The 109,838-nt window shown below is 66.2% G+C and carries 114 protein-coding genes and 3 tRNA genes (2 of these 117 cut by a window edge); 54 read left to right on the forward strand and 63 right to left on the reverse strand.

Annotated elements, in window-relative coordinates; all coding sequences use genetic code 11:
* The 5 genes from LGR44_RS13230 to LGR44_RS13250 form a co-directional block, all read left to right on the forward strand.
* On the forward strand, positions 1–465 hold the 3' portion of the coding sequence (locus LGR44_RS13230; RefSeq protein ID WP_226741168.1) for an SDR family oxidoreductase. Its footprint begins 285 nt before the window's first position; 465 of the gene's 750 nt are visible here — the last part of the coding sequence; the start codon falls outside the window, past its left edge; the stop codon is at positions 463–465.
* A 397-nt stretch (positions 466–862) separates the two neighbouring features.
* Positions 863–2,344, forward strand: coding sequence for an ABC transporter substrate-binding protein (locus LGR44_RS13235; protein WP_226741169.1), 1,482 nt, complete (start codon positions 863–865; stop codon positions 2,342–2,344).
* Between the two features lie 390 nt (positions 2,345–2,734).
* A complete protein-coding gene (locus tag LGR44_RS13240) occupies positions 2,735–3,685 on the forward strand; it encodes an ABC transporter permease (protein ID WP_226741170.1) in 951 nt (316 codons plus the stop codon).
* Positions 3,682–4,524, forward strand: coding sequence for an ABC transporter permease (locus LGR44_RS13245; RefSeq protein ID WP_226741171.1), 843 nt, complete (start codon positions 3,682–3,684; stop codon positions 4,522–4,524). Before LGR44_RS13240 ends, LGR44_RS13245 begins: the two co-directional genes overlap by 4 nt.
* 40 nt (positions 4,525–4,564) lie before the next feature.
* Entirely contained in the window at positions 4,565–4,939 is a 375-nt protein-coding gene (locus LGR44_RS13250; protein WP_226741172.1) for a cupin domain-containing protein, read from the forward strand.
* 82 nt (positions 4,940–5,021) lie between these two features.
* On the opposite strand, the gene groL is transcribed toward LGR44_RS13250, so the two are convergent.
* Both groL and groES read right to left on the reverse strand, forming a co-directional pair.
* Positions 5,022–6,656, reverse strand: coding sequence for a chaperonin GroEL (gene groL, locus LGR44_RS13255; protein WP_226741173.1), 1,635 nt, complete (start codon positions 6,654–6,656; stop codon positions 5,022–5,024).
* A 54-nt stretch (positions 6,657–6,710) separates the two neighbouring features.
* Entirely contained in the window at positions 6,711–7,025 is a 315-nt protein-coding gene (groES, locus tag LGR44_RS13260; RefSeq protein WP_226741174.1) for a co-chaperone GroES, read from the reverse strand.
* A gap of 276 nt (positions 7,026–7,301) precedes the next feature.
* On the opposite strand from groES, the gene LGR44_RS13265 reads away from it, so the two are divergent.
* A complete protein-coding gene (locus LGR44_RS13265) occupies positions 7,302–7,574 on the forward strand; it encodes an usg protein (protein ID WP_226741175.1) in 273 nt (90 codons plus the stop codon).
* A 6-nt stretch (positions 7,575–7,580) separates the two neighbouring features.
* Here LGR44_RS13265 and LGR44_RS13270 read toward each other — a convergent pair whose 3' ends face one another.
* From LGR44_RS13270 to trhO, 3 genes are read right to left on the reverse strand one after another with little or no spacing between them, the layout of a single operon-like run.
* Positions 7,581–8,675: a DUF1176 domain-containing protein gene (locus LGR44_RS13270; RefSeq protein WP_226741176.1), complete on the reverse strand. Its 1,095-nt coding sequence runs from the start codon at positions 8,673–8,675 to the stop codon at positions 7,581–7,583.
* Between the two features lie 41 nt (positions 8,676–8,716).
* On the reverse strand, positions 8,717–8,938 hold the full coding sequence (locus tag LGR44_RS13275) for a SlyX family protein (RefSeq protein ID WP_226741177.1): 222 nt from the start codon (positions 8,936–8,938) through the stop codon (positions 8,717–8,719).
* Positions 8,931–9,701 (reverse strand): oxygen-dependent tRNA uridine(34) hydroxylase TrhO, encoded by a 771-nt coding sequence (gene trhO / locus LGR44_RS13280; RefSeq protein WP_226741178.1) that lies wholly within the window; start codon positions 9,699–9,701, stop codon positions 8,931–8,933. Before trhO ends, LGR44_RS13275 begins: the two co-directional genes overlap by 8 nt.
* Before the next feature lie 256 nt (positions 9,702–9,957).
* On the opposite strand from trhO, the gene LGR44_RS13285 reads away from it, so the two are divergent.
* On the forward strand, positions 9,958–10,740 hold the full coding sequence (locus tag LGR44_RS13285; RefSeq protein WP_226741179.1) for a hypothetical protein: 783 nt from the start codon (positions 9,958–9,960) through the stop codon (positions 10,738–10,740).
* On the opposite strand, the gene LGR44_RS13290 is transcribed toward LGR44_RS13285, so the two are convergent.
* Both LGR44_RS13290 and LGR44_RS13295 read right to left on the reverse strand, forming a co-directional pair.
* Positions 10,737–12,086 (reverse strand): amidase, encoded by a 1,350-nt coding sequence (locus tag LGR44_RS13290; RefSeq protein WP_404809928.1) that lies wholly within the window; start codon positions 12,084–12,086, stop codon positions 10,737–10,739. The genes LGR44_RS13285 and LGR44_RS13290 overlap by 4 nt on opposite strands.
* 524 nt (positions 12,087–12,610) lie before the next feature.
* Complete coding sequence (locus LGR44_RS13295; RefSeq protein WP_226741181.1) at positions 12,611–13,720, reverse strand: bifunctional transcriptional activator/DNA repair enzyme AdaA; 1,110 nt, start codon at positions 13,718–13,720, stop codon at positions 12,611–12,613.
* Between the two features lie 224 nt (positions 13,721–13,944).
* Here LGR44_RS13295 and LGR44_RS13300 point away from each other — a divergent pair, with 224 nt between their 5' ends.
* Positions 13,945–14,784 (forward strand): DUF2189 domain-containing protein, encoded by an 840-nt coding sequence (locus LGR44_RS13300; RefSeq protein ID WP_226741182.1) that lies wholly within the window; start codon positions 13,945–13,947, stop codon positions 14,782–14,784.
* A 28-nt stretch (positions 14,785–14,812) separates the two neighbouring features.
* On the opposite strand, the gene LGR44_RS13305 is transcribed toward LGR44_RS13300, so the two are convergent.
* The 5 genes from LGR44_RS13305 to LGR44_RS13325 are packed head-to-tail and all read right to left on the reverse strand — an operon-like array spanning position 14,813 to position 19,238.
* Positions 14,813–15,172, reverse strand: coding sequence for a cytochrome C oxidase subunit IV family protein (locus tag LGR44_RS13305; RefSeq protein WP_226741183.1), 360 nt, complete (start codon positions 15,170–15,172; stop codon positions 14,813–14,815).
* Positions 15,173–15,179: 7 nt separating this feature from the next.
* Positions 15,180–15,902 (reverse strand): heme-copper oxidase subunit III family protein, encoded by a 723-nt coding sequence (locus LGR44_RS13310; protein ID WP_226741184.1) that lies wholly within the window; start codon positions 15,900–15,902, stop codon positions 15,180–15,182.
* A gap of 11 nt (positions 15,903–15,913) precedes the next feature.
* Positions 15,914–16,618 (reverse strand): cytochrome c oxidase subunit 3, encoded by a 705-nt coding sequence (locus LGR44_RS13315; protein WP_226741185.1) that lies wholly within the window; start codon positions 16,616–16,618, stop codon positions 15,914–15,916.
* Positions 16,615–18,393, reverse strand: coding sequence for a cytochrome c oxidase subunit I (gene ctaD, locus LGR44_RS13320; RefSeq protein WP_226741186.1), 1,779 nt, complete (start codon positions 18,391–18,393; stop codon positions 16,615–16,617). The genes LGR44_RS13315 and ctaD overlap by 4 nt, the downstream gene beginning before the upstream one ends.
* A gap of 41 nt (positions 18,394–18,434) precedes the next feature.
* A complete protein-coding gene (locus LGR44_RS13325) occupies positions 18,435–19,238 on the reverse strand; it encodes a cytochrome c oxidase subunit II (RefSeq protein WP_226741187.1) in 804 nt (267 codons plus the stop codon).
* A 449-nt stretch (positions 19,239–19,687) separates the two neighbouring features.
* Here LGR44_RS13325 and LGR44_RS13330 point away from each other — a divergent pair, with 449 nt between their 5' ends.
* Both LGR44_RS13330 and LGR44_RS13335 read left to right on the forward strand, forming a co-directional pair.
* A complete protein-coding gene (locus LGR44_RS13330; RefSeq protein ID WP_226741188.1) occupies positions 19,688–19,867 on the forward strand; it encodes a hypothetical protein in 180 nt (59 codons plus the stop codon).
* 119 nt (positions 19,868–19,986) lie between these two features.
* Positions 19,987–20,460 (forward strand): opioid growth factor receptor-related protein, encoded by a 474-nt coding sequence (locus LGR44_RS13335; RefSeq protein ID WP_226741189.1) that lies wholly within the window; start codon positions 19,987–19,989, stop codon positions 20,458–20,460.
* Between the two features lie 128 nt (positions 20,461–20,588).
* On the opposite strand, the gene LGR44_RS13340 is transcribed toward LGR44_RS13335, so the two are convergent.
* From LGR44_RS13340 to LGR44_RS13355, 4 genes are all read right to left on the reverse strand, one after another.
* Positions 20,589–25,727, reverse strand: a complete 5,139-nt coding sequence (locus LGR44_RS13340) for a cadherin domain-containing protein (protein ID WP_226741190.1) — start codon at positions 25,725–25,727, stop codon at positions 20,589–20,591.
* Positions 25,728–26,073: 346 nt separating this feature from the next.
* On the reverse strand, positions 26,074–26,514 hold the full coding sequence (locus LGR44_RS13345; protein ID WP_226741191.1) for an OsmC family protein: 441 nt from the start codon (positions 26,512–26,514) through the stop codon (positions 26,074–26,076).
* A gap of 227 nt (positions 26,515–26,741) precedes the next feature.
* Entirely contained in the window at positions 26,742–27,629 is an 888-nt protein-coding gene (locus LGR44_RS13350) for an NAD(P)-dependent oxidoreductase (protein ID WP_226741192.1), read from the reverse strand.
* A gap of 128 nt (positions 27,630–27,757) precedes the next feature.
* Entirely contained in the window at positions 27,758–28,966 is a 1,209-nt protein-coding gene (locus LGR44_RS13355; protein WP_226741193.1) for a GNAT family N-acetyltransferase, read from the reverse strand.
* A gap of 361 nt (positions 28,967–29,327) precedes the next feature.
* On the opposite strand from LGR44_RS13355, the gene LGR44_RS13360 reads away from it, so the two are divergent.
* Positions 29,328–29,573 (forward strand): hypothetical protein, encoded by a 246-nt coding sequence (locus tag LGR44_RS13360; protein WP_226741194.1) that lies wholly within the window; start codon positions 29,328–29,330, stop codon positions 29,571–29,573.
* Between the two features lie 351 nt (positions 29,574–29,924).
* On the opposite strand, the gene LGR44_RS13365 is transcribed toward LGR44_RS13360, so the two are convergent.
* A tRNA-Ser gene (locus tag LGR44_RS13365) sits at positions 29,925–30,015 on the reverse strand.
* A 185-nt stretch (positions 30,016–30,200) separates the two neighbouring features.
* On the opposite strand from LGR44_RS13365, the gene LGR44_RS13370 reads away from it, so the two are divergent.
* Both LGR44_RS13370 and LGR44_RS13375 read left to right on the forward strand, forming a co-directional pair.
* On the forward strand, positions 30,201–30,554 hold the full coding sequence (locus LGR44_RS13370; RefSeq protein WP_226741195.1) for a RidA family protein: 354 nt from the start codon (positions 30,201–30,203) through the stop codon (positions 30,552–30,554).
* A gap of 82 nt (positions 30,555–30,636) precedes the next feature.
* Positions 30,637–30,879 carry a hypothetical protein gene (locus tag LGR44_RS13375; protein WP_226741196.1) on the forward strand — a complete coding sequence of 81 codons (243 nt, stop codon included), beginning with the start codon at positions 30,637–30,639 and terminating at the stop codon, positions 30,877–30,879.
* On the opposite strand, the gene LGR44_RS13380 is transcribed toward LGR44_RS13375, so the two are convergent.
* From LGR44_RS13380 to LGR44_RS13390, 3 genes are all read right to left on the reverse strand, one after another.
* Positions 30,876–31,670 carry a glycosyltransferase family 2 protein gene (locus LGR44_RS13380; protein WP_226741197.1) on the reverse strand — a complete coding sequence of 265 codons (795 nt, stop codon included), beginning with the start codon at positions 31,668–31,670 and terminating at the stop codon, positions 30,876–30,878. The genes LGR44_RS13375 and LGR44_RS13380 overlap by 4 nt on opposite strands.
* A gap of 99 nt (positions 31,671–31,769) precedes the next feature.
* A complete protein-coding gene (gstA, locus tag LGR44_RS13385) occupies positions 31,770–32,390 on the reverse strand; it encodes a glutathione transferase GstA (protein ID WP_226741198.1) in 621 nt (206 codons plus the stop codon).
* A gap of 131 nt (positions 32,391–32,521) precedes the next feature.
* Complete coding sequence (locus LGR44_RS13390) at positions 32,522–33,337, reverse strand: endonuclease/exonuclease/phosphatase family protein (RefSeq protein WP_226741199.1); 816 nt, start codon at positions 33,335–33,337, stop codon at positions 32,522–32,524.
* Positions 33,338–33,681: 344 nt separating this feature from the next.
* Here LGR44_RS13390 and LGR44_RS21830 point away from each other — a divergent pair, with 344 nt between their 5' ends.
* From LGR44_RS21830 to cueR, 3 genes are all read left to right on the forward strand, one after another.
* Complete coding sequence (locus LGR44_RS21830; RefSeq protein ID WP_264196504.1) at positions 33,682–33,807, forward strand: hypothetical protein; 126 nt, start codon at positions 33,682–33,684, stop codon at positions 33,805–33,807.
* 209 nt (positions 33,808–34,016) lie between these two features.
* On the forward strand, positions 34,017–36,545 hold the full coding sequence (locus tag LGR44_RS13395) for a heavy metal translocating P-type ATPase (RefSeq protein ID WP_226741200.1): 2,529 nt from the start codon (positions 34,017–34,019) through the stop codon (positions 36,543–36,545).
* Positions 36,542–36,997, forward strand: coding sequence for a Cu(I)-responsive transcriptional regulator (cueR, locus tag LGR44_RS13400; RefSeq protein WP_226741201.1), 456 nt, complete (start codon positions 36,542–36,544; stop codon positions 36,995–36,997). Before LGR44_RS13395 ends, cueR begins: the two co-directional genes overlap by 4 nt.
* Positions 36,998–37,013: 16 nt before the next feature.
* On the opposite strand, the gene LGR44_RS13405 is transcribed toward cueR, so the two are convergent.
* Positions 37,014–37,592 carry a tyrosine phosphatase family protein gene (locus tag LGR44_RS13405; protein WP_226741202.1) on the reverse strand — a complete coding sequence of 193 codons (579 nt, stop codon included), beginning with the start codon at positions 37,590–37,592 and terminating at the stop codon, positions 37,014–37,016.
* 294 nt (positions 37,593–37,886) lie between these two features.
* On the opposite strand from LGR44_RS13405, the gene LGR44_RS13410 reads away from it, so the two are divergent.
* From LGR44_RS13410 to LGR44_RS13430, 5 genes are all read left to right on the forward strand, one after another.
* Positions 37,887–38,588, forward strand: a complete 702-nt coding sequence (locus LGR44_RS13410) for a L,D-transpeptidase (protein WP_377035227.1) — start codon at positions 37,887–37,889, stop codon at positions 38,586–38,588.
* A 182-nt stretch (positions 38,589–38,770) separates the two neighbouring features.
* Positions 38,771–39,151 carry a DUF1622 domain-containing protein gene (locus LGR44_RS13415; protein WP_226741203.1) on the forward strand — a complete coding sequence of 127 codons (381 nt, stop codon included), beginning with the start codon at positions 38,771–38,773 and terminating at the stop codon, positions 39,149–39,151.
* Between the two features lie 94 nt (positions 39,152–39,245).
* Positions 39,246–40,016 carry an EAL domain-containing protein gene (locus LGR44_RS13420; protein WP_226741204.1) on the forward strand — a complete coding sequence of 257 codons (771 nt, stop codon included), beginning with the start codon at positions 39,246–39,248 and terminating at the stop codon, positions 40,014–40,016.
* Positions 40,017–40,278: 262 nt separating this feature from the next.
* Entirely contained in the window at positions 40,279–41,094 is an 816-nt protein-coding gene (locus LGR44_RS13425) for an alpha/beta fold hydrolase (protein ID WP_226741205.1), read from the forward strand.
* A gap of 93 nt (positions 41,095–41,187) precedes the next feature.
* Positions 41,188–41,463, forward strand: coding sequence for a hypothetical protein (locus tag LGR44_RS13430; protein WP_226741206.1), 276 nt, complete (start codon positions 41,188–41,190; stop codon positions 41,461–41,463).
* 36 nt (positions 41,464–41,499) lie between these two features.
* On the opposite strand, the gene LGR44_RS13435 is transcribed toward LGR44_RS13430, so the two are convergent.
* Both LGR44_RS13435 and LGR44_RS13440 read right to left on the reverse strand, forming a co-directional pair.
* On the reverse strand, positions 41,500–42,480 hold the full coding sequence (locus tag LGR44_RS13435) for a L,D-transpeptidase family protein (protein ID WP_226741207.1): 981 nt from the start codon (positions 42,478–42,480) through the stop codon (positions 41,500–41,502).
* A 65-nt stretch (positions 42,481–42,545) separates the two neighbouring features.
* Positions 42,546–43,298: an extensin-like domain-containing protein gene (locus tag LGR44_RS13440; protein ID WP_226741208.1), complete on the reverse strand. Its 753-nt coding sequence runs from the start codon at positions 43,296–43,298 to the stop codon at positions 42,546–42,548.
* 247 nt (positions 43,299–43,545) lie between these two features.
* Between LGR44_RS13440 and LGR44_RS13445 the strand changes: the two genes are divergently transcribed.
* Complete coding sequence (locus tag LGR44_RS13445; RefSeq protein ID WP_226741209.1) at positions 43,546–43,704, forward strand: hypothetical protein; 159 nt, start codon at positions 43,546–43,548, stop codon at positions 43,702–43,704.
* A 92-nt stretch (positions 43,705–43,796) separates the two neighbouring features.
* Here the strand turns inward: LGR44_RS13445 and LGR44_RS13450 are convergent, their stop codons facing one another.
* Positions 43,797–44,054 carry a hypothetical protein gene (locus LGR44_RS13450; protein WP_226741210.1) on the reverse strand — a complete coding sequence of 86 codons (258 nt, stop codon included), beginning with the start codon at positions 44,052–44,054 and terminating at the stop codon, positions 43,797–43,799.
* A 150-nt stretch (positions 44,055–44,204) separates the two neighbouring features.
* Here LGR44_RS13450 and LGR44_RS13455 point away from each other — a divergent pair, with 150 nt between their 5' ends.
* From LGR44_RS13455 to LGR44_RS13470, 4 genes are all read left to right on the forward strand, one after another.
* Positions 44,205–45,356, forward strand: coding sequence for a PspA/IM30 family protein (locus LGR44_RS13455; RefSeq protein WP_226741211.1), 1,152 nt, complete (start codon positions 44,205–44,207; stop codon positions 45,354–45,356).
* Positions 45,357–45,368: 12 nt separating this feature from the next.
* A complete protein-coding gene (locus LGR44_RS13460) occupies positions 45,369–46,025 on the forward strand; it encodes an OB-fold-containig protein (RefSeq protein ID WP_226741212.1) in 657 nt (218 codons plus the stop codon).
* A gap of 24 nt (positions 46,026–46,049) precedes the next feature.
* Positions 46,050–47,765, forward strand: a complete 1,716-nt coding sequence (locus LGR44_RS13465; protein WP_226741213.1) for a flotillin family protein — start codon at positions 46,050–46,052, stop codon at positions 47,763–47,765.
* A 149-nt stretch (positions 47,766–47,914) separates the two neighbouring features.
* On the forward strand, positions 47,915–48,505 hold the full coding sequence (locus tag LGR44_RS13470; RefSeq protein WP_226741214.1) for a hypothetical protein: 591 nt from the start codon (positions 47,915–47,917) through the stop codon (positions 48,503–48,505).
* A 75-nt stretch (positions 48,506–48,580) separates the two neighbouring features.
* On the opposite strand, the gene LGR44_RS13475 is transcribed toward LGR44_RS13470, so the two are convergent.
* The 7 genes from LGR44_RS13475 to LGR44_RS13505 form a co-directional block, all read right to left on the reverse strand.
* Positions 48,581–48,656: transfer RNA gene (locus LGR44_RS13475), tRNA-Phe, on the reverse strand.
* A gap of 101 nt (positions 48,657–48,757) precedes the next feature.
* Positions 48,758–48,958: a DNA gyrase inhibitor YacG gene (yacG, locus tag LGR44_RS13480; protein WP_226741215.1), complete on the reverse strand. Its 201-nt coding sequence runs from the start codon at positions 48,956–48,958 to the stop codon at positions 48,758–48,760.
* A 22-nt stretch (positions 48,959–48,980) separates the two neighbouring features.
* Positions 48,981–49,631 carry a Maf-like protein gene (locus LGR44_RS13485; RefSeq protein ID WP_226741216.1) on the reverse strand — a complete coding sequence of 217 codons (651 nt, stop codon included), beginning with the start codon at positions 49,629–49,631 and terminating at the stop codon, positions 48,981–48,983.
* Positions 49,632–49,742: 111 nt separating this feature from the next.
* Positions 49,743–50,579 carry a CDP-diacylglycerol--serine O-phosphatidyltransferase gene (gene pssA / locus LGR44_RS13490; protein WP_226741217.1) on the reverse strand — a complete coding sequence of 279 codons (837 nt, stop codon included), beginning with the start codon at positions 50,577–50,579 and terminating at the stop codon, positions 49,743–49,745.
* A gap of 36 nt (positions 50,580–50,615) precedes the next feature.
* The gene (locus tag LGR44_RS13495) at positions 50,616–51,317 is read right to left on the reverse strand and encodes a phosphatidylserine decarboxylase (RefSeq protein WP_226741218.1); all 702 of its coding nucleotides are present in this window, start codon (positions 51,315–51,317) and stop codon (positions 50,616–50,618) included.
* Positions 51,318–51,374: 57 nt separating this feature from the next.
* Positions 51,375–53,282 carry an ABCB family ABC transporter ATP-binding protein/permease gene (locus tag LGR44_RS13500; protein ID WP_226741219.1) on the reverse strand — a complete coding sequence of 636 codons (1,908 nt, stop codon included), beginning with the start codon at positions 53,280–53,282 and terminating at the stop codon, positions 51,375–51,377.
* Positions 53,283–53,357: 75 nt separating this feature from the next.
* Complete coding sequence (locus LGR44_RS13505) at positions 53,358–54,800, reverse strand: LysM peptidoglycan-binding domain-containing protein (protein ID WP_226741220.1); 1,443 nt, start codon at positions 54,798–54,800, stop codon at positions 53,358–53,360.
* 131 nt (positions 54,801–54,931) lie between these two features.
* Between LGR44_RS13505 and LGR44_RS13510 the strand changes: the two genes are divergently transcribed.
* Together LGR44_RS13510 and LGR44_RS13515 are read left to right on the forward strand one after the other, a co-directional pair.
* A complete protein-coding gene (locus LGR44_RS13510) occupies positions 54,932–55,531 on the forward strand; it encodes an LOG family protein (RefSeq protein ID WP_226741221.1) in 600 nt (199 codons plus the stop codon).
* Between the two features lie 177 nt (positions 55,532–55,708).
* Positions 55,709–56,134 (forward strand): hypothetical protein, encoded by a 426-nt coding sequence (locus LGR44_RS13515; protein WP_226741222.1) that lies wholly within the window; start codon positions 55,709–55,711, stop codon positions 56,132–56,134.
* Between the two features lie 129 nt (positions 56,135–56,263).
* Here LGR44_RS13515 and cimA read toward each other — a convergent pair whose 3' ends face one another.
* From cimA to cysS, 3 genes are read right to left on the reverse strand one after another with little or no spacing between them, the layout of a single operon-like run.
* Positions 56,264–57,859, reverse strand: a complete 1,596-nt coding sequence (gene cimA / locus LGR44_RS13520; RefSeq protein WP_226741223.1) for a citramalate synthase — start codon at positions 57,857–57,859, stop codon at positions 56,264–56,266.
* Positions 57,856–58,365 carry a GNAT family N-acetyltransferase gene (locus LGR44_RS13525; protein WP_226741224.1) on the reverse strand — a complete coding sequence of 170 codons (510 nt, stop codon included), beginning with the start codon at positions 58,363–58,365 and terminating at the stop codon, positions 57,856–57,858. Before LGR44_RS13525 ends, cimA begins: the two co-directional genes overlap by 4 nt.
* Complete coding sequence (gene cysS, locus LGR44_RS13530) at positions 58,365–59,834, reverse strand: cysteine--tRNA ligase (RefSeq protein WP_226741225.1); 1,470 nt, start codon at positions 59,832–59,834, stop codon at positions 58,365–58,367. The genes LGR44_RS13525 and cysS overlap by 1 nt, the downstream gene beginning before the upstream one ends.
* 292 nt (positions 59,835–60,126) lie before the next feature.
* Between cysS and LGR44_RS13535 the strand changes: the two genes are divergently transcribed.
* Complete coding sequence (locus LGR44_RS13535) at positions 60,127–60,453, forward strand: hypothetical protein (protein WP_226741226.1); 327 nt, start codon at positions 60,127–60,129, stop codon at positions 60,451–60,453.
* A gap of 197 nt (positions 60,454–60,650) precedes the next feature.
* Here the strand turns inward: LGR44_RS13535 and LGR44_RS13540 are convergent, their stop codons facing one another.
* Together LGR44_RS13540 and LGR44_RS13545 are read right to left on the reverse strand one after the other, a co-directional pair.
* Positions 60,651–61,157, reverse strand: a complete 507-nt coding sequence (locus tag LGR44_RS13540) for a CreA family protein (protein WP_226741227.1) — start codon at positions 61,155–61,157, stop codon at positions 60,651–60,653.
* 57 nt (positions 61,158–61,214) lie between these two features.
* Positions 61,215–61,598 (reverse strand): VOC family protein, encoded by a 384-nt coding sequence (locus tag LGR44_RS13545; protein WP_226741228.1) that lies wholly within the window; start codon positions 61,596–61,598, stop codon positions 61,215–61,217.
* 164 nt (positions 61,599–61,762) lie between these two features.
* Here LGR44_RS13545 and LGR44_RS13550 point away from each other — a divergent pair, with 164 nt between their 5' ends.
* The 3 genes from LGR44_RS13550 to LGR44_RS13560 all read left to right on the forward strand — a co-directional run bounded on the left by LGR44_RS13550 (position 61,763) and on the right by LGR44_RS13560 (position 64,720).
* Complete coding sequence (locus LGR44_RS13550) at positions 61,763–62,887, forward strand: DUF2865 domain-containing protein (RefSeq protein ID WP_226741229.1); 1,125 nt, start codon at positions 61,763–61,765, stop codon at positions 62,885–62,887.
* A gap of 103 nt (positions 62,888–62,990) precedes the next feature.
* Positions 62,991–63,962 carry an ABC transporter ATP-binding protein gene (locus tag LGR44_RS13555; protein WP_226741230.1) on the forward strand — a complete coding sequence of 324 codons (972 nt, stop codon included), beginning with the start codon at positions 62,991–62,993 and terminating at the stop codon, positions 63,960–63,962.
* Positions 63,959–64,720, forward strand: a complete 762-nt coding sequence (locus LGR44_RS13560) for an ABC transporter permease (protein WP_226741231.1) — start codon at positions 63,959–63,961, stop codon at positions 64,718–64,720. The genes LGR44_RS13555 and LGR44_RS13560 overlap by 4 nt, the downstream gene beginning before the upstream one ends.
* A 215-nt stretch (positions 64,721–64,935) precedes the next feature.
* On the opposite strand, the gene gltX is transcribed toward LGR44_RS13560, so the two are convergent.
* Both gltX and LGR44_RS13570 read right to left on the reverse strand, forming a co-directional pair.
* Complete coding sequence (gene gltX / locus LGR44_RS13565; RefSeq protein ID WP_226741232.1) at positions 64,936–66,276, reverse strand: glutamate--tRNA ligase; 1,341 nt, start codon at positions 66,274–66,276, stop codon at positions 64,936–64,938.
* Between the two features lie 560 nt (positions 66,277–66,836).
* Positions 66,837–68,570, reverse strand: a complete 1,734-nt coding sequence (locus LGR44_RS13570) for an NAD+ synthase (RefSeq protein WP_226741233.1) — start codon at positions 68,568–68,570, stop codon at positions 66,837–66,839.
* Positions 68,571–69,016: 446 nt separating this feature from the next.
* Here LGR44_RS13570 and LGR44_RS13575 point away from each other — a divergent pair, with 446 nt between their 5' ends.
* Positions 69,017–69,562 (forward strand): DUF1440 domain-containing protein, encoded by a 546-nt coding sequence (locus tag LGR44_RS13575; protein WP_226741234.1) that lies wholly within the window; start codon positions 69,017–69,019, stop codon positions 69,560–69,562.
* A 63-nt stretch (positions 69,563–69,625) separates the two neighbouring features.
* Here the strand turns inward: LGR44_RS13575 and LGR44_RS13580 are convergent, their stop codons facing one another.
* The 5 genes from LGR44_RS13580 to LGR44_RS13600 all read right to left on the reverse strand — a co-directional run bounded on the left by LGR44_RS13580 (position 69,626) and on the right by LGR44_RS13600 (position 76,866).
* Positions 69,626–71,011, reverse strand: coding sequence for a class II 3-deoxy-7-phosphoheptulonate synthase (locus LGR44_RS13580; protein WP_226741235.1), 1,386 nt, complete (start codon positions 71,009–71,011; stop codon positions 69,626–69,628).
* Positions 71,012–71,398: 387 nt separating this feature from the next.
* On the reverse strand, positions 71,399–72,448 hold the full coding sequence (locus LGR44_RS13585; RefSeq protein WP_226741236.1) for a Hint domain-containing protein: 1,050 nt from the start codon (positions 72,446–72,448) through the stop codon (positions 71,399–71,401).
* A 397-nt stretch (positions 72,449–72,845) separates the two neighbouring features.
* Positions 72,846–73,205 carry a hypothetical protein gene (locus LGR44_RS13590; protein WP_226741237.1) on the reverse strand — a complete coding sequence of 120 codons (360 nt, stop codon included), beginning with the start codon at positions 73,203–73,205 and terminating at the stop codon, positions 72,846–72,848.
* A 1,019-nt stretch (positions 73,206–74,224) separates the two neighbouring features.
* Positions 74,225–75,610, reverse strand: a complete 1,386-nt coding sequence (gene gor, locus LGR44_RS13595) for a glutathione-disulfide reductase (protein ID WP_226741238.1) — start codon at positions 75,608–75,610, stop codon at positions 74,225–74,227.
* Positions 75,607–76,866, reverse strand: coding sequence for an O-antigen ligase family protein (locus LGR44_RS13600; RefSeq protein ID WP_226741239.1), 1,260 nt, complete (start codon positions 76,864–76,866; stop codon positions 75,607–75,609). The genes gor and LGR44_RS13600 overlap by 4 nt, the downstream gene beginning before the upstream one ends.
* Positions 76,867–77,004: 138 nt before the next feature.
* On the opposite strand from LGR44_RS13600, the gene LGR44_RS13605 reads away from it, so the two are divergent.
* The 4 genes from LGR44_RS13605 (at position 77,005) to LGR44_RS13620 (ending at position 80,598) form a co-directional block, all read left to right on the forward strand.
* A complete protein-coding gene (locus LGR44_RS13605) occupies positions 77,005–77,976 on the forward strand; it encodes a Bug family tripartite tricarboxylate transporter substrate binding protein (RefSeq protein WP_226741240.1) in 972 nt (323 codons plus the stop codon).
* Between the two features lie 67 nt (positions 77,977–78,043).
* The gene (locus LGR44_RS13610) at positions 78,044–78,511 is read left to right on the forward strand and encodes a tripartite tricarboxylate transporter TctB family protein (protein WP_226741241.1); all 468 of its coding nucleotides are present in this window, start codon (positions 78,044–78,046) and stop codon (positions 78,509–78,511) included.
* 10 nt (positions 78,512–78,521) lie between these two features.
* Positions 78,522–80,021 (forward strand): tripartite tricarboxylate transporter permease, encoded by a 1,500-nt coding sequence (locus LGR44_RS13615; RefSeq protein WP_226741242.1) that lies wholly within the window; start codon positions 78,522–78,524, stop codon positions 80,019–80,021.
* Between the two features lie 7 nt (positions 80,022–80,028).
* Positions 80,029–80,598, forward strand: a complete 570-nt coding sequence (locus LGR44_RS13620; protein WP_226741243.1) for a GNAT family N-acetyltransferase — start codon at positions 80,029–80,031, stop codon at positions 80,596–80,598.
* 43 nt (positions 80,599–80,641) lie between these two features.
* Here the strand turns inward: LGR44_RS13620 and LGR44_RS13625 are convergent, their stop codons facing one another.
* The 4 genes from LGR44_RS13625 to LGR44_RS13640 form a co-directional block, all read right to left on the reverse strand.
* A complete protein-coding gene (locus LGR44_RS13625; protein WP_226741244.1) occupies positions 80,642–82,123 on the reverse strand; it encodes a methyl-accepting chemotaxis protein in 1,482 nt (493 codons plus the stop codon).
* A 331-nt stretch (positions 82,124–82,454) separates the two neighbouring features.
* On the reverse strand, positions 82,455–82,952 hold the full coding sequence (locus LGR44_RS13630) for a DUF2059 domain-containing protein (protein ID WP_226741245.1): 498 nt from the start codon (positions 82,950–82,952) through the stop codon (positions 82,455–82,457).
* A gap of 31 nt (positions 82,953–82,983) precedes the next feature.
* Positions 82,984–83,619 carry a ribose-5-phosphate isomerase RpiA gene (rpiA, locus tag LGR44_RS13635; RefSeq protein WP_377035228.1) on the reverse strand — a complete coding sequence of 212 codons (636 nt, stop codon included), beginning with the start codon at positions 83,617–83,619 and terminating at the stop codon, positions 82,984–82,986.
* Positions 83,620–83,793: 174 nt separating this feature from the next.
* Positions 83,794–84,246: a hypothetical protein gene (locus LGR44_RS13640; RefSeq protein ID WP_226741247.1), complete on the reverse strand. Its 453-nt coding sequence runs from the start codon at positions 84,244–84,246 to the stop codon at positions 83,794–83,796.
* 91 nt (positions 84,247–84,337) lie between these two features.
* On the opposite strand from LGR44_RS13640, the gene LGR44_RS13645 reads away from it, so the two are divergent.
* A complete protein-coding gene (locus LGR44_RS13645) occupies positions 84,338–85,027 on the forward strand; it encodes an HAD family hydrolase (protein WP_226741248.1) in 690 nt (229 codons plus the stop codon).
* A gap of 73 nt (positions 85,028–85,100) precedes the next feature.
* On the opposite strand, the gene LGR44_RS13650 is transcribed toward LGR44_RS13645, so the two are convergent.
* Positions 85,101–85,175 (reverse strand) — tRNA-Val (locus tag LGR44_RS13650).
* A 249-nt stretch (positions 85,176–85,424) separates the two neighbouring features.
* Between LGR44_RS13650 and LGR44_RS13655 the strand changes: the two genes are divergently transcribed.
* Entirely contained in the window at positions 85,425–86,009 is a 585-nt protein-coding gene (locus LGR44_RS13655) for a L,D-transpeptidase (protein WP_226741249.1), read from the forward strand.
* A 164-nt stretch (positions 86,010–86,173) separates the two neighbouring features.
* On the opposite strand, the gene LGR44_RS13660 is transcribed toward LGR44_RS13655, so the two are convergent.
* Positions 86,174–86,536: a gamma-butyrobetaine hydroxylase-like domain-containing protein gene (locus tag LGR44_RS13660; RefSeq protein WP_226741250.1), complete on the reverse strand. Its 363-nt coding sequence runs from the start codon at positions 86,534–86,536 to the stop codon at positions 86,174–86,176.
* 100 nt (positions 86,537–86,636) lie between these two features.
* Here LGR44_RS13660 and moaA point away from each other — a divergent pair, with 100 nt between their 5' ends.
* From moaA to LGR44_RS13695, 7 genes are all read left to right on the forward strand, one after another.
* The gene (gene moaA / locus LGR44_RS13665) at positions 86,637–87,671 is read left to right on the forward strand and encodes a GTP 3',8-cyclase MoaA (RefSeq protein ID WP_226741251.1); all 1,035 of its coding nucleotides are present in this window, start codon (positions 86,637–86,639) and stop codon (positions 87,669–87,671) included.
* 65 nt (positions 87,672–87,736) lie between these two features.
* On the forward strand, positions 87,737–88,498 hold the full coding sequence (locus tag LGR44_RS13670) for a DUF2243 domain-containing protein (protein ID WP_226741252.1): 762 nt from the start codon (positions 87,737–87,739) through the stop codon (positions 88,496–88,498).
* Between the two features lie 104 nt (positions 88,499–88,602).
* Positions 88,603–89,385 carry a transporter substrate-binding domain-containing protein gene (locus tag LGR44_RS13675; protein WP_226741253.1) on the forward strand — a complete coding sequence of 261 codons (783 nt, stop codon included), beginning with the start codon at positions 88,603–88,605 and terminating at the stop codon, positions 89,383–89,385.
* 60 nt (positions 89,386–89,445) lie between these two features.
* On the forward strand, positions 89,446–90,312 hold the full coding sequence (locus LGR44_RS13680) for an NAD(P)-dependent oxidoreductase (RefSeq protein WP_226741254.1): 867 nt from the start codon (positions 89,446–89,448) through the stop codon (positions 90,310–90,312).
* A gap of 191 nt (positions 90,313–90,503) precedes the next feature.
* Positions 90,504–91,367, forward strand: a complete 864-nt coding sequence (locus tag LGR44_RS13685) for a lectin-like protein (protein ID WP_226741255.1) — start codon at positions 90,504–90,506, stop codon at positions 91,365–91,367.
* Positions 91,368–91,692: 325 nt separating this feature from the next.
* Positions 91,693–93,009, forward strand: a complete 1,317-nt coding sequence (locus LGR44_RS13690; protein ID WP_226741256.1) for a hypothetical protein — start codon at positions 91,693–91,695, stop codon at positions 93,007–93,009.
* A gap of 195 nt (positions 93,010–93,204) precedes the next feature.
* Positions 93,205–94,605 (forward strand): cytochrome P450, encoded by a 1,401-nt coding sequence (locus LGR44_RS13695; RefSeq protein ID WP_404809923.1) that lies wholly within the window; start codon positions 93,205–93,207, stop codon positions 94,603–94,605.
* Here LGR44_RS13695 and LGR44_RS13700 read toward each other — a convergent pair.
* The 9 genes from LGR44_RS13700 to gcvA all read right to left on the reverse strand — a co-directional run bounded on the left by LGR44_RS13700 (position 94,586) and on the right by gcvA (position 100,210).
* Positions 94,586–94,792, reverse strand: coding sequence for a cupin domain-containing protein (locus LGR44_RS13700; RefSeq protein ID WP_226741257.1), 207 nt, complete (start codon positions 94,790–94,792; stop codon positions 94,586–94,588). The two genes, LGR44_RS13695 and LGR44_RS13700, sit on opposite strands and share 20 nt — an antisense overlap.
* Before the next feature lie 12 nt (positions 94,793–94,804).
* Entirely contained in the window at positions 94,805–95,596 is a 792-nt protein-coding gene (locus LGR44_RS13705) for an enoyl-CoA hydratase-related protein (protein WP_226741258.1), read from the reverse strand.
* A gap of 75 nt (positions 95,597–95,671) precedes the next feature.
* On the reverse strand, positions 95,672–95,905 hold the full coding sequence (locus LGR44_RS13710; protein WP_226741259.1) for a hypothetical protein: 234 nt from the start codon (positions 95,903–95,905) through the stop codon (positions 95,672–95,674).
* A gap of 150 nt (positions 95,906–96,055) precedes the next feature.
* On the reverse strand, positions 96,056–96,394 hold the full coding sequence (locus tag LGR44_RS13715; protein ID WP_226741260.1) for a hypothetical protein: 339 nt from the start codon (positions 96,392–96,394) through the stop codon (positions 96,056–96,058).
* Between the two features lie 89 nt (positions 96,395–96,483).
* Positions 96,484–96,693 (reverse strand): CsbD family protein, encoded by a 210-nt coding sequence (locus LGR44_RS13720; protein ID WP_226741261.1) that lies wholly within the window; start codon positions 96,691–96,693, stop codon positions 96,484–96,486.
* Between the two features lie 179 nt (positions 96,694–96,872).
* A complete protein-coding gene (locus LGR44_RS13725) occupies positions 96,873–97,523 on the reverse strand; it encodes a uracil-DNA glycosylase family protein (RefSeq protein ID WP_226741262.1) in 651 nt (216 codons plus the stop codon).
* Between the two features lie 48 nt (positions 97,524–97,571).
* Positions 97,572–98,096 (reverse strand): thermonuclease family protein, encoded by a 525-nt coding sequence (locus LGR44_RS13730; protein WP_226741263.1) that lies wholly within the window; start codon positions 98,094–98,096, stop codon positions 97,572–97,574.
* Between the two features lie 2 nt (positions 98,097–98,098).
* A complete protein-coding gene (cobT, locus tag LGR44_RS13735) occupies positions 98,099–99,124 on the reverse strand; it encodes a nicotinate-nucleotide--dimethylbenzimidazole phosphoribosyltransferase (RefSeq protein WP_226741264.1) in 1,026 nt (341 codons plus the stop codon).
* A gap of 153 nt (positions 99,125–99,277) precedes the next feature.
* Complete coding sequence (gcvA, locus tag LGR44_RS13740) at positions 99,278–100,210, reverse strand: transcriptional regulator GcvA (RefSeq protein ID WP_226741265.1); 933 nt, start codon at positions 100,208–100,210, stop codon at positions 99,278–99,280.
* 112 nt (positions 100,211–100,322) lie between these two features.
* On the opposite strand from gcvA, the gene LGR44_RS13745 reads away from it, so the two are divergent.
* From LGR44_RS13745 to map, 6 genes are all read left to right on the forward strand, one after another.
* A complete protein-coding gene (locus tag LGR44_RS13745; RefSeq protein ID WP_226741266.1) occupies positions 100,323–100,601 on the forward strand; it encodes a DUF1127 domain-containing protein in 279 nt (92 codons plus the stop codon).
* Between the two features lie 412 nt (positions 100,602–101,013).
* Positions 101,014–101,850, forward strand: a complete 837-nt coding sequence (gene cobS, locus LGR44_RS13750) for an adenosylcobinamide-GDP ribazoletransferase (protein ID WP_226741267.1) — start codon at positions 101,014–101,016, stop codon at positions 101,848–101,850.
* Positions 101,851–101,868: 18 nt separating this feature from the next.
* The gene (locus LGR44_RS13755; protein WP_226741268.1) at positions 101,869–102,072 is read left to right on the forward strand and encodes a DUF1289 domain-containing protein; all 204 of its coding nucleotides are present in this window, start codon (positions 101,869–101,871) and stop codon (positions 102,070–102,072) included.
* Positions 102,072–102,788 carry a retropepsin-like aspartic protease family protein gene (locus LGR44_RS13760; RefSeq protein ID WP_226741269.1) on the forward strand — a complete coding sequence of 239 codons (717 nt, stop codon included), beginning with the start codon at positions 102,072–102,074 and terminating at the stop codon, positions 102,786–102,788. The genes LGR44_RS13755 and LGR44_RS13760 overlap by 1 nt, the downstream gene beginning before the upstream one ends.
* A 103-nt stretch (positions 102,789–102,891) precedes the next feature.
* Positions 102,892–103,530: a VOC family protein gene (locus LGR44_RS13765; RefSeq protein ID WP_226741270.1), complete on the forward strand. Its 639-nt coding sequence runs from the start codon at positions 102,892–102,894 to the stop codon at positions 103,528–103,530.
* A 194-nt stretch (positions 103,531–103,724) separates the two neighbouring features.
* Positions 103,725–104,474: a type I methionyl aminopeptidase gene (gene map / locus LGR44_RS13770; protein WP_226741271.1), complete on the forward strand. Its 750-nt coding sequence runs from the start codon at positions 103,725–103,727 to the stop codon at positions 104,472–104,474.
* Between the two features lie 69 nt (positions 104,475–104,543).
* On the opposite strand, the gene dusA is transcribed toward map, so the two are convergent.
* Positions 104,544–105,542, reverse strand: coding sequence for a tRNA dihydrouridine(20/20a) synthase DusA (dusA, locus tag LGR44_RS13775; RefSeq protein ID WP_226741272.1), 999 nt, complete (start codon positions 105,540–105,542; stop codon positions 104,544–104,546).
* A gap of 292 nt (positions 105,543–105,834) precedes the next feature.
* On the opposite strand from dusA, the gene LGR44_RS13780 reads away from it, so the two are divergent.
* The gene (locus tag LGR44_RS13780) at positions 105,835–106,233 is read left to right on the forward strand and encodes a PilZ domain-containing protein (protein ID WP_226741273.1); all 399 of its coding nucleotides are present in this window, start codon (positions 105,835–105,837) and stop codon (positions 106,231–106,233) included.
* 265 nt (positions 106,234–106,498) lie between these two features.
* A complete protein-coding gene (locus tag LGR44_RS13785) occupies positions 106,499–107,299 on the forward strand; it encodes a hypothetical protein (RefSeq protein ID WP_226741274.1) in 801 nt (266 codons plus the stop codon).
* Here the strand turns inward: LGR44_RS13785 and ybaK are convergent.
* From ybaK to xdhC, 4 genes are all read right to left on the reverse strand, one after another.
* The gene (gene ybaK / locus LGR44_RS13790; RefSeq protein WP_226741275.1) at positions 107,296–107,766 is read right to left on the reverse strand and encodes a Cys-tRNA(Pro) deacylase; all 471 of its coding nucleotides are present in this window, start codon (positions 107,764–107,766) and stop codon (positions 107,296–107,298) included. The two genes, LGR44_RS13785 and ybaK, sit on opposite strands and share 4 nt — an antisense overlap.
* Before the next feature lie 28 nt (positions 107,767–107,794).
* Entirely contained in the window at positions 107,795–108,445 is a 651-nt protein-coding gene (locus tag LGR44_RS13795; RefSeq protein ID WP_226741276.1) for an urease accessory protein UreE, read from the reverse strand.
* Between the two features lie 80 nt (positions 108,446–108,525).
* On the reverse strand, positions 108,526–109,011 hold the full coding sequence (locus LGR44_RS13800; RefSeq protein ID WP_226741277.1) for a nucleoside deaminase: 486 nt from the start codon (positions 109,009–109,011) through the stop codon (positions 108,526–108,528).
* Positions 109,008–109,838 carry the 3' portion of a xanthine dehydrogenase accessory protein XdhC gene (gene xdhC, locus LGR44_RS13805; protein WP_226741278.1) on the reverse strand. It continues 141 nt past the right edge of the window, so the window shows 831 of its 972 coding nt (coding positions 142–972); its start codon lies beyond the right edge, outside the window — the gene reads right to left on this strand; it ends in the stop codon at positions 109,008–109,010. Before xdhC ends, LGR44_RS13800 begins: the two co-directional genes overlap by 4 nt.

Below are 109,838 nucleotides of genomic sequence, written 5' to 3' on the forward strand. Positions count from 1 at the left end.
TCGATGCTGGAGGTCGAGGAGGAGGAGTTCGACCGCATCTTCGCCGTGAACGTGAAGTCGATCTACCATTTCGCCAGGGCCGCCGTGCCGCAGATGCGCCAGCAGGGCGGCGGCGTGTTCATCAATGTGGGCTCGACCGCGGGCCTGCGCCCTCGCCCCGGCCTCACCTGGTACAACAGCACCAAGGGCGCCGTTCACACCATGACCAAGTCCATGGCGGTGGAACTGGCCCCCGAGCGCATCCGCGTCTGCGCGCTCGCGCCGGTCGCGGGCGAGACGCCGCTGCTCTCGACCTTCATGGGCGAGGACACGCCCGAGAGGCGCCAGCAATTCGTCAACTCGATTCCCCTGGGCCGTTTCTCCACCCCGCAGGACATCGCCAACGCGGCGCTCTATCTCGCCTCGGACGAGGCCAGCATGATCACCGGCGTGGTGCTGGAGGTCGACGGCGGGCGCTGCATCTGATCGCAAACGGCCTCGGTGGTTTGACGCCGATGGCGCCGCCCTGCCCTCCTCCCCACGGACCTCGCCCGGCTCGAAGACTCACGCCGGAAGCGCCGCGTTGCTCTCCTCCCCCTTGTGGGGAGGAGGTGGAGGTGGGGGTGTGGGCGCCACACCGTCATAGGCTATCGCTCACACCCCCACCCCGGCCCTCCCCACAAGGGGGAGGGAAAAACGTCGCGCTATTCCGATTTCAGCTCCGAACCTCTCATCCCGGCTGACGGCGATCTCCCACGGGAGGCACGAGCGAGCCGAGGACTTTAATCGCGGGAATCGTTAACTTGCGGCTTCCATCCGCCGCCTGGGTGCGTAAGCTGGACTCAGTCGAGCCCTTCCAGCACCTACCGGATGGAACCCGTTCATGTCGAAGCGCTTCCTGGCCGCCGCCCTTCTCCTCTCCTTCAGCTTTGCCCCGGCCTTTGCCGCCAAGACCTCCCTCGTCGTGGGCATGGCCCTCGAACCGCCGGGCCTCGACCCGACCATCGCCGCGCCGGTCGCCATCCGCGAGGTGACCTGGGCCAATCTCTACGAGGGCCTCGTCCGCATCGACCGGAACGGCCGCGTGCAGCCCCTGCTCGCCAAGAGCTGGGAGGTCTCTCCCGACGGCCGCACCTACACCTTCCGCCTGCAGGACGGCGTGAAGTTCCACGACGGCACGACCTTCGATTCCGCCGACGTGAAGTTCGCCTTCGACCGCGCCCGGGCGCCGAACTCCACCAATGCGCAGAAGCAGATCTTCGCGCCCATCGAGTCCATCGAGACGCCCGATCCGCAGACGGTCGTGATCAAGCTGAAGGAGCCCTCGGGCAACTTCCTCAACTATCTCGGCTGGGGCGACGCGGTGATCGTCGCGCCCGAGACGGCGGAGAACAACAAGTCCAACCCGGTCGGGACGGGCCCGTTCAAGTTCAAGTCCTGGACCCGCGGCGACCGGGTCGAGCTGACCCGCAACGAAGATTACTGGCAGAAGGACAAGACCAAGCTCGACAGCGTCACCTTCCGTTTCATCAACGATCCCCAGGCCCAGGTCGCGGCCCTGAAGGCCGGCGATGTCGACGCCTTCCCCAATCTCGGCGCCCCCGAGCTCTTCGGCGAATTCCAGAACGACAACCGCTTCACGGCGGTGGCCGGAAACACCGAGGGCGAGATCGTGGCCGGCATGAACAATGCCAAGAAGCCCTTCGACGATCCGCGCGTGCGCCGCGCGCTCCTGCACGCCATCGACCGCAAGGCGCTCGTGGAAGGCGCCTATTCCGGCTTCGGCCAGCCCATCGGCAGCTTCTTCTCGCCCAACCATCCGGCCTTCGTCGACATGACGGGTGCGATCCCCTACGACCCGGCCAAGGCAAAGGCGCTCCTGGAGGAGGCGGGCTACGGCAACGGCCTGTCGATCACCATCAAGAGCCCGCAGATGGCCTATGCGAGCCGCTCGGCGGAGCTCATCTCCGCCATGCTGTCCGAGGTCGGCGTCGACCTGAAGATCGTCCCCACCGAGTTTCCCGCCAAGTGGATCGAGGAGGTCTTCCGGGGCAAGGACTACGACATGACGATCGTGGCCCACGCGGAGCCGCTCGACATGGAGATCTTCGCCCGCGACAACTACTACTTCAATTACAAGAACGACAGGTTCAAGGCGCTGATGGCGGACATCGCCAAGACCACGGACGAGAAGGCGCGCTACGCCAAATACGCCGAGGCCCAGAAGATCCTGGCCGAGGACGTGCCCGCCCTCTTCCTGTTCCAGCTGCCCAAGCTCGGCGTCTGGGACGCCAAGTTGAAAGGCATGTGGGAGAACACCCCGATCCCGTCGAACGACGTGACGGAGGTCTATTGGACGGAGTGAGGCTCGCGCCCTTCACCTCTCTCCGAGGGAGAGGTCGAGCGAAGCGACGTCGAGGGGATGGACACTTGAAGGATCGCGCAGGCAGCGCCGCCCCAGCCCTCCTCCCCACGGACCTCGGGCTTGCCCGAGATCCGCATCCTCTTGCGCAAGTCGGGAACACCCGACTTGCGGTGGGGAGGAGGTGGAGGTGGGGGTGTGGGCGCCACACCTTCACAGGCTATCGCTCACATCCCCACCCCGCCCCTCCCCACAAGGGGGACGGAAAGGGCGCCATATCCGGAAAGTCCCGCAATCCCTCACCTGGACGATCTCGCTCACCCCGCCACGTCCCCCTCACCCCTTTCCCTCCCTGCAAGGGGGACGGAAAGGGCGGCTCGTAAGTTCGGCTTCATGTTGCGTCTTGTCATCTCGCGTCTCGTCTCGCTGGCAGTGACCCTGCTCTTCGTATCGCTGGCGATCTTCCTGATCCTGGAGGTCCTGCCCGGCGATCCGGCCGCCATCATGCTCGGCACCGCCGCGCGGGAGGATACGCTCGCCGCCCTGCGGCAGGAGCTCGGCCTCGACCGGCCGGCGCTCGTCCGCTACGTGGAATGGGTCGGCGGTATCGTCCTGCGGGGCGACCTCGGCACGTCCATCACCTACAAGATGCCGGTCTCGACGCTGGTGGCCGAACGCATGGGCGTGACGCTGCCCCTGAGCCTGCTCGCCATCGTCATCTCGACCCTGCTGGCGCTGCCGCTGGGCGTCGCCGCGGCGGCGCGGCGGGACGGGGCCGTGGATCGCGCGGTGCTCGTGTTCAGCCAGCTCGGGGTGGCGGTGCCGAATTTCTGGATCGGCCTGATCTTCATCCTGTTCTTCTCGACCTGGCTCGGATGGTTTCCGGCCGGCGGCTTTCCAGGGTGGGATGCCGGCATCGCGCCGGCGCTCCAGGCCCTCCTGCTTCCCGCCGTGGCGCTTGCCCTGCCCCAGGCGGCGGTGCTGACCCGCGTGACGCGCTCGGCCACGTTGGAGGTGATCGGCGCCGATTTCGTGCGCACCGCGCGGGCCAAGGGCGTGAACCAGCGCTCCACCATGCGGCGGCACGTGGTGCCGAACGCGCTCATTCCCGTCACCACCATTCTCGGCCTGCAGCTCTCGTTCTTCTTCGGCGGCGCCATCCTGGTGGAGAACGTGTTCAACCTGCCCGGCCTCGGGCGCCTCGCCTATCAGGCGCTGAACCAGCGCGACCTCGTGGTGATCAAGGACATTGTGCTGATCTTTTCCGGACTGGTGATCGTGGTGAACTTCCTCGTCGATATCGGCTACGCCATCCTCGATCCGCGCCTGAGGAGCCGGGCATGAGGGGCCTGCTTCGCCTGCGCTGGAACACCGCGCTCGTCGTCGGCGGCATTCTCACGGCCGCTCTCGTCGCGACCGCCCTGCTCTCGCTGTTCTGGACCCCCGAAGTGCCCACGCGGGTGCGCATCGCCCTGCGCCTGAAGGGGCCGCTGGAGGCGGGCCTCCTCGGCACGGACCATTTCGGCCGGGACGTCGCCTCGCTCCTCATGGTCGGCGCGTGGAACTCGCTCGCCATCGCCTGGCCCGCCGTGCTGCTGGGCGCCGCCATCGGCACGGCCATCGGCACCGCCGCCGCGGCCTGGAAGGGCATCGCCGACGAGATCGCCATGCGCGTCTCGGACGTGGTCTTCGCCTTTCCGGCGGTGCTGTCGGCCATCATGATCGGCGCGCTTCTCGGATCGGGCCCGCTCGCGGCGATTCTCGCCATCGCGGTCTTCAACATCCCGGTCTTCGCCCGCGTCACCCGCGGCGTGGCGCTCCAGGTCTGGACCCTCGACTACATCGCGGCGGCCCGCGCCCTCGGCAAGCATCCGCTTCGGATCACCTGGGAGGACGTGATGCCCAACATCGCGGGCGCCCTCATCGTGCAGGTGACGATCCAGCTCGCCCTCGCCATCCTCACCGAGGCGGGCCTGAGCTATCTCGGGCTCGGCGTGCGCCCGCCCAATCCGAGCTGGGGCCGGATGCTGAGCGACGCGCAGACCTATCTCTCGCAGGCCCCTCACCTGGCCTTCGCGCCGGGCATTGCCATCGCGCTCTCGGTGCTGGGCCTCAACCTGCTGGGCGACGGCCTGCGCGACGCCCTCGACCCGACCCTGCGCGGGCGGGAAGCGGCCGTGTAGGATCGCGGCGATGGACGATAACGGTTCGATGGAGGCTTCGATGACATCTGCGGCAACGAAGGGCATGCAGGCCAGCGACATTCAGGTCACGCTGGCGGCCGCCGCGGCGCGGCTTTCGGCGCAAAACCCGTTCAACGTGGTCTTCGACCGGGGCGACGACATCTCCGTCGAGCTCTACGCCCCCGTGGGCCGGGACAACCAGACGCCGCACGAGCGCGACGAGCTCTACATCGTCGCCTCGGGCCACGGCACCTTCAGCCGCGGCGACGAACTCGTGTCCTTCGGGCCCGGCGACCTTCTCTACGTCCCGGCTTACGTGCCGCACCGGTTCGAGACGTTCTCGGACGACTTCAAGACCTGGGTGATCTTCTACGGCCCAAAGAGAACGGCGCCGCGCGAACGCGACGCCGTGTAGTTTTCCGGCTCTTGCATGATTCCCGGATCGCCGCCGCGCCACTGGCGTGACGCGGCTGGTCCGGGACGACCCTTCGGGCCGCTTAGAAGTCCATGCCGCCCATGCCGGCGCCGGGCATCGCCGGAGCCGCATCCTTCTTGGGCTTCTCGGCGATCAGGGCCTCGGTGGTGACGAGGAGGCCGGCGACCGAGGCGGCGTCCTGCAGGGCCGCGCGCACGACCTTCGCCGGGTCGATGATGCCGAGCTTGTAGAGGTCGCCGAACTCGCCGGTCTGGGCGTTCCAGCCCTTGGCGTAGTCGCTCTGCTCCAGCACCTTGCCGACCACGATGGAGCCGTCGGCGCCCGCGTTGATGGCGATCTGCCGGGCCGGGGCCTGCATGGCGCGGCGCACGATCTCGACGCCGGTCTTCTGGTCGTCGTTCTCGGGCTTCACCGCATCGAGAGCCTTCAGGGCGCGCAGGAGCGCGACGCCGCCGCCGGGCAGGATGCCTTCCTCGACCGCAGCCTTGGTAGCGTGCATGGCGTCGTCGACGCGGTCCTTCTTCTCCTTGACCTCGACCTCGGTGGCGCCGCCGACGCGGATGACGGCCACGCCGCCCGCCAGCTTGGCGAGACGCTCCTGGAGCTTCTCACGGTCGTAGTCCGAGGTGGTCTCCTCGATCTGCGCCTTGATCTGGCCCACGCGAGCCTCGATGTCGTTGCGGGAACCGGCACCGTCCACGATGGTGGTGTTCTCCTTCTCGATCACGACCTTGCGGGCGCGACCCAGCATGTTGAGGGTCACGTTCTCGAGCTTGATGCCGAGATCCTCCGACACGGCGGTGCCGCCGGTGAGGATGGCGATGTCCTCGAGCATGGCCTTGCGGCGGTCGCCGAAGCCCGGAGCCTTGACGGCGGCGATCTTCAGGCCGCCACGCAGCTTGTTCACCACGAGGGTGGCGAGAGCCTCGCCTTCCACGTCCTCGGCCACGATCAGCAGCGGCTTGCCGGACTGCACCACGGCCTCGAGAATGGGAAGCATGGACTGCAGGTTCGAGAGCTTCTTCTCATGGATGAGGATGTAGGGATCCTCCAGCTCCACGCGCATCTTCTCGGCGTTGGTGATGAAGTACGGCGAGAGATAGCCGCGGTCGAACTGCATGCCCTCGACCACGTCGAGCTCGGTCTCCAGCGACTTGGCCTCCTCGACGGTGATCACACCCTCGTTGCCGACCTTCTGCATCGCCTCGGCGATCATGCGGCCGATCTCGGTGTCGCCGTTGGCGGAAATGGTGCCGACCTGGGCGATCTCGTCGTTGGAGGTCACCTTCTTGGCATTCTTGCGGAGATCCTGCACGACCGCCTCGACGGCCATGTCGATGCCGCGCTTGAGGTCCATCGGGTTCATGCCGGCGGCAACCGCCTTGGCGCCTTCCTTCACGATGGCCTGGGCCAGAACGGTCGCGGTGGTGGTGCCGTCGCCGGCGAGGTCGTTCTGCTTGCTCGCCACCTCGCGCACCATCTGGGCGCCCATGTTCTCGAACTTGTCGGAAAGCTCGATCTCCTTGGCGACGGTGACGCCGTCCTTGGTGATGCGCGGGGCGCCGAAGGACTTCTCGATCACCACGTTGCGGCCCTTGGGCCCGAGGGTGACCTTCACCGCGTCTGCGAGGATGTCGACGCCGCGCAGCATCTTCTCGCGGGCATCGGCGGAAAATTTGACTTCTTTAGCAGCCATGTTTCGTCACTCCTTGAGACGTAACGATGTGTGACTCTTGAGGATGGAGTTGCCTTAAGCGGCCTTCTTCTGCGCGGCGCTCTGCTCGACCACGCCCATGATGTCGGATTCCTTCATGATCAGGAGATCCTCGCCGCCGATCTTCACCTCGGTGCCGGACCACTTGCCGAACAGCACGATGTCGCCGACCTGCACGTCGAGGGCGACGATCTGACCGGCTTCGTTCCGGGCGCCGGGGCCGACCGCGACGACCTCGCCCTGCTGGGGCTTTTCCTTCGCGGTATCGGGAATGATGATCCCGCCCGCCGTCTTCTCTTCCGCGTCGATCCTCTTGACCACGACGCGATCATGCAAAGGACGGAACTTCATGAAGCTTCCTCCAGATATTTCAGTAGGTTAACCCAACCGCGCGGGTCCTCTTCGGCCCCCGCGCGGCGATGATTTGGGTGGACAAGCTTCACCGTTCAAGAGGGTCGCGAAAAAATTTTGGCACTCCCTTGGGGCGAGTGCCACCTTGGCTGTTAGCAGCAGGTTTCACTTGCTGCCAACATACTGAAATCACTAAAGTTTTACGCAGACAACCTTGTCGGCCCCGCCTTCTTCTGCTCCAATCCGACCGTTAGCGAAACAGGCAAGGAGCGCCTCATGCAGGTGTCACCGGAATTTGTCCGCCAGCTCCAGGGCTACGGCCTCACGACCGCGCAGATCCTCTACCGGATCCCGGACCATCGCTCCCTCGTCCAGGAATATGTCTGGCAGGATTACGACATCTTCCCGAGATTCCCGGCCCTCACGAAATTCCTCACCTTCTGGGAGGAGAAGCTGGACGGACCGCTGCACTCGGTCACGGTTGCCCATGCCCGGCTCATCCGGCCCGCCGAAATGAGGACCATCGACGGGGAATACAGGCTGCAATAGCCTGCCTTATCCGCGCTTGGCCTGGAACAGCACGGGCCAATCGTCCGCGGAGACGCCGCGGCACGCCCCCATCATGCTCACGTTCATCGGCCTGAACGCCGTGCCGTCCCAGGCCCATTCCGTGATCACGCCGCAATCGCCCAGTCCCCTGCCCTTCGCGAAGGATCCGATCGTCATGCCGTCATCGGCGAGGCCCGGGGAGGTCAGAACGCTCGCGCCCCGCTCCTGCGCGAATCCGGGAGCCGTGAAGGCTGCGGGCTTCGGGCGGCCCTGCCCGGCGACGTAGAACTCGTAATCGAAGTTGTAGGCCGCCGCCTGCGAGCAGACGCCCCAGAGCGTCTGGCTGGGCGAAAGCTTGATGACGATGTCCGGATAGCCGTCGGTGCAGAAGCCGTCCTTCGGACGGACGATGCCCGCCGGCAGGGGCGGCTTCGCCTTGCCGTCGATCTCGGTCATGCGTTTGGCGGCGACCACCGGCAGATCGGGCTGCGCCGGAATGGACGAGGCTGGCGCATCGCCCTTGCGCGCGAGGGCGGTGACGGTGCCGATCCGCTTCTGCTGGTCGTCCATGTAGAGCAGCGCCGCCGCCGAACCTGCGAGAGACACGGTTCCGTTCGCCGCCTCCTTCGTTCCGTCGAGGAGCTGGAGATTCAGGTTCGTGCCGTTGCGCAGGGCCGCAATGAAGGCCCCGACCTGCTCCGCAGGCAGGGTAGCCCGGACGAGGTCGCCGTCGGCGCTGGCTTTCAGGGGCTGCGCGGAAAGCCCCGGGATGTCCTTGCCGTCGAGGGTGAGCTTCAGGCCGGGATCGGCGACCTTCACGTCGTCGTCGGGAATGGCGACGAAGGTCACCTCCGGTGTGGCGGCCGCAGTCCCGGCGCGGTCGATCTTCACATAGGGCCCCATCATGCTCTCGTCCGGAGAGAGGCCCAGAGCCGTGCAGTTCCGGACATTGTCGCAGCCGATGGTCCAGTCCTTGAACTGCTTCAGGGGCTGCACCTGGGACGCGGCACCCGATGGCTTCTGCTGCGCCAGAACCGGCGTCGCGACTGCGGCAAGGGCCAGGGGCGCGAGAGTGAGGGCAAGAGGGAGGCGGCGCTGCATCGGTGTCTTCCTGTCGGGTTACGGGCGCTCCGCCCGCTTCTTCAGTAGTGGGGTGGCGGGGGCTCTGGAGCGGAGGGGCCGCCGGCCTTGTGCTCAGCCTCCTGGATGCGGTCCGTGAGGGCCGCGATCCGGCGGGTGAGAAGGTCGATCTGCTTCCACTGCGCAAGGACGGTCTTGTTGAGATCCTCGATGATCTCGTCCTGATAGGCGATGCGGATTTCGAGACGGTCGATACGCTCGTTCAGGGTTTCGTCGTCACTCATGGGATGAGGCATCCCCGTCCTGCTTCGCGGCGCCCGGGCGCTCCACGAGGCCATGGCCGAGAGCGACGCGCTCGTCGAACACGAAGCACTCGCCCCGCCAGCGGCTCTCGGCCTCCGGCACGTCCTCGAGATATTTCAGGATGCCGCCCTTGAGGTGGTAGACCTCCTCGAAGCCCTTGGCCAGCATGTAGGAGCTCGCCTTTTCGCAGCGGATGCCGCCGGTGCAGAACATGGCGATCCGCTTGTGCTTCTGCGGATCGAGCTCCTTGCCGACGAAGTCGCGGAACTCGCTGAAGCGCTTGATCCTGGGATCGACCGCGCCCTCGAAGGTGCCCATGGCGACCTCGAAGTCGTTGCGCGTGTCGAGGAGCACGATGTCCCCATCTTCGAGAAGCTCGTTCCAGTCCTCCGGCGACACATAGGTGCCGACCCGACCCGTCGGATCGACGTCGGGGCTGCCCAGCGTAACGATCTCCCTCTTCAGCCGCACCTTCATCCGGCGGAACGGCATGTCGGCGGCGGTCGAGAACTTCAGTTCGAGATTGTCGAGGCGTCCGCCGAACAGGGCTCCCCGGCGCAACTCCTCCACGAGAGCGTCGATGGCCCCGGCGCGTCCGGCGACCGTGCCGTTGATCCCCTCATGGGCGAGGAGCAGCGTGCCCTTGATCTCCAGGTCGACGCAGAGCCGCCGGAGCGGCTCCTTGAGGTCCTGGAAATCCGGCAGCGGAACGAACTGATAGAGGGCGGCAACCTTGTATGTCATGGGGCTGCTTTACCAGCACGACAACGGGCGGAAAACCCGCCACCGGCCGCGACATAGCGCTTCGAAACCGGGGATCTGCCCCACATGCTCCATCATGCCCCCTCAGACAGTATTCCTGCAGAACCGACCCGGCGTTCTTCGCCAGCGTTGATCCATTATTACTATACCCGGAAGTTTTCGTCATCCTTACGCAACGTCATAGACCCGCCATAATCTTTAAATGAGTCTTAACAAGTCAGGAGACTTGAACACGACGATGCACAAGACACTCAGGATGATGGCGGCCTCGACGGTTGCGCTCGGAGTCATGATCGGCGGGGCAGAGGCCAAGAAGGTCTATTACGACATCAACGGCCAGCGCTTCTCCTACGAGAGCAGCGATCCGGAACAGGTCGCCTCGGCGCGCAAGCGGATCGACGCCGCCAATGCCGCCGACGCCGCGAAGGCCAGGGCCGATGCGGAGCGCCTCAACAACCCGCTCGTGGGGGTCTTCGGATCGACCACGCAGCAGGCGGCGCTTCAGGCTCAGGAGAACCTCAAGCGCGTTCTAGCCGAGCAGGCCGCGGCCGACGCCACCCGCCAGCGCCAGCGGGCCGCGCAGGCGGCCAGGGAAGAGCAGCTCCGGAAGGAGGCCGAGCAGCAACAGCAGCAGGCCGCCGAAGCCCCCGAGGCTCAGCCGGACGTCCAGGAGGAGCCTCGGACCGCCGCCGTGGAACCGGCGGCTCCGGCGCCTGCCGCCCCTCCCGCCCCGACCGCGGAGACGGCCGCCGCACCGGAGGCGGCGCCCGATCCGTCGACGACGCAGACGATCAAGTCGGTCTCGTTCGATGTGAGCTCAGGCATCAAGACCGTGGTCATGACCGACGGCACGATCCACGAGGAGCCCTTCGACAGCAGCACGCTGGCCAGACTCGACAGCGATCCTGCCGATGACGATAGCCTGAGCGCCTTCGTCAATCGGCTGCGCAAGGCGGTCTCGGTGGAGACGACCGGCTCCACCGCCGTGCAGGTCGCGCAGCCGAAATACGGCCCCCGTTAAAGCTTGGGCCACGGCCGCTGGGAGGGACACATGCCCTCCCAGGCCTGGCTCAGGCGCATCACGCCCACATCGTCGAAACGGCGGCCGGTGATCTGCAGGCCGATGGGCAGGCCCGATGCGGTGAAGCCCGCATTGACCGAGGCCGAAGGCTGATCCGACATGTTGAACGCGACCGTGTAGCCGATATGCTCGAACGGCTCCTCCGGATCGTGGATCGGCGACGCCAGCTCCGCATGATAGGCCGGAACCGGCGCGACGGGCGACAGCACGAAATCGAAGTCCCGCGTCGCCGCGACCGCCGCATTTCGCATCACCAGCATCTGGTTCATGCCGTTGTAGACCCGGGCGCCCGTGAGGGACTTGCCGCCCTCCGCCCAGGACAGGATGTAGGGCAGAACGCGCGAGCGCTGCTCCTCGGAGAGCGCCCCGATATCCATCCAGGCGCGCTGGCGCCAGAAATCGTCGAGCCCGTCGAGCATCTCGCGGGTCACGAAAGGCGGCACCTCCGCGATCTCGGCTCCGGCCTCCGCGAAGATCCGCACCGCTTCCTCGATGCAGGCGCGAACCTCAGGATCGAGCGGCATACCGATGCCGGCCTCCATCATGACGCCGATCCTCAATCCCCTGACGTCGATGTCGAGATCGAGCCAGGGCAGATCCTGATAGGGCAGGCTCATGGCATCGCGCGCATCGGGTCGCGTCAGGCTGCGCATCATGAGCGCGGCATCCCGCACCGTGCGGGTCATGGGGCCTGCCACCCGGCCGTAATAGGCCGGATCGATCGGAATGCGGCCGAAGCTCGGTTTCAGGCCGAAGACGCCGCACCAGCCGGCCGGAAGGCGGATCGACCCGCCGATATCGGTGCCGACATGAAACGGCCCGTAGCCCGCCGCCGCCGCGGCGCCCGCGCCCGCCGAGCTGCCGCCCGGGTTCTTGGTGAGGTCCCACGGGTTGCGCGCCAGGGGATGGAAGCTCGAAAGCCCTGACGAGAGCATGCCGTAATCGGGCATCGTGGTCTTGGCCAGGATGACGACGCCGTCCTCGCGCAGGCGGGCGGCGGGCGGCGCATCCTCGGCGGCGGGCGTAAGGTCCCTCGCGGCGGTGCCGAGGGGAATGGGCGTGCCCTTCGTCGCGATGTTTTCCTTGATCGTTCCCGGAACCCCGTCGAGGGGCAGCGCCTCGCCCCGTGTCCAGCGGGCCTCGGATTCCCTCGCCGCCGTCAGGGCCCCTTCGGGATCGAACGCATAGAGCGCCTGCAGCTGCGGCTCGTAAGCCTCGATGCGCGCGATCACCGCCTTCGCGACCTCGACCGGCGAGACCTGCCTGCGGGAATAGCCTTCCAGCATCTCCGATGCCGTCCAGTCGGCAAGATCGGCCGCAGGCTCCGGATTGCCCCGGTACGAAGAGGTTTGGGCGGTCAACGCAAGGTCTCCTTCAGGCTCGAACGGATTCGACGAAGCCCCATGCTGCGTCATCCCCACCGCAGCGTAAACGGCTTTCACGGCATGGCCGGCATGAGATGCTCCGCGGATCGGCTCATCACCGTCCCGGGAGTCTGGCTCATGAAGCGCAACGGTCTTCCCTCCCCCTTGTGGGGAGGGCCAGGGTGGGGGTGCCGGCGCCACACCTTCATAGGCTATCGCTCACACCCCCACCTCTACCTCCTCCCCACAAGGGGGAGGAGAGCAGGTCGGCATTTCCGGCGAGGCCCGAGGTCCGTGGGGAGGAGAGGAGAGCAGCGCGGCGCTTCCGGCGTGAGTTTTCGAGCCGGGGCGGGGTCCATAGGGGGAGAGCAACGCGGTACATGCTGAGCCAGCCTCTCAGGATGGGTGCCTGGGAGCACATTCCCGATCGCCAGATAACCCACCTCTCAGAACAGGCTGGCCTGCACTTCGATGGAACGGGCTGCAACCGCATCGCCCTGCCCGAAGCGTATCCGGCGTTCGAGCTTGAGCAGGAAGTCCTTTCGCGGCTGGCCGCCGCCGTAGCCGGTCAGGGATCCGTCGGCGCCGACGATGCGGTGGCACGGCACGACGATGGAGACCCGGTTCTGTCCGTTGGCACGGCCGACCGCACGGCTCGCGCCCGGCCGTCCAAGGCTTGCGGCGAGTTCGCCATAGGACCGGGTCTCTCCGAAGGGCACCGCCTGCAGCGCCGTCCACACCTCCTGCTGGAACGCCGTTCCGGGCAGCCAGAGGGCAACCTCGAAGACCGTCAGGGTTCCGGCGAAGTACTGCTCCAGCTCCCGCTCGATCCGGTCGAGATGCCCGTTGCGTCCGGGGGTGATGGCATAGCCGTAGCGCCCCCTCAGCTCCTCGATTTCCGCCGGGAGGGCGGGCCTGTCGGTGAATTCCAGCATGGACAGACCGCGCTCCTCCGCCATGGCGATCATCGGTCCCAGGGGCGTCAGGATGCGCGCATAGAGCATCAGCGCCTTCGACCGGCTGCGGCCCGGCGTGGTGCCGATGGTCTGCCGGAAGGCATCGCGGAAGCCGCTGACGGATTCGTAGCCGTGGTCGTAGGCGGCGCCGTCGATGGACTCGCCCGCGCCGATGCTGCCCAGCGCCGCCCCCAGCCGCCGCGCCCTCACATAGGCGTGGAAGGTCATGCCGAACTGCTCCTTGAACCACCGCCTCAGGCGGACCGGGTCGATGGCGCGGGCCACCAGATCCTCGTCGGTCCAGCGCCGGGAGGGCTCGGCCTCGACCTCCTTCAGCAGCGCCGCGACCCAGTCCGGCGCCGCGCCCTTCACGTCGAGGGGCCTGCAGCGCTTGCAGGGGCGAAAGCCCGCAGTCAGCGCATCCTCCGCCGTCCGGTGGAACACCACGTTCTCCGGCTTCGGCTTTCGCGCCGTGCAGGTGGGGCGGCAGAAGATCCCGGTGGTCTTCACCGCCGTGTAGAAGACGCCTTCATAGGCCGCGTCGCAGGTCAGCATGGCGCGGACCATTTCGGATGTGGGAGGGAGCGAGGATGTGGTCATGACCATGTTCTACCAAACCCTCGCTCGCCCGCTCCACCGACAAATCGACAGGGAATTCGGGCTCCTGTCGTGATTGTGAGTCGTCGGGGCGCGATCGGGGGCGACATTTCCCCGTCCTCGCCCTATAGTATTGGCGAGTGCAGGTCGCGTTGTGCCGACCTACCGACTCGGCACGGCCTTCCGTGACCTGTGACCGCTCCAACCTCGGTTCTGGAGGAATGGTCATGGCCCAATTCCATGTGATTGCCGGCGCTGACGAAACCCCGGTCTACCCCATCGTGCGAAAGATCGGCCTGGCAGACCTGAGGCACGCCCTGTCGAAGGGATTCGACGATTTCTGGGCAATGCCGTCCCATCTGGTCTTCCTCGGCCTCATCTATCCCATCGCAGGCGCCTGCCTCGCCGCGCTGACCTTCACCAACAACGCCCTGCCCCTCCTCTACCCGCTGGCCTCGGGCTTCGCCCTGCTCGGCCCTCTCGCGGCCATCGGGCTCTACGAGATCAGCCGGCGGCGGGAGATGGGACTGGAGCCGAGCTGGCAGGACGCGTTCGACGTGCTGCGCTCGCCGTCGATCCCGTCGATCATCGCGCTCGGCGTCCTGCTGCTGGGAATCTTCCTCGCCTGGCTGACCACGGCCCGGATGCTCTACGAGGGCCTCTTCGGCTATGCGGCCCCGGAATCCTATACCCGGTTCGTCAACGAGGTTCTCACCACGTCCCAGGGCCTGCAGCTGATCGTTCTGGGCAACCTGCTGGGCTTCGTCTTCGCGGTGGCGGTGCTGAGCATCAGCGTGATCTCGTTCCCGCTGCTCCTCGACCGCGACGTGGGCGCGGCGGTGGCCATTCACACCTCCGTCCGAGCCGTGCTGGCGAACCCGTTCACGATGGCGGTCTGGGGCCTGATCGTCGCCGGTGCGCTCCTTCTCGGCTCCCTGCCCCTGTTCGTGGGCCTCGCCATCGTCATGCCGGTGCTCGGACATGCCACCTGGCACCTCTACCGCCGGGTGGTGGAGCCTCCGCCTCCGCAGGAAGTGCTGCCCGCCGACGGGCAGCCGCGTCCCTGACGCAGGATCTGCGGGAGCCTGATTCCGGTCAGGCTCCCGGCTCGAAGAAGAGCACCCGTGAGAGCAGCGTGTAATCCGCCTCGAACACCATGATGCCGACGAAGACGAAGAGCGCCGCCACGGGCACGAGGATGGCATAGACGAGCGCCAGCCTCTCCCAGGCCATGTGCATGAACACGGCCACGATCAGCCCCGCCTTCAGCATCATGAACAGCAGGATCAGGGTGTAGCGCAGCGCGCCCTCGAGCTGGAAATAATCCACCAGATACGAGAATGCGCTGAGGATGAAGAGCCATCCCCACACCACGAGATAGAGCCGGATCGGATGGTGCTGCCCCTGATGCTGTCCTTGGGCATGAGCCGTGTCGTGCGCCGCTGCCTGTGCCATGGCTCCCTCACCAGAGATAGAAGAAGGCGAAGATGAACACCCAGACGAGGTCGACGAAGTGCCAGTAGAGGCCCATGATCTCGACCGCCTCGTAGCTCCCCCTCCGGCTGGTGAAGAAGCCGCGCCGCTCGGTATCGTAATCCCCGCGCCAGACCTTGCGCGCCACGATGAGCAGGAAGATCACCCCGAAGGTGACGTGGGTGCCGTGAAAGCCCGTGATCATGAAGAAGGACGAGCCGAACTGGGCCGCGCCCCAGGGATTGCCCCAGGGCCTGACGCCTTCGTGGATCAGCTTGCTCCACTCGAAGGCCTGCATGCCCACGAAGGCGGCGCCGAGGATCGCCGTCACCAGCATCAGGATCGCCGTCTTGCGGCGGTCGCGCCGATAGGCGAAGTTCACCGCCATCGCCATGGTGCCGCTGCTCGAGATCAGCACGAAGGTCATGATCGCGATGAGGATGAGCGGAAGCGTCACGCCGCCGATGGTCAGCGCGAAGACCTCGCTCGCATTGGGCCAGGGCACCGTGGTGGACATGCGCGCGGTCATGTAGGCGATGAGGAAGCAGCTGAACACGAAGGTGTCGCTGAGAAGGAAGATCCACATCATCGCCTTGCCCCAGGAGACGTTCTTGAACGCCCGCTGGTCCGAGGCGAAGTCTCCCGCCACGCCCTTCAGGCCCGGCTGCGCGGTGTAGACCTGCGCCCTTCCCGTGACCGCTGCTTCCGCCATGCCAATCCCCTCTAGGTCAGCAACGCGCGACAGATATCGACGAACTCGTCCGCCCAGCCGGTGAGCAGGTTCAGGAGAACCAGCCAGACGAGGAGCAGGAAATGCCAGTAGAGGGCGCAAAGCTCCACGCTCAGGGCCACTCGGCTCGGTGCGTCGCTGCGCCAGGAGCGGTCGGTGGCGCGCCCTAGGGCAACCAGCCCGCCCAGCATGTGCAGCCCATGCAGGCCGGTGATGAGGTAGAAGAACGAATTGGCCGGATTGCCCGTCAGGAGATAGCCGGTCTCGGACAGCTGGCGCCAGACCAGGAGCTGCCCGGCCAGGAACGCGACGGAGAATGCCCCGGCGGCGAGGAGGCAGGCCCGCACCACGTCCATGTCGTCCCGACGCACCGACACCAGGGCCCATTGCAGCGCGACGCTGCTCATGATCAGCATGCCGGTATTGGGCCAGAGCAGCCGCGGCATGGGCACCGAGCGCCAGTCGCTCATGCCCATCCGCATGGAATAGGCGCTGATGAAGAGGGCGAAGAGCGCTCCGACGACCGCGAGAAAGACGCCGAGCCCGATCTTCGCCGCCGGGAGGGATGTCGCGCCGCCACCCGGGAACTCGCCTGCGATCCCCTCCTCCAGCCAGGGCTTCGCGGTGATCCTCTGCTTGGCCAGCCACCAGGCGCCGAAGCCGATCAGCCCCGCGAGGAAGAGGAGGATGCTGGTCATGAGGCCGGCTCCGGCGCCGCCCGCGTGATCGAGGCTTGGTTCTGCGGCACGAAATCCTGGTCCGCGCCCGGCACGCTGTAGTCATAGGCCCAGCGGTAGACCACCGGCAGCTCCTTGCCCCAGTTGCCGTGCGGCGGCGGCGTTTCCGGCGTCTGCCATTCGAGCGTGGTCGCCCGCCATGGATTGCCGCCCGCGGGCCTGCCGTGCCTCAGACTCCAGATCAGGTTGAAGACGAAGAGAAGCTGAACGAAGCCGACCACCAGAGCCACGACCGTGATGAACGCGTTCAGGGTCTGGGCCGAGGGCGGGACGAAGGCCATGCCGCCCATCTCGTGATAGCGGCGCGGCACTCCCATGAGCCCGAGATAATGCATGGGGAAGAAGATCGCATAGGCGCCCAGGAAGGTGACCCAGAAATGGAGCTTGCCCAGGGCGTCGTTCAGCATCCGCCCCGTCACCTTCGGATACCAGTGATAGATCGCTCCGAAGATCACGAGGATCGGCGCCACGCCCATGACCATGTGGAAATGCGCGACCACGAACATGGTGTCCGAGAGCGGCACGTCCACCACCACGTTTCCCAGGAAAAGGCCGGTGAGCCCGCCGTTCACGAAGGTGACGATGAAACCGAGGGCGAAGAGCATCGGCACGTTCAGGTGAATGTCGCCCCGCCAGAGGGTCAGGATCCAGTTGTAGACCTTGATGGCGGTCGGGACGGCGATGATGAGCGTGGTGGTGGCGAAGAAGAACCCGAAATAGGGGTTCATCCCGCTCACATACATGTGGTGCGCCCAGACGACGAAGCTGAGGGCGCCGATGATCAGGATGGCCCAGACCATCATGCGGTAGCCGAAGATGTTGCGGCGTGCGTGGGTGCTGATGAGATCGGACACGATGCCGAAAGCCGGCAACGCCACGATATAGACCTCCGGATGGCCGAAGAACCAGAACAGGTGCTGGAACAGGAGCGGGCTCCCGCCTCCGCGCTCCAGGGGCTGCCCCATCTCCACGATGGCCGGCATGAAGAAGCTCGTGCCGAGAACCCGGTCGAACAGCATCATCACCGCGCCCACGAAAAGCGCCGGAAAGGCCAGGAGCGCCATGAAGCTCGCAGTGAAGATGCCCCAGACCGTCAGCGGCATGCGCATCAGCGTCATGCCCCGCGCCCTAGCCTGCAGCACCGTCACCACGTAGTTCAGGCCGCCCATGGTGAAGCCGACGATGAAGATCATGAGCGACACGAGCATCAGGATGATGCCCCAGTCCTGCCCGCCCGGCGTGCCGGTCATGATCGCCTGCGGCGGATAGAGCGTCCAGCCCGCCCCCGTGGGTCCGCCCGGCACGAAAAAGCTCGCCATCAGAACCAGCACCGCGAGCAGGTAGAGCCAGAAGCTGAGCATGTTGGCATAGGGGAACACCATGTCCCGCGCGCCGATCATGAGCGGGATGAGATAGTTGCCGAAGCCGCCGAGGAAGAGCGCCGTGAGCACATAGACCACCATCATCATGCCGTGCATGGTGATGTACTGGTAATAGGCATTGGCATCGATGAAGGAGAAGACGCCCGGAAAGCCGAGCTGCAGCCGCATGAGCCAGGAGAGCACCAGCGCCACGAGGCCGACGCCCAGGGCGGTGGCGGAATATTGGATGGCGATGACCTTGGCGTCCTGGCTGAAGACGTATTTCGTCACCCAGCTGTGCGGGTGGTAGAGCTCCATATCCTCGACTTCGGCCGGCGGGATGACGCCGGCTGGACCTAGCGGGACATCGACCATGGCTTGTGCTCTCCTCCCCTTGCTCCTGAACGTGTCTCCGCTCAGTCGGGCGCGGACAGTCGCGCGAAGGTGCGCTCCGACTGCTCCTGCATCCAGGCCAGATATTCCTGCTCCGTCTGCACCATCACGGTGCCGCGCATATGCGGGTGACCGACGCCGCACAGTTCGGCGCAGAGAATCTCGAAGGTTCCGGTTCTCGTGGGGGTGAGCCAGAAATAGGAGACCTGCCCCGGCACCATGTCCATCTTCGCCCTGAACTCCGGCACATAGAAATTGTGCAGCACGTCGATGGAGCGCAGCAGCGCCTTCACGGGCTTTCCCACCGGCAGGCGCAACTCGCCGCCCTCGATGATGATGTCGTCCTGCCCGTTGGGATCGTCCCGCTTCAGCCCGAGCGGATTGTCCGCGCTCACGTTCCGGGTGTCGGCCATCCCGAGCTTGCCGTCCGCCCCCGGCAGGCGGTAGCTCCACTGCCATTGCTGGCCCACGACCTCGATGTCGGTCGCGTCCTCCGGAACGGTGATGAACTGGTTCCAGACGAAGAGCCCCGGCGCCAGCATGGCCGCCACACCCACTCCGGTCACGCCGGTGAGCCACCATTCGAGCCGCTTGTTCTCCGGCTCGTAGGCCGCCGTTCGCCCCTTCTCGTGGCGGAAACGGTAGATGCAATAGGCCATGAAGAGGACCACGGCCACGAAGACGAGCCCCGTGATCCAGAAGGTGATGATGATCGTGTCGTCGATGAAGCGCCAGTTGGACGCGATCGGCGTCCACCACCACGGGCTCACGAGGTGAAAGAGCACCGAGCCGAGGGCCACCACAACGAGTATGAGCGCTACAGCCATCCCGGTTTCATCCTTGCCCTCGAAGGCGGCGGATACGAACTAGAAGGCGCCGTCTACTCCGTCTCTCCCGTCACCCGCTCCTGTCGGCATGAGCAGGCCCGTGCCTGCCCGTTTCGGCGGCGTGCAGTTCCCGTTTTCGCATGAGATCGCCGGGCGCCCGAACGGGGCGTCTTTCATCCCTGTGACAGACCTGCGAAGGCTCGCCATGACCGCGCCCTCCCGCGGCCACCGACAGGGCGGCCGCGACGTCTCGACCGACACAGAACACGCGCTGCGGCTGCGACAATCGTCGGCTGCATCGCGCGAAAATCATGATCCTCCCGCCCGGCCAAGTTGTCAATCATCGCTCGAGGCTACCCCTTCCTGCCAGGAAATTGGGACATTTCAGCACGCGCAGGAACGGCGCCGACGCGCGAGCGTTGGTCGTTTCAGCAATGACGGAGGGCACCATGTGCTACGACAGAAGGTCATTCGCCTCCGAGAGCCGCAAGGCGGCCGGGACGGATCAATCCAAGCAGATGCAGACCAAGCGGACGGAAACGGTGGACGCGCTTCTGCGCGATGCCAAGGAGGCGCCGAAGCCCAGCCCCGCCGAGGCGCCCGCCAAGGAGGCGGCTCCCGCCAAATAGCGGGCGCCTCTTTCATCCGCAGCGGACCATCGCTCCCGAGAAGCCCCGCCCCGGCGGGGCTTTTGTCGCGTCGGACCTTGTGGGCAGCGCCCGTGGAGACCTGGACGATGGAGATCTGAATGAACGTGGATCGAAAATCCGGCCCGCTTCATGCCTACCTCGCCGGAAGCGGCATTGACGGCCGCAACCGGACCGTCGAGGACGTCCTCGCCCTGCCCGACGAAGCTCTGGAGCGCATCCACGACTACATCCAGTGGCTCTTCCCCCTCCCCACGAGGAGCATGGCGCAGCCGAACGCTCCCGTCCTGTCCGAGGAAGAGATCGCCGCGATCCGAGCGGACGAGCAGGCGCTCGCCAATCTGCGCCGCGGCGCAGCGCGGATGCGCCGGTTCTACGAAGCGACGGACGACTGGCTGACCTGGAGCGACCACAACCATCTGCGCATCACCCGCATCATCCAGAGCCTGAAGCTCCTGTCCGGCGACGCCGAAGCCCGCGCCTTCCACGATGCCGTCATGGCCCGCCACGAAGCAGCCGGATCACCGGTCGACCCGCACAACCTGGGCTATTGGGCGCGAGCGCTGAGCGGGTGACGTCCCTCATCGATCAGTAAGGGATCTCGACACAGGCCCATCCCTGGCAGGCTGCCATTCAAAAGAACGTAAACGGAGGGCGCTATCATAGCATCGGAGAAGGCGGATTCCGGGCGCTCCTTGATCAACTAGATGACAAGGAAATGACCATGGGTCAGCGCCGCCTTGTTGCTGAAGGTTGCTACCTCGAGCGCCGCCCGGCCGCCGTTGCCATCGCTGTCGTAGAGCAGGCGCCCTTGCGAAGCATCGTAGATGATCCGGTCATCCGCATCCATCGCCTCGGTGCCGAGGCGGAATGCTGTTTCGGACAGAACTCCAAGGTCCAGCCCCCTGAATGCGTCTGCCTTTACTAGATGGATCCGGTCGCCGACGACCTCGGTGACGTCAAAATCCATGACGAGGTCACGGTTCAGCAGGCCGGCATGGCTGAAGACAAAGACATCCTCGCCTGCACCGCCCCAGAGCGTGTCGTTGCCCGCTCCACCATTCAGCACATCATTATTCTCGCCGCCGTTGAAGGCATCGTTGCCGACACCGCCAACGATCCGGTCCATGCCCGACATGTTGTGAGCGGCGCCGGAAAGCGTCGGAGTCTCGCCGACACTCTCGTGCAGCACGTTGCGGACATCGATTTGAATGGTCTTCTCGAATGTGCCGCCTTGACCGTCGTCGGCAAGAACCTTGATCTGGTGCTGCCGGTTCTGTTCGAAATCGAGCTTGGCCCCACTCGCCACCTTCACGACCGTGACCGTAACTCCATTGCGGACCTCCTGTCCCAGCGCAAAGCGCCCATCCGCACCGTCGAGGAGTTCGAAAGCCAGGACGTCATCGTCGGGATCGGTTCCAGAGAGCACGCCCACGGCGGCTCCATCGAGCTCATTCTCAAAAACAAGCCTATTCGACAGGATGATTTCCGTAGGATCGCGATTCTGCTCGTTAGGATCCTGCAGCACCGCGATCGTGAAGGTCTGCTCCGTATAGGTGCCGAACCGATCGAACGCGCGGATCTTGACCTCGTGTTGGGTTTGAGCATCCCAGTCCAGCACCGCTCCCTGGCGCACCAGCAACTGGTTGTCGGACACCATGAACTTCTCGTCGGAATCCTCGACCAGGGAATAGTAAACGGTGTTCCCATCCGGATCGGTGGCCCACAGGATGCCGACGATGGTCCCTGCAGGACTGTTCTCGACGACCGAGCTTTCCGACAGGGACAGGTCCGTCGGGGCGGCGTTGGGACCGTCCTCGCCGTTGATGACCTCGAACCTGACGACCTTTTCGAAGAACTCGCCCGCACGGTCCGTGACGCGCAGGGTGACCTCGTGCCACGTCTCTTCTTCGTGGTCGATGATCGCGCCGTTCCGCAGGACGAGGCGGTTGCCGACGACGGCGAACTTCTCGTCTTCATCCTGCACGATCGAGTAGCGCAGGATGTCCCCGCCATCCTGATCGTAACCGGTCATGACTGCGATGGTCTCTCCCGCATCGATGTTCTCATGCACTGTCGTATGGGAGAGAACGAGGTTCGTCGGCGCATGGTTCGGCTCGGGCTCGGGCACATTCTTCACGGCAATCGTGAATTCCTTCTGGAAGGTTTTGCCCCACTGGTCCTTTACGAGAACCGTCACGAGGTGAGACTGCTTGGTCTCATGGTTCAGCCCTGCGCCTTCCCGAACCCGAAGTTCGTTGCCGACCACGACGAACTTGCTGTCAGGGTCGGCAACCATCACATAGGTGAATTCCGCGTCATCATCCTCGTCGTGTCCCTCAAGGATGCCGACGACCGTATCCATGCCGCTGTTCTCCTCGACTTCATGGTCTCCGGAGAGGGTCAGCCCATGCGGCGTGTCGTTCTTGTCGGCGACCTGGATCGTGAAGGTCTTGTCGACATACTTGCCGGCGCGATCCGTCACCCGGATGGTGATATTGTAGGCCGAAACCCCTTCGTGATTCAGCCCGGGCTTCGCTATCAGCTGGTTGCCCTGGATCCTGAACTGCGGCTGGGTCCCGACAATGGAGTAGGTCCAGGCGTCACTCAGATCCGGGTCGTTGTTGGACAACTCGCCGACGACGGTCTCGACGGCGATATCCTCATCCACGCGGTGCGGAGAGTTCGACAGAAAGATCTCCGTCGGGTTCTCGTTCCTGTTCTCGACGGTGATGGTGAAGGTTTTCCGGTAGCTCAGCCCGGTGTGGTCCTTCACCAGCACGACGATTTCGTGCGTTGGCCCCGTCTCGTGATCCAGCGTGACGTCGGGTTTCAGCTTCAGCTGGTTCGTGCCCTCCGGGATCTCGAACTTGCCGGAGGAATCCTGGACGAGTTCGAACGTGAATACCGTATTCGGGTCCGGATCCTCGCCGGTCAGCGTTCCAATGACAGAGCCTGCCGCGAGGTCTTCAGGCACCGTGCTTCTGGACAGGGTGGCGCCCGTCGGGGCGCGGTTCTCTTCCTCGTTGATGTCCTCTACATGGATCGTGAAAGTCTTCTGATAGGTCAGGCCGCTGATATCCGTTACCTTGATCGTGACCTTATGAAGCTCCCCCGTCTCGTGGTCGATGATAGCGCCCTCGCGGATCCTCAGCTCGTTCGAGCCGGCGACGATCTCGAACTTCTCGTCCCGGTCCTCGACAATCGAGTAGCTCAACCTGCTGACGCTGTTGCCATCAGGGTCCTCGCCCTGCAACAGGCCGACGACGGTGCCGCCTGCACTGTTCTCGGCAATGATGTCGTTGGAGATGCGCAGATCGTTCGGCGCTTCGGCGACATTCGTGATGACGATGTTGAATGTTTTATCGAACGTGGCAAAGCCCCTGTCCGTCGTGCGGAGCGTCACCTTGTGTTGGCTCTTGACCTCGTAATCGACGGCAGCCTCATCCCGCAGCCACAGTTCCTTGCCCTTGATGATGAACTTGCCATCCGGATCGTCGACAATCGAGTAGATATGATTGACGTCGCCCGCTGCCCCGTCCTGGTCGGTCGTGCTCAGAACGCCGATCTTTCTGCCGCCGGCCCCCTCGGCGATGAACGCCGGTCCTAACGACATGTTTTGCGGGGCGTCGTTAACGTCGGTAACAAGGATCTGGTACTGGAGATCGAACGTAAGGTCGGTCTCGTCCTTCGCCCTTACTGTAACATAATGCCACTTCTTTTGCTCATAATTCAGCCTGGCATTGTCCCGCACCTCCAGCCGATCGCCGACGATCTGAAACTTCATGTCCGGATCGCTGACGATGGTGTAAGTGAAGGTGGAACTGTCCTGATCGCGAGCGGTGAGGTAGCCTACGAGGGCCCCGCCAGGGGAATTCTCAGCTATCAGGTTTGAGGAAATTTCGATGTCGTGCGGTCTCTCAGGAACATCCTTCACCTCGATGGTGAAGGACTTCCTGTAGGTCAGACCGCCCATGTCCACCGCTTCAATGGTGACGGAATGAGAGGCCTTGCGCTCGTGGTCCAGCCTCGTGTTGGACCGAAGCTTGAGCTGGGTTCCATCGATCACGAACTTGCCGTCCCGATCCTCGACGATCCGGTAGGACCGAATATCGCCAGGACCTTCGGGATCTTCGGCTGTGATGTCCGCAATGAAACCGGAAGGCGCGAGATCCTCATAAGCCGTCAAGCTGGACAGAGAGATGTCCGTCGGCCTTTCGTTGACCCCTTCGACATGGATCGTAAAGGATTCGTCGTGTGTCGCGTCGTATAGATCCCTCGCGCGGACCGTGATGGTGTGCTGTCCAGCCGTCTCGGCATCAAGCCGCGCATTGGCCTTGAGACGCAGCTCGTTGCCGAAAAGGTAGAATTTGTTGCTTGGATCGTCGATGATCCGGTAGGCGAGAATGTCGCCTCCGTCCTGATCGAAAGCGCTCACGGTGCCGATCGTCGCGTCGCCGGCAAGATCCTCTTTGACACCGGCAATCAATCCGCCCGATAGCCTCAGATTCGTCGGCGCATGGTTTGTGGCCTGCTCGTCCTCGATGTCGTTGACATGGATCGTGAACGTCTTGTCGAAGAACAGGCCTCCGGAATCGGTCACCCGGATCGTCACCTGAGAGGTCTGCATGTCCTCATAGTTGAGCGTCTGGCCGGCCTTCAGCTGCAGCCTGGCCCCGCCGAAATCGAAGATTTCGAACTTGCCGCTCGGGTTTTCGATCAGGCGGTAGGTCCAGGAGTCGCTCCCGTACATCCCGGTCATGTCGATATCGAAGACCCCAAGGTGACCGACGAGTGTCCACGGGCCGCTGTTTTCGTCGATACTGGTCCCGGACAAGGTAATGTCTTCCGGCGCCTCGTTCCCAGGGTCGTCGACATTCGTGAGGGTGAACGTCAACACTGTCAAAGCAGAGCTGCCGTCGCGGTTCCGCCCGACGACGGTCACCGTCATCTGGCGGTTCGGAGCGGTCTCGTAGTCGAACAGGTTGGGATCCTTGACGGCCAAGTACCACCTTGGGCCGTAATCCGTGTCTTCCTCCACGATCTCGAACGCACCCGCGACCGAGCTTTCACTGATGGAGAAGCCCAGGAACAGCCGCTCCTCCGGATCGTACAGATCCAGATAGCCGAGCTTGCGCGTATGAATGGGCGTCTCCGGGAGCGTTGTAATTCCATCGTATTCGACAACCATGACGCCGCTCGTTGCCGCCATGGAAGAGTCGGACGACACGGCCATCGCCGCAGGCTCCAGAACCTGCGCCCGATTCCCCGGGACCGTGCTTTTTGAAGGTCTCGCCCCCGGTCCGGTCAGCTGACCGGCTGACGCTTCATGCGGCAGCGCCGCGTGCCCAGGCGCATTTCCGTTGAAACCATCCGCGCCGGGACCCATGCCCCACTCCCGCAAACCTCCCGACCGAGCCTCCATGGCGCGACCTTCGTTCGCCGGATCGACCGTGAACAAAGCGTCGAGCCTCTCTTGGACGGATGCGCCGCCACCGATTTGGACCGGTTTCTGCAGTTCGATCCGCCCCCCGCCCTTGTGCGACGGGAGTTCCGCCACAGTGGTAGGCCGGACCTCTTCCGGCCCTGAGCCGTCCTTGCGATCAGCCCCTCCGGGATGCCGGGTTCTGTGCGCCCGAGGCTCGGCCTCGAAACTGAGAGCGTTCTCGTCCTCGGAAGACAGGTTGTTGTCTTCGAGGTTCGTCGGTTCAAATGAGATCGCCATGGTGCGCCCCGTCCGGCTCGCAAAAATCTGGCTGAGGCTTTCTGCGCTCGGCCTATCCCCTACGTTGTAACCTTTCGTAAGGTTTTTGCAACAGGGTTGCATGGGACCAGAAGGCAATCCTTCGCACTAGGCCGAAAAGTCTAAGCTCATGAAAATTTCATTACATTTCAATAAGATAATCGAAAATCCCTGCCGCTACGAGACTCTGCCCGCGCGCAAGGCAATCCATGCCTGTCGCATCGGCGCCTAGAGCCGGATGCTCTAGATTTCGGGATTTCGTAGTCGTATTCGGCCCAAAAGAAGAATGCTTGCGCGCGAAAACCAGAGGCCGATTTCTTCCGATACGATCATGACTTGCAACGTCGCAACATTACAATTGCGGCGACGCACTGAAGATACGCCTCTGCGGGAGCTGCGCCCGGTCCGTCGCAGGCACGCAACCGAGGCACCGGGCGGAAGCAGATCAGCCCACCGCCTCCGGCGCCGCGGCGGCGTCGACAGCCGTCCAGGAATGGGTGATCGCCGCCGTCGCGCCCAGCATGATGGAGGCGGAGCAGTATTTTTCCTTGGAGAGCTGGATGGCGCGCTCCACCTTGGCGGGGGCGAGGTTGCGGCCGCTCACGCGGTAGTCGATATGGATCCTGGTGAAGACCTTCGGGTCGGTCTCGGCCCGCTCGGCGCTCACCTCCACCTCGCAGTCGGTCACGTCCTCTCTGCCCTTGCGGAGGATCTGGACGACATCGAAGGCGGTGCAGCCGCCGAGGCCGATGAGCAGCATTTCCATGGGCCGTATGCCGATGTTGCGGCCGCCATATTCCGGCGCTCCGTCCATCACCACTGCATGGCCGCTCCCGGACTCGCCGACGAACGTCATGCCGTCGACGAACTTCACCCGCGCTTTCATCGAGAAATCTCCCCTGGCAGTTCCGCTCGGACGCGAACCCGCCCGGCAGCGATGTATGTGGAGCCAGCCATAACACAGCATCCCGGCTCGTGAAGCCCCGTCCACGGCCCGACCCGCCATGTCTCCCGCGAGCCCGCTCGCCCGGCAAGGCGGGCCAGGGACGCCGCCGCACGGCACGGGGCGGAACGCGCCCGCCCCTGCCCTGCCTCACCGCATCGTCGCGGACGTCACTTGATGCCGTTCAGCTCCGCGACGGCATCCGTCAGCATCGGCACGTAATCGTCCCCGTGGCCGGTGCCGACGGCGAGCGCGAAGCTGTTGCGCACCGCAGCGCCGACCGGATTGGACGAGCCGACGGAATTCGCGAGCGAGGCGAGGTAGGTCATGTCCTTCAGGCCGTTGCGGATGGCGAATTTGTGGGCGTTGGGATCGCGGTCGAGCACCCATTTGAAGAAGGTCTGGTAGAAGCCGCAATCCATGCGGCCGCCGCGGATCACGCTGTCGAAGACCTGCGGGGTCAATCCCGCCTTGGCACCCAGCGCCAACGCCTCCGCATAGATCGCTGCATAGCCCAGCGACAGGAAGTTGTTGAGCAGCTTCATCGTGTGTCCCGTCCCGGTGGGACCGGTATGCATCACGCGGCCCGCGAAGGCATCGATCACGGGACGCGCCCGGGCGACGGCATCGGGATCGCCGCCGACCATCACGTCGAGCGTGCCGGCCTGGGCGTCGGCAGGGGTGCGGCTGAGCGGAGCATCGATCAGCGTAATGCCGGCCGGCGCCAGCTCGGCGGCGAGCCGCATCGTCACCGACGGGTCGGAAGTCGAGCAATCGACCACGAGCAGGGGTTTGCCGGCCGCCGCCAGCCCGTCGGGCCCCTGGAGGATGCCCTGCACCTCGGGCGAACCGGTGACGCAGAGGATCACGATGTCGGATTGCTCCGCAAGCTCCCGCGGGGTCGCCGCCTCCGAAGCCCCGCGGGCTTTCAGATCCTCCACCGGTTCGCGGTTGCGGTGCCCCATGACCGTGAGGGGCCAGCCCTTGCCGACGATGTTTGCGGCCATGCCGTGCCCCATGAGGCCGACGCCGATGAATCCTATCCGCTCCTTGACCACGAGCTCTCCTCCCCTGATTGCGTGCGGGCGACAGCCCGACGAAATCCGAGGATAGCCCGCACGAAACCGAAAAGCCTACCCTGGCCGTGGTGCCGGGATCGGGAAATCGTCGCGTCGGAAGGCCGGCGTCACGATTGGAGAACGTCTCCGCAGGCATTGATCCGCGGCGGCCTGCGACCGCCCCTGCGCTGGAACTTCCGGTGGGCTTCCTTCACGACTGCGGGGATGCGCGGCTGCACATAGACCCGGTAGGCCGATTGCGCCACGAGGCGGGGCAGGCGCATCAACAGGGTCACCGCGCTCCGGCGGACCAGATGCAGGGTCGCGTAGCTGTCGCTGGACATGTGCCAGAGCCGGTCCGATTCCGAATAGCTCATGTGATTGACCTCTTCGATCTCCGGCCGGGAAAAGACATCCCGGAAGATCTCCTCGGTCAGCAGGCTGCCTGGCATGCAGTCGGAGAAGTCCTCGTCGAAGGCGTATTTCGGCAGCATGAGCGCGGATCCGCATCGCACGCCGATACCTGCCGCGACGAGGCGTCCGTCGACGCGGATCATGTGCCATTCGAGCCGTCCCTGCGCCGCGAAGTTCTCCACCAGAGCCGTGTGGAAGGCGGCGGATGCCGGATCGTTCAGCATGGCCGTGCCGTTGCGCCCCTTCCATCCCGAGGCTTCGAGGGCCAGAAATTCCGGCATGAAATCGGCCCGGGCATCGGAGCCTCGGCGCATCTCGACCGATACCCTGCCGCGGCTTTCGAGCCTCTTGCGGCCGATCCTCACGTTCCGTCGCATCTTGCCGAGGCTGGCCATGTAGGCCTCGAAGCTGCCCGTCACGTCGAGGCGGGAGAGCATGGCGGGCGTGTCGCCGTGGGGAATGTAGCCGTGCGCTCCGCCCTCCAGGGCCGTCCGGACCGGGGAGTTGCGCCGCACCGCCTTCAGTTCCAGGCTGACATGCGTCGGCACCTGCCTGCCGAGCTCCGCCAGAAGCGCCCGCAGGACGTCCGGCGCCCGGTCGGCCGACAGCACGATGTCGCCCGAAGGACTTTGCCTGTTGGCGGTGCGCAGGAGGGGCCAGCGCTCGCCGAGGAGAGGATGCGGCGCCACGATGACGGGCAGCACGCCCGCCAGTCGACCCTCGCTATAGGCGAAGCAGCACATCCAGCGCTCGTTCGGGCCCAGCCCGCTTCGGAAGCAGGCTTCGGCCCAGGCCGGGAGAAGGTTCGGGAGTTGCTGTGGCGCATGCCACGCGAGGCGATCCCAGGCGGCGCGATGAGGCTCGAGAGCCTTGAAATCGGAGACTGCAACCGTATGAAAACCATCGGGACATGCACTGATCAATTCGACAGATCTCCATAGTCAAGGCAATGGAATTATCTCTATCTCTACCCGGCAAGGCGAAGCCTGCCGAAAACGACAACTAGGTGGCCGCTGGAACGGCCCAGTATTGAGCGATGAATATGCATTGCTCGACTCCCTTGATAGCCTGTGTTCACGGGGCCGTGAGCTGCCCTTACGGGTAAATAGCCTTACTCTAAAAGCTTATACCTGATACGCCTGGCGAGCTTGGCCGTTTTCTGTCCCTGCCTCTCGGCGGGCACCGCCCCTGACGCCTCCAGGGCCTCACCGATTCCGCTCCGCATGGATGGAAGCCCCGGCCAACCTCCCCATATCTGCATCATTCTTCGACGAGGGGCTTTCCATGGGCGACAGAGACGACGAGCCCGACGCCGAGTTGGACGACTTCGACAAGGCGGCGCGGGTGAACTTCCGCGACTATCCGAGCTCGGCCGTGGTCGTGCTCGCGGCCTTGGGCTCGGGCTTGGCCTGGCTCATGTACAAATGGCGCGGGAAGAAGAGCGCCGCCCGGCGAGCGCCCCCTGCCGGGGTCTCCGAAGCCGGCAACACCGGACCGAAAGAGAAATCCTCCCCCGACGGGAACGCCTGATCCGGACGGGCCCTATGCAGGTGCCGTGGCGCACGGCGTTCGATGCCATCGCCCCTTAATGTGAAACGATCGGCAGGAGGCTTTGATGACCCAGTCTGCTGTTTCGTTTCTCTTCGGTATCGTTGCACCGCTCGCCCTGGTCGGATGGCTGCTGGTCCTGCACTAGCGGGCGGGCGGACCTTGACGGCACATCGAGCCTTCCACGTCAGCCCACCACGAGCGCCAGCCGGATCGGCGCTCCTCCTTCGAGCGGTCGACGAAGAACCGGCCCGGGCCATCCGCTCAACAGGCACGCGCCAAAGCTCCGGGAGGGCCGGATCTCAACGTCTCGCAGGATTTCAGGAAAGGAAATGGCGGAGACGGAGGGATTCGAACCCTCGATACCCTTTTGGGGTATGCTCATTTAGCAAACGAGTGCCTTCAGCCGCTCGGCCACGTCTCCGGTGGCGGAGTAATTAGGCTGTCAGGGAGGAAGGGTCAATCCCGTTTTCGGCCTCGGGAGCGGACAAAGCGGCTCACCGGGCCGGATAGGCCCTGCGACGGGGCCCGCGCTGGCCCGGGGACCCGTACCAATCGGCACAAGCCTGTGATAGGCAGCCCTCTCCTTTCGCAAGAGGACCGGCCTGCATGTCAAGAATTCGACGGATCGGCGTTGCCGCCCGCTACAGCGACCTCGTGATCCTCGACGACACGGCGCATTTCTCGGGCTACGTGCCCGAGACGACCCTGGGGCGGCCGGTTGCGGAGCAGACGAAGGACATCCTCGACCAGATCGACCAGTCCCTGGCCGAGATCGGCAGCGACAAATCCAAGCTGCTCCAGGCTACGATCTGGCTCGCCGACATCGCCTCCTACGACGAGATGAACGCCGTCTGGGACGCCTGGGTCGCTCCGGGGCAGGCCCCGGCCCGGATCTGCGTGGAATCGAAACTCGCCGATCCGGACTATGCCCTCGAAATCCGCGTGATCGCCGCCTGCTGACGGCCCTGTGCGCCCCAGCACGTCGCAGGTGCGCCCCTGCAGCCTAGCTTCGCTCGAACTCGAATCGACGGCGGAGCCCTGCATGAGAACGTGTTTCCGTTTCCTGCGGCTGCGAGCGGGAACCCCTCTGGATGCCATCCGGGAAGGCTACATCGCCGACCGGCCCTCCCGGCCCGTCGAACGACTTCTCCTGTCGATCCTTCTCGCCCTGATCGGCCTGTGCATCGGCCTGCTGGCCTGGCTCGGCTCCGATCCGGCATTCCAGCAGTTCGGCTTTGCAAGGGGATTGCCGAAGCTGCCCACCCTCACCTCGGGGCTGCGCTAGGCGTCAGGCCCAGGCGCGGAATCCTTCAGGGCCTTCAGGCGCTTCCTCTCGTAGTGCTTGGCGAGGCGCAGGTGCCGCGAGATCGCATAGTTCATCGCCGTCAGGAAGCCGTAGGTGCCGCGCAGGGCATGGCGGCGGCCGATATAGGCCTTGAGAAAGGCCGCCGGCAGCTCGAAGAAGATCCGCCATGTGGGTATGGAGACGCCCCTGATCTCGAGATCGACCGCCTGCTGATCGGAATAGCGATTGAGCTTGGAGATCTGGTCGCCCAGGGAGCGCACCGAGCGGTGGTGGATCGTCCCCCGAAGCGTTCCGACGGCGGTTCCCGGCGCCAGGTCGACGCGGTCGTGGACGAGCGAGGGGGAGTAGCGTCCGCGATCCTTGCGATAGAGCCGCACCGGCGCCAGCGCATAGGCCAGGGGATGGGGCGCGACCTCCCCCGGGAAGACCTCGGCGATGCGGGTCCTGTAGGCCTGGCAGGGCGGCTCTCCCTGGGCGAAGAGCGCCCGGATCTCGGCGGCGAGCCTGGGCGGCACCACCTCGTCGGCATCGAGGTTGAGCAGCCAGTCGTGGCGGCACTGCTCCTCGGCAAAGCGCTTCTGAGGTCCGTAGCCGGGCCAGGCGTTGAAGATCACGCGGGCGCCGAGCTCCTCGGCAATGGCCTGTGTCCCGTCCGTCGAGCCGGAATCGACCACGATCAGGTCGTCGGTCAGATCCCTGACCGCCCGTATCGTCTCGCCGATGCGATCGGCTTCGTTCTTGGCGATGATGAAGATGGAGACAGGGAGCATGAGGGGGGCGCCGATTCACGGGCTGCCTAGCCGGAAGATGGAGCAATGGCAAGGGCTTGGGCCCCTGCCCTCGCGCTCCGGTCCTCAGCGGAGCGCCCCTCAGGCCGCCGCAAGCCTCAGCAGGCCCTCGGCCTCCAGAGCCTGCCTCACGCGCGGCCGTTCGGCCACGCGGCGCATGTAGGCGAGCAGGCGGGAATAGGGGGAGACGTCGATCTTGTGGAACGATGTCCAGTTGAGGACCGCATAGCCATAAGCATCGGCCACCGTGAAGAGCTCTCCCATCAGGTAGGAGCGCCCTTCCAGATGCCGGTCCACGTAGCCGAAGCGGCGATGCAGCTGCTCGACGGCCATCTGGCGGGCCGCTTCGGTGCTGGTCGGTTTCCAGAGAGGAGCGAAGCCCTTGTGCAGCTCCGTGCTGATGAAGCCGATCCATTCCTGGACGCGGTAGCGTTCGAGCGAGCCCAATTCCGGCATGAGGCGGGTCTGGGGTGCCTGATCGGCCAGGAACTGGATGACGACGGACGTCTCCGTCAGGACCTGTCCGTCGTTCAGGGCCAGGGCCGGCACGTAGCCTTTCGGGTTGATCTTGCTGAAATCCCGACCGGACGCCGTGGTCCGGTTCTTCAGGTCGACCTTGTCGTAGACGAGGTCGAGACCGGCCTCGCAGGCGACGATTCGGGACGCAAGGGAGGAAGAACCAGGCGTGTAGTAGAGCTTCACGGAAAACCTCCCCTTCCCCTGCGGCGCCTACAAAGTGTTGTTGAGTAACAGCAACGTAATATGATCCGCAGGAAACGGCAACGCTCGATTGCGTGCATCGCTCACCGAAATCTTGCACCGATGCAAGAAGGTCAGAGGAGTTCGTTCTCCGAGGCCAGGGCGTGGCCCTCGCCGGCCGGTGCCGCCCGGCTGCGCACGCGCAGCTCCGCCAGGAGCGGGTAATGATCCGACGCCACCCGGGTCAGCGGATTCCGGATCGGCGCCGCCGACACCACCTCCACCCTGTCGGTGACGAAGACATGGTCGAGGCGCAGCACCGGCGCGCGGGTGTGAAAGGTCGGCTGCGGCTCGCCGGCGGGATTCGACAATTGGGCGTCCCGCAACCGGTCCGCCATCAGACGGTAGGAGCGGGAATAGGGCGGCGCGTTGAAATCGCCCAGCAGCACGGCCGGATCGGCGCAATCGGGATGCCCCATCCAGTCCGGTCCCAGAAGGGCTGCGGCCTGGGTCCGGCGTTCGCCCGAGCGGAGGGAGAGATGGGCGTTGACGACCTGCACCGCCTGCCCGCCAACCTCCACCGAGACCCAGAGGGCGCAGCGCTTCTCGAAGGCCGGCTTTGCCGAGAGCGTCGGCAGCCGGCCCGATTTGACGATCCTCGACGGGTGACGGGACAGGACGGCGATGCCGTACTGATCGCCGAGGATCCGGATGGTCGGCTGGAAATGCAGATCCATTCCGAGCTGCGCCGCAACCGCAGCCGCCTGATCGGAGGCGCCCGCATGGACGCGGCCCGCCCGCACCTCCTGCAGGGCGACAATGTCCGGGTCGCAGGATGCGATCACCTCCGCGATGCGCCCCGGGGCGATCTTGCGGTCGGTCCCCAGCCAACGGTGGACGTTGTAGGTCAGGATTCGAACGACCCGCCCCTGTTTGTCGATATGCTTCAAAGGTCAGTACCGGCTCAGAAAGGACGTTTACAGGTAGGCGGCCACGGCGAACGGCACAAGCGAAGATATCGTCCTGCCGGGCCACGGAGAAACATCGGGTTCAATGGCACGGAACCGACCAAGGTTCCCCGGCCTGCGCGGAGGCTTCATGGCGCGAGCCCGGGCCTTCGGCTTCTTCCGTGCATCCGCACAAGGGGGCAGGAGGCAGCATCCACAACCCCAGACTGAAAGAAGCGAAGTTACATATATCGACTAAATTCCTGTTCCCTTTACGGCACATTTACCTTAATGGAACTGAATGCTTAAGCTTGGCCAAGTGGGGCCGGTCGAATCATCTGCTGCTCATGCGCAACACATCTGGAAATCGTCCTGGAGAGGACGCCATCGCTAGGGTCCTGGATTGGGTCGGACTTGCCTTCGGCCTGGGCGTGATCGGCTTGGTGATGAACTTCTCGATGATTCCGGTCTGATCTCGGACCGACCGAACTCCCGTACCCTCGGACCTCCCTCCTGAACATGCCGGCAGCTCCGCTCCCGCCGGAGCGGTGCGCACGCTTTTCCCGTTCGGACGCGCTCCCCCTGCCCGCCCGGTCCGCATCTCCTTGAAACCGCCGCTTGACCTTCCCATCATGGGAAGGATCACAACATCCGCCAGAGATGTTGAATCAGGAGATTCGCCATGGCTACGGCCAAGATTTCGACACCGGGCGCCACCCTCGACATTCCGATCGAGGGCATGACCTGCGCCTCCTGCGTGGGGCGGGTCGAGAAGGCCCTGAGGTCCGTCGAGGGAGTCGCGTCCGCGAACGTCAACCTTGCGACGGGCCGCGCGACCGTCTCCCTGGCCTCCTCCCCGGCCGATCCCCAGACCATCGCGGAGGCCGTCCGGAGGGTCGGCTACGAGCCGACCGACACCAAGGTCGAGCTGGCGGTCGAGGGCATGACCTGCGCCTCCTGCGTCGGACGGGTCGAGAAGGCGCTCAAGCGGGTTCCCGGCGTTCTCGATGCCTCCGTCAACCTGGCGACGGAGCGGGCGACGATCCGCTTCCTCGGCGGCGCCGACGTGGTGGCCCGCATGATCGAGGCGGTGGAACAGACCGGCTACGAGGCCAAGGAGATCCGCGTCGACGACCAGGCCGACCGCCGGCACGCCGCCCGCGAGGCCGAGCTCTCCGGCCTGCGCCGGTCCCTGACCATCGCCGCCGTCCTGACCCTGCCGATCTTCCTCCTGGAGATGGGCGCCCATTTCGTTCCGGGCGTCGATGAATGGCTGATGGCCACGATCGGCCATCAGGAGAGCTGGTATCTTCAGTTCGCCCTCACGACCCTGGTCCTGTTCGGACCCGGCCTGCGCTTCTTCAGGAAGGGCGTGCCCGCGCTGCTGCGCTTCGCACCCGACATGGATTCCCTCGTCGTGCTCGGCACGAGCGCGGCCTACGGCTATTCGGTGGTCGCGACCTTCCTGCCGGGCCTGCTCCCGGCGGGCACCGCCAACGTCTATTACGAGGCGGCCGCCGTGATCGTGACGCTGATCCTCCTCGGCCGCTACCTGGAGGCCAAGGCCAAGGGGCGCACCTCGGAGGCGATCAAGCGCCTTCTCGGCCTTCAGGCCAAGACCGCCCGCGTGGTGCGGGACGGACAGGCGATGGAAATCCCCCTCGATCAGGTCCTCGCGGGCGACGTCGTCCAGGTTCGTCCGGGCGAGAAGGTGCCGGTCGACGGCCAGGTGATCGAGGGATCGTCCTTCGTGGACGAGTCCATGATCACCGGCGAGCCGGTACCCGTGCAGAAGGCGGAAGGGGCCGAGGTCGTGGGCGGCACCATCAACAAGACCGGCAGCTTCACCTTCCGGGCTACGCGCATCGGCGCCGATACGGTGCTGGCGCAGATCATCCGCATGGTCGAGCAGGCGCAGGGCTCCAAGCTCCCGATCCAGGCGCTCGTGGACAAGGTCACCGCCTGGTTCGTCCCGGCCGTGATGGCCGCCGCCGCCCTCACCTTCCTGGTCTGGCTCGTCTTCGGTCCCGAACCGGCGCTGAGCCTTGCCCTCGTCAACGCGGTGGCGGTTCTCATCATCGCCTGCCCCTGCGCCATGGGCCTCGCCACGCCGACCTCGATCATGGTCGGGACAGGGCGGGCCGCGGAGCTCGGCGTACTGTTCCGGCAGGGCGAGGCGCTGCAGAGCCTGAAGGAGGTCGGCGTCGTCGCCCTCGACAAGACCGGCACCCTGACCAAGGGCCGTCCGGACCTGACCGACTTCGTGACGGCCGAGGGCTTCTCCGAGCAGGACGTGCTGAGGCTCGTGGCCTCGGTGGAGAGCCGCTCGGAGCACCCGATCGCGGAAGCCATCGTCGAAGGCGCCCGGCGCCGCGGCCTGGCCCTTGCCGCGACGGAGAGCTTCGATGCCGTGCCGGGCTTCGGCGTCTCCGCCACGGTGGAAGGGCACAAGGTCGATGTGGGCGCGGACCGGTTCATGACCAGGCTCGGCCATGACGTCACCATGTTCGGCGCCACCGCCGCCCGCCTCGGCGACGAGGGCAAGAGCCCGCTCTATGCCGCCATCGACGGCAGGCTCGCGGCCATCGTGGCCGTGGCCGACCCGATCAAGCCCTCGACGCCCGAGGCGATTGCCGCCCTTCACGCCCTGGGGCTGAAGGTGGCGATGATCACGGGCGACAACCGCAAGACCGCCCAGGCCATCGCGCGCCAGATCGGCATCGACGAGGTGGCGGCCGAAATCCTGCCCGACGGCAAGGTCGAGGCGGTGAAGCGCCTGCGCGAGGCCCATGGCCGGATCGCCTTCGTGGGCGACGGCATCAACGACGCCCCGGCCCTGGCCGAGGCCGATATCGGCCTTGCCATCGGCACGGGGACCGACATCGCCATCGAGAGCGCCGACGTGGTGCTCATGTCCGGCGACGTGCGCGGGGTCGTCAACGCCATCGCCCTGTCGAAGGCCACGATCCGCAACATCCGGCAGAACCTGTTCTGGGCCTTCGCCTACAACGTGCTGCTGATCCCGGTGGCGGCGGGCGTCCTCTACCCGGTCAACGGAGTGCTCCTGTCGCCGATGCTCGCCGCCAGCGCCATGGCGCTGTCCAGCGTGTTCGTGGTCGGCAACGCGTTGCGCCTGCGCCGGGCGAAGGCTCCGATCGGGACGGAAGGCGAAGCGGGTCGGTCGATGCAACCTGTGGAGGGACGGGCATGAATATCGGGCAAGCGGCCGAGGCGTCGGGCGTCTCGGCCAAGATGATCCGCTACTACGAGTCCATCGGGCTGATCCCGAAGACCGTGCGGACGGAAGCCGGCTACCGGGTCTATTCGGACAAGGACGTCCACACCCTGCGTTTCATCCGCAGGGCGCGGGACCTCGGGTTCTCGGTGGAGCAGATCGCCGATCTCGTGTCCCTGTGGCAGGACCGGGGACGGGCGAGCAAGGATGTGAAGCGCGTGGCGCTCGAGCATGTGGAGACGCTCGAACGCAAGATCGCGGAATTGCAGGAAATGGCCGGCACCCTGAAGCACCTCGCCAGGACCTGCCATGGCGACGGCAGACCCGACTGCCCGATCATCGAGGAGCTCGCCAGCGACGCCGGCAGCGTGACGTCGCGGCCTCCTCCGAAATTCGGCACGCTCGGGAAGATCTCCGTTCGCGAGTGAAGGCCGGATGGCCGCCTCAGGCGGCCATGTCGACTTCCCGGCTGCGGCCGATGTCGCGCATCCACTGCACGAAGCGCGGGTCCCGGCGGAGCTGTCTGCCGTAGTGCCGCCGCAGCGCATCGGTGAGCCGGCCGCCGCGCGACAGCATGTCGTCGGCGAACCCGACCATGACCGAGTTCGGCCATGCCTGGGGGCGGATCTCCGCCAGGCGTTCCAGGAGCCTGTCCTCGCTCTCCTGCGGGTGGGTCTGCGCCAGCAGGGTGAGCATCGCCGCCGTCGAGCGCGAAATCCCCATATGGCAATGGACGAGGAGATGCCCCTCGGCCCGGCTCGGGCCGCTCTTCGCCAGCTCCTCGCCGAATTGCAGGACAGCCTCCACGTGCTCCGGCTCGGGCATCATCATGCCGGGCCGGGGCTCGATGATGTCGTGGAAGCGCAGGATGGTCCTGTGATGCGGATCGTAGGCCTCGAAGGCCTCGGGATCGGGATGCTCGGGATCGAGAATCGACAGCACGTGTGTCACCGAGCGCTGCCCCTGGTCCGGCAGCTCCGAGATTCCGCAGATCGTCAGCATGGTGATGGATGAGGGTTTCATGGAAAATCGGTCCGTTCACGAAGAGATGAGGAGCATCGCCCGCTCTGTGGAGGCTACACTCTTCTAGAGCATTTGCCCGCGGAGGGGACCCGAAAATGCGGCGTCACAAACCTGTGACTGTAAAACCACAGGGGGAACCTTGCCATATTTCGGCCATTGATGATCCAAGATGCGGCCACGGCTGAGCTTTCTCAAACAGGCTGTGGCCTATCCTGCCCACCAATGCTCCTCACACGTCTCATAACCAGAAACTGCGAGTTCCTCCTGATGTTCATGAATGCCCCAGCCTTGAGCTTGTCACTCCTACGTAAAGCGCTCCGTCTGGGTGCTCTTTTTCTTCTTCCGCTCGTCCTGGCGGCCTGCGTCTCCACCTCGCAGCCCCCGCAGCAGAGCGCGGCTCCCCGCATCGATCCCACCTACGCGGCCATGTACGGCGCCCGGCCCGACGAGGCCCATCCGCTTCCGGCCCTCGACTTCACGGACGTGGACCCGCGCTACCTGCGCCGCGAGGTCGCCTATAACGGCCGCGAGGAACCCGGCACGATCGTCGTCGATACGGATGCCCGCTACCTCTATCTCGTGCGCGAAAACGGCCGCGCCATCCGCTACGGCATCGGCGTCGGCAACGAAGGCATGGCCTGGAGCGGCCGCGCCCGCGTCGGCCGCAAGGCTCCCTGGCCGCGCTGGACGCCCACGCAGGACATGATCCGCCGCGATCCCGAGCGCAACGCCCGCTGGGCCAGCGGCATGGCCGGCGGCCTCGAAAACCCGCTCGGCGCCCGCGCCCTCTACCTGCACGACAACGGCCGCGACACGCTCTACCGTATCCACGGCACCAACGAGCCCTGGTCCATCGGCCAGGCAGTCTCCTCCGGCTGCATCCGGATGTTCAACCACGACGTGATCGACCTCTACAACCGCGTTCCCGTGGGCTCTCCCGTGATCGTGCTCAACGGCTCCCGCCGCGGGGACGAAATCCGGGTCTCCTCCTACTAGGGCACCGCGCGAGGGAAGCCGACCTCGCGAGAAGGCATCTGAGGAAAGGACCCCGTCTCCGGGGTCCTTTTCATGTTCGCTCCCGAACCCATTGCAGGGCCCGGTGCGGAAAACCGGATCCACATTTCCGCACGCCGCCCTAGATGGCACCTCGATACCAGGGGTGAGTTCGGGGTGAGTTCATGGGCGACGCGCACTTTTCCGCACTGAGGATGACGATCCGCATCATCGAGATCGGCGGGATTGCGGTCATCGTTCTCGGCATCCTCGGGGCCAGCGTCGCCGTGCTGTGGCAGCTCGTGAAGGGCCGCCGGTCGACCACCGACGCCTTCAGCGACTACCGGTCCAATATCGGCCGGGCGATCCTCCTCGGTCTCGAACTCCTGGTCGCGGCGGACATCATCAACACGGTCGCCATCGAGCCGACCCTGCAGAGCGTCATCGTGCTCGGCGGCATCGTTCTGATCCGCACGTTCCTGAGCTTCTCGCTCGAAGTGGAGATCGAGGGCCGCTGGCCCTGGAACAAGCACAGGAACGAGGATCGCCGCTCCTTGAACGGGTGATCCCTTCCGAGATCCGTCCGGCGTTGTCGGCTTTTTTACCGGTGGTGACGTTTACTCAACGGAAACTGTGCCAGCGGAGGCCGGGAGCCGAGAGATGGATGCGAGAGCCAAATGCCAGGGCTGCCGGAGCAGCGAGCCCCTGCCCTTCGACTTTACGATGGCCTTCCATCCGATCGTCGATGTCGAGCGGCACGAGGTCTGGGGCTACGAGGCCCTCGTCCGCGGAACGGAAGGACAATCGGCGGGTTCGATCCTGAACCGGGTCGACGAGGCCAATCTCTACAAGTTCGACCAGAGCTGCCGCGTGAAGGCCATCGAACTCGCGGGCAGGCTCTTCGAGCCGGACAGCGACACGCGGCTCTCCATCAACTTCATGCCGAACGCGGTCTACGAGCCGTCCGCCTGCATCAGGGCATCCCTCGAGGCCGCCCGCCGCGTAGGCTTCAACCCGCACCGCATCATGTTCGAGTTCACCGAGAACGAACGGATGAGCGATACGGGCCACGTGGCCCGCATCATCGCGGAGTACAAGCGGCTCGGCTTCATCACCGCCATCGACGATTTCGGCGCGGGCCATGCGGGCCTCAACCTTCTCGCGCGCTTCCAGCCGGACCTGATCAAGATCGACATGGAACTGATCCGCGGCATCGGCGATTCCGCGGCCCGGCGGGCGATCGTCGCCGGCATCATGCTGATGGCGCGCACGTTGGACATCGCGATCATCGCGGAAGGAATCGAGACGCCCGCCGAGCTCCATGCCCTGCGGGACGCCGGCATCCGGCTGTTCCAGGGCTACCTGTTCGCCAAGCCCGTCATCGAGCAGCTTCCGGCCGTCGCCTTCGAGCAGGCGGCTCAGGCGGTCTAGAGCCCTTCCCGTCCGGTATTGACCGGCTGCGGCTCAGCTTCTAGGAAGCGATGCCCGGCCACAGCCGCCGCCGCCCTTCCAGTGTCCGTCGGCTCCCATCCAGACCCTTCATCGCGCCCAGACCGCTTGGTCGGCGAACCTTGAGGCGCGCCCCGCAGCGCAGCGGCTCGACGGGTCGATTTCCCTCCTCACGTCAGCGCCCGTCCCGCGACCCGGACCCGTCCGGACTTCGCAGGCGGACGGGCTTCTCCGGCAAATCATCATGAATTTCGAGACAGGTCTCTTCCTCGACAAAATTCCCTACGTGAAAGCAGGCTCCGGGCCGAACCCCATCGTGGTGTTCAACGGCGGGCAGGCTTTCGTGCGGCGTCCCGCTCCTTCCCGCACCAGCCGCGACGCGAAACGCATCGCCCGGATGCTGCCGGAGGGACGGCCGTTCTACGTCTTCGGCTACGATCCCGCGCCGCCGGCCGAGTACAGCATCGAGACCATCGCCCGCGACTTCGCCGAGATCCTGCGCAAGGAGATCGGCCCGGCGACCGTCATGGGCATCTCGTTCGGCGGCTTCGTCGCCGCGCGGCTCGCCGCCGAGCATCCCGACCTCGTCCGCGAGTTGATCCTGACCGTCAGCGCCCATCGCTTCTCCCCCGAGGGACGGCGCAGCATCGCCCGGCAGATCGAATGCGCCCGCACGGGCGATTTCGCGGGATTGCTCGACGAGTTCGGCATGGTCTTCCGGCGCCCGTGGCTCAACTGGCTCGTCCGGTTGCGCTTTCGCATGGAGCGCAAGCGGCTGCACGAGAAGATGAACGATCCGGACGTGATCGTCCGCGGGCTGAGCGCGGTCGCGTCGGAGGATTTCGGCCGGGATCCCGCCTGGCTGAAGCGCATCGCGGCCCCGACCCTGATCGTGGGCGGCACCCGTGACCAGTTCTTCGACGTGACGGCGATGGAGGAAGCGGCCCGCGCGATCCCCAATGCGCGCCTCGCGCTGTTCGAGAACGAGACCCACATGCTGCCGGTCGAGCGTCCGGGAGACGTGGCGCGCAGGATCGCGGATTTCCTGTCCCGTCCCTGACGGGCCGCGAACGCGGACGCCGCGTCGATTTTCGCCGCCTGCGCGTTATGTTCGGTGTCGTCCTGCGTGAGTCGAAGTCGAGGATAGTGGAATATGGCCAAGGAAACCAAAGCACCTGCAACGCTCATTCCCCCGAACGAGGCGGCGATCGTCACCGCGAGCAACATGACGGAGCTGGAACTGGTGCTGCCGGATATGGGCGACGAGGATCTGCCCGAGATCGCCATCTTCCTCGTCGCCTGCGCCATGCGTTTCCACAGCGACCCCGGTTTCGTGCAGGAGCAGCTGGAATGGCTGGTCAGAATGCACGACACGGAGGTCGACGAGGGCATGAAGCCGAGCGAGCTGAACTCCTCCAACGACGATTGACCGTCGGAGGCTCGCGCCGATGCGCCCGCGAAGGCCCTAGTCGAGGAAGGTCACCTCGGTGCCCTTCTCGACCATTTCCGCGAGCTCTTCCGCATCCCAGTTCGTCAAGCGGACGCAGCCGTGCGAATAGGTCTTGCCCACCTTCGCGGGCTCGGGCGTGCCGTGGATGCCGTAGGACTCGATGGAAAGATCGATCCAGACCGAACCGACCGGGTTGTTCGGTCCCGGTGCGACGACGAACTTCTCCTTCGAGTCCACCCCCTCGAAGGAATATTCCGGATTGTAGGTGTAGGTCGGGTTCTTGGCGATCGCCTCGACCTTGTGCGTGCCGTCGGGAGCGGGCTTCTCCTCGCTGCCGATGGTGGCCGGATACACCGCGATCAGCGACCCGTCCTCGGCAAGGGCGCGCAGGGCGCGCTCGCTCTTGAGCACCTCGATCTTCTTGACCTTCTTGGCCTGATCGCTTCCGTCGGTTGCGACATTCGCCACCAGGATGGTCGTGCCGGCCTTGTCGAAGCTCTTGTTGGGATTCAGCGCCTTCAACAGGTCCGCATCCATGTGGAATTTCTCGGCCAGCAGTTCCCGTGCGCTCGTGTAGGAGAGACGCTCGAGGTCGGCCTGCGCCTTCAGCTTGTCCGGGATCTCGTCGACGAAGGGGCCGTTCACGTCGTCTTCGCTGATCGTATATTCCTTCAGCACCGGATCGGACGATGTCCCGGTGAGCTTCGACCACAGCTCCTCGTCGAGCTTGCCGTCGGCCTGGAGGTTGTTCTCCTTCTCGAAGGCTTCGATGGCGTTCTGCAGGTTCTCGCCCTGATAGCCGTCGATGACGCCGGGGGAGAAGCGGGCGCGGTCGAGCAGGACCTGCGCCTTGATCATGGTGGGGCTGATGCCGCTCTCCTTCTGGGCAGAGAGGTCGGCCTTGTTGACCTCTTCCAGGGTCAGTGACTGCGCCTGAGCCGGTGCGGCAAGAACCACCCCCCAGATGCCGAGTAACGCAACAGCCGCCGTTTTCATTGTTCACTCCATCCTGTTTGTCTTCCGTGACAAGGGATGAAGGCGGCCCGGTGTTCCGATTTTTGTCACTGGCAGATGCGGTAATCCCCTTTGCGGGCACGCATGTCGAGGTGCAGGTGATCGCCGTGGGCGGCGTCGGAGCCGGGCCCCAGCACGGTGGTGAAGATGGGGCACGCCCCCGTCCGCACCGCCTTCTGGAACGCGGCCTCGGGCGATTCCTCATGATGCGTGCCGATGTTGAGCGGGTCCCGCTTGGCGAACGCGAACCCCATGATATCCACCGCGTTGCCGAAAGCATGCTCGCTGAGCTTGCCGCCCGAGCGCTGATCCCGGCACTGATAGGACGTTCCGACGAACAGCTTCGTCGGCTTGCTCTGGAGGTGCTTTTCGGCCTCGACCGCGAGCACCTCGCGGCTCCAGCGCACCAGGTTCTCGGCGAGCGGACAGGTCATGACCGCGGCGGGAGAAATTTCGAGATCGTCCGGCAAGGCCGTGACACGCACGGTCTCCCGAACGGTGCAGGCCCGGTCCTGAATATCCGGGCGGACCTCGAACTTGACCCCCAGTTGAGCGAGGCGCTCGATGCAGGTTCCCTCCCCCGGCTCGGCCTGGGCCTGGGCCTGGGAGGCATCCGGCGGCTTCGCCGGTTCGGCGGCAGGCTGGGCCGTCTCCGGCGCAGGCGGGGCAGCCGTCTCGGGCCTCGGCGGCGGCAATGGCGGAACGGCATCCTCCACCGCGCCCGCAGGGACGGCTCCGATGAGGGACAGGGCCAGCAGGCCTCCGATCCAGTTGATTGCTGGCTTCCGGCGCATGGGCATGGCAACTCCGCCCCAGCGGGTGCTGAGGCTTCTCCTCCGGGACAACGGCTGCCCCGCGGCGGACGTTCCGCTTAAGGTGGCGCTTCGGCATCGGGCGGCCCGAAGCGGCTTTGCGCGCCGGAGCGTCCCCTTCGGAAGCCGCCCCATGCTCCATTCCAAGGGCGCGCACCGTTCGGGGCGAGAATCCGGGTCCACTTTTTCGCACGATGCGCTAGCATCGGGGCGATTTGCCATGGAAGGACAGACGATGCTCCGCGCTCTCTCCCTCGCCATCCTGATCGCCGCCGCCGGTCCCGGCGTCGCGGTCGAGCCGGCCGGTTCCCCGATCCTCGTCGCACAGCAGCAGACCGCCCCTCAGGCGACCCCGAAGCGCGACTGCGAGAGAAGTCAGGAAGGCATCAGCTGAAGCTGACGGCCTGATCCCCCTTCGGGCCGAGCCGCCTCTTCCGTGAGCCGGGCTGGCGGCCGCCGCAAGCGCGGCCGGTGGCGCGGGCAGGCTTACTTGTGCCGCAGCCGCCGGGCATTCGCCCGCACGTGCCGGCGATAGCCCCTCACGACCTTGTGCGCCGATCCGCCCGCCGCGACCGTCATGGCGGCCTCGGCGAACGCGCTGACCTTCTCGGTGACCATCAGCATGTTCTCCGCCGCGGAGCCGCGGCCGGAGGCGATCTGCATCATGCGCGTCCAGATCACCGCCTGCGCTTCCATCGCAAGCAGAGAGGTATCCGCAGCCAGCTTCATCCAGGGCAATATCATCGCACATCCTTTACGACATCGGCCGCAGGTCAACAACCTCGGGCGGGTCCATTGGATCCGTTGTTTCCAAGACCTGCCTGCCGCCGCACAGGAAACGATATTCGATAGCTCGGCCTTGAAGTGACGAAATAAGTCACTTAATATCGTTTCATGAAGCTCAAGACACCGCTCCCATCATCCAGCCTCCGCTACGTCCTGCATCTCGGGCAGGAAGAGCAGGCTGCGGTCGCGGACACTTTTGCCCGGTACGGTTTCCTGCTGGAGACGCTCGACCGGATTGCGGAGCGCGAAGGCATCAGGGCCGATGTCGTCCGGCTCCAGAAACTCGCCTACGAACAGATCCGCACCGAGACGCAGCTTCCGGCTCAGATGGTTCTCCTGGGGATCCGCGATTTCGCGGCCCGGCGGACATCCGGGGAGGACGTGCCCGGCATTCCTCTCGACGAGAAGCTCTACGCCATCAAGGGCCCCACCACGCTTACGCTCGCCACCGTCCGTGGCCGGCTAGCCGTCCATTACGACGTCGCCGGCTATGGCGAAGGCTGGCGCGGATCAGCGCCAGCCCGCCTCGTCCCCACCGACACGGGCTCCGAGCTCGTCGTCGGCGTCAAACCGTTCATTCGTCCAGCAGAGGAGAAGTCCATGGCTTATGAAGGCATTCTATCCCGTGTCGGCCGATTGGTGGCAGGCTTCGCCCATGCCGCGGTCGACAAGGCGGAACAGGCCGATCCGGTGACGATCGTCGAACAGGCGATCCGGGAGATCGACCGCGAGGCCGAGGAAGCCCGCGCCGCGCTGGGCAAGCACACCGCCGAGCAGCACAGGCTCGAAAGCCGCAGCAGGGAGCTGAACGCGGAGATGGCGACCCTTTCCGACAGGATCGCCACGGCGCTTCAGCAGGGACGCGAGGATCTGGCGAAGGCCGGGATCGAGCGACAGATCGATATCGAAGCGCAGATCTCCGCCCTCGAGGTTGCCATCGCCGACGTCAACGAGCGCATCCAGGAGGCCCAGGGAGCCGTCCAGGCCGTCATCGCAGCCCGTCGTGAGGGAGAGACTCGTCTCGCGGAGCTGAAGCGCTCCCTGACCCGGGAACAGGCTGCCGGCGCGCCCGGCGCTTCCCGGTCCGCCCCTCCCGGGGAAAAGGCCTTCCGGTCCCTTGAAACCATCTCCCGCGTCACCGGCGTCCCCTCCTCCGGCGGCACTCCGCACGCATCCCAGATGAACGAACTCGAACGGCTCCACCGGGACAAGACGGTCGAGGAGCGCCTCGCGGCCTTCAAGGCCCGGAGCGGCCAATAGCCGGAGAACGAAATGGATGCCCTCCTTTCACCCGGCTACCAGCCGTTCGCGGTCGCGGGCCTCGTCATGGCGGGCCTGGTTCTCATCGAGACGGTCTCGCTGGTCGGGGGCTTCTCCCTCAGCCACTTCATCGACAAGGGAGTCGATGTCGACGCCTATGACGGCCACCATGCCGATCTCGGCGGCGCCGGCTGGCTGGGCGGCATGTTGGGCTGGGTCAATGCCGGCCGGGTTCCGGCATTGATCTTCCTCATCGTCTGGCTCGCATCCTTCGCCGTGGCAGGTTTCGTGATCCAGACCGTCGCCATCGGCGTGTGGACTGCGTTGCCCACCCTGGCCGCCAGTCTTGCCGCGTTCCTGCTTGCCACTCCAGCGACGCGTTTCACGACGCGCCTGGTCTCCTTCATCATCCCGCGCGAGGAAACCTACGTGGTTTCCAACGACGACCTCGTCGGGCGGGTCGCGGAGGTCACGCTCGGGCCGCTCGACCAGGGGCCGCCCGGACGCGTGAAGGTCAGGGACGCCCACGGGAACTGGCACTTCCTCATCGCCAAAGTCGCAGACGGCCACGCCCCCGTCCCGGTCGGAGGACAGGCCCTCCTCGTCGACAGGAGCGGATCGACATTCCTCGTCGTACCTGCGCCCGACGAACTCAAAGCAAGCTCTTAAGACAAAACCTTCCGGAGACCACCTATGCTCAGCGGTATCATCATCCCGGTCGTCCTCAGCCTTGTCGCCATCGTCGGCATAGGCGTGGTGATCGGCATTCTCTACAAGCGCTCGACCCGCGACCAGGCGTATGTCCGCACGGGTCTCGGCGGCAAGAAGGTCGTGCTTGATGGCAGCTCCGTCGTTCTCCCGGTCTTCCACTCCATCGCCTGGGTGAACCTCAACACCCTGCGCCTCGAGGTCCGCCGCGGCGAGGGCGACGCCCTGATCACGCGCGACCGCATGCGGGTCGATATCGGGGCCGAGTTCTACGTGCGCGTCCGGCCGGAAGCGGATTCCATCGCCCTTGCCGCGCAGACTCTCGGCGACCGGACGAACAATGCCGACGCTCTGCGTCAGCTGATCGAGGCGAAGTTCGTCGACGCCTTGCGATCCGTGGCCGCGACGATGTCCTTGAACGATCTTCAGGAAAAGCGCACCGAGTTCGTGAAGGCGGTGCAGGAGACGGTCGCGGCGGATCTCACGTCCAACGGGCTTGAGCTCGAGAGCGTCTCGCTGACCCGCCTGGACCAGACCGACATCAAGCACTTCAACCCCAACAACAGCTTCGATGCGGAAGGCCTGGCGACGCTCACGAAGATCACCGAGCAGCGCAAGAAGGAGCGCAACGAGGTGGTTCGGGACACCGAGGTGGCGATTGCGGAGAAGGACCGCGAGGCCCTGCAGCGCAAGCTCGAAATCGACCGCGCCTCGAAGGAGGCGGAGCTGACCCAGCAGCGCGACATCGCCAACGCGACGGCCAAGACCCGCGCCGAGCAGGCGGAGAAGGAGGCCGCGGCCAGACAAGCCGAGGAAACCGCGAGGATCGCCTCCGAACTCGCCATCGCCGAGCGCGAGGCCGAAGCCAAGCGCATCAAGGAAAGCGCCAATATCGTCGCAAGCCGCGCCGTCCAGCAGTCCGAACTGGAGGCCAAGCGCGACGTGCAGATCGTGGCTCAGGAAAGCGCCATCGCGGTTGCCAACAAGAGCCGGGAGGAATCCGAGGCGAAGGCCGCGGCAAAGGAGGCCGAGGCTCTCGCGGTCGCCGCCGACGAGAAGGTGGCAACCGCCAGAGAGGTCGAGATCGCCGAGCGTCAGAAGCGCATCGCCGTCATCGCGGCGCAGCAGGAGGCCGAGACCGAAGCCACGAACGTGACCGTCGCGGCCGAGGCGGAGAAGAACGCCGCCGAGGACAGGGCCCACGCGATCAAGACGATCGCCCTGGCCAATGCCGAGGCCGCCAAGATCGAGGCCGCAGGCATTCGCGAGAAAGGCGCGGCTCAGGCCGAGGCGGCAGCTGCGATGACCGAGGCCCGCAACAAGCTGTCTCCGAACATCATCGAGTTCGAACTCACGCGCGAGCGCATCCGCATCATCCCGGCGGCCCTGGCCGAGGCGGTGAAGCCGATCGAGAAGATCAAGGACATCCGCATCTTCGACACCGGTGGTCTGGTCAACGGCAAGGGAACGTCCGAAAGCGCAGGGATCGGTCTCGGAGACGGTCTTGCCGGCCAGCTTCTCGCGCTGCAGGCCAACATGCCCATCGTCAACTCCATCCTGGCGGAAGCGGGCTTCACCGGTGGAGGAAACGCCCTCGACACCCTGCTCGGATCCGTCACCGCGAAGGAGCCCATCAAGGTCGAGACGGTCCCGGCGGAGGCGGATCGGCCGGTTTCGCCGGAGGCACCCGGCACGCCGTAGCGGCCGCGCGGTCGGGGCCGTTCACGGCCGGCGGGACACGGCCCCGACCGTCGACCACGGATCGCCCCGCGGCGCGCTCGTCTGCCCGCGCGACATTCGGAACCCGCCAAGCGTGGCTACGTTGCTTCCACACGAAAGGGAGGCGGGTCATGCCGAGGGTTCAATCGAAGCTCGTCGCCTTGGTCAGGTTCCCCGGCGTTCTCGCCGTGGCGCTTTCGATCCCGTTGGCGGTCGGCACGGTGCCGGCGCGCGCGCAGGACATCTTCGGGTTCCTCAGGGCTCTGACCTCCCCGCGGCTGCCGGTGCAGCCTCCTCCCGTGGACTTCCGTGTCGGCCCTGCCGTCGAGCAGACGCGTAAGCCGCGCCCGCGCCCCAAGATCATTTCCGTCCCGCAGCCCGAGATCAAGAAGCCCCTCAAGCCCCGGTCGCCCGGCGAGATGGACAATCCCGTTCCGGCCCTGCTGGCCGACAGCACGCTGCGGCCGGGCGACATGGTGATGTTCCCGGACGGCCTGAGGGTGTTCACCGGGAAACCGGGAAGCCAGCACACGATGAAGGACTTCAAGCCTCTGGCGCAAGCCGGAAAGGCCCTGCCCCGTTCGACGCGCAAGCTGGTGGCGCATCTGCTGCCGGGCGAGAACCCCGCCTGGAGCACGGCCGGCGTGAGCACCGGCGGCAAGCTTGCAGCCAACACCAAGGACGTCGAGACGACCGGCAGCGTGAAGCGGAAACGGCGCTGAAGAGCGCAACGCTCATCGCCTGCGAGCGAGGCTGCGTCCCGTGAACCGAACTTGATGATCGTCGAGGGGGAAGAGTGGTGCCCAGGGGCGGAATCGAACCACCGACACTGCGATTTTCAGTCGCATGCTCTACCAACTGAGCTACCTGGGCATTCGGCGTCAGCGCTTGGCTGTTCGCGTCAGAGGCCGGTTGTATAGTCAGACCGCCGCCGCCTGTCTACCCGCTTCTTCAATAAGTGCGAGGAAATTTTTTCACGCCTCGCGGTCGCCCTCGTCCCGGTCCTCGTCATCCTCCACCGCCGGGATCGCGTAGGTGCCCGAAAGCCAGCGGTTCAGGTCCACGTCGGCGCAGCGCTTCGAGCAGAAGGGGCGGTATTCCATCTGGGCCGGCTTGCCGCAGACCGGGCACTTGCCGGCGGGAGCTTGAGGGTTGTTCTCGTTGGCGGGGGTCACCGTCGCCTCCCTGCTCTACGGCTCAGGCTGCATTGAGCCAGGTGAATCGGACGGGATAGCCCTCCCCGTCCAGGAGCGCCGCCGTCTCGTAGAGCGGCAGGCCCACCACGTTGGTGTAGGACCCGACGAGCTTGACCACGAAGGTGCCGGCCAGCCCCTGGATGGCGTAGCCGCCCGCCTTGCCGCGCCATTCGCCGGAGGCGAGGTAGCGCTCGAACTCGTCCCGCGACAGGCGCTTGAAGCGCACGCGCGTCTCCACCAGGCGCTCGCGGACGGCGTCCTTGGGGGTGACGACGCAGATCGAGGTGTAGACCCGGTGCGCCCGGCCCGAGAGCAGGCGCAGGCACGCCGCGGCCTCGTCCACCACCTCGGCCTTGGGCAGGATGCGCCCGCCGGCGAGAACCACCGTATCGGCGGAGACGATATAGGCGTCGCGCAGGTCCTCGCGGTTGCGGGCCGTCTTGCGGGCGATCTCGGCCTTCTGGCGCGACAGGCGCCGCGCCAGCTCCTTCGCCGTTTCCGACTTCAGGGGCGTCTCGTCCACGTCGGCGGGCAGCAGCGCATCGGGCTCGATCCCCGCCTGCTGCAGAAGGGCCAGCCGCCGGGGCGAGGCCGAAGCCAGAACGAGCTTCGGACGCCAGCTGGGATTCGACACCTCGGAAGAAGACGCCACGAATTGATCTCCACGCTCTCGGGTCCGCGCGGGACCCCTCTAACGACAGGCCCGTTCCTCGCGACCGGCACCGCCCTGCGCCGGTCACAGATGAAAGCGGGTTATTCCGATTCAAGCGGCCGGCGGCGGCTCGCCTTCGGGCTGCGACGGCCGCTGGGCGTGGAGGCGGTCCAGCTTGCGGTAGCGCATCACCCCGACCGGGATCGTGCCGAGGAACAGGACTGTGATCACCGTCAGCATCTCGAACGGGAAGCTCACCAGCAGGCCGAAGGCCGCCGCGGACAGGACGAAGATCGGCAGCACCCAGTGGCGCGGCACGTTGCTGCCCACGTTCTTGCCGGAATAGACCGGGATGGTCGACACCATCAGGAAGGCGAGGCCGAGCAGGTACACGAGCACGACGGGGGCGAGGATCGCCTCCATGGGCACGCCCAGGAAGTTCAGGTAGAGCGGCAGCAGCGACGTGACCGCCCCCGCGGGCGCCGGCATGCCGGTGAAGAAGTTCTTCTTCCATTCGGGCCGGTGCGGATCGTCGAGCATCACGTTGAAGCGCGCCAGGCGCAGCGCCATGGCGATGGCGAAGACCAGCACCACGATCCAGCCCAGCGCCCTCAGCTCGTGCAGGACGAAGCTGTAGAGGATCAGGGCCGGGGTCACGCCGAAATTCACGAAATCGGCCAGGGAATCGAGCTCCGCGCCGAAGCGCGACGTGCCCTTCAGGAGCCGGGCGACGCGCCCGTCCACCCCGTCGAGGAGCGCCGCCACCACGATGGCGATCACCGCCGGCTCGTAGCGTCCTTCATAGGCGAGCCTGATCGCCGTCAGGCCGAGGCACAGGGCGATCAGCGTGATGATGTTCGGGATGATCACGCGAACCGGAACCGGCTTGAACAAGCGTCTTTTCGGCTCGTCCGGATCGGGGGCGAAGGGGGGAAACAGGTCGCTCATGCGGAAATTCTAGGGTCAGCCATGCTCTGCGACAAGTTAGCCGACCCGGAACTGGCGTGCCGGCTCCTTGGCCGTCAGGTCCGCGAGAACCGTCTCGCCCGCCACGGCCATCTGCCCGAGGCCCACGAGGACCTGCGTGGAGAGAGGCACGTAGATGTCCAGCCTGGAGCCGAAGCGGATCAGGCCGAAGCGCTCGCCGGGGCTCAAGGAATCGCCGGTCTTGACGAAGGACACGATGCGCCGCGCCACGAGGCCGGCGATCTGCACGACGCCGATCTTCACCCCGTTGCTCTCGATCACGAGGGCGTTGCGCTCGTTGTCCTCGCTGGCCTTGTCGAGCTCCGCATTGAGGAAGAGCCCCGGCGTGTAGAGGATCTGCGTGATGCGGCCCGCGACCGGCGAGCGGTTCACGTGGCAGTCGAACACGTTCATGAAGACCGAGATGCGGGTCATCGGCTCCTGGGGAAGATCGAGCTCGGCCGGGGGAACCGCGGTGGTGATGAGGCTCACGCGCCCGTCGGCGGGCGACACCACGAGGCCCTCGCGGATGGGGGTCACCCGCGGCGGATCGCGGAAGAAGTAGCAGACCCAGACCGTGAGGATGGTGCCGATCCAGCCCAGAGGCGACCACAGAAGCGCCAGCAGGATCGTGGCGACCAGGGCGATCAGGATGAAGGGATAGCCCTCCTTGTGGATCGGCACGAAGAGGCGGCGCATCGATTCGAGGATATCGGTCATTCTCTTGGGAGCCTTGATATTTCGTTGGAGGGGGGATGGCAGGAGGGGCGGGTTCCGTCAACCCGCCACGCTTTCCTCGCTGTGTTCTTCCCTTTCGGCACGCTTGAGGGTCTCGCGGGCCTCGTCCACCTGCCGCTGGCGGTTCCACATAGCGGCGTAGACGCCTCCTTGCGCCAGCAGGCCGGTGTGGGTGCCGCGCTCGACGATCCGGCCCTGGTCGAGGACGATGATCTCGTCCGCGCCGATGATCGTGGACAGGCGGTGGGCGATGACCAGGGTCGTGCGGCCGCGGCTGACCCGGTCGAGGGCGTCCTGGATCTCCTTCTCGGTGAAGGTGTCCAGGGCCGAGGTCGCCTCGTCGAGCACGAGGATCGGCGGGCCCTTGAGGATGGTGCGGGCAATCGCCACCCGCTGCTTCTCGCCGCCCGAGAGCTTCAGGCCGCGCTCGCCGACCGGGGTCTCGTAGCCCTCCGGCAGGTAGCCGATGAAGCGGTCGATCTGGGCAAGGGTTGCTGCCTCCCTCACCTCCTCCTCGGAGGCGTCCCAGCGGCCGTACTGGATGTTGTAGCCGATGGTGTCGTTGAACAGCACCGTATCCTGCGGGACCATGCCGATGACCTTGCGCAGGGACGCCTGTTGCACGTCGGCGATGTTCTGCCCGTCGATGAGGATCCGGCCGCTCGTCGGCTCGTAGAAGCGGAACAGCAGGCGGGAGATGGTGGACTTGCCGGCGCCCGAGGGGCCGACGATGGCGACCGTATGGCCCGCCGGCACCTCGAAACTCACGCCCTTCAGGATCGGCCGTTCCGGAATGTAGGCGAAATGCACGTCCTCGAAGCGCACCACGCCCTTGGCGGCCTGGAGCGGCTTGGCGCCGGGCTTGTCCTCGATCTCGGGGTTGCGCTCGATGATCCTGAACATGTCCTCGATGTCGATGAGGGCCTGTTTGATCTCGCGATAGAGCATGCCCATGAAGTTCAGCGGAATGTAGAGCTGCACCAGCATGGCGTTGACGAGAACGAAGCTGCCGATGGAGACGCGCCCCGCCATGATGTCCCGCGCCGCCAGGATCATCACGATGGTCATGCCGATGGAGAAGATCACCGCCTGGCCCGCGTTGAGCACGGCGAGCGAGGTATAGGTCTGGGTCGAGGCCTTCTCGTATTTCTCCATGGAACGGTCGTAGCGCACCGCCTCCCGCGCCTCGGCGCCGAAATACTTCACCGTCTCGTAGTTGAGGAGCGAATCGACCGCCTTGCTGTTGGCGTCCGTATCGGACTCGTTCATCCGCTTGCGGATCGAGATCCGCCACTGGGTCGCCTGATAGGTATAGCCGAGATAGATCACCACCATCACGAAAACGACGGCGGAATAGGTCCAGTCGAACTCCCAGGCCAGGATGCCGAGCACGAGCGCGAATTCGAGAATCGTCGGCACCAGGGTCAGCACCACCAGGCGCGACAGCTCCTCGATGCCCTCACGGCCGCGCTCCAGGACGCGCGTGAGGCCGCCGGTCTTGCGCTCCAGGTGGAAGCGCAGGGACAGGCGATGCATGTGCTCGAAGGTCTGGAGCGCAAGCTTGCGCACCGCGTGCATCGCCACCTTGGCGAAGAGCCCGTCGCGGACCTGGGTCAGCACCGCCATGAGGACGCGGGTGACGCCGTAGATCACCGTGAGCAGGATCGGCGCCCGCCAGAGCCAGGACCCGGCGGTTTCCGCCGCGGTTCCCGCGTTGCCGCTTCCGGTCACTGCGACCAGCGCATCCGTCGCCCATTTGAACGCGAAGGGCGTCACCATGGTCACGCCCTTCGCGACCAGGAGAAGCGCGAAGGCCAGGAAGACGCGCCGCTGGAGGTCGGGGCGTCCATGGGGCCAGAGATAGGGCCAGAGCTTGCTGAGGGTGGCGGCCAAGCCGTTGGACTTCGGCGCGGACGGGCTCGCCGAAGGGGCATGGGAGGGGGACATTCTTTAGAATCCGATCAATCTGTCGGACCTGCATATAATTGATCGGCCGGACGAATTCACCCTGCCCCGGGCCGATCAGTTCGTCTTCTTCGGTTCATCCCCCGGAAGAACGAAGACCTGGCCGGGATAGATCAGGTCCGGATTGCGGATCTGCTCCTGGTTCGCGCCATAGATCACCGTGTAGCGCATGCCCTTGCCATAGGTCCGCTGGCTGATGCGCCACAGGTTGTCGCCCTTCGACACGATGGCGGTGTTGATGTTCGGGATCACCACCGTCCCCTCAGGCAGGATCGAGGCGTCCGCCGAGGCGGTCCTGGTGCCGCCCGCCGTCGACGACCCGGCCACGGACGGGCTCGACGGGGCCGGAGCGGCCGTCCCGGCCGCGGGGGCCGGGGCCGTCATGGAGAACGGCGCCGCGGTCTGGGCCTGCGTCTGGGGCTGGGCGGCCGCCACCTGGGCCGGCACGTTGAAGGCGACCTGCGCCCGCGACTTCACCTGGCCCGAGACCGGATCCACGTCGTCGAGCCGCACCCGGTAATCGCCGGGCTTCACGCCGCTGCCGATGGCGAACGAGACCTTTCCGTCGCCGCCCGCGCCGCCCGGCGCGACGAAGCTTTCGTTGAGATAGAGGCGGACCGTGGCGCCCGGGGCGCTCTGGCCGGAGACGAAGAGCTTCCCCTCCTCGGCTTCCACGGTGACGATCTTGATTTCGGGCCGGGGCGCGGCCGGCGCGGCGGGCTCCGCCGGTGCCGGCGGAGCGGCGCCCGGGGCCGCGTTGGCCTGCTGCTGGGGCGCAGGCTGGGCCGGCGTTTCGGCCGTCTTCGTCTCGGGAGCGGCCGGCTGGGCGGTCGGCTGCTCGGCCGGTGCCGGTGCCGGAGCCGGAGCCGGCTGCGCGGTCTTGGCCTCGGGCGGCTCGGGATTGGAGAGCAGCACCGTGGGCTTGTCCGGAGCGGTCAGGGCCACCAGGGGCCGGGTTTTGGCCGTGTCGAGAACCACGGTCACGCTCTCGCGGGAGCGCTGGCGGGTGCCGTCCGGCGCGATGGATTGCAGGGCGATCTGGTGGGAGCCCGGCGGCAGGGGCGGCGGAACGATGGCGAAGAGGCCCGAGGCGTCCGCCGCGGCGCGGGCATGGACGAGATCGCCGCGCAGGAGCTCTATCGTCGCACCGGGGGCCGCGCGGCCCGCGATGACGCTTTCCCCGTCGGGCTCGATCCGCACCACGTCGAAGGACGGGGCCACGGGGGCATTGTGAGCGACCCTGGCAGGCTCGGGGGAGGTTTCAGGCTTGGGCTTGGCCTCGCCCAGGGCGCCCTGGGGCAGCGGCGCCTGGGGCAGAGCCGTGGCGACCTGCGTTCCCGAATTCTCGCCGGGCCGGGCCGCGACCGGAGGAGTATCCTCGGTTTTCGCGGCGTTTTCGGACCGTTCCCAATAGAGCACGCCAAGCAGCACGGCGACGACAGCAGCTGCCGATGCGCCGAGAGCAGCGATCGTTCCCCTGTTCTGTTTCTCGTTCGCCATGATGCTTTTTCTCAACCTCAGGCACTTTCCTGCATTTAAACCGTTTATCTTTCAAAAGGCTACGGCCATAAGGGACAATAACAATGTTCTACGATTCAGCGCGGGTAGCTCCCCGCTCCTTTGAAGTGCCCATGTCAGCAATCAAATCTATTTGTGTCTATTGCGGCTCGGGATTCGGCGACGAGCCCGTTTTCGCTGAAAATGCGGCGGCATTAGGCCGCGCGATGGCCGAGCAGGGAATCCGTCTCGTCTATGGCGGCGGCAATGTCGGCCTCATGGGCACCGTGGCCCAGTCCGCCCTCGATCACGGGGGCTATGTCACCGGAATCATCCCGGACTTCCTGAAATCCCGCGAGAAGCTCCTCGACGACGTCCAGGAGACCGTCGTGGTTCCCGACATGCACACCCGCAAGCGGCTCATGTTCGAGAAGGCGGATGCCTTCGTGGCGCTTCCCGGCGGCATCGGGACCCTGGAGGAGCTGGTGGAGCAGATGACCTGGGCCCAGCTCGGGCGCCACACCAAGCCGATTCTCCTGCTCAGCACCAACGGCTTCTGGAAGCCCCTGCTGACCCTCTTCGCCCATATGCGCGAGCAGGGTTTCATCCGTCCTGGCCTCGAGCTCAACTACCTGGTCGCGGAGCGCGTCGAGGAAGTGATCCCGATGCTCGAAGCCTCCGCCCGCCGCATCGGCCTCGTCGGCAACGAGGACATGATCGAGGGACGGTTCTAGCCCCGCCATTTCCCTCATTCGCCTCGGGCCGAGCCGGGCAGCTGCCTTGGCGGCCCGCCCCTCCTCACCGCATCGTGAGCGCCAGGCCGCTCCCACGGCGCGATCGCCCGCAAGCTCGGGCAGAACCATGCCCAGGCCGGGAGGTTGACGTTTGAACTGCTCATTCAGGAGGAGCTCATGCGTCATTTCTTCATCTCAACGGCCCTCGTCGCGGGGTGCCTCGTCGGAGGCTCCGCCTGGGCGCAAGGCGTGGGCGGCGGCCCGATCGGAGGCGGCTCCATCGGCGGATCGAGCATCGGCACGTCGTCGCCGTCCGCCCCGCCGACCGGCTCCGAGACGGGCGTCCTGAACCGTCAGCCGTCCTCGGAGGGTCTCCTGGGAACGCCGGGCAGCCTGAACGAGCGCGGCCTTCAGGGGACCACGGGCAATCTCTACGAGGAAGGCCTCCTCGGCGTCGACGGGGAGCTCAGCGATCCCACGGCACCGGACCGCGCGATCACCGATCCGGACAACACGGGCACGCTTGGCGGCTCGGTGGAGCAATCGGACGATACGACCATCGTCGATTCCCCGCTCGAGCGCGGCATCTGCGTCGGCTGCTGAGGACGTCCCGGCCTCGCGAGAGCATCGTGCGGAGAGTGGATCCGGTTTTCCGCTCGAACGATGCTCCTGGCTCAGGAGAAAGCATCGGATCGGCCCCAAAAGTGCAGATCCACTTTTGGGGCCGATGCTTTAAAGCCCCGCCCCGCTCTTCAGAAGCTTGTAGGTCATCGAATCCGTCAGCGCCTGGAACGAGGCGTCGATGATGTTCGCGGACACGCCGATGGTGGTCCAGCGGTCGCCGGAGGCGTCGCCGAACTCGATCAGCACGCGGGTGACCGCGTCCGAACCGCCCTGGTAGATGCGCACCTTGTAGTCGATCAGCTCCAGGTCCTGGATCAGGTCCTGGTACTTGCCCAGATCCTTGCGCAGGGCCACGTCGAGGGCGTTCACCGGGCCGTTGCCCTCCGCGGCCGAGATCAGCACCTCGTCGCCCACCCTCACCTTCACGATGGCCTCCGACGCGGTGACCATCTCGCCGACGGCGTTGAAGCGGCGCTCCACGCTCACGGAGAAACGCTCCACGTCGAAGAAGGCCGGCACCTCGCCGAGCATCCGCTTGACCAGCACGTAGAAGGACGCATCCGCCCCCTCGAAGGCGAAGCCTTCCGCCTCCTTGCGCTTCACCTCCTCCAGCAGCCGGCCGATGCGCGGATCGCCCCTCTCGAGCTCGAAGCCGAGGCGCTTCAGCTCGGCGAGAACGTTGGATTGGCCGCCTTGGTCGGAGACCAAGACCTTCCGCACGTTGCCGACGATCTCCGGCTCCACGTGCTCGTAGGTGCGCGGATCCTTCAGGACCGCCGAGGCATGGATGCCGGCCTTGGTCGCGAAGGCGCTCGCGCCCACGAAGGGCGCGTGGCGGTTCGCCGGCCGGTTCAGGATCTCGTCCACCTGCCGCGACACGTGGGTGAGCTGGCTCAGCGTCTCGTCCGTGACGCCGAGTTCGAACCGGGAGGCATAGCCGTCCTTCAGCTTCAGGGCACCGATGAGGGTGACCAGATTGGCGTTGCCGCAGCGCTCCCCGAGGCCGTTGAGCGTGCCCTGGATGTGCCGGGCGCCCGCCTCCACGGCGGCGAGCGAATTGGCAACGGCGCAGCCGCAATCGTCATGGGCATGGATGCCGAGATGCGAGCCCGGCACCGCCTTCGTCACCTCGGCCACGATGGCCGAGACCTCGTGCGGCAGCGTGCCCCCGTTGGTGTCGCACAGCACGACCCAGCGCGCCCCGGCCTCGTAGGCGGCTTTGGCGCAGGACAGCGCATAACCGGGATTGGCCTTGTAGCCGTCGAAGAAGTGCTCGCAATCGACCGCCACCTCGCGGCCCTTGGCGCGGGCGGCCTCGACGCTGTCGCGGATGCCGGCGAGGTTTTCGTCCAGCGTGGTCTCCAGCGCCACGTGGACATGGTAGTCCCAGGCCTTGGCGACGAAGCAGATCGCGTCGGCCTCGGCCTCCAGGAGCGCCGCGACGCCGGGATCGTTCGAGACGGAGCGGCCGGAGCGCTTGGTCATGCCGAAGGCGGTGAACTTGGCCCGTTTCGTCCGCTTTTCCGCAAAGAAGGCCGTGTCGAGCGGGTTCGCTCCCGGATAGCCGCCCTCCACGTAATCGATGCCGAGCCGGTCGAGCAGGCTCGCGATCGCCTTCTTGTCCTCGAGGGAGAAGTCGACCCCGGTGGTCTGCGCGCCGTCGCGCAGGGTGGTGTCGAAGAGATGGATGCGCTCGCGGGTCATGACGGACGTCTCTGTTCCTCGGGATCGGCGAGACGCTTCTCCATGGTGGTGTTGCCGAGCCACTCGTCGCCCAGCGGCACGGTGTTGCGGCGCTGGGGCTGGAAACCGCGCTGCTCGAAGAACAGGCGCGCCGTGTCGCTCACGTCGGCCACGAGGCGCTTGGAGCCGCGCGCCGTCGCGAGCTTCTCGACCGCGTCGTAGAGCATGGCGCCGACGCCCTGCCCCGCCACGTCGGGATGCACGTAGAACAGGTCGATCAGCTCGTTGTCGTGGAGTGCGATGAACCCGACCGGCGCCCCCTCCATGGTGGCGACCAGGGTCAGCCCCTTGGTGAACCGCAGGGGGAAGGATTCGTCGTCGGCCTTGGCCGCCCAGGCCTCCCGCTGGCTCTCGCTGTAATCCTCCTCGGTCAGCTCCTCGACGCTCGCCTGGAAGATCTCGAGCAGCAGAGGCACGTCGGCCGGCAGGAACGGGCGCAGGCCCGGTTTCGGAAGCGACTGTCCCATCAGCGTGCAACCTCCCAGGTGGACGTGCCGTCCTTGTTGTCCTTCACCACGACCCCGAGCGCCGCGAGTTCGTCGCGGATGCGATCCGACTCGGACCAGTTCTTCGTGGCGCGGGCCTCCCTGCGGGCGGCGATCAGCGCCTCGACGATGGCCGGGTCGATCCCGAGCGTCGCCTGCTTGCGCGCCTTCCAGGCCGCAGCCCCCTCGGTCAGGAAGCCGAGCGCGCGGAGATTGGCGCTCAGCTCCGCGTGCGCCCCCTGCCCGTCCAGCGCATGGAGTTCGGCCAGCATCTTCGGCGTGTTGAGGTCGTCCGACAATGCCTCGACGATCTGGGGCGACAGGGCGGCGGAGGAGCCGTCGCCCGCCAGATCGTACCAGCGGTCGAGGGTCTTCTCGCTTTCCTCCAGCCCCTTGGCGGTCCAGTCGATGGGCTGGCGGTAATGGGTGCGCAGCATGTTGAAGCGCAATACCTCGCCCGGCCAGTCCTTCAGCAGGTCGTGGATGGTGAAGAAGTTGCCGAGCGACTTCGACATCTTCTCGCCTTCCACCTGCAGGAAGCCGTTGTGCATCCAGACATTGGCCATGCGGGGCGTGTCGAAGGCGCAGCAGGACTGCGCGATCTCGTTCTCGTGGTGCGGGAAGACGAGGTCGATGCCGCCGCCATGGATGTCGAAGATCTCGCGCTCCGTCGGATCGGCGCAGGAGAGCCGCGTCTCGAACGCCTTCACCAGATGCCGCCAGGACATGGCGGAGCATTCGATGTGCCAGCCGGGACGGCCGGGCGTCGCGATGCCGGCGGGCGAAGGCCAGGCCGGGTCCTGCGGGCCGGAGGGCTTCCAGAGCACGAAGTCCATCGGGTCGCGCTTGTAGGGCGCCACGTCGACCCGGGCGCCGGACAGGAGCTCGTCGAGGGAACGCTTGGAGAAGGCGCCGTATTTCGGCACCTTCGGCAGGTTCTGCATGGCCGCGACGGAGAAGAGCACGTGCTCCTCCGCCACATAGGCCGCGCCGCGCTCGATCAGCCGCTCGATGATCATGCGCATCTCGTCGATGTGCTCGGTCGCCCGCGGCTCGACGAAGCGCGGGGGCTGCCCCGCCTCGTTCACGTCCTCGGGCATGAGGACGCCGAGCGCCCGGATGTCGGCGTGGAACTGCGCCTCGGTCTTGGCCGTCACCTCGCGGATCGCGTCGTTGTGGGGCAGGTCCGGGTAATCGCGGGCGGCGCGGGCGTTAATCTTGTCGTCCACATCCGTGATGTTGCGCACATACGTCACGGCGTCCGTGCCGTAGAGATGGCGCAGTAGACGGAAGAGAAGATCGAAAACGATGATCGGACGCGCATTGCCGATATGGGCATAGTCGTAGACGGTCGGGCCGCAGACGTAGAGGCGCACGTTCCTCTCGTCGATCGGGACGAAGTCGTCCTTCGATCGGGTCAGCGTGTTGTAGAGCCGCAGGTTGGGCGCCATGAAACCAAGTCCCTTCAGGCCGCAGGCCGGAGGATGGTTTCGATCTTGGAACGAGAACGAGACGGCTCCAGCCAGCGAAATGCGCTAGCTGCAAATAATCCCGGAAATGAGGATCGTTGCCGTGGTCATAGCAAAGATCAATGCCCTTTCAGCCGACCGGCGTCAAGGTTCCCGCCAGCTTGGCATGTTTTATTTGCACAAATGCATGCAACGGGCATTTGACAGCAGCGTTAGAGCTTTGTTCATGCCCCTTCGTGATAATACATCACGAGTAGAGTTCAGTGAGGTTTTCATGCGCCGCGCATATGCCATGCTCGGGTTGGGTACTGCTTTGTTTTTTGCAGCCGCGTCCTTGACCCTCCTGCCGAACGGGACTCAAGCCTCATCCACCCAGGCCACCTTCCTCGTCCCCGCCGCCGACGGTTACGGCGTCGCGGATTGCCTCATCTCAAGCCAGTCATGTGGCCAAGTTGTGGCGGACACCTGGTGCGAGGCCCACGGCTACACCCGCGCCGTCTCCTTCCGGCAGGTCGCCCCCCACGAGGTGACGGGCACCGTCCAGAAAGCATCCTTCGATACGCAGGAACTGCTTCCGGTCGCGATCACCTGCACCAACTGATCTTCGAATACTTGAAGTTGCTTCATCATGGCCGGGCCCTCCCCGGCCATTTTCGTGCCCGGCATCCATAGAACTCTCCTCCCCACTGGTCTCGCCGGCTTGAGGCTCACGCGGGTGGCGCCGACCGGCTCTCCTCCCCCTTGTGGGGAGGGAAAAGAGGTCGCGCTGAACACCGCCACGTCCACGAGGTGGGCTCTTTACCCCTTCAGCCACTCGCCGCATTTCGGCGGGACCTCCGTTCCCCACGGCATGAGCGGCACGGTGGAGGTGGAGTTCTTCGGCGAGCCTTCGATGGGGCGGTCGGAATAGACCATGTAGACCAGGGTGTTGCGCTTGGCGTCGCAGCCGCGGACGATCTGCATCTTCTTGAAGATCAGCGACCGGCGCTCGCTGAACACCACATCGCCCTGGCCGAACTTGCCCTTGAAGCGCACCGGGCCGACCTGGCGGCAGGCGAGCGAGATGTCGGAGACCTCCTCGGCCACGCCGAAGGTTCCCGAAATGCCGCCGCGCTCGGGGGTCGTGTAGTGGCAGGCCACGCCCTCCACGAGGGGATCGTCGAGTCCGTAGACCGCCAGCTTGTCGTCGGGCGTCAGGGCCCGCCACACGGTGGACTTCTTGAAGATCAGGTCCGGCTCCTGGGCCGCGGCACCCGAAGCCGTTCCCAGGATCAGCGCCACGGCCAGAGCGATTCGAGCAAACATCGTGAACTCCCAACGTTAAGCTCGCATGTGGGGATTGCCCCGTCCTTTGACGAGGGCTCACTCGGGGTGATGGCTCACCACGCAGATCTTGTTGCCGTCGAGATCCCGGAAATAGGCGCCGTAATAGTTCCGGTGGTAATGCGGCCGCAGGCCCGGCGCGCCCTCGTCGGCCCCGCCCTTCTCCAGGGCCGCCGCGTGGCAGGCATCGACCTGGGACCTTTTCGCGGCCAGCAGGGCCACCATGGCGCCGTTCCCGGGGGAGGCCTCCCGGCCGTCGAAGGGCCGCGCCACGATGAATTGCGGGCGCCCGCCCGGCAGGCCGTAGCCCAGGAGCATCTCGTTGGAATACCGCACCTCCAGCCCCAGCGGCGCCAGCACCGCATCGTAAAAGGTCCTGGCGCGGGCGAGGTCATTTGATCCGATGGTCGTATGGCTGTACATGGGGGCTCGTATTCCGGTCCGGCGGGCGTTTTTCGCATGGGAGGCTAGTTGGCCTCCCGCGGGGCGGGCAAGGGGATAACCACATTAGGGCCAAGTTCACGACGTCATATCACCACCGACTCGCGACATGACGCCCTGACGAATCCGGTTTAGCGACAAGCTTGATGACAAAGACACCCTTCTTCCGCTCCCTGATCGCCGCCGCGGCCTTCCTCGTCACCGGGGGAGTCGCCATCGCCCAGTCGCCGGAATGCCAGCGCTTCCGCGCGGAGCTCGCGGCCCTCGAACGGGGCGGCGGACAGGCCCAGACCGCCGCCATGCAGGCCCAGCGGAACGAGCTGAACCGGCTCCTGCGCTACTACCGCTCCATCGGCTGCGACCGCGGCCCCCTCGGGTTCCTCGCAGGCCCGGCTCCGGCCGAGTGCGGCGCCATCGCCGGGCAGATCCGCCAGCTCGAGGCCGGTTATGCGCGCCTCGCCCAGCAGGCCGCGGCCTCGGGCGAGGTCGAGTTCCGCCGCCGCCAGCTCCAGGCCGCCGTGCAGCAGACCTGCAGCACCGAGCAGCCCCGCGGCTTCTTCGAATCCCTGTTCGGCCCGCCGCGCGGCCAGCCCCAGCCGTCCGAGATCATGCCCGAGGGCCAGCCGATCATCGCCGACGGCGAGCAGTCCCTGGGCGGGCGCCAGCTCGTCTGCGTGAGGACCTGCGACGGCTCCTACTTCCCCCTGAGCAACGCCCCCGGCGGGCGCCAGGGCGCCGACGAGATGTGCCAGGCCCTCTGCCCCGGGACGGAAACCCGCGCCTTCGCCAGCCCCGGCGGCGACGACGGCCTGAACCGGGCGATCTCGGTCTCGACCAACCAGCCTTACACGTCGCTCGCGAACGCCTTCAAGTTCCGCAAGACCTTCGACGAGAGCTGCGCCTGCAAGAAGGAGAACGAGAGCTGGGCCGTCGTGCTGCGCCGGGCCGAGAGCATGCTCGAACAGCGCAAGGGCGACGTGATCGTCACCGCCGAAAAGTCCGAGGAACTGTCGCGCCCGAAGGCGACCCAGGCCCGCAAGGCCGCCGACAAGAAGGCGGACGAGGAAAGCCAGGCCGCCGCCGAGGCGGGCGATTCCGCCCCGACCGCGAGCCGCGAATCCGCCGGCATCGGGCCCCAGGCCATCGAGGGTGCGACGGTGGTGAACCAGGGCGAAGGCACGCGGCAGGAGGTCGTGGCCAGCGACGGCACCAAACGCACCATCCGCGTGATCGCGCCCAACGTCATTCCGGTGCCGAACGCGAAGAACTGATCCTTCGGGCGGCCCCGCGCGTCGAAAATTCGGCTTGGACGACTCCGCCGGGAACGGTCGGCGGAGTTCAGCCCATGCCCGTTTCGTGCTATCAGGCCGTGCCATGAAACCCATCGATTTCCGTCAGAGCCTTCACCCCTCCGACGCCTCGGAGCCGATCATCTCGGTCTCGGGCCTGGAGAAAACCTATGCGTCCGGCTTCCAGGCCCTGCGGAAGGTCGACCTGGAGATTCGCCGCGGCGAGATCTTCGCCCTGCTGGGACCGAACGGGGCCGGCAAGACCACCCTGATCAGCATCGTGTGCGGGATCGTGAACCCGAGCTCCGGCACCGTCCTGGCCGACGGCCACGACATCGTCCGCGACTACCGGGCCGCCCGCTCCAAGATCGGCCTCGTGCCGCAGGAGCTTTCCACCGACGCCTTCGAGAGCGTGTGGGCGACCGTGAGCTTCAGCCGCGGCCTCTTCGGCAAGAAGCCCGATCCCGCCTATCTCGAGAAGATCCTGAAGGACCTGTCCCTCTGGGAGAAGAAGGACAGCAGGATCATGACCCTGTCCGGGGGCATGAAGCGGCGCGTCATGATCGCCAAGGCCCTGTCGCACGAGCCCAAGATCCTGTTCCTCGACGAACCCACGGCCGGCGTCGACGTGGAGCTCAGGCGCGACATGTGGGAGATGGTGCGCGGCCTCCGGGAGAGCGGCGTCACCATCATCCTGACCACCCACTACATCGAGGAGGCCGAGGAGATGGCCGACCGGATCGGGGTGATCAACAAGGGCGAGATCGTGCTGGTCGAGGACAAGGCCGTCCTGATGCGGAAGCTCGGAAAGAAGGAGCTGACCCTGCACCTGCAGAACCCGCTCGCGGCGATCCCGCCGGAGCTTTCCGCCTATCCGCTCCAGTTGTCCGCCGACGGAACGGAGCTCGTCTACACCTTCGACACCCAGCAGGAGGAGACCGGCATCGCCGGCCTGCTGCGGCGGCTGGGCGAGCACGGCATCGACTTCAAGGATCTCCAGACCAGCCAGAGCTCGCTGGAGGACATCTTCGTCGATCTGGTCAGGGGACGCGCATGAACATCCACGCCATCAAGGCCATCTATCTGTTCGAGATGGCGCGCACCTGGCGCACGCTGATGCAGAGCATCGCGTCGCCGGTGATCTCGACCTCGCTCTACTTCATCGTCTTCGGCTCGGCCATCGGGTCGCGGATGGCGAACATCGACGGGATCAGCTACGGCGCCTTCATCGTGCCGGGTCTGATCATGCTCTCCATCCTGACGGAGAGCATCTCCAACGCCGCCTTCGGCATCTACATGCCGAAATTCACCGGCACCATCTACGAGCTGCTCTCGGCGCCGGTCTCCGCCATGGAGACCGTGATCGGCTATGTGGGCGCGGCGGCCTCGAAGTCGATCATCCTGGGCACGATCATCCTGATCACGGCCCGGCTGTTCGTGGATTTCTCCATCACGCATCCGCTGTGGATGATCGCGTTCCTGGTGCTGACCTCCGTCACCTTCAGCCTGTTCGGCTTCATCATCGGCATCTGGGCGGACAGCTTCCAGAAGCTGCAGGTCATCCCGCTGATGATCGTGACGCCCCTCGCCTTCCTGGGCGGCAGCTTCTACTCCATCAACATGCTCCCGCCGTTCTGGCAGACCATCGCCCTGTTCAACCCGGTCGTCTATCTCGTGAGCGGCTTCCGCTGGAGCTTCTACGGCGTGTCCGACGTGGGCGTCGGCATCAGCCTCGGCATGACCCTGGTGTTCATGCTGATCTGCCTCGCGGCCATCGGCTGGATCTTCCGGACGGGGTACAAGATCAAGGCGTGAGGGGCGCCACTGATATTCCCATGACGAGCGATGGGCTCCCTCTCCGTCATTCCGGGGCGAGCGTAGCGAGAGCCCGGAACCCATAGCCGCCGATGGGGCAGGACAAAGCGGGACGCCGATCGCTCTTCCTGAAACGTGATGTTTATAGGTTCCGGGCTCAGTCCTGCGGACTGCCCCGGAATGACGGTGGATGACTCCCGCGTGCGGCGCGGATCTTATGCCGCCTGCCCGGCGAGCCTCGCCTTCACCCGTTCCGGCCCGATCATCGGCAGCAGTGCGCCGAGTTCGGGGCCGTGATCGAGCCCGGTGAGCGCGAGGCGCAGGGGCATGAACAGGGCCTTGCCCTTCAAGCCGGTTTCGGCCTTCACGGCCTCCGTCCAGGCCTTCCAGGTGGTCGCGTCCCACGGCCCTTCGGGCAGCACCCTGGCGGCGGCCTCGATGAAGCCTTTGTCCTCGATCACGGGCGTCACCGGCCCGTTCACCACTGTCCACCACTCGACGACATCGGCCACCCTGCCCAGGTTGCCGCGCACCGCGTTCCAGAACGCCTCGCCGCCGTCGGCGCCGAGGGCGGCAAGGCGCTCGCGCGCCTTGTCGTAGGGCATCTCGTGGATCAGGCGGGCGTTGAGCTGTTCCAGCTCGTGCTCGTCGAACTTCGCCGGGCCGCGGGAGATGTGGCTGAAATCAATCAACCGCGCGAGTTCGTCCACGTCGGCCACCGGCCGCACGGATTCGGACGAGCCGACGAGGACCGCGAGGGACGCGATGGCCTGCGGCTCGAGCCCGGCTTCCCGCAGGCTCCTCAGCGACAGGTGCCCGAGGCGCTTGGACAGCCCCTCCCCGCTCGCGGTGGTGAGCAGGCCGTGATGGGCGAAGATCGGCGGCAGGGCGCCGAGCGCCTCGAAAATCTGGATCTGCACCGCCGTGTTGGTGACGTGGTCCTCGCCGCGGATCACGTGGGAGATCCTGAGGTCGATGTCGTCGGCCACCGACGGCAGCGTGTAAAGATAGGTCCCGTCCTCGCGCACCAGCACCGGATCGGAGAGCGAGCTGCAATCCACATGGCAGTCGCCGCGGATCATGTCCGTCCAGGGCACGACCCGGTGGTCGAGCAGGAAGCGCCAGTGCGGGCGACGGCCCTCCGCTTCGAACTTCTCCTTCTCCTGGGCGGTCAGCTTCAGGGAGGCGCGGTCGTAGATCGGCGGCAGGCCGCGGGCGAGCTGGCGCTTGCGGCGGAATTCCAGCTCCTCCGGCGTCTCGTAGCAGGCATAGAGGCGCCCCATGATGCGGAGCCGCTCGGCCACGTCGTCGTAGAGCTCGAACCGCTCCGACTGGCGCACCGTGACGTCCGGCGGCACGCCGAGCCACTTCAGGTCGAACTCGATCGCATCGGCATATTCCCGCTTCGAGCGCTCCTGGTCCGTGTCGTCGAACCGGAGAATGAACAGGCCCCCCTCCCGGCGCGCATAGAGCGCGTTGAGCAGGGCCACGCGGGTGTTGCCGATATGGATGAGCCCGGTCGGGGACGGGGCGAAGCGAACGATGGGCTGTGACATGGCGAAAGCCTATGGCGAAGGGCGGCGCGCGGCGCAAGGGGCTGCGTGTGCCTCCTCCCCTTACGGAGAGGGCCGGAGCGATGCGGACAGGCGGGAGACCGGTTTCAATCGCCCCTCATCCTGAGGGCCTGGCTCATGAAGCGCCGATAGGTGGCCGGAAGCGCCAGCTTGTTCTCCTCCCCACGGACCTAGGGCCTCGCTGGAAACGCTAACCTGCTCTCCTCCCCCTTGTGGGGAGGAGGTGGAGGTGGGGGTGTGGGCGCCACACCCTCATAGGCTATCGCTCACACCCCCACCCTGGCCCTCCCCACAAGGGGGAGGGAAGACCGTTGCGCGAAACACCGCCACATTCGGAGGCGACACGTCCCTCCTCACCCTCATCCTGAGAAGCCGCGTCAGCGGCGTCTCGAAGGATGATCCAGAGGTCTCCGGAGACGCCGCCCCTCGGCATGAAGACCTGGAGGAGAATGCTGGCGGCATCGGCACTGCGCATTCGAGCCACATGCCCGTCTTTCCGACCTTTGCCCTTTGTGCCTCCCCGCCAAGGGAAGGACGGCGCGTCAGACGTCCATCTCGCTCATCCGCGGCTTGCCGGTGGCCCGCTGCAGGGCCTCGTCGTTCCGGTGGGCGACCATGCCCTGGTCGCGGAAGCGGTTGACGATGGGGTAGCGGCGGTCGCGGCCGAAGTTGCGGCGGGTCACCTTCACGCCCGGGGCCGATTGGCGGCGCTTGTATTCGGCAAGGTAGAGCAGGCGCTCCACCTTCTTGACCGTCTCCAGGTCGTAGCCCCTGTCGACGATTTCGCAGACGCGCAGCTCCTGCTCCACGAGGCCGCGCAGGATCTCGTCGAGATCCTCGTAGGGCGGCAGCGAATCCTGGTCCTTCTGGCCTTCGCGCAGTTCGGCGGTCGGGGCCTTGGTCAGGATGTTCTCGGGAATCACGACACCGTCCGGCCCCAGGGCGCCCTCGGGCTTCCAGCGGTTGCGCAGGGCGGAGAGGCGGTAGACCTCCATCTTGTAGAGGTCCTTGATCGGGTTGAAGCCGCCGTTCATGTCGCCGTAGATGGTGGCGTAGCCCACCGACATCTCCGACTTGTTGCCCGTCGTCACCACCATGGCGCCGAACTTGTTCGAGATCGCCATGAGGATGGTGCCGCGGGCGCGGCTCTGGAGGTTCTCCTCCGTGATATCGCGCGGTTTGCCCGCGAACATGGGCTGGAGCAGCTCCTCGAAGCCTTCCACCGCCGCCGCGATGGGCAGCGTGTCGTAGCGGACGCCCAGCGCCTTGGCGCAGGCCTCCGCGTCCTTCAGGGACTCGCCCGAGGTGTAGCGGTAGGGCAGCATCACGCAATGGACGCGGTCCGGCCCGAGCGCATCCACCGCCATGGCGGCGCAGATGGCGGAATCGATGCCGCCGGAGAGACCGAGCACCACGCCCGGAAAACGGTTCTTCTCCACGTAGTCGCGAAGGCCGAGCACGCAGGCGGCGTAATCGGCCTCCTCGCCCTCCTCCACCGTGACCCTGGGAGCCTCGATGCAGGCCCAGCCCTCCTCCGACTTCTCCCAAACCGAGAGCGCGACCGTCTCCGTGTAGGCCGGGAGCTGGCAGGCGAGCGAGCAATCGGCGTTGAACACGAAGGAGGCGCCGTCGAAGACCAGTTCGTCCTGGCCGCCCACCTGGTTGAGATAGACCAGCGGCAGGCCGCTTTCCGTCACCCGCGCGGCGGCGATGTTGAACCGCTCCTCCGTCTTGCCGCGCCAGTAGGGAGAGCCGTTGGGCACCAGGAGCATCTCGGCGCCGGTCTCCGCCAGACACTCGACCACGTCCCCGCTCCAGATGTCCTCGCAGACCGGGATGCCGAGGCGGATGCCGCGGAAATTGACCGGCCCCGGCAGCGGCCCGGCCTCGAAGACGCGCTTCTCGTCGAACACGCCGTAATTCGGCAGATCGACCTTGAACCGCACGGAGATCGTGCCGCCGTCCAGCAGCGCATAGGCGTTGTAGAGCGCCCCGTCCTCGCGCCAGGGCAGGCCGATCAGCAGCGCCGGTCCGCCATCGGCGGTCTCGCGGGCGAGGCGCTCCACCGCGGCCCGGCATACGTCCTGGAACGCGGGCTTGAGCACCAGGTCCTCGGTCGGATAGCCGGCGAGGAAGAGCTCGGGGAACATCACGATGTCGGCGCCCATCCGGGCGGCCTCGGCCCGCGCGTCGCGGGCCTTCTGCTCGTTGCCGGCCACGTCGCCGACGATGGGGTTGAGCTGCGCGAGAGCGATCTTGAGTCTGTTCTGGGCCATAGCCTCACGATTTAGCGCGGCAGCTTATGCGCAGCAATGAGGAGCATGCGCTTTCCTGTGACGGCCGGGTCGAGGGCCCCACCTATGGGTCTCCAGTGCGGCCTCGGCCACATCGCGTCCGGGAAAGAGCCAGAAGCTTGAGCGGAACCGGCCAAAGCCCAGTTCGTTGTTCTGGCACGAACGGAATGGGAGATTGAAGATGTTGAAAGGTGGTCTACTTTGGCTCATCGGCATTCCTTTGCCGATTATCCTTATCCTGTTCTTCCTCGGCTTCCTGAGCTGATCTCGGATTGCTTGGCGGAGTTTGCATCTACTCTGCCGGAGTCGAGGCAAGACAGACTTTTCATGACCGACGCAGGAGCGCGCCTCCTGCGTCGTCTTTCTTCGAACTCGGAACCGGAAGCCCGCCGCGTCCTTTGACAGGACGGACGATTGCGGAGACTTCCATGTCGAGAACGCTGACGACGGAGCTTGCGAGCGGCGCCATGGCCGGAGCGGCCGCGGTGTGGGTCATGGACCGGGCCGATTGGCTCATGGTGGCCTACGAGGACCCGGCCGCCTGGAGCCGGACCAAGGAGGTCCGCCCGAACCACAAGGATCCCGCCCACAACATGGCCGGCATGGCCGCCGAAGCGGTCGGCACCGAGCCCCCGCCGGAGCCGCATCCCGCAGGTCTCGCCATCCATTACGCCCTCGGGATGGGACCGGCGGCCGTGTACAGCACCCTGCGCGAGCACGTTCCCGGCGGCGTCGTCGGCCGCGGGGCCCTGCTGGGCCTCGGCATGTTCATGATCGAGGACGAGGTCCTCAACCCGGTCCTCGGCACAGCCGCTCCCCCGCAGCGCTATCCCTGGCAGGCTCATGCCCGCAGCGTCGTCGCCCACCTCGTCTTCGGCATCGCCACCGAAGCCATGCTGAGCCTCCTCGACAGGTCCCGCCACCCGGGCCGCTCGAAACGAAGCGCGCAGAACCGCTCCCGCCGACCCGCCTGAGCGGCCATTCGAACGAAAAGGGGCGCCACCGGCGCCCCTTCTCTCCGATAATCTCAGACCGCCCTACTCCGCGGCGAGCGGGGCCGGACGTTCCCGGGAATTACGCTCCTGCTTGATCAGCTCGGAGGTGAGGAAGGCGATTTCCAGCGCCTGCTCGGCATTGAGGCGCGGATCGCAATAGGTGTGGTAGCGGTCGGAGAGGTCCGCATCGGTGAGCGCCCGCGCGCCGCCGGTGCATTCCGTCACGTTCTTGCCGGTCATCTCCAGGTGGATGCCGCCCGCATGAGTCCCCTCGGCGCGGTGAACCGCGAAGAAGTCCCGCACCTCGCCCATGATCCGCTCGAACGGACGGGTCTTGTAGCCGGAACCCGCCTTGATGGTGTTGCCGTGCATGGGATCGCACGACCACACCACCGTGCGGCCTTCCGCCTTCACGGCCCGCACGAGGGCGGGCAGGTGCTCGAACACCTTGTCGGCGCCGAAGCGGCAGATGAGGGTGAGGCGGCCGGCCTCGTTCTCCGGGTTGAGCTGGTCGATGAGGCGCAGCAGACCGTCCGCCGTGAGGGACGGGCCGCATTTGAGGCCGATCGGGTTCCTGATGCCGCGCATGTATTCCACATGGGCATGGTCGGGCTGGCGCGTGCGGTCGCCGATCCAGAGCATGTGGCCCGAGGTGGCGTACCAGTCGCCGGTGGTGGAATCGACCCGGGTCATGGCCTCCTCGTAGCCGAGGAGGAGCGCTTCGTGGCTGGTGTAGAAATCCGTCTGGCGCATCTCGGGATGCGTCTCCGGATCGATGCCGATGGCGCGCATGAACTCGATGCTCTCGGTGATGCGCTCCGCCAGCTCGCTGTAGCGCGAGGATTGCGGCGAATCCTTCACGAAGCCGAGCATCCAGCGATGGGCGTTCTCGAGATTGGCGTAGCCGCCCGTCGCGAAGGCGCGCAGCAGGTTGAGCGTCGCGGCCGACTGGCGATAGGCCTCGGTCTGGCGGCGCGGATCGGGAATGCGCGACTCGGGCGTGAAGTCGATGTCGTTGATGATGTCGCCCCGATAGCTCGGCAGCGACACGCCGTCCACGGTCTCGGTGTCGGAGGAGCGCGGCTTGGCGAACTGGCCGGCGGAGCGGCCGATCTTCACCACGGGCGAGCCGCCCGCATAGGTCATCACCACCGCCATCTGCAGGAACAGGCGGAAGAAATCGCGGATGTTGTCGGCGGAATGCTCGGCGAAGCTCTCGGCGCAGTCCCCGCCCTGGAGCAGGAAAGCCTCGCCGGCCGCCACCTTGGCCAGGCTCCGCTTCAGCTTGCGCGCCTCGCCTGCAAAAACGAGCGGGGGAAAGCCCGCGAGCTGCTGCTCGACGTTCTTCAGCGCCTCAGGGTCCGGATAGGCCGGAACCTGCTGGATCGGCTTGTTTCTCCAGCTCGTCGGCGTCCACCGCTCGGTCATGACACATACCCCCGTGTCTCTCGAATCCTCATCGTGCACCGCAACAAGCGGCACGAAAGGGCACCTATACACGACATAAACAAAAAGGCGAGTGCGGAGGAAGGACGCGTTGGCGCAGTCTACTTATGCGCTGGGGCGCGGGGCGGCGCGGCGCCCCGCCGGGTCATGCCGCCAGATCGAGGCGAAGCGGCTGGAGACGACGGCTTTGCAGGTGAAAAGGCCCCTTCAGGCGGGGCGGCCGGTTCATCCGTTTCAACGAATAGGGCTTCGGCGGCTCTCCCAAAGGGACACCCAGAGGGAACCCAGGCCTATGGCGACGGCAATCACCGGAATACCCAGGTAAACATAGGCTTTAAACATAGGCTTCCAGGAGAGTCATGGCTGCGCTCACTTCACCACCCTGAGAGCGGCGAGCCTGCGGCGCTGCTTGCGGTTGAGCCCTGCCGATCCGGTTGGCGGGGCGGTCGCGAACGGCACCGGCGTCTCGTTCACGGCCATGGCCTGCTCGTCCTCGTCGCGCAGCTCCGCAATCCAGGCGGGCGTGAACGGCACCTCGTCGACGGAGATCACCCAGTCGTGCTGGAACGCGGCGTCCAGGGGCGTGCCGCCCGGCCAGGGGGTGGCGTCGAAGCGCCGGCCGTCCGCCGCGATCAGGGCGCCGTCCTGTTCGATGGTGTAATTCTGGTGTCGCAGCACCCGGGCGAGGCTCCAACCCTCATACGTGCCGTCCGCCCGGCGCTGGGCGGTGCAGACGATGCCGGCGCGCACCACGGCTTTGTGCGGCAGGCCGTCGCGGTCGGTGAACAGCACCGTCACCGGCGCGTCCTCGTCCGAGCCGAGCACCGCCCCGGTCCTGGCGCGCACCGGCACCGGGCCTGTCTTGCGCTCCTCGACGAGGGCGCGGTCACGGCGTAGCACCTCGACGATCTTGAGCCACTCGCCGTTGTCGGACAGCACCACGTGGCCCGGCGTCATGCGCAGGCCGCGCAGGTCGACGATCTGCCTGGCGGTGTTGCGGAAGGTGCGGCGCACGCGGGCCGGGCGCTTGGCGCCCATGCCGTTATTGGCCTTCGGATCGAAGGCCATGACCCAGTCGCCCGGCACGATGTCCTGGATCGGCTTCCCAGATTCGTCCGCCATCTCGATCGGCGTATCCGCGAGGAAGCAGTGGGGCTGGAGGGTGGAGCCCAGCCGGTCCCAGGTCGCGGCCCGGATGCTCAGGATGGTTTCCACATCGAGGAGCAGGACGCCCTGCCCGGGAATGGGTAGCGTGGTGGAGAGGGGCGGCTGAAGCCCCATGACCACAGCAAGCGTTTCAATGACCGCGTTGCTGTTGCTGATCCCTATCGAACGGGGGGTCGAGAACACGCCGAAAGGAGGGTAGCCGATATCGCGAGCGTTGATGGCAGTAACAGCCAATTCGGCAGCCGCCATCATGGACATGACTTCCTCGCGCGGCCCGCTGAACAGAACATCCGACAGACTTGTAGGATCATAGTTTTCTGAAATGCCGTCATTCGCAGCGGCTTTGATATTATCATGGACTGAGGTGCCCATCGGCTTGAATTCACCATCCGGCCCATAGGACAACCCTTCATATGAACGGACAATGTCTCCGTCAGCGTTTCGAACGCTAATGATGCCGTGAGCCCCAACACCTCCAATGGGCCTATTGGAGTATTCGACACTCCAATTATCGTTATCGCTCATTTACCCCCCCCGCTCAACGAAATATCCATCGCTTGAATTCTACATTTATTTTCGGACACCCCTTCGGAGCCAAATCGACAACAAAATGCCATTCACGCCTCGATTTGTTCCCTGTTAACACGCTTCAATAGGTCCAAGTTCTTGTGGTCGTACAGACATATCCTTTACAGATGAAATTGGCTTCTAACAGTTCTCTTCGATCTTTTTTATTGCAGAACTTCACGATGAACGGCTTTACATCTCGTACGACATATTCTTCTACTTCTTGGAGGCGACTCCATTTTAGAATTCGATCGAACGGGGTATCGATCGCATCGCTTTCAATCTCATAGAGCTGCGCGTGCGCTGGAGTCGCGACAGACGTAAGCACCATAGCCATCGCGAAAAAGCCGCTCTTCGTGAGACTAGCCGATATCACTCGCCGATTTTCGAACGTTGATAACGCCATAAATTCCGGCTCCTCCGAATAGATTTTCAGGGGCATTCAACGATCCCATCGCTCATGCATTATGGACTGAACAAGAGAGGTCGCAAACAATCTGACGTACATTTAATGTTACATCTCGCAGTGGATGATTGTTTATCTTGTCGACCATGGAATCGATCACTGATCTTACCTCAGTCAGCACACTCCGATCATAGGTTACTTGAATGCCAGCCATTGCATCACTCTTTCAATGTGACGTTGTCGTACAAATGCAAGTACAGAAGCTCGCCGAAGCGCGCGGATCCTTGTGGAGGGTGCTCAATTATTCGGAGGAGCGCATTGCTCTCGGTCGCCAGCCGTCTCACCCGGCCCTGGAACACGTCCGCATCCCCGGATGATGGCCCTCTGCACCTGTAGATCGGCTTCCTCCCTGGACGCTCATATTGAGACAGGGAGATCGATACAGCGGGCAATGAGGAGCCTCGCGCAGATCCAGATCTGATCAGTCGATAGCTTTCGTAAACACCGCCGCCACACTCCTTCAGCTTGTCGTCGCCTGGAAACTTCGACAACTTCAGGAATGGATCCGCATTGCGGCAGTAGATTGCTTCGTCCGAGGGAATCCTGACGAAGCCAATGACCTGACCGCTGACGCCACGCCTCAACACGATCCTGCATGTGCCGGAGCATGGCCTCTGCCCCTCGAACGTAAAAGTGATGTCGGGCTTGGGACCGAACCGGGGCCCCGATGGGGACGAACGGATCGGATAGAGCGGCGTCAGAATGGCAGGGTCGGGGCCGCATATTTCCGCAGGTGCAGCGACAACTTTCGCGCTCGCCAGAACCGCAAGCATAGCAGCTAATACCGTAGCGGCTCTCCTCCTGCGCCGGATAGCACAAGTCAGGTTCGACCTCAGAAAACCGAACCGTCGGCTCCAAGGGCTCAACGGATGAAAAAGGGATTTCATCATGCAACCACCTATTGCATGATAATCACTCATAACAACCCTTCATCCATAGAGGCTCGCTCGACGTGCTGTCGAACAGACGTTCGATCAGCCCAAAAAAGCGAGCCCCTACCCCACCGCCACCGGCCGCTTGACGACCGCGGGGGTGCGCATGGTCACCAGTTCCTCCGAGGCGGTCGGGTGGACCGCGACGGTGCGGTCGAAATCGGCCTTGGTGGCCCCCATGGTGACGGCGACGCCTGCGAGCTGGATCATCTCGCCCGCGTCGTGGCCGACGATGTGGACGCCCACCACCCTGTCGGTGGCCTTGTCGACGATGAGCTTCATGAGCATCCGCTCATGGGCGCCGGACAGGGTCGCCTTCATGGGGCGGAAGGCGGTCTTGTAGACGTCGATGTCGCCGTAGCGGGCCCAGGCCGCCGCCTCGCTGCAGCCGATCACGCCGATCTCGGGGGTCGAGAACACGGCCGTAGGGATCAGGTCGTGGTCCACGATGGTGGGCCTGTCGCCGAAGACCGTGTCGGCGAAGGCGTGGCCCTCGCGGATGGCGATGGGCGTGAGATTGGCCCGGTTGGTCACGTCGCCCACCGCGTAGATCGACGGGATGAGGGTCTGGGAATAGGAATCGACCGGAATCGCCCCGACCTCGTCGACGGTGATGCCGACCTTTTCCAGCCCGAGCCCCTTGGTGTTGGGGCGCCGCCCGGTGGCGACGAGCACCTGGTCGACCGTGACCACGGATCCGTCCGACAGGGTGGCGGCGATGCCGTCGGGCGTCCTGTCCAGGCGCTGCGCGGTCCGGCCCAGGGCGAGATTGATGCCGCGCTGGGCATAGGACGCGCCGAGGGCGTCGCGGACGTCGTCGTCGAAGCCGCGCAGGAGCTTGTCGCCCCGGTGCAGGAGCGTCACCTCGCTCCCGAGGCCGGCGAAGACGCCGGCGAATTCCACCGCGATATAGCCGCCGCCGACGATCATGATCCGCTTCGGCTGCTCTTTCAAATGAAAGACCTCGTTGGAGGTGATGCCGAGCTCGCCGCCGGGGATGACCGGCTCCAGGGTCGGATGCGCGCCCACCGCCACGAGGATGTAGCGCGCCCGGATGCGTTCGCCGGTCTTGAGGACGTGCACCGTGTGCGGGTCCTCGATCACGGCGCGGCTGTCGACGACCGTCACGCCGGATCGCTCCAGGTTGGTGCGGTAGATGCCCTCGAGCCGGTCGATCTCCTTGTCCTTGTTGCGGATCAGGGTGGCCCAGTCGAAGGTGGCGTCGCCCACGTCCCAGCCGAAGCCCGCCGCCTCCTCGAATTCGAGGGAGAAGCGGCTGGCATAGACCATGAGCTTCTTGGGCACGCAGCCGCGGATCACGCAGGTGCCGCCGACCCGGTATTCCTCCGCGATCATCACCTTGGCGCCGTAGCTCGCGGCGATGCGCGCGGCGCGCACGCCGCCGGACCCGGCGCCGATGACGAAGAGGTCCACATCGAATTGGCTCATGGCATTGTCTCCAGCCGGGTTTTGCGAAAAGCGAGCATCCAGACGATAGCGGCTCCGAGGGAGGCCGCCCACCATCCCTGCCAGGCCCCGTGCCCGACCATGGAAACCGCCGCCGCTCCGGCGAACAGCGCCATGGAGAGGCTCATGACGAGGCGGGACTGGCGGCGGATGGCGCGCAGGACGAGAAGCAGGATCACGAGGGCCAGGAACGCGCCCACGGCGCCGAGTTCGGTCCAGACCTGAAGCGGGGTGCTGTGCGGATGGCCGATGGCGAGCATCCGCCGCATCTGCGGCGGCACCTTCCGGGCCACGCGGGTCTCGCGGATGCGCGGGCTCACGCCGAAGCCGGCGCCCAGCACCGGCTGCTGGCGGACCGCCGCGCTGAAGCTGCGCCAGAGATCAACCCGCTCCCGGGTGTGATGGTCCGCCATCCGCTCGTGCATGGAGGGGGTGATCAGGCTGTCGCCGATGGGGCCGAGGAACGGAGCCGTCGCCATGGCAACGACACAGGCGCCGGCTGCGAGCCACCCGGTGAGCCTGGGGAAAAGCCAGGCGATCAGGAAGACGGGCGCGACGACCAGGAGCCCGAGAAGCGCGGCGCCGCTGTCCGAATGGGCCAGGGCCGTCGCGAAGGCGAGGCCGATCCCGGCGCTCCAGGCCCAGCCGTGGCGTCCCGAGCCCGCGAGCCAGGCCAGGAGCGGCAGCATCAGGACCAGAAGCGTCAGGGTCGGGCGGTTGAAGATGAAGGTGTTCGCCCGCATCCCCAGGCTTTGGCGCAGGGCGAGCCCGGTGCGCAGCTCGACCACGATCAGGAGGCACGCCGCGGCGGTCGAGGCGGCGAGCAGCCAGAACGCGGCGCGGGTCATCCGTCGCGGCAGGACCAGCGCGACCGTGAAAGCGGAGGCGACCGGGATCCAGAGTTCGCCCAGGGTGAAGAGCGACAGGCTCTTGAACGGGCTCCATCCGATGGAGATCGCCGACCAGGCGAGAAAGGCCAGGATTGCCAGCCCAAGGGGGGATTTCAGGGCGGTCAGCGCCTCGCGCCCCACCTGCCGCAGCCGCCCCTCGGCTGCCACGGCGCCGAGGGCGCACAGGGCGCTCACGGCCAGGAAGGCCGGGCTCGACCGGTGGGCGATGGTCATGCCGAGAGGCATGACGGCAAGCGCCGCCATCGCCACCTGCCACAGGATGCCCGCCAGCCGGGAGCCGGCATTAGGCAGGGCCCGCTCGGCCGATGCGGTTTCGAGAATGCTCATGGCGAGGCTCTTACGCGAAGGTTCGCTGGCGATAAAGACGGGAAGCGCGCTTGCCGCCCCTCGCTTGGGCCTTTACCGTTCGCCGCAGGACGTGCTTTTAGAGAGCCATCCATCACAGGCGTAAACGGAGGAAACAACATGAGCCAGTATCGCAAAGGTCTCTGGCGCAGCGCACTCGCTGCGGCGGCGGTCGTCGGCTTCGTCACGACGGCAGCGGCTCAGATGGAGCTGAAGATCATGGCCCCGGCGGCGCCGGGCGGCGGCTGGGACCAGACCGCCCGCTCCATGCAGCAGGCCCTGACCCAGGCGGGCATCGCCAAGAGCGTGCAGGTGACCAACGTTCCGGGCGCCGGCGGCTCCATCGGCATCGCCCAGCTCGTCAACAACGCCAAGGGCGACGGCAACCAGCTCATGGTCATGGGCTACGTCATGGTCGGCGCGCTGCTCACCAACAACTCGCCCGTGACCCTCGACCAGACGACGCCCATCGCCCGCCTGACGGCGGAATACGAGGCCATCGTCGTTCCGGCCAATTCGCCGATCAAGACCGCCAAGGAACTGGCCGAGGCCGTGAAGGCCGATCCGGCGAAGGTGACCTGGGCCGGCGGCTCGGCAGGCGGCGTCGACCACATCGCGGCGGCTCTCTTCGCCAAGGCCGCGGGCGCGGACCCGACCAAGATCAACTACATCCCCTTCTCCGGCGGCGGCGAGGCCCTGGCGGCCATCCTCGGCGGCAAGGTCACGGCGGGCATCTCCGGCTACGGCGAGTTCGAAAGCCAGATCAAGGCCGGCAAGCTGCGCCTTCTCGGCCTGACCTCCCCGGCCGACAAGGCGACCCCCGACAAGCCTTCCCTCACGGCGGAGGGCGTGAACCTCGAGATCGCCAACTGGCGCGCGGTCGTTGCGCCTCCCGGCCTCACCGACGAGGAGAAGAAGGCCCTCACCGACGCCATGGACCGCATGGCCAAGTCGAACGAGTGGCAGAGCATCCTGAAGGCCAAGGGCTGGGAGGATTCCTACGTGTCCGGGGACGCCTTCGCGAAGATCCTGGAACAGGAGCAGGCCCGCACGAAGGAAGTCCTGACCTCCGTCGGCCTCGTGAAGTCCTGATCCCAGCCGGATCCGTCAACACGGAAGCGCCGCGCCCAGCCGCGGCGCTTCCTTTTAAGGAAATGCCATGAACGCCTCGCACCGCCCCGACGTGCCCGGGCTCGTCATCTCGCTCATCCTCTTCGCCTTCGCGGGCCTGATCTGGTGGGACACGACGAATGTGCAGATCGCCTCGGCCTACGGCCCCGGCCCGACCGCCATGCCCTATATCGTGGGCGCCGGAATGCTCCTGATCGCCGTCGGCAATCTCGTGCTGGCCCTGCGCGGCGACTTTCCGGCCCGCGACAGCCTCGACTGGAAGCCCATCCTCCTCATTCTCGGCGGCATGGCGGTTCTGATCGCCCTCATCTCCTATGGCGGCGGCCTCATCCCGGCGACCGGCATCCTCTTCGCCGCCGTGTCGGCGGCCTTCGGGCGACGCGCCTTCGTCACCGACCTGATCATCGGCCTCGTGCTCGGCCTCCTGATCTACGTCCTCTTCTCGAAACTGCTGGCCCTGTCCTTGCCGATGGGTCCGATCGAACGCCTGATCTGAGACCCCGGTCATGGACGCTTTTCTTGCCCTCGCCAACGGCCTGACCATCGCCCTCGAGCCGATGAACCTTCTCTTCGCGCTCATCGGCGTGCTGCTCGGCACCGCCGTGGGCGTGCTGCCCGGCATCGGCCCGGCGCTCACGGTGGCGCTGCTCCTGCCCATCACCTTCCAGCTCGATCCGGGCGGCTCGATCATCATGTTCGCGGGCATCTATTACGGCGGCATGTACGGTGGCTCGACCACGTCGATCCTCATCAACACGCCCGGCGAAAGCGCGTCGATGGTCACGGCGCTGGAGGGCAACAAGATGGCCAAGGCCGGGCGCGGCGGCCCGGCCCTCGCCACCGCCGCCATCGGCTCCTTCGTGGCCGGCACCATCGCCACCATCGGCCTGGCGTTCCTGGCGCCCTACCTGGTGGACATCGCGATCCAGTTCGGGCCCGAGGACTATTTCGCGCTCATGTGCGTGGCCTTCGTGACCGTGTCGGCCACCTTCGGCGATTCCCCCATCCGGGGCCTCACCTCCCTGTTCATCGGGCTGATGCTCGGGCTCGTGGGCATCGACCTGCTCACCGGGCAGGCGCGCATGACCTTCGGGGTTCCCGAACTCCTGGACGGGGTCGAGGTGACCACCCTCGCGGTCGGCCTCTTCGCCATCGGCGAGGCGCTCTACGTCGCCTCCCGCCGCCATATCCAGCAGGAGACGCTCGAACCCGTGCGCGGGTCCCTGTGGATGACGAAGCAGGATTGGGGCCGCTCATGGAAGGCCTGGATCCGCGGCGCCCTGTTCGGCTTCCCCATCGGCGCCCTGCCCGCGGGCGGCGCCGAGATCCCGACCTTCCTGTCCTATTCCACGGAACGGCGCCTGTCGAAGCACCCGGAGGAGTTCGGCACGGGCGCCATCGAGGGCGTGGCCGGCCCCGAGGCCGCCAACAACGCGGCCGCGGCCGGCACCCTGGTGCCGCTCCTGACGCTCGGCCTGCCGACCTCCGCCACCGCCGCCATGATGCTGGCGGGCTTCCAGCAATACGGCCTCAATCCCGGCCCCCTGCTCTTCGCCGAGCGCCCCGATCTCGTCTGGGGCCTCATCGCGAGCCTGTTCATCGCCAACGGCATGCTGCTGGTGCTGAACCTGCCGCTGGTGGGCCTGTGGGTGCGCCTCCTGGCGATCCCGCAGCCCTGGCTCTATGCGGGCATCCTGGTCTTCGCCACCATCGGCACCATCGCGGCCAATCCCTCGCCGGTGGAGCTGATGATGCTGACCGCCTTCGGCGTCCTCGGCTTCATCATGCGCCGCTTCGACTACCCCATCGCCCCGGTGGTGGTCGGCCTGATCCTCGGCCCCATCGCGGAAAGCCAGCTTCGCCGCGCCCTCTCCATCAGCCTCGGCGACCCGATGGTTCTCCTGCAGAGCCCGATCTCGGCGACGCTCCTGGCCATCGCCCTGATCGCCCTGGTCGCGCCCTTCGTGCTCAAGGGCTTGGGCCGGTTCAGGGCGACCGAGGACTAGGCGGTCGATGCGGTACCGTGCGGGATCGGCTGAACGAGCAGGCGGGATTCCGGCCCATGTGCCGGTCCTCGAAACCGAGCGGCTGCGCCTGCGCGGACAGACCATGGCCGATTTCCCGGCCTGCGAGGCCCTGTGGGGCGATCCGGAAACGGTCCGCTTCATCGGCAACGGCACGCCGTCCGGCCGCGAGGAGACCTGGGCCAAGTTCCTGCGCAATGCGGGCCACTGGGCGATGCTCGGCTTCGGCTACTGGATGGTCGAGGAGAAGGCGACCGGCGCCTTCATCGGCCTGATCGGCTTCAGCGACCTGCACCGGGAGATCGAGCCGCCCCTGCCCGACGCTCCCGAAGCCGGCTGGGTGCTGTCCCCCAAGGCGCACGGGAAAGGCTATGCGACGGAGGCCGTTCGCGCCGCCCTCGCCTGGGGCGAAACCCGCTTCGGCAGCCCGCGCTCGGTCTGCCTCATCGCGCCGGACAACGTCCCCTCGCTGCGCGTCGCCGAGAAGTGCGGCTACGCCGAATTCGCCCGCGCCACCTACAAGGAACGCCCGGTCGTCCTTCTCGCCCGCGGAACCTGAGCCATTCGGCCCCGCAAGGGTCGTCGTTGAAGCGCCGGGCGGATCATCCGAGCGCAGCGGAGGCTTCGCGGACCTTCACGGTCGCGGCGCTGACGAGTTCCGCCGCGTGGGCGATCTCGTTCATGTTGCTGCTGATCGAGGACACGCTTCGCGATGCGCCCTGCATGTTCGAGGACATTTCCCGCGTGACGGCGGACTGCTCCTCGACGGCCGCCGAGATGGCGATGGAAATCTCGTTGATGCGCTGGACGGTCGACGTGATCGTTCCGATGGAGGAAATGACCTGTTGCGTCACGTCCTGGGTCTGAGCGATCTGCCCGCCGATTTCCTCGGTGGCCTTCGCCGTCTGGGTAGCGAGGTTCTTGACCTCCGCGGCAACCACCGCGAAGCCACGGCCGGCTTCGCCGGCCCGGGCCGCTTCGATGGTGGCGTTCAGCGCGAGAAGGTTGGTCTGCGAGGCGATGCTGTCGATGAGGGTGATGATCTCCCCGATCTTCTGGGCGGATGCCGCCAGGCCGGATACGACGGCATTCGTCTCCCTCCCCTGCTCCACGGCCTGGGTGGAGATGGCAAGGGCCTGATTGACCTGCACGCCGATCTCGTCGACGGAGGCTGCGAGTTCCTCCGCGCCGGCCGCGACGGCCTGAACGCTCACGGATGTCTCGGTGGATGCCCTCGCAGCCCCTTCCGCCTGGGCCGTGACATCGGCGACGGCCTTCGTGATCCCGGTCAGTTCGGTTGCGATCGACCTCTGGATGTCGGCCCGCCGCATGCGCTCGTTCACCTGCGCCGTGACGTCGGTTGCGAACTTGATGACCTTGTAGGGATGCCCGGCCGCGTCGAAGACCGGATTGTAGGAGGCCTGAATCCAGACCTCCCTGCCGCCCTTGCCGATGCGCCTGTATTCGGCGGCCTGGTACTCGCCGCGTCGGAGCCGCTCCCAGAAATCCCGGTATTCCTGGCTGCCTCGATGCGACGGCTCCACGAACATGCCGTGGTGCCTGCTCCGAACCTCCTCCAGGCGGTAGCCCATCGCGTCCAGGAAGTTCTGGTTGGCGGTCAGGATGTTTCCGTCGAGATCGAACTCGATGACGGCCTGCGACCGGTTGATCGCCTGGATCTGGCCCTCGTACTCGACGGCCTGCAGCTTCTGCCGGGTGATATCGGTGGCGAACTTGATCACCTTGTAGGGCTTTCCGTTCCGGTCGAGGATGGGATTGTAGGAGGCCTGGATCCAGATCTCCCTTCCGCCCTTGCCGAACCGCCTGTACTCGGCCTTCTGGTATTCGCCCCGCTTGAGCGAAGCCCAGAACTCCCGGTATGCGGCGCTCCCCAGCTCTTGGGGATCGACGAACACGCCGTGGTGCTTGCCCTGGATCTCCTCCAGGCGGTAGCCCATCGCGTCCAGGAAGTTCTGGTTCGCATGGATGATGGTGCCATCGAGGCTGAACTCGATGATGGCCTGCGACCGGTTCAGGGCCTCAAGCTTTCCAGCCCCCTCGCGGCTGGATTGAAACACGAACATTTACGACATCCCCTAGGGTTATTGTCTGTCGTGTCCTTTGCGCCAGGATTTCGGAAGGACCGAAGGACACCATGCTGCAGTCTCAGGACGTTCCGCGACTGAGCTGATCTCAAATTGGTCTTCAATTCTTAAGGCACCTTTAAAGCTTCAACCAATCGGCGGCCTCGCCGCGCCGAATGTTTTCCCGATTCTGCAAATCTCTCTTTGCACTTTCGCCGGACGCGCGCGCCGGCGACGCGCTCCTGGAAAGAGCAACCCTCGTCCGGACCGAGGCGCCAAAAAGAAAGGCCCGGTTACCCGGGCCCTTCAAGAGACGCGCGCTGCAGCGTCCTCAGTTCAGCTGGTGGCCGCGCTTGCCCATTTCCGCGCGGGCGCGGATCATGATGTATTCCGACACGTTCTGGGTCCAGGTCGCGAGGTCGCGCACGATGTCGTCGAGGAGAAGCGGCTGCACCTCGACGTACTTCTTGCCGGCCGGGGTGTTGTAGAAGGCCGCCACTTCCTTGAGCTCCGCCTCGGTCATGCGGGCCGCGAAGGCGCGGGCGGCGTTGTCCACCATCTTCTGCTTGTGCTGCTCGACCTCCGGACGGAGGATCGCCACCACCTGCTCGAGGTCCTGCTTGATCTCCGGACGGGTCACGTTCATCTGCTGGAGCTGCGCGAGAAGCGGCTCCGTCATGGCGTCGAACGAGCGGGTCATGCCGGAATTGACGGCGACCTCGCGGGCGAGGGCGAGATGGCTGGCGCTCGGCTCCTGCGCGAAGACGGGGCTCGCCAGCATGAAGAGCGCGGCGGCGGTCGCGGCCAGGCGGGAAGCGTTACGGATCATTAGACTAGGCTCCAATCGCGAAAGATGCCGGTCAGACCTGACCGAGCTCGACAAGCCCCTCCCCGGTCGCGAGGATCGCTCCGGTGGCAAGGCCGAGGAAAAGACCGTGTTCGACGACGCCGGGAATGTTGTTGAGCGTCGAGGCGAGCACGTTCGGTTTTTCGATGCGTCCGAGATGCGCATCGAGGATGAAATGCCCGCCGTCCGTGACGTAGGGCGTTCCGTTTGCGGCATTCCTGAGGCGCAGCTCCCCACTCATGTCGAGGCTGTCCAGGAGCTTCCGGATCGCGGTTTCGGTGACCTTCAGGCCGAAGGGCACCACCTCGATCGGCAGCGGAAAGCGCCCGAGCGTCACCACGCGTTTCGAGCTGTCCGCGATGACGATCATGCGCCGGCTGGCGCTGGCGACGATCTTCTCGCGCAGATGCGCGCCGCCGCCGCCCTTGATGAGGCGCAGCTCCTCGTCGATCTCGTCAGCGCCGTCCACCGTGAGATCGAGCTCGGGCGTCTCGTCCAGGGTCGTCAGGGGAATCCCCTCGCGCTGGGCCTGCTCGCGCGTCGCCTCCGAGGTCGGCACGCCGACCACCGCGAGGCCGTCCCGAACCCGCTGCCCCAGGGCCGCGACGAAATGCTTCGCCGTCGATCCGGTGCCGAGACCGACCCTCATCCCGTCGGTGACGAGGGCGGCCGCCCGTTCGCCTGCTGCGCGCTTGAGATCGTCGCTCACGAAGTCCTCTCTGTTTGAATCGTTGCGGCGGGGCCGGTTCGCCCCGCTCTTACACGGAAGGGTGGATGGAAGAAAGAACGTTTCACCTCTGCGAAACGAGGGGGCCGGCGGCCCTCACGGACGCTGCGGCGAGGCCCCGGTGCCCGGACGCACGGACGGCGTCGCGGCGGATTCGGGGGTCGACACCGCCTTGGACGGGCTGGCCTGCGGGGTGCACACCACCCGCTCCTCGAACACGTAGCAGATGCTCATCTCGCCCGTCCGGTAGTTGACCCGGAAGACGCCGCCTTCCCGCTCGTGCCGGGAGGCGACGAGACCGTATTCGCTGGGAGCCTGGGGCCCCGCGCCCTCCCCGCCCGTGAAGCAGAGCGTCACCCCAATCGTGCCTTCTTGCAGACCATACTGGCAGGAGCTGACCTCGCCGGTGATCCGGTCGATTCGGTAGATCCGGTTGAGATCGGTCTGCGGCGCGGGCACGAAATCATAAGGTGCGGCCACGGCCGGGAGGGACAGGCCCCCCAGCAGAACGGCCGCAGAAAGAAACGCTGCAGAATCAACGATCCGCATTCATCACTCCATCGGGTAAGAACGAATCAACCATAAACACCATACCATCCCCAGGCTTGATTCCCTTGCCCGCAGCAGGTAGCCGACCTCCATGCCCATTCATACCCCGCCCATCGCCGTCTTCGATCTCGACGGCACCCTCGCCGATACGGCCGGAGACCTCGTCGGCACCCTGAACGTGATCCTCGAACGGGAGGACCTGGCGCCCCTGCCCGTGGAACAGGCGCGCGACATGATCGGCGCCGGAGCGCGGGCTCTGATCGAGCGCGGCTTCCATGCCGCCGGCAAGGAGCTGACGCCCGACCATCTCGACGGGCTCTATCAGCAGTTCATGATTCATTATGGGGAGAATATCTGCGTCAAAACGCAGCTCTTCCCCGGCGTCCTGGGCGCTCTCGACCGCCTGGAGGAGGCCGGCTTCATCCTGGCGGTCTGCACGAACAAGGTGGAAGAGCACTCGGTGAAGCTCCTGGACGAGCTGGGCATCGGCCACCGCTTCGCGGCCAATTGCGGCCGGGACACCTTCCCGTACTTCAAGCCGGACCCGCGCCACCTGACCCTGACCATCGAGCGGGCCGGCGGCCATCCGGGCCGGGCCGTCATGGTGGGGGATTCGCGCACGGACATCGTGACGGCGCAGAATGCCCGCATCCCGGTGATCGCGGTGCCCTTCGGCTATACGGAGGTGCCCGTGCAGGAGTTGGGCCCCGACCTGGTCATCGAGCATTTCGACGAGCTCTTCGCCGCCGTCCACAACGTCATGAAGCCGATCGCGGCCTGAAAGGGCCGCGGCGCATCCCTCGTGTTCCGGGCCGGAACACGAATATGTGAAGCTTGAGCTGTCAGGAAGGAAATGGTGGGCGCGACAGGGATTGAACCTGTGACCCTTCGCGTGTGAAGCGAATGCTCTCCCGCTGAGCTACGCGCCCTGACAAGGGCCTTCTAGTGTCCTTAAACCCCTGGCGTCAAGCCAAAGAATCCGAAATCGACGCGACAAATTTTTCCGGCTCCGAATTGTGGCAGCGCGGCTTTAACCGCTCGCTTACGACGTGGCGAAAATAAGGCAGTCGGAGCCTAGGATTCTATTACAGAATCCTGATAGGGATTGGATCCGAAACGCGGCTGTTGCGTTTAGCACCTACAAAACCTGCACCAAACTTGATGATTTCGAGGCAATAATGGGACGCACTCACGCTGCCCTCTCCGGGCTTGCTTGCGCCTTCGCCGTCCTGGCGACGCCGGCTTACGCCATCACCGCGATCGATCCGCTCACCCGCCAGCCCCTCTACAGCACCGATGAATCGCTGGAAGCCCAGGCTGCGCCGGTCCCGCGGCAGGTCGTATCGTTCAACGGCCGCTATGCGCCGGGCACCATCGTGGTCTCCACCAGCGAGCGGCGCCTCTACTACGTGCTCGGCAACGGACAGGCGATCCAGTACGGCGTCGGCGTGGGCCGTCCCGGCTTCACCTGGTCGGGCTCCCATTCCATCACCATGAAGCGCGAATGGCCGGATTGGCGTCCGCCGGCGGCCATGCTCAAGCGCCGTCCCGACCTGCCCCGCCACATGGAAGGCGGCCCGGACAACCCGCTCGGCGCCCGCGCGCTCTATATCGGCAGCACGATCTACCGCATCCACGGCTCGAACGAGCCCGAGACCATCGGCGAGGCGGTGTCCTCCGGCTGCATCCGCATGACCAACGAGGACGTGATCGACCTCTACAACCGGGCCAAGGTCGGCTCCCGGGTCATCGTCCAGCGCTGAGTTCGCAATCCACCACGGTCATTCCGGGGCGAGCGTAGCGAGAGCCCGGAACCCATAGTCGCTGACGGTGAAGGAACAGGGCGGCGAACGTTCGTCCCGATTCTCTGCGTTCGGGCGGTTTATGGGTTCCGGGCTCCGCCTTTGGCGGCCCCGGAATGACAACGTCACCGCCGATCCCGCGACAGCCCCTTCGCCGCGAGTTCGTCGAGATAGGCCTGCCACCGCTCGGCCTGCTCGCTTCCGAGCCTGTAGAGATAGTCCCAGCCGTAGATCCCCGTATCGTGCATGTCGTCGAAGACGAGCTTCACGGCGTAATTGCCGATGGGCTCGACGCCGATGATCTCCACGTTGCGCTTGCCGGGCACGGTCTTGCGTTCGGACGGGCCGTGCCCCTGGACTTCCGCCGAGGGGCTCGTCACTCTCAGATACTCCGCCGGGAGATCGAAGCCGGCGCCGTCGTCGAAGGCGATGCGCAAGGACCGTTTGTCCCTGGCGAGGCGGAGTTCGGTGGGCCAGCGCTCGGACATGGTGGGAGACCCCTTCCTGTTTCGTGATTTGACGCTAGCTGCGCGAGAACTACCTTTAAGGCAAGCTCCGGCCGCGACAACGACAAGGATGAGCCCACGAATGCGGGGAACCCCGATCCCGATGCCTCCCGGTTCCGACCGCGCCCTGCTCGACCCGTTCGGCCGGGCGATCACGTATCTGCGCGTCTCGGTGACGGATCGCTGCGATTTCCGCTGCGTCTATTGCATGTCCGAGGACATGGCGTTCCTGCCCAAGCGCGACCTTCTCACGCTGGAGGAGCTGGACCGCATCTGCTCCACCTTCGTCCGCCAGGGGGTGCGCAAGCTGCGGATCACCGGCGGCGAGCCGCTGGTGCGCCGGGACATCATGTCCCTGTTCCGCTCGCTCTCCCGCCATCTCGCCTCGGGAGCGCTCGACGAGCTCACCGTGACGACGAACGGCTCGCAGCTCGCGCGCCATGCGCAGGAGCTCGCGGCCTGCGGCGTCAAGCGGATCAACGTGTCCATCGACACGCTCGACGCCGACAAGTTCCGCCGCATCACCCGCTGGGGCGACCTGTCCAAGGTCATGGCCGGGCTCGACGCCGCGCAGGCCGCGGGGCTGAAGGTCAAGATCAACACGGTCGCGCTCAAGGGCGTGAACGAGGACGAGATCGAGACGCTCATCGAATGGGCCCATGGGCGCGGCATGGACCTCACCCTCATCGAGGTGATGCCCCTGGGCGAGATCGAGGAGCAGCGCATCGACCAGTTCCTGCCGCTCTCGACCGTCCGCGCGCGCCTTGCCGCCCGCTACACCCTCGACGACCTGGCCGAGCGCACGGGGGGACCCGCGCGCTACGTCCGCATCCGCGAGACGGGCGGCAAGCTCGGTTTCATCACGCCGATGACCCACAATTTCTGCGAAAGCTGCAACCGCGTGCGGCTGACCTGCACGGGCCAGCTCTTCATGTGCCTCGGACAGGAGGACGCCGCCGACCTGCGCGCGCCGGTGCGGGCCTCGGAGGACGACGCAGCCCTCGAACGGGCCATCGTCGACGCCATCGCCCGCAAGCCGAAGGGCCACGACTTCATCATCGACCGGCGCCATTCCCGCCCCGCGGTCGGCCGCCACATGAGCATGACGGGCGGCTAGGGCCTCCGCGTTCAGGTGAACCAAAGGCGCCCCTCCTCGATTGAGAAGCGAGACGGAGGGTCGCCATGATGAAATCGCCTTGGACGCGCTGGGGAATCGTGCTGGGCTTCGCCCTCGGCGGCTTCTTCGACGGAATCCTGCTCCATCAGATCCTGCAATGGCACCACCTGCTGAGCCTCGTGCCCGGCATCGACGACCTGCGCCTGCAGGTGCTCTGGGATGGCTATTTCCACGCCCTCATGTATGTGATCGCGGCCCTGGGGCTGTGGGGCCTCTGGCGGGCTCACAGGAGTGCCGAGGAAGACTGGGGCTCCCGGCTCCTGGGCGCGCTCGCGGTCGGCTTCGGCACCTGGCACGTCGTCGACAGCATCCTGTCGCACTGGGTGCTCGGCATCCACCGCATCAGGCTCGACAGCCCCGATCCGCTCCTGTGGGACCTGATCTGGTTCGGAGCCTTCGGCCTCGTTCCCCTCGCCGCCGGCTGGCTGCTCCTGCGGCGCGAGCGTCCCTGGATGGAGCGGTCCGGCGCCTCCACCATCTTTGTCCTCCTCCTCGGTGCGCTGACCGCGGGCGCGGGCGCCTGGGCCCTGCGGCCTCCCGGCGACCAGCCGTATACGACCGTGGTCTTCCGGCCGGGCTACGGGCCGGGACAGGTGTTCTCGGCCCTCGCCGCCGCGGATGCGCGGCTCGTCTGGTCAGACCCGGCCATGGGCGTCGTCGTGGTCAGCGTCGCGCCCGAGCGCCGGTGGAGCTTCTACGGCCGCGGGGCGCTTCTCGTGAGCGGCTCGGGCCTGCCGGCCGGCTGCTTCGACTGGAGCAGGGTCTAGAGCCCCAAAGCCTCGAAGGCAGCGCCAAAGTCACTCAGGCGCGCCTCGATTGACTGTTGCCGCCAATAGGGGAATATCGCGCCGGATATTGGGGCGGGCTGATCGTGAACCTTTTGAATTTCGGGCGAAAACTGGCGCTGGTCGCGCTTGCCGCCGTCCTGGGCGCGGGCCCTCCCGCCATGGCGCAGGACAGGCCGGTGATCCGCGTCGCCGTCGAGGGCGCCTATCCGCCCTTCAACTACATCGAGAACAACGAGCTCCAGGGCTTCGAGGTCGATCTGCTCAAGGCCCTGTGCGAGGTCATGAAGGTGCTGTGCGTGCCGGTGGCCCATCAATGGGACGGCATCGTCCGCGGACTGCTCAATCGCGAGTACGACGCGATCATGTCGTCGCTGGAGATCAACGAGCGGCGCAAGAAGCGGATCGCCTTCTCGATCCCCTATTACCGCATCCCGGCCATCTTCATCGGCCCCAAGGAGACCCCGGCCGGACAGGTCTCCCCCGAGGCGCTGGCGGGCAAGAAGATCGGCACCGCCGACCGGAGCGACCACGAGACCTATCTCAAGGAGTTCTACCGGGAATCCGAGATCGAGCTCTACGGCAAGACCGACGAGGCCAATCTGGACCTGCTCGTCGGGCGGCTGGACGCGGTGTTCGGCGACAAGCGCTTCCTCACCAGGTTCCTGGAATCGCGGGAAGGCAGCTGCTGCCATGTCCTGGGAGACGCGCCCGCCAATCCGGCCTACCGGCATCAATCCTACGGCATCGGGCTGCGCCAGGAGGACACGGCGCTCAAGGCGCAGTTCGACAGCGCCATCGCGCAGGTCATGGCGGACGGCACCTACGACCGGATCCGCGCCAAGTATTTTCCCTTCGACATCAAGTAGCGGCGTTTGACCGCAGCGCCGCCGCTCCATAAAAACACGGTGACGAAACGGGAGCAGACGATGGCGAAGGTCGCATTTCTAGGACTGGGCGTGATGGGCTACCCCATGGCGCGGCATCTCAAGGACAAGGGCCACGAGGTCACGGTCTACAACCGCACCGCCGCGAAGGCGGAGAAGTGGGTGTCCGAGAACGGCGGCCGCGCCGCCGCGACGCCGCGGGAAGCGGCCGAGGGCCAGGACATCGTGTTCGCCTGCGTCGGCAACGACGACGACCTGCGCCAGGTGACCCTCGGCGAGGATGGCGCTTTCCAGGGCCTGACGTCCGGTTCGCTCTTCGTCGACCACACCACCGCCTCGGCGGAAGTGGCGCGCGAGCTCTACGCCGCCGCGCAGGACAGGGGCGCCGCCTTCATCGACGCGCCGGTCTCCGGCGGTCAGGCCGGGGCGGAGAACGGCGTTCTCACGGTCATGTGCGGCGGCGACGCGGAGCCTTATTCGAAGGCCGAGCCGGTGATCATGAGCTTCGCCCGCGCCTGCCGCCTGATGGGACCGGCGGGATCCGGCCAGCTCACCAAGATGATCAACCAGATCTGCATCGCGGGCCTCGTGCAGGGCCTCGCCGAAGGCATCCATTTCGGCAAGAAGGCCGGGCTCGACATCGAGGCCGTGCTGGACGTGATCTCGAAGGGCGCCGCCGGCTCCTGGCAAATGGAGAACCGCGGCAAGACCATGAACCAGGGCAAGTTCGACTTCGGCTTCGCCGTGGACTGGATGCGCAAGGACCTGGCCATCGTGCTCGGCGAAGCCCGCAAGAACGGCGCCAGCCTCCCCGCCACGGCGATGATCGACCAGTTCTATGCCGAGGTGCAGAAGATGGGCGGCAACCGCTGGGACACGTCGAGCCTGATCGCCCGGCTCGAACGCTGAACGGCCTTCTCCGTCCACAGAGCGGAACAGCTTCAGGCCACACCTGAAGCTGTTCTTTCATCCGAGAAAGCACGCTTCAGCAGAAGTCATATGAAACGTTATTTAATAACAAGTACTATAAAAGCAATACTTCTTGAATAAAGTAAAACTGCCCCTTAGAGATTCCGATCGTAAGAATCTGGGGGCATGACGTGGCTAACCTTTATTATAAGGGTCACACCTACACTATCGTTCTGAAAGCCATGGACTGGAACAAGGCGAAAGCCAAGGCCGAGTCTATGGGCGGTCATCTCGTGAAGATCGAATCCTCGTCGGAGAACAAGGCGGTCTTCAACTACGTCAAGGGCGAAGCGAAGTCCTGGAAGACCCATTACCTCGCCTTCGATGGCGGCGGCGCCGAATATCTCTGGATCGGCGCGTCCGACGTGGGCTCCGAGGGCTCCTGGCGTTGGACCGACGGAACGTCGCTCAAATACGCGAACTGGGGCTATGGCGGGGAGCCGGACAACTACAACGGCAATCAGAACGTCGCCGGTCTCGCACTCGAATCCTGGCCTGCGGGCAAGGGCGGCCTCGGCCGCGCCGGGCAGTGGAACGACGTCAATCAGTGGACCAGCCTCTATTCCGTCGTGGAGTTCGACGGCCTCGCCGGCACGCCCCAGGCGGACAAGCTGAAGGGCACCTCCGGATCCAACACCCTCCTCGGCCTGCAGGGCAACGACACGCTCACAGGCGGTCGGGGCAAGGATGCGTTTGTCTTCAACACCAAGCTGAATGCGAAGACCAACGTCGACAAGATCACGGATTTCCGGGTGAAGGACGACACGATCCGCCTGGACGACAGGATCTTCAAGGCGCTGGATGCCGGCAGCCTCTCCCTGGAGGCCTTCCACATCGGCAGCAGGGCGCAGGACGAGGACGACCGGATCATCTACGACAGCCGGAAGGGAGCGCTCTACTACGACCCCGACGGCAACGGCAGCGCGGCTCAGGTCAAGTTCGCGTCTCTCGCCAAGAACCTCAAGATGACGGAAGCGGACTTCTTCGTCATCTGAGCGTCCGCATGTGAGCCGATTGCGCCGATGGCGGGTCCCGCAAGGGATCCGCCTTCTTTTTTGCCCCTTGTTGGGTAGCGGCCCGCGGCCGGCATAGCCCGCATGCCCAGGCTCGTTCCGTCCGAAGGATAGCGCCCGGCGCCCGCCCGATATGCGAGACTGCAGGGAGCCGCACCGGCCCTGCCCGGGGAAGCGGCCTCCCCTCGACGGGGAAAGGGTCTCAACCTTCGATCCGACCCGATGCACGCCAGTCGATAGATCTCAGTCAAAGCGTCTCAGAAACTGTTCAGAAGCGAATGGGGCTCAAAGACCATTGGAGAACGCCATGGCGAAGCGCGCGCTTTATTTCTCGGCCACCACGGAAGAATACGGCACCGAGCTGTACCGGCTCTATCCCTGGAGCAAGAAGCCCATGCTGATCGACATCGATCCGGGGCCGAGCGGTTCCTTCCCGACCGGTTTCGAGGAACTCGGCGGGCGGCTGTATTTCCAGGCCGCCACGGAGGAGTACGGCGGCGAGCTCTACCGTCTTTCCCCGTGGAGCAAGACCCCGACCCTCATCGACATCAATGCCGGTGCGGAAAGCTCGGATCCCTACCAGCTCACCGCCTTCGCGGGGGCGCTCTATTTCGGGGCGACGACGGAGGAGACCGGGACGGAGCTCTACCGGCTAGAGCGCGGCAGCAACACGCCCACCCTCATCGACATCAACCCGGGCATCGGAGGCCCCGGCCCCGACACCTCCGGCTCCGTTCCCACCGACTTCTTCGAGTTCGGCGGCCAGCTCTATTTCCGCGCCTTCACGGACGAGACCGGAAGCGAACTCTACCGGCTCGATCCCGGCAGCACGACGCCCACCCTCATCGAGATCAATCCCGGTTTCGAGAGCTCGTCGCCGGGGCTCCTGAGCGGCTTCACCGAGTACAGGGGCTATCTCTACTTCACGGCCTTCACGGAGGAGACCGGCGAGGAACTCTACCGGCTGGCGCCGGGCAGCGACACGCCGGAGGTCCTCGACATGACGCCGGGGGCGGACAGCTCGTTCCTGGGCTCCTTCAGCGGCATCGTCGGCCTGAGGGGCGACCTCTACTTCGCGGGCTTCTCGCAGGAGACCGGCACGGAACTCTTCCGCCTGCCGGCGGGCGGCGACACGCCGACGATCATCGACATCAATCCCGGCGAGGCGACGTCCTTCGTGGACAATCTCACCGTCGTCAGGGGCCATCTCTACTTCACCGCCACGACGGAGGAGAACGGCACCGAGCTCTACCGCCTGCGGCCCGGCAGCGACACGCCGACCCTGATCGACATCAATCCCGGCGCGGAAAGCTCGACGCCCCTCTCGCTCACCGAGCACAAGGGCAAGCTCTACTTCACGGCCGAGACGGAGGAGAACGGACGGGAGCTCTACCGGGTCTCGCCCTGGAGCGACCGGGCGAAGCTGATCGACGTGAACCGGGGCGCGGAGGATTCCAATCCCTTCGATCTCACATCCGCCAAGGGCAAGCTCTATTTCTCCGCGACCACGGAAGAGACGGGAACCGAACTCTTCACCCTCGCCTGCAACGGCAGGAAGCCCGTGGTCGTCGACATCGACAAGGGCCCGGAGAGTTCCTCGCCCGCCGAGTACTTCATGGTCTGAGGCGCTTCACGGCTGCATCCTCAAAGCCGCAGGGAGCCCCAGCGGGCTCCCTGTATGCGTTCGGCCGCACGCGAAGGCTCGCGCCCTCCTCGCAGATCCTGGCAGGACACCCTAAATCAGCTTCGTCCCGGGCGGCTTTCGAGTGCGCCTCGGTCGCGACGGGCGGCGCCGGGATGCGATGCGAAAGGATGTCTCATGAGCCAAGCCGCCCTTCCGGTCATGTCCGAGCGGAGCCCGGGCATCGCCGTCAGCCGCGCTTCGCCCGTGTCGGTTCTCGGCGCCATGGTGCGCAACCCGCTCGATGCCCTGCCGCCCGAGATCTTCCACGAGCCTCTCGTCTATTCGCGCATCGCCGGCAGCCGGCGCATCCTGATCACCGATCCGGCGCTGATCCACGAAGCCCTGGTGCGCAACGCCGATTCCCAGCTCAAGGGCGACGACATCCGGCGCACCCTCGGCCCTGCCCTCGGCCAGGGATTGCTCACCTCCGACGGGGCGCATTGGCGCTGGCAGCGCCAGTCGGTGGCGCCGGCCTTCCGGCACGAGAGGCTGGTCGGTCTCCTGCCGGCCATGATCGCGGCGGCGGAGCGCACCCGCGACCGCTGGCTCGCGCCCGATGCGGGGCCGGTCGTCGATATCGGCCACGAGATGATGCACACGACCTTCGACATCATCGTGGAGACGATGATGTCGGGTCCCGGCGGGATCGACGTGGCGCGGGTCGAGCGCAGCATCACGGAATACCTGCATCCCACGGGCTGGGTCTTCGCGCTGAGCCTGCTCAAGGCCCCCGAATGGCTGCCCTATCCCGGCCGGCGCAAGGCCGCGGTGGCGGCGGATTATCTGCGCTCCGCCATCATGGCCATGGTCGCCGAGCGCCGCCGCACCGGCGAAGGACGCGAGGACCTGGTGGCCCTGCTGCTGGCGGCGGCCGATCCCGAGACCGGCCGGACCATGAGCGACGAGGAAATCACCGACAACCTCATCACCTTCGTGACCGCCGGACACGAGACCACGGCGCTGGGCCTCGCCTGGACCTTCCACCTGCTCGCCGGGCATCCGGAGCACGAGGCGAAGGCGCTGGCGGAAATCGAGGAGGTCACGGAGGGCGGGGCCGTGCGCCCGGAGCACATCTCCCGGCTGACCTATACCCGCCAGGTCTTCTCGGAGGCGATGCGCCTCTACCCGCCCGCCCCCGTCATCACCCGGACGGCGGCTCGGGACTTCCCGCTCGCCGGCTTCACGGTTCCGGCCGGCACCATCACCGTGGTGCCGATCTACGCGGTGCATCACCACACGAGGCTGTGGAAGGATCCGGAGCGGTTCGATCCGGACCGGTTCTCGCCCGAGCAGGCGAAGGGGCGCCACCGCTATGCCTACATGCCCTTCGGGGCGGGCCCCCGCATCTGCATCGGCAGCGCCTTCGCGACCATGGAGGCGGTCGCGATCCTCGCCGTGCTGCTGAAGGCCGCGCGGCTGAGAAACACGTCCGCCGACACGCCGAAGCCCACCATGAAGGTGACCCTGAGGCCCCTGCGCGAATTGCGCATGAGGGTGGAGCGGCGCGAGGTCCCCGTCAGCGCCGCGTCACCGTGAGATAGACGATGAAGGCGCCGATCCCGACGGCGAGCAGCATCAGCACCATCTGGCGGGTCTCGCCGGTGAAGGCCGCGTCCCGGTACATCTGGGACATCTGGGCGGCGCGCTCCGGGTCGCGGGACATGAAGATCCCGAGCACGATCATCAGGGTGAGAAGGATGAGGATCAGATAATTGGGACGCATGATCGTTCTCCCTTACCGGCCTTCGAACCGGGGCGCGCGCTTCTCGCGGAAGGCGGTGACGCCTTCCATGAAGTCGTGGCTGAAGCCGGCCTGCTGCTGGAGCTTCGCTTCGAGGGCCAGTTGCGTCTCGAGGTCGTTCGAGAGGCTTTCCGCTACCGCCTGCTTGGTCAGCCGGTAGGCGAGGCCCGGCCCCTGCGCGATCCTGGCCGCGAAGGCGGCGACGTCGTCCGCGAAGGTGGCATCCTCGAACACCTTGTAGACGAGCCCCATGCGCTGCGCCTCCTCCGCCGGAACCGGATCGGTGGTCAGCATGAGCGCCAGGGCCCGCTTGGGCCCCACGAGGCGGGGCAGGATCCAGGTGCCGCCCGCATCGGGCACGAGGGCGATCTTGGCGAAGGCCTCCTGCAGATAGGCGGAGCGGGCCGCCACCACCACGTCGCAGGCGAGAGCCACGTTCATGGAGGCGCCCACCGCCGGGCCGTTCAGGGCCGCGACGGTGATCTTGGAATAGTTGGCGAGCTTGAGGACCAGGGGATTGTAGTCGCGGGAGAGAGCCGGCCCGAGGTCGAGGCGCCCGTCCGCATCGCGCGGCAGGTCCTCGGTCAGGTCCTGGCCCGACGAGAAGGCGCGCCCCTCCCCCGTCAGCACGACGACCCGCACCGCCTCGTCGTCCTCCAGCTTCTGCAGGGTCTCCCGCAGTTCCGCATGCATCGTGGCGTTCAGGGCGTTCAGCTTGTCGGGCCGCGCGAGCGCGATGGTCGCGACGGGTCCGTTCACGGTGCAGCGCAGGGTGGTCAAACTCATGAGGTCTCAGCTCCCGACTCGTCGAGCTGGAGCATAGAGGGGAGCGAGACGCGATTAAAGCACAGCCTGACGCGTTCAGAAGGCGCCGCGGCTCCTGATTCCGTCGAGCATCCCGACATCGGCCGTCAACTGGTGCTCGAAGACGGCCCGGCTGTAGGTCTCGCCGGTGCTCTTGATGCGGTAGCGCGGAGCCCCGCCGCCGGACGGCAGCAGTTCCGCGATCACGAACGAGCCGGTCCAGGCCGGACCGGTGAAGCGCCTGTCCGTGAAGCTCACATGCTGGCCGCAGGCATAGAGATGTTCGGTCATCCGATTTCCTTTCGAGGGATTCGAAGCGGGGACGTCACTGGAGGAAGATCACGCAGGACATCCCGAAGGCGAAAACAGCGGCCAGCCCGGCGAAGGACAGCCACGTCTTCTGGTTACGGCTCAAGGCGAGCGGACTGCGCGACATGGCTCTCATGTCCCGGCACGCACGAAACGTTCGTTCTTGTGCCACGCCCTGCGCCGCAGGTCGGACGGGATGAGGTTGAGATTGGCCGCGGCATCCGGGCCGATGCAGTCCACGGGGTCCGACGCTCCGGCGCGGAAGGCCTGCTGCGGCTGGGCGAACCGGGTGAGTTCGTGCTCCCCCGCCAGACGCTCGTCCGACCGTAGGACCGAATGGATGCGGTACTGCGGCTCGACGGAGTCGGCGGTCAGGCACCGGGTGATCGTGTAGGGCGCCTTCCACGTGAGATTCGGGAAGAGCCGCTGCGTGTAGAGAACACGCTCGCCGACGGCGTAACGATGGGTCATGGGACTGTCCTTCGAGGTGAGGTCCGCGCAGGCCGCAATACACGAACGATGTCCGAAGGTGTGCGGTCGGTCGTAAGGGATCCGCCGGCTCAGAAATGCCGGTCCTGCCCCCAGATATCCACGTCCTCGGCGGCGACCTCGTGCGGCAGGCAGTAGCGTTCCTGCACGCGCGCGATCAGCTGCGCCTTAGTCTTGATCTGATCGAGATCCGACGGGGTCAGGCGGCTCCACTTGGCTTGGGCATCCCGCAGGTTGCGGCCCATGAAGCCGATATGTTTCGTGCCCGCGAACCGTGCCACGTCGGTGATCCTTATAATGATTTCTTGAGGTCATGAAGCAAACGGATGAATTCTACTTTTGTTCCGAAAATAGAAATCCCGGATCTCAGTGCGGACGATAAAAAATACTTCGAGAATTTACAGGTAAATTCGAGCATAAAACCTTGGGCTGGCTGCCGACGAACCTGCTTCCCGCAGGATCAGGCGGCATCGCCTCTCTGGTCGAGCTGGAGCATGGTGCGGATCTCCGCCCGCAGCACCGGCAGGAGCTCGGCCTCGAACCAGGGATTTTTCCTGAGCCAGCCGTTGTTGCGCCAGGAGGGATGCGGCAGGGGCAGGATGCGCGGCCGGCGCGGGCCGGCCAGGATCTCCCGCCAACGCTTGACGGTCTCCGTCAGCCCGTCGCGGAAATCGTCGCCCAGGTGCCAGGCCTGGGCGTATTGCCCGATGAGCAGGATCAGTTCGAGATTGGGCAGGGCCTCGAAGACCGGTCGGCGCCACATCTCCGCGCATTCCCGGCGCGGCGGCAGGTCGCCGCCCTTGGCATCCTGGCCCGGGAAGCAGTGGCCCATGGGGACGGTGGCGATGCGCGAAGCGTCGTAGAAGGTCTTCTCGTCGAGGCCGAGCCAGGTGCGCAGCCTTACGCCCGAGCGGTCCGGGAACGGAATGCCGATGGCGTGTCCCCGGGTTCCGGGCGCCTGGCTGGCGATGCAGAGCCGCGCGGTGGCGCTGCCCTGGATGATCGGGCGCGGCTCGTGCGGCAGCGCCGAGCCGTAGCGCGGCGCATCGCGGCAGATGCGGCAGGCCCTGAGCCGGCGGGAAAGCTGGTCGAAATCGGGAGCGGAATCCATTCCCCTCATCTGGGGACGGATGCCCGCCTCAGGGAGCGCGGCGCAGCGTCACTGCGCGGGCGCGTTCTGCCGCCGCCAATCCTGCGGCCGTTCGAACCTTCCGGCCCACAGGCCCGCCGAGCGGCTGCGGGCGGCGGCTTCCTCCGCCTGGTACTCGCGCCCGTACGACACGGCCCAGCCCTCCTCGACCATCCGGGCGTTGAGGTCGCGCCCGTCCACCGTGCACGACACCAGCAGGCGCCTGTAGCGGTCGCGGCCGGACGAGCGGCATTGGACATCCCGGTTCAGGATCATGCGGATCAGCGCGTTGCGGGAGGTCTCGCCACAAAGATAGACCTCCCCGTCGAGCGTGCAGGTCTGGCGCATCTCGGGCGCGTCGATGCCCTCCAGGCGCAGGCTCCTGTCGCCGATGCGGATCGTGTCTCCGTCGACCGCGTGGGCGCGGCCCTCGATCGTGCGGTCGCTCGGCTCGAGCAGGAACCAGGCGCCCGCCGCGAGCCCGAGGGCCAGGACCAGGGAACTGAGGCCGGAGGAACGGGAGGAGCGGCGGGGCCGGAAACCACGTCGCGCCATGGTCAGGCCAGGCGCTCGGAAACCCCGGCCTGACTGAATGTCGCCATGTCCCGATGGACCGCCGCCGCGCTCTTGACGATTCCAGCCGCCAGCGCCGCGCCCGTGCCCTCCCCGAGGCGCATGCCGAGCGCCAGGAGCGGGATCTTGCCGAGCCGCGCCAGCACGTCCTGATGGGCGCCTTCCGCCGAAAGATGACCGGCAAGGCAGTGATCGATGGTGGACGGATGGATGGCGTGAAGGACGGCGGCGGCGGCCGTGGCCACGTAGCCGTCGAGGATGACCGGGATCTTCTGCAGGCGCGCGGCCAGGATCGCGCCGGCAATGGCCGCGATCTCACGGCCGCCGAGGCGGCTCAGCACCTCCAGCGGGTCCTTGAGGTGGTCCTTGTGCCGCGCGACGGCGGCCTCCACGGCGGCGACCTTGCGCCTGAAGCCTTCGTCGTCGATGCCGGTGCCCCGGCCGACCCAGTGCTCGGCCGGCCCGCCGTAGAGGGCCGTGTAGATGGCCGCCGCGATGGTGGTGTTGCCGATGCCCATCTCGCCTACGGCCAGAAGGTCGGTGCCGCCCGCAATCGCCTCCATGCCGAACGCCATGGTGGCGACGCAGGACTTCTCGTCCATGGCCTCGCGCTCGGTGATGTCGTTGGTGGGCATGTCGATGGCGAGGTCGAACACCTTGAAGCCGAGGCCCAGGCTGGCGCAGATCTGGTTGATCGCCGCGCCCCCGGCGGCGAAGTTCTCCAGCATCTGCCGGTTCACCTCGGGCGGGAAGGCCGAGACGCCCTGCGCCGTCACCCCGTGGCTGCCGGCGAAGACGCAGACGAGCGGCCGGTCGGCGGAAGGCCTCTCCTTGCCCTGCCAGGCGGCGAGCCATTCGGCGATCCATTCCAGCCGCCCGAGGCTGCCGGCCGGCTTCGTGAGCTGCCGCTCGCGCAGGCGCACGGCCTCGACGGCCGCCTCGTCCGGCCCCGGCATGGTCGTGATCAGGCGGCGGATGTCGTCGAAGGGCGAGGTGGCGGCGTCGGTCATGGAGGGCTCCAGCCCGTGCGGGCGCTGAAGAAGACAAAGAATTCGGCCCGACCTATAGACCATTTTGCCGGGATGGGGAGGCGCGTTCTGCGCCCGACGGATGCACTGACGCAAGACCCGCCGTGCGGCTGGCGAATGGCGCGGGCCCGTCCGTCACAGCACCCCGTCGAGTTCGGCCTGGGCCTTCGCCTCGTCGAGAAGCCAGGTACGGAAGGCCGCGATGGCGGGCCGCTCCGCGACCGCTTCCGGGCAGACCACGTAGTACTGGTAAGCCCCCTTCACCTGGTGCGGAAAGGGCCGCGCGAGGCGCCCGGCCTTGAGATAGTCGCCGATGAGCACGTTGGTCGCCAGCGCAACCCCCTGCCCCGCCGCCGCGGCCTGAAGGGCCAGAAAGGTGTGGGAGAAGTGGGGTCCGTGGGAGGCGTCCACGCCCTGCACCCCCACGGCGGCGAGCCAGCGCGGCCAGGTCATGAAATCGGGAACGCCCTCCGGGATCTCGTGCAGAAGCGTGTGGTGGCGCAGATCCGCCGGCTCGCGCAGGGGATGCTCGGCATCGTCCAGCAGCGCGGCGCTGCAGACGGGAAAGAACGTCTCCTCCATGAGCAGGTCCGTGCGCAGGCCGGGATAGCCCCCTTTGCCGAAGCGGATCGCCACGTCCACGTCCTCGCGGGCGAAATCGGTCCGGCTGGTGGAGACCGAGACGCGGATCTCCAGGTCCGGGTGGCGCGCCCTCAGGGAGCCGAGGCGCGGGATGAGCCAGCTCGACGCGAAGCTCGGCAGCGTGCTCACGGTCACGACCCGGGAGGCCTCCGAGCGCATCACCCGGGCGGTCGCCTCGTCCAGTTCGTCGAGCACCTGGGACAGGGTGGCGGCATAGCGCTCCCCGGCGGGGGTCAGGACGACGCCCTTGCTGGGCAGGCGCACGAAGAGGGGAATGCCGAGCCAGGCCTCCAGCCCCTTCACCTGCTGCCCGACCGCGCTTGCCGTGACGGCGATCTCGTCCCCGGCCCGCTCGAAGTTGAGATGCCGGGCGGCGGCCTCGAAGGCGCGCAGGGAATTCAGGGGCGGCAGGCGGCGACGGGACATGGATTTTTCAGCCTGAATGATGCCTCTGCCCAAGCTGTGCTTGGGCGAAACACAAGAACATCTCGTTTGCTTCCATCCTAGCCCAGGAGCACATTTACGCCTAGAGAAACACATGCAGATGAGGTCTGCCATGACCGTCGGAATTGCCGCAGTAAATCTTGGCTCGAAGGCCGCCCCGTCGCGCAGGAGCGGCACTCTGCTGCCGCTGCTCCTGAAGGTGGAGGCCTGGCTCGACCGCCGCGCCAGCCGCCGCGCCCTGTACCGCCTCGACGACCGGGCGCTGGCCGATATCGGCCTCTCCCGCGCCGACGTGGACGGCATCTACGATGACCCGTCCCTGTCGCCGCAGAGCCTGCTCCTGATCCCCGACATGAGCCAGGAGCGGGTGTGACGGGCGGAGCCCGCAGGATGCGCATCCTTTGCTCCTAAAGCATCAGCGATCCCGTAGCCGAACGTCGAGGCGCCTCCGGAGTGCACTGGAGCCTCCTTCGAGACGCCGCTGTCGCGGCTTCTCGGGATGAGCGCAGGAGAGGATGATACCGCTGTAGGATTTGGCTGTGATGGCGCGACCTCCTTCCCTCCCCCTTGTGGGGAGGGCCAGGGTGGGGGGTGTGGGCGCCACACCTTCATAGGCTATCGCCCACACCCCCACCTCCACCTCCTCCCCACAAGGGGGAGGAGAGCAGGTCGGCGTTTCCGACGGCCCGAGGTCCGTGGGGAGGATAGCGACGACCGGGTTCTCACCCTGGCCGGGTTCCGTAAGACCCGGCCATGCTTTATCGGTCGGCTCGAGGGAGTCGAGCATGGCCGAGCAACTGGAAGAGACCGGACCCGTCGCGATGGGATCGTGGCAGGGTGTCCTGGCGGATCTCGCCTCCTGCCTGCGTTTCTATTCCCGCCTGCCGGTACCGGCCCTGCCCTGGGAGCAAGACCCGCACGCCCTACCGGATTTTCCCAGAATAACGCGCCTGGTGCCCTTGGCGGGGCTCGTCCTCGGCATCCTGCCGGCGGCAGTTCTGGCGGGCGCCCTGCTGCTCGATCTCGGTCCCTGGCTCGCCGCCGCCCTCTCCGTCGCTGCCATGACGGTGACCACCGGCGCATTCCATGAGGACGGCTTCGCCGACACCGCCGACAGCTTCGGCGGCGCGACCCGCGAGCGGCGTCTCGCCATCATGCGCGACAGCCTCATCGGCTCCTTCGGGGCCTCGGGCCTCGTGCTCGTCTTCGCGCTTCGGATCGGGGCTCTGGCGGAGCTCGTCTCGCGGGTCGACACGGCCGGAGCCTGCACGGCAGTCCTGATCGCCGCCGCCCTGTCGCGCACCGCGGGACTGACGCCCCTCGTCCTCCTGCCACCCGCCCGCCTCGACGGCGCCTCCCATGCGGTCGGGCAACCAACCCGCGACACCTTCTGGCGCGCGGCGGCGCTCGCGGGCGTGATCGCCGTCGTTCTGGGCACCCTCTCAGGCCTGGACCCGTCCGGCATCGGCCTCATGCTGATCCTCTCGGCCGCGTCGGGCTGGGCGCTGACCCGCCTGGCGGCACGGCACATCCAGGGGCAGACGGGCGATATCGCGGGCGCGGCCCAGCAGGTCGCGGAGATCGCCGCGCTCATCGGCCTCTTGACCGTGGTCGAACGTTGACAACATGAACCCTTGAGCATGACCCGCGTTTCGAGCCCCTGCATCCGCGTCTGCCTCCTCGATCCCGAAACGGGCCTGTGCGAGGGCTGCGGGCGCACGCGCGAAGAGATCGGCCGCTGGTTCCGGCTGCCGGAGGAGGAGCGCCTGCGCATCATGGCCGAACTGCCGGAGCGCATGCGGCGGGCCTTCGCCACGACGGCTGAGACGGACGAGGAGTCCTGATGCCGGGCATCGGCTTCGTCAGCAGCCTTCTCCTCGGCGCCGCCGTCATGATCGCCCTCGTCCGCGTCGAGCCCATCGGGGATCTCTCCCCCATGGAGGCCGCCCTCCTGGTCGGCTTCGGCGGCATCGCCCTGGTCATGGCCGGCACGATCATCGACGGCTTCCGCCGCCACTGGACCTACGGCGTGCAGTCCATCGCCGTCAGCGGCGGCATTCTCGTCGCGCTGCTGGTGATCCATGCCTCGCGGGGCGAATGGCAGGCGGTGCTCGACCGCGCCATCGGCGACATCTCCTACGGCCGGACCGTCGTGACGACCGAGGGCGAGGTGGTGGCCGCGCGCCGCTCGGACGGCAGCTTCATCGTCGCCGGCAAGGTCAACGGGCGCGACACCCGCTTCATCTTCGACACCGGGGCCAGCACCGTGGTGCTGCGCGCGGAAAGCGCCGAGGCCCTCGGCATCGATCCCGAGGCGCTGGACTATTCCATTCCCGTCTCGACCGCGAACGGCACGGCGCTCGCCGCCCCCGTCACCATCGGGAGCATATCGGTGGGCCCGATCACCGAGCGCAACGTGCGCGCCCTGATCGCGCGCGAAGGCGTGCTGCACGCCAACCTGCTCGGCATGACGTTCCTGGAGCGGCTCGCATCCTTCGAAGTCCGGGGCAACCGGCTGATCCTGCGCGCGAAGGGCGATGTGAGCGCAGGCGACGACTGACCGGAAGCGCTCGGCCCGCCGCGCCTTTCGGGCCGCGAGCAGGCGACAGACAACCTCGCAACTCTGTTATAATGGTCCAGTCGCCCGCCCTCCTTGGTTTTCCATGCTCAAACTTGACCATCTGACCATCATCGCTCCAACGCTCGCAGAGGGAGTGGCGCACGTACGAAGGTGCCTTGATCTCGATGTCCCCTTCGGGCAGCACCATGGTTACATGGGCACCTACAATCACCTGCTGCAGTTGGGGGACGGCGTCTATTTGGAAATCATCGCCCTCGACCCGGACGCGACAAGGCCGGGTCGCGCGCGCTGGTTTGGATTGGACGATGGTAAAGCCGTCAGAGCCGATTGGGATGCCGGCCGCCGCCTTCGGAGCTGGGTGGCGCGGACGGACGCAATCGATACCGTCCTGGCCGGTCGGGAAGGGATATTCGGAAAGAAGGTGTCCCTTCCGTGGTCCAATCCGTCGTTCGACTTTGCGATTCCGGACGACGGCTCGCTTCCTCTTGGGGGCGCGGCTCCTTCGATCATCGACAGACGCGGCAAACCTCGGTCGATGGACACGATCGCCGATCTGGGAGCCAGACTCAGATCATTCTCGCTCGAACATCCTGACGCTGCAGCCATCTCTGAACTCTATCGAGAGATCGGCGTCGACCGCTTGCCTCATATTATCCGCTGCGATGCCCTGCGCTACCGCGCGCAGATAGAAACGCCCGCCGGCACCAGGGAACTTTCCTAAGCCGTGCATCAAGGTCCGGAACGGGTCGTAATCTCCCTTTCGATCCAGCACACGCCTGAAGAGAGCGCCCCTTGACGTCGCCAGTCGGTCCGCAGCTCGCATTCCGCAGGGCACATTCCACGAATTCCGACGCGCTCTCCCGTTTGTAAGTCGGGTTCACAAGCGCTATGTCGTGGCTTTCGGAAGAGCCTGGCATGACAATCTCGAATGACGACGACCTCACCCACCTGAAGGAGATCGGGCGTATCGTCGCCAATACTCTCGAGGCGATGGGGAAGGCCCTCGAGCCGGGCATGACCACCTCCGAACTCGACCTGATCGGGCGAAAGCTCCTGGAAGCGGCCGGGGCGCGTCCGGCTCCGGAATTGGCCTACGCATTTCCTGGGGCGACCTGCATCAGCGTGAACGAGGAGATCGCCCATGGCATCCCGGGCGCCCGACGGATCGAGCGTGGCGACCTGGTCAACATCGACGTCTCTGCCGAGAAGAACGGCTTCTTTGCCGATACGGGAGCCTCCTTCGCCGTCCCACCGGTAACCCGCTCGATCGAACGCCTTTGCCGGGACGGTCGGCGGGCCATGTGGACGGGCCTGCGGCAGGTGGGAGTCGGCAAGCCGATTGCCGGCATCGGTCAAGCCATCGGGGCCTTTGCGCGGAAGAACGGCTACAGTCTCGTCAGGAACCTTGCCAGTCACGGCGTCGGCCTGTCGCTCCATGAGGAGCCGAAAGAGATCGCCACATGGCCGGACGCCTCCGAGCGCCGCATCATGAGCGACGGCATGGTGTTCACCGTCGAGCCATTCCTGTCCCTCGGCGCCGAGTGGGCCGAGGATGGCGACGATCCGTGGACGCTCTACAGCAGCCCCGAGGCCCCTACCGTCCAGTACGAGCACACCGTCGTGGCAACCCGAAACGGGCCCCTAATCGTGACGATGGCCGGTTGAACCCTTCTGCTCGGCAGCCCGCAGACGAAGCGGAACCCGGATCGCCCGTTCCGCAATGCCGACGGGTCTTCAACCCGCCGCCGACAGCGCCGCCTCTTCCGGCGCCGCCTCGCCGCGGGACACATGGGCCACCGCGTCGCGCAGGGTCTGGAGATCCGCGGTCGGCTTCACGCCTTCCGTCGCCAGATGGCGGCGATAGGCGCGGGCGCCGGGGCGGCCGGTGAAGAGGCCGAGCATGTGGCGGGTCATGGCGTGGAGGCGCACGCCCTCGGCGAGACGGGCGGCGACGTAGGGCTCGTAGGCCTCGACCGCCTCGAAGGCATCGGCCACCGGCGGTTCCTCGCCGTAGAGCTCGCGGTCCACGGCCAGCAGGATCTCCGGCTCCTGATAGGCCACGCGGCCCAGCATCACGCCGTCCACATGGCGCAGGTGCTCGCGCACCTCCGCCATGGTGCGGATGCCGCCGTTGATGGCGACCGGCAGGTCCGGCCGCGCCTGCTTCAGGCGGTAGACTCGCGGGTAGTCGAGGGGCGGAATGTCCCGGTTCTCCTTGGGCGACAGGCCCTGGAGCCAGGCCTTGCGGGCATGGACCGTCAGGGCGTCGACGCCCGCCGCCACCACGCATTCGGCGAGGCGGTTCAGGGCTTCTTCCGTGTCCTGGTCGTCCACGCCGATGCGGCACTTCACCGTGACGGGCAGCGAGACGGCGGCCTTCATGGCGGCGACGCAATCGCCCACCAGCTCCGGCTCCTGCATGAGGCAGGCGCCGAAGCGGCCGTTCTGCACCCGGTCGGAGGGGCAGCCCACGTTCAAATTGATCTCGTCGTAGCCGAAATCGGCGCAGATCCGGGCTGCCTCGGTCAGGTCCTTGGGGTCGGAGCCGCCGAGCTGCACCGCCACCGGGTGCTCGGCCTCGTCGAAGCCGAGCAGGCGCTCGCGCGGGCCGTGTATGACCGCGCCCGTGGTGACCATTTCCGTATAGAGCCGCGCCCGGCGCGACATGACCCGATGGAGCGACCTGCAAAAACGGTCAGTCCATTCCATCATGGGTGCAACGCTCAGCCTCATGTCCTCGACAGGCAGCACTTCTCTCGATCCCTTCCTGCCGAACCACCTCCGGCATCTTCACCACGTGGCTCCCGATACCGTCCCGACGCACCCCGGATCAAGGTCCGTCGCGCCCTTTCGGATCGGCAGCCGCGCCAGACATGGCGACGGTGGCAAAGGGCAACAAGCGCGGCCGCGTCGAAATGCGCCGCAGGCTGGAGCCTGCGGGATCACTTGCGGCTTGGAGGCGAGAGCGGAATAAGTTATGTTGTAACAATTGTGGTGCGCGGCGCGCGTTCATGGGAGGACTGCAGTGCAAGACCGTCGTTCGGACAGCCGGAAGCCTACGATCCTGGAGGGACGCATTCGGGTCGGTGAGCGGATGCCGGACATCGAATGCACCGTCCGCGACCTTTCGGAGGCCGGGGCGCAGATCTGGGCTCCCCCCTCCGTCGACCTCCCCCGGGAATTCGACATCGACATCCCGAAGCGGGGGCAGTCCCATCGGGCCCAGATCATCTGGTCCAAGGACAGAAGCCACGGCATCGCCTTCGTCCAGAAGCAGCCGGAGACCGGCCGCGGGGCCGGGGCGGCCCAGGCTTCCGCCAGCTCGCACGTTCAGGACATTCTCGACGATGCCCGGCAACAGCTTGCCCAGGCGATGGGCATTCCCCCGGACTCGATCCGGTTGAGGATCGAGATCGACGGCTGACGGGCCGCGCCCCTCGCGAAAGCAAAAAATTTTCCCCCGCCCCGCCGGCATCGCTTTGGGCAAACAGTCCTGCGATTGCGCCGGCCCTGGCGGCTTTTGTGGCCCGGAGCGCGAAACTCAAGGAAAATAAGCGGTTGCGCCGCATCGGGCACCGGGACGGCGGCGGCTCTCCTGCTGCCGCGCTACCGCAATCTCGCCCGAATGGGCCGCTGACCTGAGCCATCGGACCAGCCGAATCGCGGCTCCATCACACAAGGGAACGCCCATGTCGATCAACTGGCTCATCCTGACCCCAGGTCCCGAAAGCCTCCTGCTCCCGACCTACGGCTATTATGGCGGCCCCGGCTATTCCGGCGGCGCGCTCATCGGCGCGGGCGAGGTCCCGGACCCCACCCTCCAGCCCCAGGACCCGCTGGATGCCCTCTTCCGGCAGCACGACGCCGCCTACACGCCCACGGCGACGCCGGGCGAACTCGCCCAGGCCGACATCCTCCTGATCGAGAACATCCTGGCCCTTCCCGAGGAGGCGGTGACCGGCGAAGGCGACCTCTATGCGGGCGCCGCCGTCCTGGCGATGATCTATCAGATCGTGGAGAGGCACGATCAGCCGCAGGTTCTGGCCCAGATCGACCTGAGGGACACGATCCGCGGCGCGGTGGACCTCATCGAACAGGGCAGCGTCGAGCCCGACCCGCAGGAGATCGCAGGCTTCGTGACCTGGCTCACGACCACGGGCAATGCGCTCGCCCAGTCCGACAGCCCGCTCGCCGATGCGCTCTCCGAGGAGTTCCTCGATCTCGCGGCATCCCTCGCCGCCGCGCCTCCGGCCGAGTTCCAGAACGTGCTGACCGACGAAGCGCTCGATTTCCTGGAAGACCTGGGCTCGCATCTCGAAGATGCGGTCGAGACCATGGCAACGACGGCGAAGCTGGACGACCTGCGGGACCTCCTGGACGGCGATGCCTTCGACTGGGCCGCCGTCCTCGTCCCGGACAGCCCTCCCCCGTCGCTCGCCGCCCTGGCCGACAGGCTCGACCTGCCCTGGAAGGGGGATTTCCTGATCTAGATCAGGACCGCGGCCTTGGCTTCCAGCGCCGAGGCCGCATCGCGCGGGCTGAGCTGCACCTGCAGCCCGCGCTGGCCGCCATTGATGAAGACGCTGACGTGCGAGAGGGCGGATTGCTCGATCACGGTCGGCACCCGCCTTTTCTGCCCGAAGGGGCTGATGCCGCCCACATGATAGCCGGTGATGCGCTCCGCATCCGGCGGCTTCATCATCTGGGCCGACTTGCCGCCGAGAGCCGCCGCCAGCTTCTTCAGGTTCACCTCCCGGTCCGACGGGACCACGGCGCAGGCGGGCTTGCCGTCCACCGTCACCATGAGGGTCTTGAGAACGCTGTTGGGATCGGCGCCCAGGGCCTCGGCGGCCTGGAGGCCGATGCGCTCCGCATTGGGATCGTAGTCGTAGGCATGGACCGTGAAGGAGACGCCCGCCTGCTGCAGGGCGAGCGTGGCCCGGGTGGTCTTGGACATGGCCGTTCAGGCTCCGGAAGATGCCCGGTCAGTGCTCGTGCTTGTGCCCGTGGTGGTGATGCCCGCAACCGCAGCCGGGACCGTGCTCATGGTGGTCATGGTCGTGGGCGTGACCGTGCTTGTGATCGTGGTGCGCATGGTCGTGGCTGTGGGCATGGCCGTGGTCGTGATGTCCATGGTCGTGCCCATGGGAATGGGAATGGCCATGATGATGGTGGTGATGCCCGTGGCCGTGATGGTCGTGGTCGCAATGGTGGGCGCTGCGCTCCGGCCGGAAGGGGCGCTCGACGGGGGTCGCCGTGCAGCCCTGCCCGCGCACCAGCTCGGCGACGGCCGGGTCGTTTTCCACGTAGAGCGCATCCGCCGTCACCTCGACGAGGCCGTGCTGGCTGCCGAGATGCCAGGCGAGGCGCGTGAGACGCAGCGGGTTCTCGGCCTTCACCTCCAGCAGGCGCTCGGGAGCGGCCTTGACCTGGACGAGGCGTCCGTCCTCGAGGCGCAGGGCGTCGCCGTCGTTGACGGTGGTCTCCATGTCGAGGTCGAGCAGGATCTCGGTGCCGCCCTCCCCCTTGAGCGTCCCCTGGCGGCGGTTGCGGGCCGCATGGTCGAGCGTGATCGTGTCGACGACGCGGTCGGCCTTCACGGCGGGCTTGCGGACGATGGTGGTGACGCGGGGCATGGCTTTGTCTCGGAAGGGTGGAGGTGCGGGCTCTTTAGATAGGACGTGCCGCCGGCAAAACCCATGCCGGCGGGCGCTGCTTAATAGCTCACCTTGTCCGGCTTGTCCGCCCAGGCGTCGAAGACGGCCCTGGCCTCCAGGCTCGGCAGGTGGTCCATGGGGATCAGGCGCTCTTCCGGCGCTTTCGGGATCTCGTCGTAGATCAGGCTGTCGTCGAAGCCGATCTCGGCCGCGTCCTGGCGGGTATTGGCGTAGACGATGCGGGACACCCGCGCCCAATAGGCCGAGGCCAGGCACATGGGGCACGGCTCGCAGCTCGTATAGAGGGTCGCGCCATGGAGGGCGAAATCCCCCACCGCCTCGCAGGCGCGGCGGATCGCCGTGACCTCCGCATGGGCCGTGGGATCGTTGGTGGACGTGACCTGGTTCCAGCCCTCGGCCAGCACCTTGCCGTCGCGCACGATCACGGCGCCGAAGGGGCCGCCGGCGCCTTCGGCCATGTGCTCGCGCGAAAGGGCGACAGCGCGGGCGAGATGGCGCTGATCTTCTGTTCTGTCGTCTGTCATGGGGCGCTTTTATCGTTTGCGGCGGTGGGACGCGAGAAGTTTAAGCCGGAAAGGCCCCGCTCACGCACCTGGAGCAGTTGGGCGGCCACCGAGGCCGCGATGACGGCGGGCTCCTTGCCTCCGATGCCGGGAAGGCCGATGGGGCAGACCAGCGAACCGATGCGGCTTTCGCTCAGGCCCAGCTCCCGGAAGCGCTTTTCGAACCGCGCCCGCTTCGTGGCGCTGCCTATCAGGCCCACGTAAGGAAAGCCCCGGCTCAGGGCCGCGGCCGTGATCGCCATGTCGAGGGGGTGGTCGTGGGTCATGACCAGCACGAGGGCCTCGGGCGGCGCCTGGGCGATCTCGGCGGCCGGATCCTGCATGCGGACCGCAACGGCATTCCCGGGCACATGGCGGGGGAAGGCGTCCTCCCGGTCGTCGAGCCAGCGTACGGAGAACGGCAGGGGCGCCAGGGCCAGCACGAGGGCGCGCCCCACATGCCCGGCCCCGAAGACGAGAACCGGCGTCCGCTCCTCTCCATGGGTTTCATGCCACTGGGTCTCCGCGTCGTCGCCGACGGCGGATGACATGTCCCGCACCACGCGGCCGTCGACGAGGCGGCACTCCACCTCGAACGTGCCACCCTCCTCGGCCTCCGCCAGGCGTTCGATGTCCTCCAGATCGTGCCCGTCGAAGGTCTCGATCAGGATCTTCACCCGCCCGCCGCAGCACTGGCCGAGATCGGGGCCGAGCGCCTGATCGAGCAGGCGGGCCTGCCGGTCGCCCCTCGCCAGCATGTCCCTGGCGATGTCGAGCATGAGGAACTCGAGCTGGCCGCCGCCGATGGT

Source organism: Microvirga lenta (assembly GCF_020532555.1).
GTDB classification, from domain to species: domain Bacteria; phylum Pseudomonadota; class Alphaproteobacteria; order Rhizobiales; family Beijerinckiaceae; genus Microvirga; species Microvirga lenta.

Excerpts from the sequence above, each read along its gene's own strand:
- LGR44_RS13235 (WP_226741169.1), top strand. The coding sequence starts at position 863 with ATGTCGAAGCGCTTCCTGGCCGCCGCCCTTCTCCTCTCCTTCAGCTTT.
- LGR44_RS13240 (WP_226741170.1), top strand. The coding sequence starts at position 2,735 with ATGTTGCGTCTTGTCATCTCGCGTCTCGTCTCGCTGGCAGTGACCCTG.
- LGR44_RS13245 (WP_226741171.1), top strand. The coding sequence starts at position 3,682 with ATGAGGGGCCTGCTTCGCCTGCGCTGGAACACCGCGCTCGTCGTCGGC.
- LGR44_RS13250 (WP_226741172.1), top strand. The coding sequence starts at position 4,565 with ATGACATCTGCGGCAACGAAGGGCATGCAGGCCAGCGACATTCAGGTC.
- groL (WP_226741173.1), bottom strand. The coding sequence starts at position 6,656 with ATGGCTGCTAAAGAAGTCAAATTTTCCGCCGATGCCCGCGAGAAGATG.
- groES (WP_226741174.1), bottom strand. The coding sequence starts at position 7,025 with ATGAAGTTCCGTCCTTTGCATGATCGCGTCGTGGTCAAGAGGATCGAC.
- LGR44_RS13265 (WP_226741175.1), top strand. The coding sequence starts at position 7,302 with ATGCAGGTGTCACCGGAATTTGTCCGCCAGCTCCAGGGCTACGGCCTC.
- LGR44_RS13270 (WP_226741176.1), bottom strand. The coding sequence starts at position 8,675 with ATGCAGCGCCGCCTCCCTCTTGCCCTCACTCTCGCGCCCCTGGCCCTT.
- LGR44_RS13275 (WP_226741177.1), bottom strand. The coding sequence starts at position 8,938 with ATGAGTGACGACGAAACCCTGAACGAGCGTATCGACCGTCTCGAAATC.
- trhO (WP_226741178.1), bottom strand. The coding sequence starts at position 9,701 with ATGACATACAAGGTTGCCGCCCTCTATCAGTTCGTTCCGCTGCCGGAT.
- LGR44_RS13285 (WP_226741179.1), top strand. The coding sequence starts at position 9,958 with ATGCACAAGACACTCAGGATGATGGCGGCCTCGACGGTTGCGCTCGGA.
- LGR44_RS13290 (WP_404809928.1), bottom strand. The coding sequence starts at position 12,086 with ATGCTGGAAGGCTATTCCCGCAGGCAGGTCTCGCCGGTCGAGGTCGCG.
- LGR44_RS13295 (WP_226741181.1), bottom strand. The coding sequence starts at position 13,720 with ATGACCACATCCTCGCTCCCTCCCACATCCGAAATGGTCCGCGCCATG.
- LGR44_RS13300 (WP_226741182.1), top strand. The coding sequence starts at position 13,945 with ATGGCCCAATTCCATGTGATTGCCGGCGCTGACGAAACCCCGGTCTAC.
- LGR44_RS13305 (WP_226741183.1), bottom strand. The coding sequence starts at position 15,172 with ATGGCACAGGCAGCGGCGCACGACACGGCTCATGCCCAAGGACAGCAT.
- LGR44_RS13310 (WP_226741184.1), bottom strand. The coding sequence starts at position 15,902 with ATGGCGGAAGCAGCGGTCACGGGAAGGGCGCAGGTCTACACCGCGCAG.
- LGR44_RS13315 (WP_226741185.1), bottom strand. The coding sequence starts at position 16,618 with ATGACCAGCATCCTCCTCTTCCTCGCGGGGCTGATCGGCTTCGGCGCC.
- ctaD (WP_226741186.1), bottom strand. The coding sequence starts at position 18,393 with ATGGTCGATGTCCCGCTAGGTCCAGCCGGCGTCATCCCGCCGGCCGAA.
- LGR44_RS13325 (WP_226741187.1), bottom strand. The coding sequence starts at position 19,238 with ATGGCTGTAGCGCTCATACTCGTTGTGGTGGCCCTCGGCTCGGTGCTC.
- LGR44_RS13330 (WP_226741188.1), top strand. The coding sequence starts at position 19,688 with ATGTGCTACGACAGAAGGTCATTCGCCTCCGAGAGCCGCAAGGCGGCC.
- LGR44_RS13335 (WP_226741189.1), top strand. The coding sequence starts at position 19,987 with ATGAACGTGGATCGAAAATCCGGCCCGCTTCATGCCTACCTCGCCGGA.
- LGR44_RS13345 (WP_226741191.1), bottom strand. The coding sequence starts at position 26,514 with ATGAAAGCGCGGGTGAAGTTCGTCGACGGCATGACGTTCGTCGGCGAG.
- LGR44_RS13360 (WP_226741194.1), top strand. The coding sequence starts at position 29,328 with ATGGGCGACAGAGACGACGAGCCCGACGCCGAGTTGGACGACTTCGAC.
- LGR44_RS13370 (WP_226741195.1), top strand. The coding sequence starts at position 30,201 with ATGTCAAGAATTCGACGGATCGGCGTTGCCGCCCGCTACAGCGACCTC.
- LGR44_RS13375 (WP_226741196.1), top strand. The coding sequence starts at position 30,637 with ATGAGAACGTGTTTCCGTTTCCTGCGGCTGCGAGCGGGAACCCCTCTG.
- LGR44_RS13380 (WP_226741197.1), bottom strand. The coding sequence starts at position 31,670 with ATGCTCCCTGTCTCCATCTTCATCATCGCCAAGAACGAAGCCGATCGC.
- LGR44_RS21830 (WP_264196504.1), top strand. The coding sequence starts at position 33,682 with ATGCGCAACACATCTGGAAATCGTCCTGGAGAGGACGCCATCGCTAGG.
- LGR44_RS13395 (WP_226741200.1), top strand. The coding sequence starts at position 34,017 with ATGGCTACGGCCAAGATTTCGACACCGGGCGCCACCCTCGACATTCCG.
- cueR (WP_226741201.1), top strand. The coding sequence starts at position 36,542 with ATGAATATCGGGCAAGCGGCCGAGGCGTCGGGCGTCTCGGCCAAGATG.
- LGR44_RS13405 (WP_226741202.1), bottom strand. The coding sequence starts at position 37,592 with ATGAAACCCTCATCCATCACCATGCTGACGATCTGCGGAATCTCGGAG.
- LGR44_RS13415 (WP_226741203.1), top strand. The coding sequence starts at position 38,771 with ATGGGCGACGCGCACTTTTCCGCACTGAGGATGACGATCCGCATCATC.
- LGR44_RS13420 (WP_226741204.1), top strand. The coding sequence starts at position 39,246 with ATGGATGCGAGAGCCAAATGCCAGGGCTGCCGGAGCAGCGAGCCCCTG.
- LGR44_RS13425 (WP_226741205.1), top strand. The coding sequence starts at position 40,279 with ATGAATTTCGAGACAGGTCTCTTCCTCGACAAAATTCCCTACGTGAAA.
- LGR44_RS13430 (WP_226741206.1), top strand. The coding sequence starts at position 41,188 with ATGGCCAAGGAAACCAAAGCACCTGCAACGCTCATTCCCCCGAACGAG.
- LGR44_RS13435 (WP_226741207.1), bottom strand. The coding sequence starts at position 42,480 with ATGAAAACGGCGGCTGTTGCGTTACTCGGCATCTGGGGGGTGGTTCTT.
- LGR44_RS13440 (WP_226741208.1), bottom strand. The coding sequence starts at position 43,298 with ATGCCCATGCGCCGGAAGCCAGCAATCAACTGGATCGGAGGCCTGCTG.
- LGR44_RS13445 (WP_226741209.1), top strand. The coding sequence starts at position 43,546 with ATGCTCCGCGCTCTCTCCCTCGCCATCCTGATCGCCGCCGCCGGTCCC.
- LGR44_RS13450 (WP_226741210.1), bottom strand. The coding sequence starts at position 44,054 with ATGATATTGCCCTGGATGAAGCTGGCTGCGGATACCTCTCTGCTTGCG.
- LGR44_RS13455 (WP_226741211.1), top strand. The coding sequence starts at position 44,205 with ATGAAGCTCAAGACACCGCTCCCATCATCCAGCCTCCGCTACGTCCTG.
- LGR44_RS13460 (WP_226741212.1), top strand. The coding sequence starts at position 45,369 with ATGGATGCCCTCCTTTCACCCGGCTACCAGCCGTTCGCGGTCGCGGGC.
- LGR44_RS13465 (WP_226741213.1), top strand. The coding sequence starts at position 46,050 with ATGCTCAGCGGTATCATCATCCCGGTCGTCCTCAGCCTTGTCGCCATC.
- LGR44_RS13470 (WP_226741214.1), top strand. The coding sequence starts at position 47,915 with ATGCCGAGGGTTCAATCGAAGCTCGTCGCCTTGGTCAGGTTCCCCGGC.
- pssA (WP_226741217.1), bottom strand. The coding sequence starts at position 50,579 with ATGAGCGACCTGTTTCCCCCCTTCGCCCCCGATCCGGACGAGCCGAAA.
- LGR44_RS13495 (WP_226741218.1), bottom strand. The coding sequence starts at position 51,317 with ATGACCGATATCCTCGAATCGATGCGCCGCCTCTTCGTGCCGATCCAC.
- LGR44_RS13500 (WP_226741219.1), bottom strand. The coding sequence starts at position 53,282 with ATGTCCCCCTCCCATGCCCCTTCGGCGAGCCCGTCCGCGCCGAAGTCC.
- LGR44_RS13505 (WP_226741220.1), bottom strand. The coding sequence starts at position 54,800 with ATGGCGAACGAGAAACAGAACAGGGGAACGATCGCTGCTCTCGGCGCA.
- LGR44_RS13510 (WP_226741221.1), top strand. The coding sequence starts at position 54,932 with ATGTCAGCAATCAAATCTATTTGTGTCTATTGCGGCTCGGGATTCGGC.
- LGR44_RS13515 (WP_226741222.1), top strand. The coding sequence starts at position 55,709 with ATGCGTCATTTCTTCATCTCAACGGCCCTCGTCGCGGGGTGCCTCGTC.
- cimA (WP_226741223.1), bottom strand. The coding sequence starts at position 57,859 with ATGACCCGCGAGCGCATCCATCTCTTCGACACCACCCTGCGCGACGGC.
- LGR44_RS13525 (WP_226741224.1), bottom strand. The coding sequence starts at position 58,365 with ATGGGACAGTCGCTTCCGAAACCGGGCCTGCGCCCGTTCCTGCCGGCC.
- cysS (WP_226741225.1), bottom strand. The coding sequence starts at position 59,834 with ATGGCGCCCAACCTGCGGCTCTACAACACGCTGACCCGATCGAAGGAC.
- LGR44_RS13535 (WP_226741226.1), top strand. The coding sequence starts at position 60,127 with ATGCGCCGCGCATATGCCATGCTCGGGTTGGGTACTGCTTTGTTTTTT.
- LGR44_RS13540 (WP_226741227.1), bottom strand. The coding sequence starts at position 61,157 with ATGTTTGCTCGAATCGCTCTGGCCGTGGCGCTGATCCTGGGAACGGCT.
- LGR44_RS13545 (WP_226741228.1), bottom strand. The coding sequence starts at position 61,598 with ATGTACAGCCATACGACCATCGGATCAAATGACCTCGCCCGCGCCAGG.
- LGR44_RS13550 (WP_226741229.1), top strand. The coding sequence starts at position 61,763 with ATGACAAAGACACCCTTCTTCCGCTCCCTGATCGCCGCCGCGGCCTTC.
- LGR44_RS13555 (WP_226741230.1), top strand. The coding sequence starts at position 62,991 with ATGAAACCCATCGATTTCCGTCAGAGCCTTCACCCCTCCGACGCCTCG.
- LGR44_RS13560 (WP_226741231.1), top strand. The coding sequence starts at position 63,959 with ATGAACATCCACGCCATCAAGGCCATCTATCTGTTCGAGATGGCGCGC.
- gltX (WP_226741232.1), bottom strand. The coding sequence starts at position 66,276 with ATGTCACAGCCCATCGTTCGCTTCGCCCCGTCCCCGACCGGGCTCATC.
- LGR44_RS13570 (WP_226741233.1), bottom strand. The coding sequence starts at position 68,570 with ATGGCCCAGAACAGACTCAAGATCGCTCTCGCGCAGCTCAACCCCATC.
- LGR44_RS13575 (WP_226741234.1), top strand. The coding sequence starts at position 69,017 with ATGTCGAGAACGCTGACGACGGAGCTTGCGAGCGGCGCCATGGCCGGA.
- LGR44_RS13580 (WP_226741235.1), bottom strand. The coding sequence starts at position 71,011 with ATGACCGAGCGGTGGACGCCGACGAGCTGGAGAAACAAGCCGATCCAG.
- LGR44_RS13585 (WP_226741236.1), bottom strand. The coding sequence starts at position 72,448 with ATGATGGCGGCTGCCGAATTGGCTGTTACTGCCATCAACGCTCGCGAT.
- LGR44_RS13590 (WP_226741237.1), bottom strand. The coding sequence starts at position 73,205 with ATGCCCCTGAAAATCTATTCGGAGGAGCCGGAATTTATGGCGTTATCA.
- gor (WP_226741238.1), bottom strand. The coding sequence starts at position 75,610 with ATGAGCCAATTCGATGTGGACCTCTTCGTCATCGGCGCCGGGTCCGGC.
- LGR44_RS13600 (WP_226741239.1), bottom strand. The coding sequence starts at position 76,866 with ATGAGCATTCTCGAAACCGCATCGGCCGAGCGGGCCCTGCCTAATGCC.
- LGR44_RS13605 (WP_226741240.1), top strand. The coding sequence starts at position 77,005 with ATGAGCCAGTATCGCAAAGGTCTCTGGCGCAGCGCACTCGCTGCGGCG.
- LGR44_RS13610 (WP_226741241.1), top strand. The coding sequence starts at position 78,044 with ATGAACGCCTCGCACCGCCCCGACGTGCCCGGGCTCGTCATCTCGCTC.
- LGR44_RS13615 (WP_226741242.1), top strand. The coding sequence starts at position 78,522 with ATGGACGCTTTTCTTGCCCTCGCCAACGGCCTGACCATCGCCCTCGAG.
- LGR44_RS13620 (WP_226741243.1), top strand. The coding sequence starts at position 80,029 with ATGCGGTACCGTGCGGGATCGGCTGAACGAGCAGGCGGGATTCCGGCC.
- LGR44_RS13625 (WP_226741244.1), bottom strand. The coding sequence starts at position 82,123 with ATGTTCGTGTTTCAATCCAGCCGCGAGGGGGCTGGAAAGCTTGAGGCC.
- LGR44_RS13630 (WP_226741245.1), bottom strand. The coding sequence starts at position 82,952 with ATGATCCGTAACGCTTCCCGCCTGGCCGCGACCGCCGCCGCGCTCTTC.
- rpiA (WP_377035228.1), bottom strand. The coding sequence starts at position 83,619 with ATGAGGGTCGGTCTCGGCACCGGATCGACGGCGAAGCATTTCGTCGCG.
- LGR44_RS13640 (WP_226741247.1), bottom strand. The coding sequence starts at position 84,246 with ATGCGGATCGTTGATTCTGCAGCGTTTCTTTCTGCGGCCGTTCTGCTG.
- LGR44_RS13645 (WP_226741248.1), top strand. The coding sequence starts at position 84,338 with ATGCCCATTCATACCCCGCCCATCGCCGTCTTCGATCTCGACGGCACC.
- LGR44_RS13655 (WP_226741249.1), top strand. The coding sequence starts at position 85,425 with ATGGGACGCACTCACGCTGCCCTCTCCGGGCTTGCTTGCGCCTTCGCC.
- LGR44_RS13660 (WP_226741250.1), bottom strand. The coding sequence starts at position 86,536 with ATGTCCGAGCGCTGGCCCACCGAACTCCGCCTCGCCAGGGACAAACGG.
- moaA (WP_226741251.1), top strand. The coding sequence starts at position 86,637 with ATGCGGGGAACCCCGATCCCGATGCCTCCCGGTTCCGACCGCGCCCTG.
- LGR44_RS13670 (WP_226741252.1), top strand. The coding sequence starts at position 87,737 with ATGATGAAATCGCCTTGGACGCGCTGGGGAATCGTGCTGGGCTTCGCC.
- LGR44_RS13680 (WP_226741254.1), top strand. The coding sequence starts at position 89,446 with ATGGCGAAGGTCGCATTTCTAGGACTGGGCGTGATGGGCTACCCCATG.
- LGR44_RS13690 (WP_226741256.1), top strand. The coding sequence starts at position 91,693 with ATGGCGAAGCGCGCGCTTTATTTCTCGGCCACCACGGAAGAATACGGC.
- LGR44_RS13695 (WP_404809923.1), top strand. The coding sequence starts at position 93,205 with ATGAGCCAAGCCGCCCTTCCGGTCATGTCCGAGCGGAGCCCGGGCATC.
- LGR44_RS13700 (WP_226741257.1), bottom strand. The coding sequence starts at position 94,792 with ATGCGTCCCAATTATCTGATCCTCATCCTTCTCACCCTGATGATCGTG.
- LGR44_RS13705 (WP_226741258.1), bottom strand. The coding sequence starts at position 95,596 with ATGAGTTTGACCACCCTGCGCTGCACCGTGAACGGACCCGTCGCGACC.
- LGR44_RS13710 (WP_226741259.1), bottom strand. The coding sequence starts at position 95,905 with ATGACCGAACATCTCTATGCCTGCGGCCAGCATGTGAGCTTCACGGAC.
- LGR44_RS13715 (WP_226741260.1), bottom strand. The coding sequence starts at position 96,394 with ATGACCCATCGTTACGCCGTCGGCGAGCGTGTTCTCTACACGCAGCGG.
- LGR44_RS13725 (WP_226741262.1), bottom strand. The coding sequence starts at position 97,523 with ATGGATTCCGCTCCCGATTTCGACCAGCTTTCCCGCCGGCTCAGGGCC.
- LGR44_RS13730 (WP_226741263.1), bottom strand. The coding sequence starts at position 98,096 with ATGGCGCGACGTGGTTTCCGGCCCCGCCGCTCCTCCCGTTCCTCCGGC.
- cobT (WP_226741264.1), bottom strand. The coding sequence starts at position 99,124 with ATGACCGACGCCGCCACCTCGCCCTTCGACGACATCCGCCGCCTGATC.
- gcvA (WP_226741265.1), bottom strand. The coding sequence starts at position 100,210 with ATGTCCCGTCGCCGCCTGCCGCCCCTGAATTCCCTGCGCGCCTTCGAG.
- LGR44_RS13745 (WP_226741266.1), top strand. The coding sequence starts at position 100,323 with ATGCAGATGAGGTCTGCCATGACCGTCGGAATTGCCGCAGTAAATCTT.
- cobS (WP_226741267.1), top strand. The coding sequence starts at position 101,014 with ATGGCCGAGCAACTGGAAGAGACCGGACCCGTCGCGATGGGATCGTGG.
- LGR44_RS13755 (WP_226741268.1), top strand. The coding sequence starts at position 101,869 with ATGACCCGCGTTTCGAGCCCCTGCATCCGCGTCTGCCTCCTCGATCCC.
- LGR44_RS13760 (WP_226741269.1), top strand. The coding sequence starts at position 102,072 with ATGCCGGGCATCGGCTTCGTCAGCAGCCTTCTCCTCGGCGCCGCCGTC.
- LGR44_RS13765 (WP_226741270.1), top strand. The coding sequence starts at position 102,892 with ATGCTCAAACTTGACCATCTGACCATCATCGCTCCAACGCTCGCAGAG.
- map (WP_226741271.1), top strand. The coding sequence starts at position 103,725 with ATGACAATCTCGAATGACGACGACCTCACCCACCTGAAGGAGATCGGG.
- dusA (WP_226741272.1), bottom strand. The coding sequence starts at position 105,542 with ATGAGGCTGAGCGTTGCACCCATGATGGAATGGACTGACCGTTTTTGC.
- LGR44_RS13785 (WP_226741274.1), top strand. The coding sequence starts at position 106,499 with ATGTCGATCAACTGGCTCATCCTGACCCCAGGTCCCGAAAGCCTCCTG.
- ybaK (WP_226741275.1), bottom strand. The coding sequence starts at position 107,766 with ATGTCCAAGACCACCCGGGCCACGCTCGCCCTGCAGCAGGCGGGCGTC.
- LGR44_RS13795 (WP_226741276.1), bottom strand. The coding sequence starts at position 108,445 with ATGCCCCGCGTCACCACCATCGTCCGCAAGCCCGCCGTGAAGGCCGAC.
- LGR44_RS13800 (WP_226741277.1), bottom strand. The coding sequence starts at position 109,011 with ATGACAGACGACAGAACAGAAGATCAGCGCCATCTCGCCCGCGCTGTC.